The organism is Cupriavidus sp. 05L310, assembly GCF_056398185.1.
Window position 1 is genome coordinate 1 of sequence record NZ_JBFTOX010000039.1, and the last position, 88,555, is coordinate 88,555.

The window sequence follows — 88,555 nt, forward strand, 5'->3', positions numbered from 1 at the left end:
TGAGACCTTGGCCGTGATCGCAACACGTATCCATCGCGTGCGGCCGGATCGCGCCAAGCCTCGTCCGCCTCGCCACAAACCTCATCGACATGCTGCTTATAAGGCCTGTTGATGCCTAATTGTTGATGCTTAACTTGGGTGGATTGGGGCGCGGCCCACGTCGGTCACCGCGCATCCGGCCAGCCAAAGGGCCGCGCCCAGCGCACCGCACCAGCCCAGCAGTCGTGCCGCGCGGTTCTGCTTCGTGCTAGTTTTCTCCATGACTCACTCCCCTTCTCGATTGCGTACGGTGAACCGGCACTGGTGTGCCCGCCCGGATTAAAAAAGCCATTTGTAGCGAACACCCGCTTCGGTCAGCGGCGTGCCGCCATTGCGTGCCGCGGTTTCGTGCTGCACATACATGGACAGGTGATCGTTTCCGAACACCTTGCCGGCCACGCCAAGCTGGGCCCGGAAGTTCTGCCCGGCACGGGTGTCGTGCAACAGGCCGATCTCGGCGAAAGGCCGCCACTTGCGCGTGTAGTCGTCGAGCAGCTCGGTACCGAAACCGAAAGTCACGCCCGCCTGCGTGAAGCCCTGCGGCATGTAGAACCCGGGCGTGGCTTCGTCGTCGGCGGGTACCAGCGTCGCCAGCTTGCTGCTGAGCGTGCCGCCGCGCGTGCTGTAGGTAGCGTGGGTGCCGACCAGGCGCACGGTGTAGTCCGGGTAAGCGGTACGGATGCGATAACCCAGCTCCAGGTCGTACACCAGGCCGTGACCCAGTTGTGAGCCGTCCTGGCCACGGAAACGGTCGTACTCGATACGCGCGCCCGCGAATTCGCGCAGGCTGAAGTTGTAGGTCGCGCCCAGTCCGAGCACGTCCTTGACGCCGCCGACCCGCAGCGCCGCCGACTCGTCGGCTTGCTGGTTGAGGCCGGCCAGCGTGGTGAGGTTCAGCCGGGTACCCTCGCGCCACTCGCCGGTAAACCGCGCGGTGGTCACGCTATCCAGGCCGTCGCGCCGTCCCACGCCGAAGCGCCAGCGCAGGTGCTGGTCGCGGTAGCCGAGCGACAGCTCGCCACGCTTGTCGGACGAAGGCACGCCGGTAAGCTGCGTCTGGTCCACGCTGTGCTGGGTGCGCCAGGCACCGCGCAGGTTCAGGTCATAGCCATCCCACAGGCGCACGCCGCCGGCCAGGCCGTAGTCGAAATAACTCAGCGGGCTCTGGCGCTGGTATGTCATGCGCGGCTCGATGGCCTGCGCATTGAACAGCAGCGTGTCCTGCAGGGTCTCCTGCAGCGCGTCGTCGGTACGGGTGGTTTCCTGCGTCTCGTAGGCCAGCGTCTGCGCGGCGCCGAGCCGGTCGAGCTGCACGTTGGCTTCGATCTGGTTGTCCACCGGAATGCGGCCGGCCTGGCGCTCCAGCACGCGGTCGAGCGCGGCCAGATCCTGGTTCGCCAGCGCCAGCGTGATCTCGGCATAGGCCGGGCGCAGCAACTGGCGCGCATACTGGCGTGCCAGCCAGGCACGCGCCAGTTCATTGGATTCGTTCGACAGCGCCCACGCCAGCGCCACTTCCTTGGCGGCGGACGAGACCACCGCCTGCTGGCGCGCTTCGCGCTGGGCCATGCCCGCCGGCACACTGGCGTCCAGCGGCGGCAAGCCGGGTATCTCACCCAGGCGCGAAGCCGGATTGGCCGGCCCGGTCCAGTTGGCGGCGTTGGCACCCGCCATCACGGTGCGGTCGCCGCGCAGCATCTCGATCACCAGGCGCTGCGAGACATCCCCCGACGCAAAGATCTGGCCAAGCGCCACTGTCTGGCGGCGCAGTTCGGCAGGCGCGGGGCCGCCTTGCGCATCTTCCTCCTCGGCTGCCGGATCCATGCTGCGGGGATCCGAGGCACGGCGCCCGCTTGCGGTACGGTCGCCATGCAGGTCAACCCAGGCCTGGCGGCGCAGGCGCCAGGCAGTGCTGGTCTGCCCGATGGCGTCGTAGGCATCCGCGGCAAGCCCGAGCCAGAGCGGATCGGCGTTCTTGCCGTCGGCCATCTTGCGCAGGTAATGCAGCGCGGTGCGGCCGTCCTGGAAGCGCATGCTGCCAGCGGCAAAGGCGCCCCACAGATCCGGGTTGCCCTCGGCCTCGCTCTTCAGGCGCAGCATCATGGCGCGCACTTCGGTATCCGAGCCGAGATCGACCAGCGCCCACATCAGCGCGGCCAGCGTCTCGCTGCCAGCATCGGGCAGGCTGGCGGCACGGCGCAGGTCGGCCAGGGCCAGCTCGCGCTCGCCGCGGGCGCGCTGGTACTCGGCGCGCATGGCCAGGAAACGGCTGGATTGCTCGGCCTGCTTCAGCTGCCCGGGGGTCATGCCCTGCAGCAAGGCGGCGACGCGGCCGTAGGCCCGTGCGCGGGTGTAGTAGTTGATGGCGAGTTCTAGCGACACGAGCTTGCCGCCCTTGCGCCAGCTGGCCTCGGCAATGCGCCCTGCATCAATGGGCGAACTGTCGTAGAAATCCATCAGGTTCGAGAAATCCGATTCCTCGATATCGCGCACTTCGGCCAGGCAGTCGTTGCGGCCGGCGCCCGGCGGCATGGCCATGCAGTGATCGTCATGCGACTCGGCCATGGCCAGCATCAGTTGCCGGTAGCCTTGTTCGAGCAAGTCGCCACGCTGGTTCAGGCGTGCCAGTTCGGTCAGGGTGCGCCAGTACTCGATATCGGTGGAGCGCGCGGTGCGCATGGACGGCACCATGGCCTGCAGCGCCTCGGCCAGCTTGCCGCGCACGTAAAGCAGGTTGGCCTGCTTGAGCGCGTACTGGGGACGTGGGCCAAAGCGCTGCTGCAGCTCCGTGTAGAGCTCGTAGGCGCGGGCATCCTTGCCGGCGCGCTCTGCCAGTTCCGCCTGGCGCTCCATGATCTGGCGCGCGTTGGGGCCGTGGCTCAGGCTTTGCAGGAAAGCCAGCCCTTGCTCTGGCTCTCCCAGCCGTTCGTAGGTGGCGACCACCTGGTCGATGGTGGCGAGGTCGCCGCTGCCGGCGCGATGGCGCAGCGCGGCCAGGTAGGCGCGATCGTCGCTCAGTCCCGGGGCCAGGCGCAGCACCGCCTTCCAGGCGGTCTCGTCGTTGGTGGCCTGGGCATATTCGAGCCAGCTCCTGAGCGCTACCGCGGGCTGGCGATTCCATTCCGCGACCTGCGCCAGGCGTTCGCGCCAGCGCTGCGCGCCGGGCTGGCGCCGCACGGCGGTCTCGGCGACGCGCTGGGCGTCGTCGAGCTTGCCGGCGGCCAGGAAGACCTGGAAGGCCAGTTCGTAGTCATCGGCGTTGAACGCGCGCTCGGCCGCGGGCGGGGCGCCGCTGTGCGCCACCGCAGGTGCGGCCGGCGCAGCCACTGCGGCAGGCTTGCCCGCGCCGGCGGAATCCGCCACTCGGCGCAGGTGCGGCATCGCGGCGTCGCCCATTGCGCGGCGCAGGGCCAGCCCGCGCGGACCGTCCAGGAAAATGACGCCCTGCGCGGCCCAGGGCTGGGCGGCGGCAACCCGGCGCACTTCGGCGCGTTGCAGCGATGCTCCCAGCGGGGCAGGCTGCATGCTCGGCGGCAGGCGCAGCAACCGCTGCGCATAGTGCGCCGCCTGCTCGGGCCGGTTGGCGGCCAGCGCCAGTTTGGTCAGGTAGCGCAGGACCTCGGCATTTTCCAGCAGCTTGCCGCCGTGTTGCTCGGCCTGCGCCAGCGCCTTGTCGAGTTCGTTGCCGGACTGCAGCGTCTTGAGCGCGGCCAGGAACAGCCGGCGCTGCTCGGTCGGATCGGTGGCGTGTGCCTGCGCGGCGAACAGCGCGTCGGCCGCTTGCTGGTAATCACCGCCAGCCAGCGCCGCCGATGCCGCCTGCGCACTCCACAGCTCGGCGCGGGCGGGATCGCTCTTGGCCAGCGCGCGGTAGAAATGCTGCGCCGGCTTGAGCGCGTTGATCGAGCGCGCGGCGGTCGCGAGCTCTTCCAGATCGGTACGCCCCCATTGCATCGGCAATGCCTGGTCGAGCAACCCGGCGAGCCGTTCGATGTACTGCTTGCGCTCCGGCGTGTCCGGCAACGCGGCAAACGCGCGCTGCTGCGTGATCTCGATACGGGTGCGCAGGATCTGGTTGGGTAGTTCGGCGTCGGCGGCGGCGCGCGCGCGCACTGGCCCTTGCCGGCTGGCGGCATGGCGCGCTTCCAGCCGGGCCAGCATGGCTTCGGCCTCGTCCAGGCGGCCGGTACGCGCATATTGCTCGGCCAGCACCGCCATGAAACCGTTGTCTTCCGGCGCGGCACGCCACCAGGCTTCCAGGTAGGCCATGCTCAGGCCGTCAACCGCGCGGCCTTCACCCAGCAGGCGTTCGCGCAAGGTTTCGCGCGGGAACATCAGCGCCAGGCCGATCCCCACCATGGCGGTGAAGGTCAGCACGAACGCTGGCTGCAACAACCGCTCGCGCTCAGGCGGCGCAGGTGATTTCGACGCTTTGCTTGGCATTGTCGGGATGGGAAACGGGTGTGGTATCGAAGCGCAGCGTGCCGCGCTCCCGCACGCCCTGCACCGGCTTGCCATCGATGGCAACCCGGCAGCGGTCCGCCCCTGCGAGACGGAAGAAAGGCTTGGTGTAGCCGCTGAACTCAAAACGGATCTGCTGTGCGCTGCCCTGGCCGGCGCGCTGCCAGTTCCGCACGAAGCCGCTGGCCTCGGCGACCTCGGGGCCGGCGGGCGCGGCGGCGCCGGGCCCGCGCATCACGATGCGCGAGGCGCCATCGGCCAGGTGCACGTAGACACCGCCGCCGGGCGCCGGCGAAGTGCCGGTCACGCCTTGCGAGGCCGCCACGTCGGTCACGCCCGCGCCGGTCCAGCGCACGTTGCGCAGATTGCCGTCGCCGCGCACGATCCACGCGCCGGGCTGCTTGCCGTCGCCGCCGGTTTCGCGCGCCACCGCCATGCCTTGCCAGTCGATCACCTTGCGCACGTAGTCGGTGGCATGCACCGGCAGCAGCGGTTGGCTCTGCACGTAGTCGTAGACCTTGCGCAGCGCCTTGAGCGAGGCTGCCTTGGTGCCCGAGTAATTGTGATAGTAGATGTTGACCGACTTGAAGCGGTACGGATGGTCGGTCAGCTCGTAGGTTTCAATCACGCGCTCGAAACCGTAGAACGGGCCATGCCAGAGATTGGTGTAGACGTTCTCGTTCTGGTTCGGGGCGAACACCTGGAAGGTGCCGTCGGCCTTGTTGATGCCAAGCGGGGAAATCGCGGTCCAGGTCGGGTTGCTGCGCGTGATCAGCGTATCGCCGCCGTTCATGTTGAGCACGCCGGCCTGGTCGGTCAGCCTGATCGCCTCGGCGGGTGGCTGGCAGTCGCCCGACCACAGCAGCATGCTGACGGGCTTGCCGGCGGGCGCGAGCGTACGGTTGATGTAGTCGATGGAGCCGCCGACCTCGCGCTTGAGGTCCATGGTGTAGCCCGGAATCGCCAGGTGGAAATCTGCGTCGCCTTCGGTGGCGTTCTCCGAATGCGCGCCACCGGGCACCGTGCGGCCCCACTCGAAGGGATGCGAGAAGGTGTGGCTGGCCACCTCCACATAGGGCTGCGCGAAGATCTTGCGTGCGATCGGCTCCAGCTGCGCGGTCAGCTTGGGATACATGCCATCGCTGGCCACTTCGCCCTGGATGATCGACATCGTCATCGGCAGGCGGTAGCGGTCCCAAATCTCGCGGAACAGCACTTCGCCGGAGAAGCCGCCGCCAGGGATCTCGGCGCGCGAGGCAAAACCGTCTCCGTCCACATGGATGGTCAGCAGGCGCCGGCCGTTCTCGGTGGTGACATCCGGTACCGGCATGTCGGGCAGACGCAGCGCTTCGCGCAGGAAAGCGAGCGGCTGGACGACCCAGCGGTCCTGGTCGTTGGCGCTTTGCCGCACGGCATAGGGGCCCAGCACATAGCCGCCCCAGGGAGTAATCGCGGCGGCGTCGTAGGTCAGCGTGCCCGAATTCAGGCGCAGCAGGGAGCGATAGCCAGGGCCATCGCCGACCTGCACGAGCGCCGCCTGGGTGCGGTCCGGCGCCACCGGCATCTCGAAGCCCATCATCGGGTCCTTGGATACCACATCCGCCTTGACGCCGACCTTGCCCTTGACCGGGTTGAGCTGCAGGCTCGAGGCGAGCGAGCCGTTCATGCGCGCGCCGAAGTCATTCAGGAACACCACCGGCACGCCCTGGTCGATATTGCGCTGTACCCAGCTGAAGAAGCGGCCGGGCTGATCGCGCACATTGCCGGCCATCCACACCACCACGCCCGCGTAGCGGTCCGGGCCGATCTCGGGCAGCGGTTGGCTGGCTTCGGCGAAGTCGACGCGATAGCCCAGGTAGTTCAGCGGCATGGAAACGAAGCGCACGCCGGCGGAGTCGTCGATCGACACGCCGGGCTCGCGGTCCTGCACCACCAGCACGCGGCGCGGCATCACCTCGATGCTGCCGATGCCAACCGTCTGCAGGCCAGGGTCGGCCACGTAGGGGATGATGTCCAGCGCGCGGATCCGCGCGGCGGTGTCGCGCGCGCACTTGCGGTCGGTGGGCGGGCAGTAGTCGATCGAGATCACCGGCAAGCGGTACTGCTCCCGGATCGTGCGGGCCTGGCCCAGCAGCCAGTCGCGGTCGGCCTCGCTGACTTCGGTGTAGCGCTTGCCCGCCTGGTCCCAGCCGCGGTAGAGCGACTCGAACGCGACCGCGTACGCCAGCTGGCTGACTTGCGGCAGGATCTCGAAGCCGCGATTGAAGATCAGCCTGGCGTCGGGATAGCGGGCCTTGATGGCGCGGATCACCGCCACCATGCCTGCTTCCTGGCGGGCACGTTCGGCATCGGTCTTGGCAACGAGCTGGTAGGAATCAAGCGTGTCGAGGAAGAAGCCGCGAAAGCCGCGCTGCCACAGCGGCGTGATGACCTTGTCCACATAGAAGGCAGGCCAGCCCTCGGCGGCCTGGTCGACCACGCGGGCGCCCCAGGCGTCGTTATTGCCGGTCAGCCAGGCCTTGGGGATGTCCTTCAGGTAGGGGCGCGAAGGATAGACCTCGCCAATGCTGACGTAGGAGAACCATTGCGTATTGGGCGTGGCGGCGGTGCGCGGGTCGAAGCCGCTGTCGGGTTCGACCACCGCGATATCGAAGGCTTGCAAGGAGTCCACCGGCGGCTTGCTGCCGTAGTGGAAGGCAATGTTGGGGGCGCGTACACCTGCGGGTGTCGCGGTCTGCGCCTGCGCCTGTGCCGGGCATAGCCAGGCAGCAATCACGGCCAGCAGCGCGCCAAGCCAGGCTCTTGTCATCGGCGTACCCCGGCTTGCTTGGCGCAAGCCAGCCACGCGGCGCATGACACCGTCCATTCGCAACAAATTCACTTGTTGGCCCCTGTTTTCTTCATTTTTATGTCCCGCTCCGGAAGAGCTCGCTTTGCTTGCCTGCCAACGCGCTCTCGCGCCTGGTGCCGCGTGACGATGCATTCCGGGTATGGCTGTTCCCATCTACGGCTTCCCACGCTGCCCGAAATACCGGGCAGTCCCCCGCGGGATATTTATCAAAGTGCCTGATCAGGCACTATGGCGGGGGGAATTCTGAGGCATGCGGGTAAGCCTGCCTATAAGCATTTCGGACTAGGGATGAAGCACTCGGGCAAATGCGGGAAGGTGCAACAGTTGCCTGATAGTGCCGGATTCCTGGCTCCGACCGCTTCGATTGGCGCACTGACGGAATCCGCCAAGCCTGGCCGCTCCTGGGTGTTGCTAACGGCAGCACGCTTAGGCGGAGTCGCCGCGCCAGGGTGCCCACCGCGCCCGGTGAAGATTATTACAAAGTGGATATTTATGGCATTTTTGGCATTTTCTGCAAAGAAAACATATCGCAGTACGTGCCGGAAATTCGGCGCTGACGAGTCAGCGGTGACCAATAGCCACGCGTCGCGCCGCCATGGCCAGGGCCGTAATACAACGCATACCGCCCGTCCGGCGCAACCGCCAAGGGAATCTTAGATCACGCGCCTCGGGGCCAATGTTAACAATTGTCACACGCGGTGAAAACAAGGCATTTGCGGCGCTTCGCTGTGTAGAATTTTTTCAAACAGAAGAACATATTCACCTCGGCAAGACCACACCGGACATGCGCCGGCGGCACGCCGCATTCGGGAATGTCGCAACCCAGCCAGGGCGCACAGACGGGCTCCACGCAACACGCGCGAACCCACCTTCGAAGGCAAACTCCGGCGCATCGACCGCGCGCCGAACTCGATGGGGATTCTCATGCAGTCAGATGAGGGCACTGCCGTGATGGCATTGCTTGTCCTGTTCACCGCCACGCAATGCATCCTCGCGGCCCTGATGATGGCCCTGCGCCAGAGCGCCGCCGGCCGCGCCTGGGGTGCGGGACAGGTGTTCGCCTGCGCCGCGGGCCTGCTGGTCATCGATGCCCGCGGCGGGCCTGCCTGGTTCCTGCTGCTGGCGCCGCTGTTTGGCGTGGCCGCCCAGCTGCTGATCCATCGCGGCGTGTTGCTGGCCGATGGCCGCCAATCGGCGGACTCCCGCCCGCTCACTGCCGGTGCGCTCGCCATCGTCGCCGTGCTCGCTGCCGCCGCGCTGGGCAACGGCAGCCGCCTGGCCGAAATCACTGGCTACGCGGTGGCTGCCGTCACCGCCTGCTTCACGCTCGCTTACCTGTTGCAACGGCCGCAAGCACTGACCCGCCGCAGCCGTCCGCTGGTGCTGACGGCGTGCGGCCTGCAATGGCTGGCGCAGTGCTGCGGCCTGTATGCGGTACTCAAGGCGGGCGCCCCGGCGTCCAGCCTGGATGCCGAGGTCCTGTTCCAGCTGCGCCTGCTGCCTGCCTTCGTGGCAATCCTCGCCGGCCTGGCTGGCTTTACGCTAATGACCATGGAGGGGATGCTGGCCGAACAGGAAAAGCAGGCGCGCCTCGATCCGTTGACCGGGCTGTTGAACCGCGGCGCCATGGATGACGCCGCCCGGGTGCTGTCCGCCGAATTCACGCGCCGCGGTCATCCGCTGAGCTGCCTGGTGATCGACATCGATCGCTTCAAGCACATCAATGACAGCAGCGGACACCGGGCGGGCGACCGCATCCTGCAGCAGATCGGCAAGGTCCTGAAGGAAACGCACCGCGCCACGGACCTGGCGGGCCGTTATGGCGGGGAAGAATTCTGCGTGCTTTGCCCGCATACCACCGAAGCCGATGCCATCCTGCTGGCCAACCGCATCCTGCGAGGCATCCGCGCCATCGCGTTGCCGCACGAGCTTGGCGGATTCGCCAGCGCCAGCATCGGCGTGGCGCAGATCCGCGACGGCCAGGGCGGCGGGACAGCCACCTGGGACAAGCTCTTTGGTGGCGCCGACCGCGCGCTGTATGAGGCCAAGCGGCGCGGCCGCAGCCGCGTCGTCCTCGCCTCGGAACTGGAATCGCTGCCCGCGCGCGAACTCTGCCTGCCTGCGCAAACCGAAGCCTGCCACTGAGCGCCGGGCAGCCGCGCGCCCGCCAGCGCTTGCCCGTGCCGATATGACGGGAAAATCGCATCGCCATCCGCTGCCCGGCTAGAATCCCCCAGCGCATGCTAGTCCGGACGCACTCGCGAGTCCGGTTAGAAAACATCCCTGGAGATTCCGAATGAAGGTCGACAACATCCTGCAGACCATTGGCAATACGCCGCATATCCGCGTCCAGCGGCTCTTTGGCGATACGCATCAGGTCTGGATCAAGTCCGAGCGCTCCAACCCCGGAGGTTCCATCAAGGACCGGATCGCCCTGTCGATGGTCGAGGCAGCCGAGCAGTCCGGCCTGCTCAAGCCCGGCGGCACCATCATCGAGCCCACCTCGGGCAATACCGGGATCGGCCTGGCCATGGTGGCCGCGGTCAAGGGCTACAAGCTGGTGCTGGTGATGCCTGACAGCATGTCGGTGGAACGCCGCCGCCTGATGCTGGCCTACGGCGCCACCTTCGACCTGACCCCGCGCGAAAAAGGCATGAAGGGCGCGATCGCCCGTGCCGAGGAACTGGTGGCGGCCACGCCCGGCGCATGGATGCCGCAGCAGTTCGAGAATCCCGCCAATATCGAAGCACATGTCCGGGCCACTGCGCTGGAGATCCTGGCGGACTTCCCGCAGGGCATCGACGCCCTGATTACCGGCGTGGGCACGGGCGGCCATATCACCGGCTGCGCCCGCGTACTGAAACAGAAGTGGCCCGCGCTGAAGGTATTCGCGGTCGAGCCCGTGGCCTCGCCGGTCATTTCCGGCGGCGCGCCCGCACCGCACCCGATCCAGGGCATCGGCGCCGGCTTCATCCCCAAGAACCTGGATACCGAACTGCTGGACGGCGTCATCCAGGTCGACGCCGAGCCGGCACGCGAGATGGCGCGCCGCGCCGCACGCGAAGAGGGCATGCTGGTGGGTATCTCGTCCGGCGCCACCCTTGCCGCCATTGCCCAGAAACTGCCCGACCTGCCGGCCGGTGCCACCGTGCTGGGCTTCAATTACGACACCGGCGAGCGCTATCTCACTGTGGAAGGCTTCCTGCCAGCATAAGGCCGCGTGCCGCCGGGGGATTCTCTTCAGGCAGCGCGGCCCGCGGTGAACCATACTGGAGATTGACAGGTGCCGGCGCAAGAGCGCGCCGGCTGCCGATTTTGCCGATCTGGCGCACCACAGGTCCCGCTGCCCCGCGCGGCGGGGCCCGGTAAAGCGTTGACACAAGGAGTTGAGATGAGCATCCCAAGTTATGAAGTCGCACGACTGGCATCCCTGGCGGTGCGTCTTGCGCTATCGTCCGGTCTGTCGCATGAAGAGATGCAGGCTGCGCTCAGCCTCGCGGCCACCATGATCGAGCAAGACGAAGGCGCCACGCCCGAAAGCACGGCAGCGACAACGGTGCCGCACGTCAAGGTGACACGCACGATCCATTGAAGCCATCTGGCCGGGGCCCTTGCCCTGCCCCGCCACGCACCCATCGGCATGCGGCCCCTGAGCCGCCTGGCCTCAGTTCAGCAGCCCCGCCCAGTACAGTTCCGCCGCGGCCAGCACGGTCCGCATCTGCGTCGTATGCGCCAGGCGGAAGGCGTCACCATAGATGGTCTGGTCCGGGAATTCGGTGACCAGGGTGAAGGGCACGGTTGAACGATGATCCTCGACGATCATGCAGGGAATCCCGTTAAGCACCGGGAATGGCACCTCGCCGGCATGGCCGCCCCAGGTGGCGAGTTGCCGGGCGTTGAATCCGGCCAGTTCCGGCGAGGCCGCGAGTTGCGCAGTCAGCGCCTGCATGAATGCCGTGCCGTCGCGCCCCGCGTGGTGGCGCAGGATCAGGAAGAAGCCCTTGGGAATGGTCCAGGTCTCGAAGCCCGGCGGCACATAGCCGGTAAGCGGGCGCGTCCATTCGTGGGCGGGATAGCCATGCAGGCTCATGTGCAGCCCCGCGCCGGTACGCTCGATCGCCTCCAGGCGCGCCGCCTTCTCCCCGAACGGCGGCGCCGTGCGTGCCTCGAGGTCGTCGCCTAATGCCGTGTAGCGCGCGGCATGCGACATATGGCGGGGGTTGTCCTCGCGCAAATGCACATGCAAGGCCGCACCGTCGGGATTTTCCAGCGCGATCAGGGCGAAGTGCGCATGCGGGCGCTGCTTCAGCGCGTGTGCCGCGCGCAGCGCACCCACCACGCCAGAGGTTTCGTTGGCATGCTGACCACCGGAAATCACCAGCCCCGGCAGCGAGCCTTCGATGTGGGTGGCGTGGACCACGCGCCCCTGCGTGGACAGGACGCTGAAGCGCTTGCCGCCAAGCGCTTGCATCTCGACGGCGGCTTCATCCGGCGTCAGCGGCCGGGAGAGCCCGGCGAGCGCGTCGGCGGAAAGCGCCGTCCCGGCAGCGTCGGCGGCCACTACGCGCGGATGCGGCAGCAATTCCACGCGCACCCGTGTAGCGCCATCGGTGCCATCCGCGCTGCGCACGTCCGGCACGATCTGGCCGGGTTGCAAGGTACGATCGCCGCGCGGCAAGCCGGCGCGATCCTGGAAGAACTCCAGGATGGAGAAATACAGGTCTTCGTGCAGGGCTTCGCGCGTACTGATGCACTCGTCCTGACAGGACAGCCGGCGCTCGATGCCGCCTGTGCCGATGCCAATGCGCAGGACATCGAAACAGGGCGCCTGCACCCCCCAGCCATGGCTGCGGATCGCGTTCATGGCGGCGGCGAATGCCAGTTCGAACTCGGTCGCCAGCGGCCCATCTTCCAGGCAGGTGTCACCCTGCCACACACGCAGCCACCCGCACGGCGCGCCCGACGCCGCTAGCGGCACGAATACGCGATGGGCGATGCCGCCATCGAGCTGGACGGCATAGTGCCCCGGGTCGTCGCCCTCGTCCAGGCGCAGCCTGCCCCCAGGCAGCATGCCGGCGAGCGGATAGGCTTCCAGCCGGAAACGCTGTGCCGTTGTTGCCGCCGTTGCCGTCGTGGCGGCAGGCAGGCGCACGGCGATGTCGCGCGCGCCGGCAAGCGGGCCGTGATCGGTTTCCAGGCCCAGTTCATCGAGGAAGAAATGCAGCAGCGGCTTGTAGGCGCTGCGGATGACCGCCGCCACACCCGCTGCGGCCAGGCGATGCTCTGCGGCGCGGCGCGCGGCGGCATCCTCGAACACCCAGGCTTCCACGCGCGTGCCGGGCAGGGAGGCAAGGCGCTCAGTCAGGCCATCCAGAGTGCGTGAAATGGAGGTATCGAGCAGGATCGTCATGGCTGGCCTTGGCGCCGCGCGCGGCGGACTGGGAATCGGATCCGGCATTATAGGCAGGCTCCCGATCCTGCGTGCGGCCACACCCAGGCCCGCTGGCTGCCGCGCCGGGCAGCACCTTCCGCAGCCTCGGCCGGGCCAGTTCCAGCAGCAGGTCGAGGCGGGCCAGGCGATCGTCTTCACCGCCTTCATCGCCCTCGCCGCCCTCTCCGCCAGCCTTCGGTCCGCCCCTGAACAGCGTGCAGGCCTCGGCAAGTACGCGCTGCTGCAGCGCGCTGTCCAGCAGGATCAGTCGCGGCCTGGCGCGAGAGCAGGCGGCAGACACGTCGACGGCGAGACAGTGCCCGTGCCGGGCCTGCAGCGGATCCAGCCACATCATCTCGTTGCGCTCCAGCCCGAACGCCTGCGCCAGCCGCACCCGCATGCCCATGAGCCGCAGGGGGCCGCTCAGGGGCATGCGCATGACGTAGCGCGCCGCCTGGTCCCACTGGCGCTGCGAGGCGGGGCGTGCGGGTTCGATCAGGCGGCGCAGCATGTCATCGGCCTGAGTCACGCCATTGCGTCCGCTCAGCCATAGCCAGGCACTGGCTTCCAGCCGGCTGGCCAGGTCCACGCCGCGCCTGCGCCACAAGCGCCGGCCTAGCTGGTATTGGGCCTCGGCATGGCCAAGCGCCGCGGCCTTGCCAAGCGCCTCGTCTGCAAGCCCCACGCTGTAGCGCGTGAAGTGGCGGTTGCGGTAGAGGCAGGCCAGCGCATAGCTTGCTTCGGCATGTCCCTGCGCCGCGGCACGCGACAGCCAGCGTTGGGCCTCGGTATGGCTGGCCTTGCCAATGCGGTCACCGGCGTCGAGCGTGGCGCCCTGGCGATCCATCTGGCCATGCCAGAGCCCCAGCCGGAACTGGGCCTCGGCCGAACCGGTGCGCGCCGCGCGTTCGAGCAGCTGGCGCCCGAACCGGATCACGTCGGGATGCCTGTCGGCATGGTCAAGCAGCGCCTCGGCCTGCGCCAGCATGCCAGGCGGATCGGCCGCCTCGGTGCCGCCAGCGGCTGGCCCGGCTCCGCCGGCCGGCGGGACCGCCGCGAGCCGCGCCAGCCGCGCCAGTTCGTCCGCATGCGTTGGCTGGGCAGGCTGCGCCCGCAGCCATGCCAACAGCCTGAAAGCCGCCTCGGCATGACCCTCGTCGGCAAGCTCGCGCAACCATGCCAGCGCCAGCGCGCGATCGGATTGCGGCCGGGCGTCCGGAGCCAGCGCCCATTGCGCGTAGCGCCAACGTGCCACGCTCGAACCGGCCCGGCCGCCTTCCGCGTAGCAGGCCAGCGCCAGATCGGCTTGCACTGAGCGGCGCGCCACGTCCAGCGCGATGTCTTCCCAGATCATCCGCCGCACCCAGGCCGCGCCGCCCTGCTCCGCACGCGCCAGCCAGAACAAAGCGCTGTGCTGGTTCGCGGCGGCACCGTCATGCCCATAGAGATAGGCCTTGCCAAGCGCGATCTGCGCGGCGACATCGCCGCATCGGGCTCGCTGCATGGCGGCGAGGAAAGGGCGAGACGCCATGGCGCGGCAAACCTCCTGCAAGGTTGAGTTGGATTGGATCGAGCCAGGTAACAGGCCAGGGGGAAAGAGACCACCGCGCGGCGCGTTGCTGTTCTTGCGGAAAGGCATGGCGAACGGCTGGAAGTGGCTCCGGCTGATGTTATGGCAATCGCCTATTCACAACATCTTTATATTGGAACTAAAAAAATACAATAAATTGAAAAAACGAATTTACAACCAAATTGAACTAGGATTACTTTCCATTAAAAATCATTTACATCAACATAAATTCAAATCAAGCCTTTGATTTAAAAGAAGAAATAATTAGTCAAAAACAAGTTTCCTAATTACAACACCAACCGAGCATCCGCTTCTTATCCCCGCGCATCGCCTCACATAATTCCTCTCGAACGGTGGACGTTCCCCGATTAACTCATCAAGGAAAACCCATGAAAATCAAGCTGTTCGCAGTCGCCGCAGCCACCCTCTTCGCCGCCAGCGCCCAGGCGCAATCGAGCGTGACGCTGTATGGCGTGGTAGACGTCGGCATCGAGTACCTTTCCAATGCCAATGGCGCCACCAAGGCAAATAACAGCAATAGCCGCGTGGCCATGCAGTCGGGCAATATGTCCGGCTCGCGCTGGGGCCTGCGCGGCGTGGAAGACCTGGGCGGCGGGTTGAAGGCGCTGTTCCAGCTGGAAAGCGGCTTCTCCGTCGACGACGGCGCCGGCAGCACGGATGGTTTGTTCAACCGGGCTGCAACGGTTGGCCTGCAAGGCCAGTTCGGCACGCTGACCCTGGGCCGCCAGACTACGCCGATGTATGACTTCGGCCTGCGCTATGACCCGATGTCCATCTCGGCGCGCTACTCGGTTACCTCGCTCGACGCCGGCTTCATGAGCCGCGCCAACAACTCGGTGAAGTACGTGGGCAATTTCAACGGCGTCACCGCCGCCGCCATGTACAGCTTTGCCTACGATGGCAAGGAAACCGCCGGCCAGGGCGGCAAGAACCGCGAGTACGGCGCCAGCCTGGCCTACGCCAGCGGCCCGTTCGATGTGGGTGTCATGTACGAGCAGCGCAATACCACGCTGTCCAATAGCGATGAAATCAACGCGCGCAGCGCCTCGATCGCCGGTGGATATGCCTTCGGCCCGGCCAAGGCCTTCCTGGGCTATCGCTATGCGCGCGGCGGCAACTGGGTGGTGGGAAACAGCGAGGGCCAAATCACCACCTCCACGGCCAAGGTCAGCTCCAACCTGATGTGGGCCGGCATGGCTTACAACGTGACGCCGGCCCTGAAGCTCACCGGCGCCGCCTACTATGAAGACGCCCGCCGCGTCTCGGCAGATCCGTGGCTGTTCGTGGTGTCGAGCGACTATTCGCTGTCCAAGCGCACCGACGTCTACCTGAACCTGGCCTACGCCCGCAACCGTGACGGTTCCGGACTGGGCCTGAACGGTAAGAGTGGCCCGCTGACCGGCGTTGCCGTCACCAATACGAAGGCCGACGCCAACCCGGGCAACAGGAACCAGTTCGGCGCCGTGGCCGGCGTTCGCCATATCTTCTGATGGTGGCCGTCCCGCAGTAAGTCTGAAAGCGTGCTGATGGCCGACCGGCACCCGTTGCGCGGGTCGGCCATGAAACAGGAGCGCGCATGCCGGCAAGGCATGCGCGCTCCTGTTTCGTGTTGCCCTCGCACATCAACGCTTCCGCCAATCGCCCGGATCAACTGGCTTGCGGCAAGCGCGGCGTGGCGTCGCCGGGCCGTCCCAGCTTCCTGGCAACCCGGTGCTTGAAGGTGGCCACGGTCTTTGGCGAAATCCCCAGCCGCGTCGCTATTTCCAGGTTGTCATACCCATCAGACAGCAACTGGTGCACGCGCGACTCGCGCGGTGTGAGCCGCGTGGCATTGGCCGCGGCTTCGCCATCGAGGCCCGCGTTGCAGATGGATTCGGGAAAGACGGCATACCCCTGCTGCACCATATCGAGTGCCGCCGCCAGCAAGTGAAAGGGATGCGACTTGCTCACATAGGCACTCGCGCCAGCCCAGCGCGCCAGTTGCGCATCGCGTTCGGGATCGCCGCCCGACAGCACCACGATCCGGGTCGGCGGCTCCATCGCGCGAACGCGGCGCACCACTTCCAGCCCGTCCAGGCCTGGCAGGTTGATATCGACCACTGCCAGCGCTGGACGCAATTGCCGTAGCACGTTCAGCCCCTCCACCCCGTCCGCCGCGACGGCCACCAGCGCGTATCGGCCGTGCCTGTGCAAGTTGGCGCGGATCGACTCGAGGATAAACGGATGGTCGTCCACAGCCACCACGGATAACGGTTCTTCCACTTCGACTTGGTCCATATCAGCCCCTGTTAGCTAGCGTGCGATTTTGGCTGAAACTCTGCCGAACAGGCTCTAGGAATTTTCTGCTATGAGGCGTGAATTATCTCAATGCATCGACGAAACCAAGCGAACTCTCAAGGTAACCGGGATGAGCCATGGCGAGGCTGGTGCACTTTTGTCCCGTGCACATTTCCTTACAACCCGGACACACACCCGCGTCACTGGGGCGCTAAGCTGCCCCCTTGTGCAAGCCGTGTCTTGCCTAGCCAAGGAAAGTAAGCATGAGCCGCTCCCGTCCGAAGTTACTGCCACTGCCCGCCACGCTGCCATGCGCCACCAGCATCACGCCACGCATATCGAACGTGGCGGCCGCGCGGCAGTCCCGGTGAAGTGGTCGACCATCGCGCTGGTGGTGCTTGGCTGGCTTGGCGCCTGCACCGGCATCGGATGGTTGCTGATGGCGTGGTCCGGCCTGGCCGGGCAGTGAGATTCCGACGCCCGGAAACATACCTCGCGCCACCGGCCCATCCTCCCTCCGGTCCCAAGGGCCATCATCAACGCGCCATTTGGTAACGGCGTATTTCAGCCGCGCCACGGAATCCCGCTGCGCCCCCAATCCAAACCGCCCCATTCCCAAGGCAAGGAGAGACCATGTACGATCGCGCCGCCCTGCCGCGACAGATCCACCGCGCCATCACCGCCGGTGTCACGCAAGACGCGCCCGCGCCACGCACCAAACCTGCTTGCCACGCCGGCGCCAAGCGGGCAACCGCCGATCTCCTGATGTCCGATATCGGTCCGCTGAAACTGTGCCGGCATTGTGGCGAGCACTGGCCCGCCGACGGCGAGTTCTTCGCGCGCGATGCGCGGCGCCAGGATGGCCTTGAACACGTCTGCAAGGCTTGCCGCAAAGAGCAGCGGCTGGTTCGCTGACGGCCCCCGGCCTGAAGCGTGCCGCAAGCGCCACCATCGACGCTCGCATGTATGGAATGTGAAGGCTATCTCGCCCTGGCGACGTGCCTGCCGGTGCTCCCCCGCGCAGGAACCGATCTCACAATCCCGGCTTATTTCAGGCAAACAACCTAGGGTTATCCCTCGTTTCCGCAGGATATTCCACCTGGCGTGGCGACAAACCTGGATGTTCGTTTTGTCCTGTTGATGGTTCGTTCCGTCTATTCCCTCCCGTGCCCGGCGCCGTTATTGTTGCGTTCAACAACAATCTGCTTACCGCACCAGGAGACACGCGATGCGTACACAAGTCGCCATCATCGGCGCCGGCCCCTCGGGCCTGCTGCTGGGGCAATTGCTCGCCAAGGCCGGCATCGATGCGGTCATCATCGAACAGCGCAGCCCCGACTACATCCTCGGCCGTATCCGCGCCGGCATCCTTGAAAGCGTGACCGCCGATGCGCTCGAACGCGCCGGCGTGGCGCAGCGCCTGCATCACGACGGCCTGGTTCACCACGGCATCGAACTGTCTTACGGCGGCGCGCGCCACCGCATCGACTTCCAGGCACTGATCGGCCGTTCCGTGACCGTCTACGGACAGACCGAGGTCACCCGCGACCTGATGGCCGCGCGCGAAGCCGGCAACGCCGTCACCATCTATGACGCCGAAGACGTGAGCGTGCACGATTTCGATACGGCCACGCCCATCGTGCGCTATCGCAAGGACGGCCAACCGCAGGAACTGCGCTGCGATTTCATTGCCGGCTGCGACGGCTTTCATGGCGTCACGCGGCGCAGCGTGCCGGCGCCGTCCAAGCGCATCTTCGAGCGGGTCTATCCCTTCGGCTGGCTCGGCGTGCTCACCGATACGCCGCCGGTAGCGGATGAACTGATCTATGCCAGCCACGAGCGCGGCTTCGCGCTATGCAGCATGCGCTCGCTCACGCGCAGCCGCTATTACGTCCAGGTGGCCGCTGACGAACGGGTCGAGGACTGGTCCGACCAACGTTTCTGGGACGAACTGCGCAGCCGGCTGGACGCGCCCGCCGCCGAAACGCTGGCGACCGGCGCGAGCATCGAGAAGAGCATCGCGCCGCTGCGCAGTTTCGTGTGCGAACCGATGCGCTTCGGCAACCTGTTCCTGGCTGGCGACGCCGCGCATATCGTGCCGCCCACCGGCGCCAAGGGCCTGAACCTGGCCGCCAGCGATGTGCTTTACCTGGCCGACGGCCTGATCGCACGCTACCTGCACGACGATGCCAGCGAGCTTGACGCTTACTCGCAGAAATGCCTGCGCCGGGTATGGAAGGCGGAGCGCTTCTCATGGTGGATGACATCGCTGCTGCACCGCTTCCCCGATGCCGACGACTTCGCGCTGCGCATCCAGCAAGCCGAACTGGACTACCTGACCGGCTCGCACGCCGCGCAGATGTCACTGGCCGAGAACTACGTCGGCCTGCCTTACTGAAGCCTCGCGCCAGGCCTTCAGCAATACCGAGAATCCGCCGCCAACGAGCGGCCTAGCAGGAGACCCGCATCATGACGCCCCCGAACAGCGGCCAGCCGGCCGCCACCCACGACCCTGCGCGCCTGCCGGGCGCCAGCATCGACGTCCAGCAGTTCATCGACAACCAGCCGTTCTCGCGCTTCCAGTGGATCATCCTGATCCTGTGCTTCCTGATTGTCGCCGCCGACGGCTTCGATACCGCGGCGATCGGCTTCATCGCGCCGGTGCTGGCCAAGGAATGGGGCGTCAGCCGCGCCCATCTCGGGCCGGTGATGAGCGCCGCCCTCTTCGGCCTGGCCGCGGGCGCCCTGGTGGCCGGGCCGCTGGCCGACCGCCTTGGCCGCAAGAGCGTGCTGGTGGGCTCGGTGCTGTGCTTCGGCGGCTGGAGCGTGGTCTCGGCCTTCTCGACTTCGCTCGAAGCGCTCACGGCGCTACGCTTCCTGACCGGCCTCGGCCTCGGCGCGGCCATGCCCAACGCGGTCACGCTGATGTCGGAGTACGCGCCCACGCGACGCCGCTCACTGGCGGTCAACGCCATGTTCTGCGGCTTCACGCTGGGCTCATCGGCCGGGGGCTTTGCCGCGGCCTGGCTGATTCCCCACTACGGCTGGCATTCCGTGCTGCTGGTTGGCGGTATCGCGCCGCTGGCGCTGGCCGTGCTGCTGGTCTTCTGCCTGCCGGAATCGGTGCGGTTCATGGTGGCGCGCAAGGCGCCGGCCGCGCGCATCGCCGCCGCGCTGTCGAGAATCCGCCCCGGTGCGCTGCGCGGCGACGAACGCTTCCATGTCCAGGAGGCCGCACCCGCGGATGCCGCGCCCTCGGCAACGTCATCGCTGCGCGCCATCCTGATGCCACGGTTTCTCTCCGGCACCGTGCTGCTATGGACCACGTACTTCATGGGCTTGCTGATCTTCTACCTGTTGACGAGCTGGCTGCCGACGCTGTTCGCCGACGCCGGCTACCCGATCGAGAAGGCCGCGCTCATCACCGCGCTGTTCCCGCTGGGCGGTGGCATCGGTACCCTGACGGTAGGCTGGCTGATGGACCGCGGCCATCCCTGGCGCATTGTCGCCGGCACCTATGCGCTGACGGGCGCGCTGGTCTATGCGGTAGGCCACGGTGCCGGCGATCTCTTCCTGCTGGGCGTGCTGGTGTTCGCCGCGGGTACCTGCATGAACGGCGCGCAATCTTCCATGCCCACGCTGGCCGCCGGCTTCTATCCCACGCAATGCCGGGCCACCGGCGTGGCCTGGATGCTCGGCATCGGCCGCTTTGGCGGCATCGTCGGCGCGCTGCTGGGCGCGCAGATCCTGGGCCTGGGATGGAGCTTTGGGAAGATCTTCGGTCTGCTCTCGCTGCCGGCCTTCATTGCTACCGCCGCGTTGCTGATCGCCTCGGCGCGGCCGGGGACAGCGGCGCGCCAGGCCGTTGGCCAGCACGACGCCGCGCATTGACGACACGCGCATCGCCGGCGAGATGCGGGCACGCGGCGTGCGCAAGCACTGATCGGGGCCGCATTTTCGCCGGGCGCGACCTGATGGATATCTGAAGGCCGAGTCGGCATGGCCCGGTGCACCGCCCGGTCGTCCATGCCTGCAATCCACCGATTCCCCACATCACCGCATCGCGTCCATCCATCATCAGGATGAGCACAGCGGCGCGATTGGTTCGCTGTCCCACACAGCATGTGTGGCCGCAGGCAGGAAACAGCACCGCCCGCTTTGCCTGCGGCACTGCCGCGGCCTAACATGCAAGGAAAGCTAAGCCCGGTTACAGGGCCGATGTACCAGAGAGAAATCGTGGTAAGGCGGGGACACCTTGGCGAATTACCTGGAAGAGTACTGCGCACGGATCAGGCGCGGGTCGGCGACGGCTGTCATCGACAAACCGGTGCTGGTTGATCGCGACGGCATCTACACGATGTCCTACGTGCCATTCGAACACAGTCATGCGAACGCGCGGCTGGTGTTGGTGAGCACCACACCGGGACACACGCACGTCACGCTGGCGGCCGAACTGACCGAGAGCCTGATGCAACGGCATGCGCCCGGACGCACCATCCAGCGCGAGAACAAGCGCCAGGTGGAGCTGGGGGGGCGGCTGGTGCGGCCCAACCTGATTCGCATGCTGGATCATTTCCGCATCGCGCAGCTGATCGGCCTGCCCGGCGCGGCGGCGCTCTGGGACAAAGGCTTCGAGCAGCTGCAGCCGCTGGCATTGCTGCCGTATGCCACCACCCGGCGCGGCCTCGCCTTCGATGGCGACCTGGAGGAACTGATGGCCGTGCCGATGCTGCGCACGGTGTTCGAGGCAATCTTCCTCGGCGCGCTTGCGCATACCCATGACGAGGCACTCTTCGTCGCGCTGGGGCGCACGGCGTGGGCCGCGCTGGGCCATGCGGCCGATCGCGGCCTGCTGCAGCGATGGCAGTTGCTGGGCATGATGCCCGTGCCCGCCCGCGCGGGCAGCATGGTGAAGTATTTTCTGCGGGAGGTCGCCGCCGGCGAACTTTCGCCGCGAGATCCCGTGCGCCACCGCACCGTCTGGCTCGACGCCGCGCATGCCGAACTGATGGCGGCAGTGCGCAGGCAAGGCCGGCGAGACTCGGAGTCGGGCCTGCCGGGCATGGCGGATACCTGCCTGGAGGCATGACGCCGCGGCGCCACTCCTCTCCCACCGCGGATTGATATGCCGAAGACAGCACCCCACCTCGGTGGGGTTCATCTGGCACTTTTGGCCGCCGATAGCCTTCAGTGAGGGAATTGCCTCCCTCACCATTCCCGATCGGCGGCCCCTTGTGGCCGCCTCTTTTTTTGCGCGCGCCCTCAAGCCCGCAGATGCCAGGCCCGCAGGTAGTGCAGCAGGTCCAGGCCATGCGTCCCGTGGAACCACACATGGCGCGACAGCGCCAGCGCGCCGATCCACGAGGCGGCCACCACCATCAGGTCGCAGCGGCCACTCTTCCACCAGTTCAGCGAGTGCCGTCCCAGAATCCACGGCACGCCAAGCGGATTCGGCCAGTCGGCCAGCAAGTGCATCAGGCCGCCGCAGGCAAAGCCAAACGCCGGCGCAGCCAGCCAGTGCAAGCCCAGCGAGCGATGCGCCACCGCCAGCAGGGCCAGCCAGGCGATGCCCCAATGCGTCCAGGTGCGATGAGTGATCCACAAGCGGCGGGATTTTGACCACCAGGCCACCTCCAGCCAGTCGGGCGCACCGCCGCCGGCCACGCCCGCCAGGAAGGCAAGCCCGGCGGCGAAATGGAAGGTGCCGCCGGCGCCTGCCCTGGTCACCACCGCGGCGGCGATCAGGCCGGCCGCCCATCCGGTGGCATGGTGTGCTTTGCTGGAAGCCATTGTCGTGCGCTCTGCGGCCGTCGTGAAATCGAGGGCCGCAATGGTGGCAGATCGGGCTGCAAAAGGACAGCGTTGACGGGCCGCATCGTCAAGGACGTGGGCCAGCCTTGCGTGCAACCGCGACGCACACTAAGTTGGAAGCAGCCTGCGGCTACCCTGCCGCTGCCCCCTGGGAACGATCATGAGACGGTACATTGCCCGGCAAGCCCGCGTCATCCTGCCGGCGATCCCGCTGCTGGCGGCGGCCCTGTGGCTGGCGCCGGCAGTCCACGGCCAGCCGGCGGAAACCGGCCCCCTCACCATTGGCGGTTCGCTGGTGGTGGAAGGACCGCTCACCGTGCATGGCTCGCTTACCGTGGACGGCAGCATCCTTGCGCACGGCCCGCTGAGCGCGGCGTGGTTTGCCACCCTGCCGCCAACCTATGCGCCGCCGCCGGGGGCTGGCCGGCAAAAGGTCTTTCATGGCCCGCTCACCGTGCACGGGCCGCTGGTGGTGCAAGGCAACGTACAGGTCAACGGGCCCGTGAACATCGACGGGCCGCTAAGCGCGGGCGGCAGCATCGACGCAGATGGCCCCATGCGCGAGCGGCGGCGCGGCCGCTGAGGCACGCAGTAGGGCTCAGGCGGAGCGGGGCAACGCCGGCGGACGCGGGACCATCATGGCGAGCGCCGCGCCGCCGACGATCAGCAAGGTGCCCAGGAAGCCCAGCACCGCTGCGGCGATCTGCCGCCTGCCCAGGCTGCCGCCGGGGGCCAGCGCGGAGAACAGCACCATCAGCAGCGGCCAGAGATAGGCGAGCAGGCCAGCCTCGGCTGGCGGGATCACCGCGAAGGCGTAAAAGTACAGCGCGTGATAGAGAAAGATGGCGCCGAAGGCGAGCAGCCATGCCCGCCCCCGGCTGTCCGGTTGCCGGCCGGCTGGCGCGGCACGCGTTGGCAGCACCAGCCATGGCAGGCCCATCAGGAACGCCACGCCGAAGCTCCGTGCCAGCAACTCGAATGGCGGCAGGCGGCGGGCCTGGGCGGTCAGCAGCGGCAGCGTTGCCCACAGCAACAGGGCGAAGGCGCCAATCGCAGTCGGGCTGATCATGCGCCTGCCCGGGGATGGGCTGGCAGGCTGGGAGCGGGTCGGCATGGCAGTGGCATATCCTGGTTCGGCGCGGGGACATGCCCCGCATGCCCTGCATCCTGGCAGTGGCTTTGCCGCCAGTCTTGGCAAAAACGGCTGTTCCGGCGCGGCGCGGCCTATCCCCCTTCCCATATTCGCCAAAGGGCGCTACAATCGCGCCCCTCGCGACACGAAATTCACATGACGTAGCGAGCAAGTCTAAGTCCCCTTCGTCTAGAGGCCTAGGACATCACCCTTTCACGGTGAGTACAGGGGTTCGAATCCCCTAGGGGACGCCAGTTCAGAGAGCACGCCATATAGGCGGTCTCTTACAAGAGCGTCGGAAATCGCTCTAAGCGGTTTCCACAGCCACTGCGGAGTGGTAGTTCAGTTGGTTAGAATACCGGCCTGTCACGCCGGGGGTCGCGGGTTCGAGTCCCGTCCACTCCGCCAGCATTGCCTGAATACCGCGCGAAGATTGCGCTGCCAGGAAAAAATATAGCCCGCCATCAAGGTGGGCTATTTTTTTGCCTTCAATCATCCCCACCGTCATCCCGGCAGCCTCCTGCCAACTTGCTGGCAAACGTGCGCCAGCTATGCGCCACCGCCGTCCGCGGCCCCTGAGCTATCGATCGCGCGCACGATGATCTCCAGGGTGTCATCCAGGTGATGGATGGTCTGCCGCTTGGCGGTTTCGGCATCGCGTTGCCTGTACTGGGACAGGATTTCCGCATGCTCGGCATTACTCTGCGCGATGTGCTCCGGGCTCATGTAGAGCGACAGCGAGATGTACGGCGCCGCCGAATCGCGCAGCGTCTTGACCAGGTGGGCCAGCCTGCTTTGTCCCTGGGAGGCCCACAGCGCCGCGTGAAACTCCAGGTTCAGCTCGGTCCACCGCGTGACGTCTTGTGTCTGCAGCATCTCTTCATGCAAGCCCTCGGCCCGGGCAATATCCCCGGCGGTGATGCCGCGCATTGCCTCTTCGACCATCATGGGCTCGAGCACCTTCCTGAGCCGGTAGATTTCCCGCACATCGTCGAGCGTCAGGCCGCGCACCACCGCGCCGCGATGCGCGTCGAAGAACACCAGCCCCTCGGAGATCAGCGTGCGCAAGGCTTCGCGCACGGGCGTCGTGCTCATCTCCAGCCGCTTGGCCAGGTCATCCTGGCGCAAGCGCTCGCCCGCCGTCATGCGGCCTTGCAGGATGTCGGCGCGCAAGGTCTGCACCGCATACTGATAGGCGGTAAGCCGGCGCGAAGGCGAGGCTTGCACTTTGGAGGCGGGAATCGGCGAAGTCTTCAAGGCGCTGGCTGCTGGTTGGTGAGCGAATGGCGTGGCAGTGTACCCCACTTCGCGAGCGCCTCCGGGATCTGCCCGCGCGGTGTCCCGGCGGCCAGCAGCGCGCCCAGCAGCAGCCGCGCCTTCAAGGGATGGAGCCACTTCGCAAGCATGGCGCCGCGCCGTGCCAGGTCGACTTCGGAACCGGCGAAGCCATAGGTTCGGGAGGCCGTGGCCCCGGCCCCCGTGCGGCTGGCGATCACCACGGGCACCACTTTGGCCAGGCGCTCGATGTGCCCGGCGAAGCCAGACGAGACGTGCCCCGCCCCGAACCCCGCGACCACGATCGCTTCGTAGCCGAGATCGAGCGCGGCGGCGGCCAGGTCGCCATCGTCACCCAGGAGCGCCGGCACCACCGCCACCTTTGGAAAGGCCCGCACAGCCGGACTCACCAGCGGCCTGCCAACCGGCGGATGGAAATACTCGGGCTGACCCTCCACCACCCGTCCCGCGGGCCCGCCATCGGGCGACGCGAAGGTCTGGACCGACAGGGAATCCGACTTGCAGACCCACCGCGCCCTGTGCACGGTGTCGTTCATGACCACCAGCACGCCGCGCCCGCGGCTCTGGTCGTCCATGGCCACCTGCACGGCGGCCAGCAGGTTGGCGGGGCCATCCGCCCCCGCGGACAGCGGCGTGCGCATCGCTCCGGTTATGACCAGGGGCTCGGGGTGGCGCCAATACAGATCCAGGAAAAACGCGGTCTCCTCGATCGTGTCCGTGCCCTGGGTCAGGACCACGCCTCGCGCCCCTCCGGCGATCTTGCCCTCGGCCCACGCCAGGCAGGCCAGCAACTGCTCGGTGCCCAGCGAAGCGCTTGGCAACTGGAACAGCGGCTCGGCGGAGAGATCGGCCAGTTCCCCCAGCCCCGGCACGGCCGCAACCAGTTGGGCGGCATCCAGCCTGGGGACCACACCGCCGGCGGCATCCGACGGCGTCATGCTGATGGTGCCCCCAAGGGAGGCGATGGCAACTGATGGGCGCGACATATGGTTTTCCCGTAGCGTTGAAGTATGCATTATGCATTATATATACTATACAATTTGCAAAACAATTGCAGATCCCCTCACCCCGCTCAACCGTTACGGAGACGCCCGATGCACCAACACCCGCCGCCAAGCAGGTACCGCTTCACCATCTTCTTCCTGATCGTCGTGATTGCCCTGGTCAACTACATCGACCGCGGCGCCATTGCGTATTCCGCCGGGCAGATCATCGGCGAGTACGGCTTCGACCGCGCCGGCTGGGGCGCCGTGCTGGGCTACTTCGGCTATGGCTATATGTTTGGCGCGCTGATCGGCGGCGCGCTGGCGGACCGTCTCGGCGCGAAGCGGGTGTGGGTGATCGCGGGCGTGGCGTGGTCGCTGTTTGCCATCTGCATGGTCTGGGCCGGCGACATCGGCCTTGCGGTTTTCGGCGGCTCGGCGCTGAGCGGGTTCGCCATGGTGCGCATCCTCTTTGGCTTCTCCGAGGGACCCGCGTACTCCATCATCAACAAGACCATGTCGGCATGGGCATCGCCGGCGGAGCGCGGCTTCGCGGTGTCCATCGGCCTGTTGAGCACGCCGCTGGGCGCGCTGCTCACCGCCCCGGTAGCGGTCGGCCTGCTGCTGCTCACCGATAGCTGGCGCGCCATGTATGTGGTGCTTGGCGTCCTGGGCCTGGTCCTGATTGCCCTGTTCTCGCGCGTGTACACCAACCGGCCCGAGGATCATCCGAAGGTGAATGCGGCGGAACTCGCCCTGATCCAGGCGGGCCGCGGAGCCGCCCCCAAGGAGACCGCGAACGCCAGTGCCGCATTGCCGTGGTGGGCGTTCTTCAAAAGCCGGACGCTGGTATTCAACGCCATCGGCTACTTCTCCTTTATTTACGTCAACTTCATGCTGCTGACGTGGACACCGAAATACCTTCACGACGAGTTCAACTTCACGCTCTCCTCGCTCTGGTACATCGGGATGATTCCCTGGGTTGGCGCGTGCTTTACGGTACTGCTTGGCGGCCGCATCTCGGACTGGCTGCTCAAGCGCACGGGCAAACTGGTGATTGCCAGGAGCTGGTTTGCCGCCGGCTCGCTGTTGCTGACGACGCTGTGCTTCCTGATGGTGTCGCAGGCGCATAGCGTGTGGACCGTCATTGCGCTGATGACGCTGGGCAATGCACTGAACGCGCTGCCGAACTCTGTCTACTGGGCCGTGGTGATCGATACCGCGCCGTCGCGCGTCGGCACCTTCAGCGGCATCATGCATTTCATCGCCAACATCGCGGCGGTGCTGGCGCCCACGCTGGCCGGCATCCTGTCGGCACGCTACGGCTACTCGTCGATGTTCATCGCCACTTCGGTCGCGACCGCGCTGGGCGTGTTCGCCATGCTCCAGGTCCGCCCAGGGGTCGGTCCCCGCGTCGAAAGCGATGCGGGTGCCATGGCGGCGGCGGAATAAGCGCTGCCTTCAGCCCGCGGCGGCGCGCGGCAGGCGGACCGCGAAGCACGAGCCCTGCCCCTCCTTGCTGGTAACCACCACCTCGCCACCGTGCAGGTCGACCGCCAGCTTGACCAGGTACAGGCCAACGCCCGCGCCTGCCGTGCCGGCGACGTTGCCGCCGCGCACAAAGCGCTCGAAGATCTGGGCGCGGTCCTTGTCGGGAATGCCCATGCCGCGATCGGACACGGAGACGCTGATCGCCTCCGTGTCCGCGGATAGCCGCACGGCAACCGGGACGCCCGCCGGCGAGTACTTGATCGCGTTGCCGACCAGGTTGCTGATTGCCTGGAACAGCAGCTTGGCGTCGCCGTGGAAAATCTCGCCAACGCCGGGTTCGATGGTTTCCTCGATCACGGCCGCGGGAGAGCTCTCCCGGTGCATCTCGCACACCTCATGCACCAGCAGCGCCAACGAAAAATCAACGCCCTGCAGCGTGGCAAGGCGCCCGCCATCGAGCAACTGCGAGGAGTCGAGCAAGTGGTCGATGAGATTGGTCATGCGTCGCACGGCCACGCGGATGCGCCCGCAGCGCTCGGCGAGAACGTCGGCGGAGGGCGCATCCTTCATGCGCATGAGCCGCTGCGCGTGGCCATCGATCACGTTTAGCGGCGTGCGGAACTCATGCGAGGCCATGGAGACGAAATTGCGCTGCAGCACCGCCAGGCGCCGCTCGTTCTCCAGCGTGTCCCGCAGCATCGTGGTCTGAGCGGCCAGCGCCGCCTTGCTGCGCTCCAGCTCGATCGTATTGTCCCGGAAGCGCACCACCGCGCGGGCAATCTCGCCAATCTCGTCCTTGCGCCCGGCACCCGGGATATCGACGTGCGGATCGTTGTCGGTGATGCGGTGCATGCGCTCGACAAGCGCCGCGATGGGATTGGATACCGCCCGCACCAGATAGGCCACGGCCGCGATCACCAGGAAGCCCGACACCAGGATGGCGCCGGCGATCAGCCGGCGGGCCTCGTGGTAGGCATCGGCTTCACGCGCGGTGGCCTGCGCGGCGCCGACGACATTGCGCTCCGTCAGCACGCCCAGCGTGCCGTTGGCCTGCTCGAAAGCGTGGCGCGACTCGCCGCGGTAGAGCGCCACGGCTTGCGTCGTGTCCTTCTGGTGGGCCAGCGACACCACGCGGTCGACCAGTTGACGGTAAGCGGACCACTGCGCCATGAACTGCTGGTAGAGCGCCAGCTCCGCCGGCTCATGCTCGATCTTGCCGTAGCGGGCCTCGACCTCCTTGATCACATCGTCCAGCTTGCCGATCTGCCCTTCGGCCGCGCGCAGGTCAGCGCGCGAAGTCGCGATCAGCGCATCGCCTTCGAAGGCGCGGTAGTCGGAAATATAATTATTGAGGTCGCCCAGGATGCGGTTGCTCTGCAGCCAGCGGCCGCTGATCTGCGCGGACACGCTATGAAAGTTGCTCAGCCGGTTGATGCCGAACAGCCCCACGCCCACCACCAGGAGCAGGAACAACACGAAGACGAGCGACAGCCGCACGCGGATCGGCCTGAGCATCGGCACCGAATCAGGCAGCCCGACCAGGCGCCGCCCCAAACCGCGGCGCACCCGCCGGCTGGCGGGCGCCGGGCGAATTGAGTGATTCATAAGACTTTTATCCTGAATTTCGCTACGCTGTGCGCGGGGCGTGCCGTGCGTCCCGACGGCCTGCCGGAAGTCCCTCCCCGCCGGCGCTACCAAGGACCACCATGAACGATGCCCGCCGGAAGATCCTCTGCATCGAGGACGATGCCGAAACGGCCGCCCTGATTGCCGAAGAACTGATCGAACGGGGCTTTGCCGTCAGCACCGCGCACGACGGCCAGCAAGGCCTTGCCGCCATCCTGCGGGACACGCCGGATCTCGTCCTTTGCGACGTGAGTATGCCAGTGATGACGGGCTTCGAACTGCTCGAAAAGATCACTTCGCTGGCGCCGCGCTTCGCCGACATGCCCTTTGTGTTCCTCACGGCGCTGGCCCAGCGCGAAGCCGAACTCAAGGGCCGCAGGCTCGGGGCCGACGACTATGTGACCAAGCCGGTCGATTTCGACATCCTGACGAGCATCGTCGAAGCCCGCCTTGCCCGGGTGGCGCGCACGCGGCCGGGCTTGCCGGCCGTGCAGCTCAGCGAGCGGGAAGTGGAGGCACTGGTGTGGTCCGCACGCGGCAAGACCTCGGGAGAGATCGCCACCATCCTGGGCCTGTCCAAACGCACGGTGGACTTCCATATCGACAATGCGCGCCAGAAACTGGGCGTCGCCACCCGCATCGAAGCTGTCGTCAAAGCCGCGTCCGCCGGCATCATCAAGCCATAGCGCGCCCGCGCCGGCTGCACTCCGGCCAGCCGGGCAGCCCCGGCCCGGCCGCTGCCCGAGCCACTTCCGCCATCGTTCCACGCTGAATGCCGGCGCGCCGCAGGAGTCCGCATCCGGAACCATCGACGAGGATCGTGCCACCGTTTGCGCAATCGGAACTGGCAAGAACCCGATCGCGAGACGGGCACACCAGAAGCAATACCGGATGAATCCGCAACAGATTCCGAAATTTCCCAAACGAAGCTGGGTACGGGCTTGATACGCTGCCGCCATCCAAAGTTATCGCTGATTTCTTTGGATGCTCCCTGGCGGACTCTTCAACCCGCAGGGCTACAACACTGTCGTCGGTGTACGCGGCAGTCTGCTCTCGGGCGGCCAGCGCGCCCGCAGCCATTGCCAGGGCGCTGGCCACCAATCCGCGCCTGCTCCTGCTCGATGAGGCGACCGCCAGCCTCGGCTACGAATCCGAGCGAGTCATTCACGACAACCTGGAGAAGATCTGTGCCGGTCGCACCGTGTTCATCGTTGCGCACCGGCTCTCCACGCTGCGGCTGGCGGATCGCATCCTGGTGCTGGGTAACGGGCAACTGGTCGAGCAAGGGCACCACACCGAACTGATTACCAACCCGGGCGGCAAATACCGCGCGCTGTTTGACGCCTCCCGTGTCCTGGAAACACTGATCGTCAAAGCGAAAGCGCCTATTCAAACGGTCGGTGACACACGGCCGCGCTGATGCGGAACTGGTACCAGAAGAATGAGAACAAGGAACTGAGATGCTAAAGAAAATGCTGGTGACCCTGAGTGCCTGGGCGCTCGTTGGTTGCGCTCCGCTCGATCTCTCGCGGAAGGCCCCGCTGGAATTGAATTCTGACGAAACACTGGTGTTAGTCGCTGCGCGCGTGAGTAATACACGCGAACCAAAGTACCCCATCAAGCTCTTCCGAATCACATTTGAACGATCCCCACTGATGTTTTCCAAATCGGGAACGGCCACCGAAACCGCTACAACGGCCATCGGCCCACCAGAGAATCAGACGTTCCTGATTGCGGCCAAAGTGAAGGCCGGGGATAACGAAATGACGTGGTTGTCTGGCCTTACCGAACGAACCACCGCGCCGGGTTTTGGGTCAATGCGCTTTGGTGTATCCGCTCCCTTTACTGCGATGCCGGGCAAGGTGCAATACCTCGGCTTCCTGGACATCGAGAATGTGGACAGGAAGAACAAGGATCAGCAGCCATCCGGGCCAGGAGCACCAATCCTTGATCAGGCCATAACGGGACTCGCAATGGGGACGCTCGCCATCCGGCTTTCCGATGAGTCGCAGCGGGATATCGGGCAATTCAGGCGCGCGTTCGCCACACTGGCTATGCAAGCCATCCAAATCGCACCCCTGCAGCAGATCACGCTGGAGCCACGCACGATCAAGCCCGCGCTGAATCAGGGCTTTGACACCCCTGCAGAACCAGAAGTCGTGCGCCTGCAACACGCATCAAACTAAAAGCGCGCTCCCGGACACACGTGGAAACGCCGCAACGTGCAGACGGCGTCGCGCAAGCTCAAAGCTGGAGAGTTGCGGATATCGATCGATGATTCGGTCCTGAGAGCGCTTTCGCCATACCGGACTAGCCATGTCACCCGCTTTGGGGACCATAAGCCGGACTTGCACGGCCCATCTCACCAAAGAACCACATTATTTTTACAAATCAATAGGTTAGGTTCATTTTTTCGAAACCTTCACGAGGCCCTGCCGCCCCTCTACTGTGATCAATCACAGTAGAGGGGCGGCAGGCATTCCACCTAGAATCTGCGCTATTCCATCGCTCCCCGACCGGGGGCCACGGGATTAAGAGCCCTGGGAAGCCACGACGCCCCCAACAATGCACCACCGCTGCACGACCCGATGCCGCGGGGTGCGGGCATCCTTGAATCAGCTGGTAGCGCCCACTGCGCTGCCGCGCATCGGAGCAGGCGGCGCACCAGTCCCGGCCCCCTTCCGGGACCGGTGCGGTTCGCGTCTACGCTATGAGCAGATCGCAACAGCAACAGCCAACGCCGCCCGAGCGGGATATCCCGGCAGCGGGCCGGGCCGGCCGCGTGCCACCCCAGCGGCCCCTGCGCCCCTTTGCGGATGAGTTGCGGCGGGCCACCACGTTGATCCATGTCCGCGCGAGCGGAGCTGCAGACACCGGTGATGCCGGGCTGGCCGCATACCTGCTGTCCGCATGGCGCACGTTGCATAGCGCGAGCCACGTGCCGCCGCATTGCCCGCGTTGCGGCGGGCACAAGACGGTCTACGACGGCACCGATGATGGCAGCCTGCCCTTCTTCCATTGTGGAGGCTGCCGCCAGCGCTTCACCCGGCTGACAGGCACGCCCATGGCGCGGCTCAGGCTGGAGGACAAAGCGGAGGCGTTCTTTCAGCTGGCCTCGCAACAGGTGTCGGTCGCCGAAGCGGCGCGCCGGCTGGCGATCAAAAGCGAGACCGTCAGGCATTGGTCGGTCCAGACGCGCCTGTGGCTGCTGGAACTGGATCCGCAAGGCGAGTGGGAGCGTCGCGTGCAGCTCGGCGTGCGCTACGCGGTCATGCCGGCAATCGCCCGCGGCGAAACCGCGCCCGCGACGCGCGGATGCAGGTGCTCCATCGCATCCGACGATAGCGAGGCGCTCGCCGAAATGGAGAACGCGCCTTTGTTGATACGGGTATGCGCCCTCTGCGAGCAGACCGCGCACTAGCATGGAGCAATCCGCCCCAAGGAAAGCCCGTATATTTACTCGCGCGGATATCAACCCAGTCTACCTGGTGATGTGAAATATAAGATCTATTTATATTTAATTTTCATCACATAAAAACACGGACAACCATTTCCATCGCACGCTGAACAGGTAGCGTTTCGCGTAAGGTTCCGTCACGCAATCCTCCTATATCTTGCCGTTTCCGGCATGGTGTCGCGCGCCCTTGCGCGCTACACGGCCTTTGCATGGGACATCGCTCCAGGAAATCTCAATAGCCATTCCTCAAACCAAGTTTGAATTGGCTTTGCAAATTTCAAGAAAAGGATACGGGTAATTACCTAAATTTCCGAAAGCTATTTGCAATGTTGCGGAAGGGCGATTGAAAGATTTCGCTGTCATAACAGTGGCAAGTAGCGATGGGAGTATTCATGATTAAAAAACCAACTAACAGAAAAGTTGGAGCAGCCGTCATTCTGGTCTTGGCGGCTCGGGTCGCCTGCGGTGTCGAACTGAGCGGAGATACCGACCCGGTACCGCTGGTACCGCCGGCAAAGAAGGCGCCTGGTGCCGGCAACGCGCCAGCCAGCGGGTGGGACCAACCAGCTTCAACGCCGCGCGGGACCGGTGCGGCCACGACGCCGCCGGCACCGCTCAGTGCCGAAGAAAAAAACAAGGGCCTGGTCGGGCCGGGCTTCTCCCTGTGGGAGCTCTCGGAAGAGCTGCGCGCGAGCAACCCGCAACTGATCCAGGCGCGCTCGCTCTATATGGCGGCCAAGGCCACGGTGCCGCAGATCGCCGCGCCCAACAATCCGCAGGTGGGCTTCATCTGGGGCGCCCTGCCCAAGAACAGCCCGCTGGCGCTGGCGCAAGCCCAGAACTTCAGCTATACGCTCACGCAGTCCTTCCCGTTTCCGGGCAAGAAGGCGCTGGCGGCCGATATCGCCAACACGCAGGCGGAGTCCATCGACGCGCAGCGCGACGCGCTGTACCTGCAGCTCTACGCACAGCTGAGCACGACTTACTTCCAGGCGCTGGCGCAGAAAGCGCAGCTCGATGTGCTGCGCCTCAACCTCAAGCGGCTGGAGCAGGTCAAGCAGGTGGCGCGCATCCGCTACGCCAACAATGCGGCGGGCTATGTCGACTACCTGAACGCCCAGGTAGCACAAAGCAGCGCGCAGAACGATACCTTTGGCCTGGAGCGCCAGTATGACAACGCGCTCAAGACCATCAACACACTGATCGGCAAGAGTCCCGAGTTCCCGCTCGAATTGCGCACGGATGCCAGCGCGGCGCGCCTGCCGCCCACGCCCTTGCCCGAACTGGAGGACATGGCGCTGCGCGAGCATCCCAATATCCGCGCATCGCGCTTCCAGGTGGAAGCCGCCGAAAAAGGCGTGCGCCTGGCCCGCAAAGCCTACCTGCCGGATTTCCAGATCATCGCCACCTTCAACGGCAACAACCCGCCACTGGGCTTCCAGCCGGCCAGCTACGGCATCGAGTTCGACGTCATCATCCCGCTGTTCTTCTTTACCAAGGAAAAATACGGCGTGGATGAAGCCGTAGCCAACAAGGTGGCGTCCGACGCCAACGAACAGTCGGTACGCCAGCAGACGCTGCTGGCCGTGGATACCGCGCACAACAACCTGCGCCAGTCGGTGAACCAGGCCGAGTTCCTGCGCCAGCGGCAACTGCCTGAGGCCCTGACAGCCTACAAGATGGCCTTCACCAACTACGCCAACAACAATGCCAACTTCACCGACCTGCTCACTGCCAGCTCCGCGCTCAAGAATGCGGAACTCGCGGTGACGCAGGCCGAGTCCGAGGCGCGCCAGGCTTACTACACGCTCGCCGCCGCGGTGGGCCGGGACAAATTCTGATGGCCGCGAAGGCCTTGAACCTATGAACAAGAATCTGATAATTGGCGCCGGCTTCATTGTGGTCCTCGCCGGCGGCATCTGGGGTGGCAAGTACTGGGCCCAGTCACTGCAGGCGGTACCAGCCACCGTGCCAGCCCTGGCCGCTGTGCCCTATACCAACGCTGAGACCGCCACGCCACGCCGCGTCCCCTCCTCGCTGGCCCTGCCCGAAGGCGGCTTCGATCCGAAAACGGTCAAATCCGCGGTGTTCAGCATGCAAACTGTCCCGGTCGACACACCCACGCCCGGCAAGCTCGCGTACAACGTGCAGCAGGCCAAGCTGGCGTCCGCGCGCGTGGCCGGCCGCGTGGAACGCATCCTGGTCTTCGAGGGTGCCGTGGTCCATGCCGGCCAACCGCTCGCCGAGCTGTACTCGCCCGAGTACATCGCCGCGCAGAATGAATTCCTGCTTTCGCACAACGCCTATCACACCCTGAGCAACAGCGACCTGAAGGAACTGGTGGATGACGCCAAGCTAACCATGCAGTCGTCCGAGAACAAGCTGCGCGTACTGGGCGCGACCACCGAGGACATCGCCCGCATCCGCGAGCGCGGCACGGCTTCCGACACCTTGACCGTGCGCGCGCCGATCGGCGGCACCATCGTCAAGCGCGACATGGACCCGGGCTCCTATCTCAATGTCGGTGATTCGCTGATGAGCATCATCGACACGCGCTCGATCTGGTTCACCGGCAATCTCTACGAGAACGATATCAAGAACGTACGCCTGGGCCAGGCCATCGAGATTGAAACCCCGGCCTATCCCGGACGGCACTACCGCGGGCGCGTCAGCTTTATCGCGCCCAATGTCGACGCCGACACCCATACGCTGCAGGTGCGCTGCGATGTGCCCAACCCGGACGGCACGCTCAAACCCGAGATGTATGCCACTGCGCGCATCGTCACCGGCAGTGCGCAAGCGCTGGTGGTGCCGCAATCGGCCATCGTCAAGGACCAGGGCAAGCTCTACCTGATGCTCCAGCCTGACGACAGGCATATCGAGCGCGTGGCCGTGCAGGGCACACCGCGCAGCGACGGCACCTTCCTGGTCACCGACGGCGTGCCGGCGGGCGCGACCGTGCGCGTGGTGACGCAGGGCGGCATGCTGCTCAACGAACTGCTGCTCAAGCAGGAGGCCTGAGATGGTCTTCTCGCCCATCAAAAGCATCCTCAAGCGGCGCCTGGTTATCGTCTTCCTGGCCCTTGGCCTGCTGGCAGCCGGCGTGCTGAGCTTCCTGCGGCTGCCGCTGCAGGCGTATCCCGGCGTGGCGCCGGTCACGGTGCAGGCCATTACGCAGTGGCCCGGCCGCAGCACGGTCGAGGTCGAGCAGCAAATCACGATCCCCGTGGAGAACGCGCTGGCCAGCGTGCCCGACGTGCAGTCCTTCCGCTCGGTCTCGCTGTTCGGGCTGTCGGTGGTGACCGTCAAGTTCAAGGAGGGCGTGGACAACTTCAAGGCGCGCCAGAACTTCGTCACCTACCTGTCGCAGGCCAGTCTGCCGCCCGGCGTGCAACCCAACCTGTCGCCGGACGGCGACGCCACCGGAGAAATCCTGCGCTACCGGATCGAGGCCAATGGCGTTGACGTGACCACGCTGAAGACCTACCAGGACTACAGCGTCTACAAGGAGATCAAGCACGTTTCCGGTGTGGCCGACATCACCGCCTTCGGCGGCATGGTCAAGCAGTACCAGATCGTGCCGACGCCCGAGAAGCTGCAGGCCTACGGGCTCTCGCTCAAGCAGGTGGTGGATGCGGTGTCCAGCGCCAACGCCAACACCGGCGGCGGCCTGATGAAGTCCGGCGAGCAGCAGTTCGTGGTGCGTGGCGTGGGCCTGCTGCAAACGCTCGACGATATCCGCAACGTCACCGTCTCTGTGTCCAATGGCGTGCCGGTGCGCGTGCGCGATATCGCCCAGGTCCGGGTGGGCAACACGCCGCGCCTGGGCATGGTGCAGTTCGACCACCATGACGATATCGTCGAAGGCATCGTGCTGATGAAGCGCGACGAGAACGCCACCGAGGTGCTGGCGCGGGTGCGCGACAAGATCGCCGAGATCAACCAGAACGTGCTGCCGAAGAACGTCCAGGTCAAGACCTTCTACGACCGGCAGAACCTGCTCGACATCACCATGGGGACCGTCGAGCACGCGCTGTTCGTCGGCATCTCGCTGGTGCTGATCGTGCTGTTCATCTTCCTCGGCAGCTTCCGCGCAGCGGCGGTGGTGGCGGCGGTGATCCCGCTGGCCTTGTGCGTGTCCTTCATCAATATGGACCACTTCAAGGTACCGGCCAACCTGATCTCCCTAGGGGCAATCGACTTCGGGCTGATCGTGGATGCCGCGGTGATCGTGATGGAGAACATCATGCGCCACCTGGAGGAAGGCGAGACCAATGTCGAGGACGGCATCATCAGGGCCACCAGCGAAGTCCAGCGCGCCATGATCTTCTCCACCGGCATCATTATCGTGGCCTACTCGCCCTTGTTCTTCATGGGCGGGGTGGAGGGCATCATCTTCAAGCCGATGGCCTTCACCATGGGCTTCGCGCTGCTGGCGTCGATCGTGCTCGCGTTGACCTTCGTGCCGGCGGTGACATCCTTCGTGTTCCGCGGTTCGCTGCGGCCGCACTCGCCGAAATTTATCGCGGTGATCCTGCGCGGCTACAAACCCCTGCTGCGCAAGCTGCTGAAAAAGCCCGGCCTGGTGTTCCTGGCCGCCTTTATCGGCCTGGCCGGCACGCTGTACAGTTCGCGCTATCTCGGCACCGAGTTCCTGCCCACGCTGGAGGAAAACAACCTGTGGCTGCGCATCACGCTGCCCAACACCGTTGATCTCGACTACTCGGCATCCATCGCGCGCGACCTGCGCGGCTTCTTCCGCGAGCAGCCCGAGGTGAAAACCGTGTCGGTACAGATCGGGCGCCCCGACGATGGCACCGATTCCACTGGCGTGTTCAACCAGGAATACGCGCTCTACTTCAAGCCCCCGGCCGACTGGCCCAAGGGCGCCACCAAGCAACAGGTGGTGGAAAGGCTGTCCAAGCACCTGGATCGCATCCCGGGCATCGAGTACAACTTCTCGCAGTACATCCAGGACAACGTGAACGAGGCGCTGTCCGGGGTCAAGGGCGAGAACTCGGTGAAGATCTACGGTTCCGACCTGGTGATGCTGCAGAACAAGGCCAAGGAAGTCGAATCGATCCTCAGGAAAGTGCCGGGGCTGGCCGACGTCGGCATCTTCAAGGAACTGGGCCAGCCCACGCTGAACATCACGGTCGACCGCGAGAAGAGTGCGCGCTTCGGCATGAACGTCAGCGACATCCAGTCCGCCGTGCAGTTCGCGATCGGCGGCGATGCGGCAACCAACATCCTGGAAGGCGAGAAGACCTTCGGGCTGTCGGTGCGGCTCAACGACCAGGCGCGCAACAATCCGGACGTGATCGGGCGCCTGCTGGTGGATACGCCTGACGGGCAGCGCATTCCGCTGTCGATGGTGGCCAAGGTGGAAGCCACGGATGGTCCGTTCTTCGTCTACCGTGAAACCGGCAAGCGCTATATCGCCATCAAGTTCGGCGTGCGCGGGCGCGACCTGGGCAGCGCGGTGGCCGAGGCACAGGACAAGGTCGGCAAGGCGGTGACGCTGCCGGCGGGCTACAGCATCTTCTGGGACGGCCAGTTCAACCAGATGAAGATCGCGCAGAAGAAGCTGGCGGTGATCGTGCCGCTGACCATCCTGGTGATCTTCCTCCTGCTGTACAGCACCTTCGGCAACTTCAAGGATGCGCTGATGGTGGTGCTGAACGTGCCGTTCGCGGCCATCGGCGGCCTGCTGTCGCTGCATATCGCCGGAGAGACGCTATCAATCTCGGCGGGTATCGGCTTCCTGTCGCTGTTCGGCATCGCGATCCAGGACGGGGTGATCCTGATCTCCTACGTCAACCGGCTGGCGCAGTCCGAGGATTTGCATGAAGCCGTGGTCGAGGGCGCCGCGCTGCGCCTGCGGCCGGTGGTGATGACGGCCATGCTGGCGGGTCTGGGCCTGCTGCCAGCGGCGCTGTCGCACGGCATCGGCTCGGAAGCGCAACGTCCGCTGGCCCTGGTGATCGTCGGCGGCATGGTGACCACCACCCTGCTCACGCTGCTGGTATTGCCGGTGGTGTTCTCGTGGGTGAACCGCCATCGCGCGCACAAGGGTGGCCCCGATTCGGCCTCGCTGACGCCGGCTGAAGGCGTTTGAACCTGAACCAACCAGTGGCTGGTACGCACGGGCGGGCCGGCCACGCAACGGGAGTCGATCATGAGCATGCGAAAGAAGGCACCGGCGACGCTGCTGGCCGTCCTGCTTTGCACCGGTGTCGGGGTAGCCGGCGCCGCGCCGCAAAAGGCGTCGGCAGGTAGCAAGCCATCGTCGGCGCAGTCCGCCAAGCAGGCTAACCGGAACTCGGTGCTGCCATCCAACGTGCGGAAATAGCCGGCTTCCGCGCTTTAGGCGCCGACCGGCACTCCGACGGGAATCAGGCCCGGGTTACCTTCCCCCAGTCCCCGCCACCTCGAACACTTCGCGCAACCATTGCGCAAAAACCCGCACGCGCGACGAGAGCTGGCGGTTTTGCGAATACAGCACCGAGACTGGCATCGGTGGCGGCGGCAGGTCCGCCAGCACGACCTGCAGGCGGCCGTCCTTCAGTTCGGCTGCCACGCGATAGCGCGGCACCTGGACCAGCCCGAGCCCGGCCACCGAGGCGCCGGTGTAGAGGTCGGCACCGGTGACCGAGACGGTGGCCGCCAGCTGGATCGCCGTCACGCGGCCGTCCACGGTGAACTCCATCGGCACTGCCTTGCCTGTCCCGCTGGAGACGTAGTTGACCGCGCGATGCGCCGACAACGCGTCCAGGCCCTTCGGCTCGCCATGCTTCGCCAGGTAGGCCGGGCTGGCCACGGTGACCTGCTCCAATAGGGCGACACGCCGGCCGACCATCGACGAATCCTGCAGGTTCCCTGCACGCAGCACGCAATCGACCCCTTCGCGCACCAAATCGACCAGGCGGTCGTCCTCGCCGATGTGGACTTCCAGGTCGGGATATTGCGCCAGGAAATCCGGCAGCGCAGGCACGACGAAATGGCGCGCGAGCGTTCCTTGCAGGTTCACGCGCAGGAGGCCTTTGGGCGCGGCATTCCTGAACGAGCCTTCCGCTTCTTCCAGGTCGGCTATCAGGCGCACGCAGCGGCGGTAATGCGCCTCGCCATCGTGGGTCAGCCGTACCGTGCGCGTGGTGCGCTCCAGCAGCCGCGCACCGAGCCGCTGCTCCATGCGCTTGATCAGGTTGGTGATGGTGGCGCGCGGGATCCGCAGGTCCTCGGAGGCCTGGGTAAAGCTCTGGCGCTCGGCGATGCGCACGAAGGCCTGCATTTCCTGGAATCGGTCCATTGCACTTCTCCGGGTGATCACGTGGCCGACAGGCAACCCGGCTCGCCCCATTGTTAAACCAAATGGAGCAATGATATCAAGTTACGGCTAATTATCTATCCAGCCGAATGATCCATGATTCGTTTCACCCACCCCCCCGAAAGGAAACGATCATGAGCAACACCAACAGCACCGACAGCATTACCAAAGTCGCCATCGTGACCGGCGCTTCCCGCGGCATTGGCGCAGCCATTACCCAGCGTCTCGCCCGGGACGGCTTCGCGGTCGCGGTCAACTATGCGGCCGGCGCGGCGCAGGCCGAGGCCCTCGTGGCCGAGTTGAAGGCGGCAGGCGCAACCGCCATCGCGGTACAGGCCGATGTGTCCAGGGCCGACGATGTGCGCCGCATGTTCGAGATCACCGAGCAGCAACTGGGCAAGGTCGACGTGCTGGTGAACAACGCCGGCGTGCTCAAGACCGTGCCGCTGGCCGACACCAGCGACGCGCTCTACGACCTGACCTTCGACATCAATGTGCGCGGCACCTTCAACACCTTGCGCGAAGCCGCCGCGCGGCTCAACGACGGCGGGCGCATCGTCAACTTCTCCAGCACCACGCTGGCGCTGAACATGCCTGGCTACGCCGTCTACAACGCCACCAAGGCCGCCGTCGAATCGTTCACGCATGTGTTCGCCAAGGAATTGCGCGGCCGCGGCATCACGGTGAACGCGGTGGCTCCCGGCCCGATCGCCACCTCGCTGTTCCTCGACGGCAAGACCGACGAGCAGATCCAGGCGTTCGCCAGGATGCCCCCGCTGCAGCGCCTGGGCCAGCCGGAGGACATCGCTTCCGTGGTGGCCTTCCTCGCCGGCCCCGACGCCGGCTGGGTCAACGGCCAGATCCTGCGCGCCAACGGCGGCGTCGCCTGAATCCGATCCGTCGCGCTGAGCCATCAGACACAAGCAGACACAACGCAAGGGGAACATCATGCAAAACGCCAATCAACAAGTCATCCTCGTCACCGGCACCGGCACAGGCATCGGCAAGCTGAGCGCGCAGGCACTGGCTGAAGCGGGCCATATCGTCTACGCGACCATGCGCGATGTGAAGGGCCGCAACCGCGGCCGTGCGGACGAACTGCGCGCGCTCGCCAAGTCCGGGAACATCCAGTTGCATCCGCTCGAACTCGACGTGTTGTCACAGGAATCCGCCGACGCCGCAGCCGCGGCGATCGTCCGGGAACAAGGGCGCATCGATGTCGTGATGCAGAATGCGGGGCACCTGGTGGTCGGGCCCGCCGAGGCCTTCACGCCCGAGGAAATGATGCGCGTGTTCGACACCAACCTGTTCGGCGCGCAGCGCGTGAATCGCGCCGCCCTGCCCTATATGCGCAAGCAGGAAGCCGGGCTGATGCTGTGGATCAGCAGCACCACGACCAAGGGCGGCTTCCCCCCGTTCATGGGGCCTTACGGCGCGGCCAAGGCAGCCATGGATTCGCTGGCCGTCACGCTGGCCTATGAGATCGCGCGCTTTGGCATCGAGACCTCGATCGTGGTGCCGGGCGCGTTCACCCGCGGCACCGCGCACCTCCCCAGCGCGGGCAAGCCCGCCGATTTGGCCACGGCCGCCGCCTATAGCCGCTATGACGGCGTGATGGACCAGATTGGCGAACGCCTGAGCGCACTCACTCCCGACGACGCCGACCCGAAGGCCGTGGCCGATGACATCGTGCGGATCGTGGGCCTGGCTGCCGGCACGCGCCCGATGCGTTCGGTGATCGATTTTGTCGGTGATGGCGCGCGGGAAGTGCTGGAAGTCTCCGAGCGCGTGCGGACCGAGTTTGCGAAGCGGATCGGCATGCAGGACTTGCTGCAAGCCACGGTCTGCCGCTGAACCATTCCCTGCCAACCGAAAAGCCGGCCCGGGCCGTACCCCGGCCCGGGCTCACCGTCAGGAACGGCGATGAAACGATGGATCCCACTCGCATTCGCCGCGCTGCTGCCGGCTCTGCTCGCATCCTGCGAAGCCCACCCGGCCAGGCAAGGCGATGCCGCTATCACCCGGGGCAAACCCATGAAAGCGTCGAAGACCTATCTCTACCTGCTGCGGAAGACGCCGTTCTTCACCAGCCTGACAACCGCGCAACTGCGCTGGACCATCGACCATTCACGCGAGTGGGAGGCGGAACCCGGCACCGTGATCACGCAGTGCGCGGACGCAGGCGACAGCGCCGCCGACGTCTGGGTGCTGCTGGACGGCGGCTGGCAGCTCGAACACGGCGGCCAGGCCTACCCGTCCGGCCATGCTGACCCCGGCAAGTGGTTCAGCGCGCGCCAGGCCTCCGGCACCTGCCGCCTGGTCGCGCACGAACATAGCTATGTGATGCAGGTCGCGCGGGCGGATTTCGACGCGATGCTGGCCCAGGGCTTTGCCTTCGGCAAGCAGATGGACGCCGGCTACCGCTACTACGGCGAAATCTTCGGGAGCATGCCGGCGAGCACGGCGGGCAGCCGGGAAGGACGGCGTCCGCAAGCCCCGCCCTAGCCTGCCAATCCCGCGTTGCGCCACACGCGGCACGCGCAAATGCCCCGGCCCCTGCCTACAATGAAAACAATAAGAACAATGACGGCAACCACCGGGCAATCCATCATGAACTTCCATCTGGCTTCGAAGCCATTCCCCGCTGCGTCGGCAGGCCAGGCATTGCCCGGCGCGCGCATGCGGGCTGGCCTGCTGGCGTGCGGCTTGTTGCTGGTGCCTGCCGCGCCCGCCCGGGCGCAGGTATCCGCCGCATCTGCCACATCCGCGCCAGCGGCACCCACGGCTCCCGGCGCCGCCTTTTCCGCCGGCACGCCCGGCGGCCCGTTACCGGCCGGCTGGAAGAACCTGCCGGTCGCGCATGGCAAGACGCTGACCCGTTACAGCCTCGTAACAGACGACAGCGCCACGGTGCTGCAGGCCGATGCCGCCGCCTCCGCCTCCGCGCTGATGCACAAGGGCAACGTCGACCTGGCAGAAACACCGCAGCTGACCTGGCGCTGGAAAATAGACCGGCCGATCGACGATGCCGACAACAGCGTCGCATCGAAAGAGGACGCGCCTGCGCGGCTGGTATTCATGTTCGAAGGAGACAAGAGCAAGCTGCCGCTGGGCGACCGTGCCGCCATCCAGCTTGCCAAGACGCTGGCGGGCGAGGAACTGCCCTATGCCACGCTGATGTACGTCTGGTCCAATACCGCGCCGGTCGGCTCGGTCATCGACAATCCCCACACCTCGCGGGTCAAGATGATCGTGGTCTCGGGCAGCGCCGACGGCACCGGCAAGTGGCTGGCGCTGAGCCGCAACGTGGCGCAGGACTTCGAGCATGCCTTCCACGAGAAGCCGGGCAAGGTGGCCGCCTATGGATTGCTCACCGATACGGACAACACCAGGGCGAGTGCGCGCGCCTGGTATGGGGATATTCGGTTCGGGCCGGCGAAGTAGCGGGGGCGAGGCGCGGTGGGGCAATACCGCCCGGGCCTCGTCCGCGCATCGAGTTGTCAGAAGCCGGTTACAACTCCGGCTCCCAGGAACCCACACACCGCCTCGGCAAATTCACGCGGCTGCTCCCAGTTGGACAAATGGGCCCCGTCCAGCTCCACATAGCGCGCACCGGCGATCCCCGCGGCTACCTCGCGGCCTTGCGCCGGCGTGGTCGCCAGGTCGTGCGTGCCGGCGATCACCAGCACCGGGCTGGCGATGCGCGATAGCAGCGGGCGCAGGTCGGCATCGCGCACGGCGGCACAGTTGGCCGTATAGCCTTCGGGCGACGCATCCAGCAACATCTGCCGCACCGGGGCGATGCGCTCTGCGTTGCCGGCCAGCCAGCCGGCGCTGAACCAGCGCGCCAGCACGGCGTCGACGATGGCGGCCATGCCCTGGGCGCGTACCGTCTGGATGCGGGTGTCCCAGCCGCTGGCCGGCCCGATCAGGGCGGCGGTGTTGGCCAACACGAAGCGCCCGAAGCGCTCCGGGTGGCTGGCCGCCAGCCACATGCCGGTCATGCCGCCCATCGACAGCCCGCAAAAGTGGGCGCGTCCGATGCCGGCGTGATCCATGATCGCCAGCACGTCCCGCCCGAGTTCGGCAAACCCGAACGGCCCGGCCGGGGCCGGCAGGCCGGAGCCGCCGTGGCCGCGCGTGTCGTAGCGCAGCACGCGGAAGCGGGACAACAGGCTGTCCATCTGCGGCGCCCACATCTGCAGGTCGGTGCCGAGCGAGTTGGACATGACCAGAACGGGCGCGTCCGGCGCCCCCTCGATCTGGTAGTGCAGCGCGATGCCCTGGTTGAATGCGGTGGTCATGACGATCTCAGTCTGCGCGGATGCCGCGTTCGCGGATCAGCTTGCCCCATTTGTCGGTTTCAGCGGCGAGGTGCTTGCCCAGTTGCGCGGGCGTGCTGCCGATCGGCTCGGCGCCGATGCCGGCCAGGCGGGTACGCACCGACGGCTTGGCCAGCGCGTCCACCATGGCCTGGTTCAGCCGCGCGACCACGGCGGGCGGCGTCTTGGCCGGCACGAAGGCGGCGAACCACGGCGACAGGTCATAGCCCTTCACGCCGGCTTCGGCCAGGGTCGGCACGTTCGGCAGCGTCGACGAGCGCTTGGCGGTGGTCACGGCGATCGGCGTGAGCTTGCCGGAATCGATATGCGGCTTGGCCGAGGTGATGCTGTCGAACATGTAGTCGACCTGGCCGCCCAGCAGGTCCGTCATGGCCGGGCCGCTGCCCTTGTAAGGCACATGCAGCATCTTGACCCCGGTCAGCGAGGTAAACAACTCGCCGGCGAGATGGATCGAGGTGCCGTTGCCGGCCGAGGCATAGGTGTACTTGTCCGGCGTGGCGCGCGCGGCGGCGATCAGGTCGGGCACCGTGGCGGGCAGCTTCTTGGCCTTGCTGGTGACCAGTACATTGGGCACCACCGCCAGCAGCGACACCGGCGCGAAGTCCTTCACCGGGTCATAGTTCAGCCGGCCGTACAGGGCGGGGTTCACCGCCATGCCGTTGGCCACGATGATCAGCGTGTAGCCATCCGCGGGCGAGCGCGCCACCAGCTCGGCGCCGATATTGCCGCCTGCGCCGGGGCGGTTTTCCACCACGATGGCCTGGCCCATCGACTTCGACATTTCCTCGCCCAGCGTGCGGGCGATATTGTCCATGGCGCCGCCGGCGGGGAATGGCACGACCCAGCGGATGGGGTGATCGGGATAGGCGTCGGCGTGTGCGGACGGCAGCACGGCCAGGGTGGCCAGCGCGCAGGCGCAGGCGGCCCAGGCGCGCAGGAAAGGCAAGCGCATCAAAGTCTCCTCCAGTTGGTTTCGGAGTTGGAGTTGGACCGCGGCCATCGCGGGCCGCGGCGTTATTTCTTGATTACTTGATCGACGACGGGTGCCGCGCCAGCGGCGTGACATGGATCTCCATGTACGGGAACAGCGGCAGGCCGGACAACATCGTGTGCAGCTCGTCGTTGGACTCGGCATCGAAGATGCTGTAGTTGGCGTACTCGCCCACCACACGCCAGATATGCGGCCATTTGCCCTGGCGCTGCAGGTCCTGCGAGTACGCCTTCTCGCGCGCCTTGATCTCGTCTGCCTGCGTGGCAGGCATGTCGGCCGGAATCCTTACGTCCATTCTCACCAGAAACAGCATGCTTTTATTCCTTGGGTCTGTGTTTGCTCATGGGTGGCGGCAGGTGCGCCTCAGGCGGCACGGCGGTAATGCGCCAGCTTATCCTCGTCCAGCGTCAGGCCCAGCCCCGGCCCCACCGGCAGGTGCAAGGCAAAGTCGCGGTACTCGGGACGCGCCGTCACCACATCATCCTTGAGCAGCAGCGGGCCGAACAGCTCGGTGCCCCAGGCCAGCCGCGGCAGCGTGGAAAAACCGTGGGCGGCGGCGATGGTGCCCACGCTGCCCTCCAGCATGGTGCCGCCATACAGCGCGATGCCGGCGGCGTCGCCAACCGCCGCGGTGCGCAGCATCTCGAAGATGCCGCCCGACTTGGAGATCTTCAGCGCGAACACGTCCGCGCCGGCGATGCGCGCCAGTTCCATCGCGTCCTCGGGGCCGCACACGGACTCGTCGGCCATCACCGGCACGACGAAGCGCGCCGCCAGCCGGGCCAGCGCGCCGCGCTGCTCGCGCGGCACCGGCTGCTCGACCAGGTCGATGCCGGCGGCTTCCAGCATGGCGATGCCGGTGGCGGCGTCGGCCTCGTTCCAGGCCTGGTTGACATCCACCGTAACGCGGGCGCGGTCGCCCAGCGCGCGCTTGATGGCCGACACGTGGGCCACGTCGTCGCGTACGGAGCGGCGGCCGATCTTGAGCTTGAAGGTGTTGTGGCGGCGGGCCTCGAGCAGCGACTCGGCCTCTTCGATGTCGCGGCCGGTATCGCCGCTGGCCAGGGTCCACAGGCAGGCCAGGTTCGGCCGCACCGCGCCGCCCAGCAGTTCGGACAGCGGCAGGCCCAGGCGCTTGCCCTGCGCGTCGAGCAGCGCGGACTCCAGCGCCGACTTGGCAAAGCGGTTGCCGCGCGCCACCGCGGCCAGGCGCTGCATGGCCGCGTGGATATTGGACGCATCGAGGCCGGCCAGCGCGGGCGCCAGATAGGTATCGATGGTCAGCTTGATGCCCTCGGGGCTTTCGTCGCCGTAGCTCAGGCCGCCGATGGTGGTGGCTTCGCCAATGCCCTCGACGCCATCGCTGCAGCGCAGCCGCACGATCACCAGGGTCTGGCGCTGCATGGTGGTCATGGCGAGCTGGTGCGCCCGGATGGTGGGCAGGTCGACCAGGATGGCTTCGACGGAGGTGACGGTTGCTTTCATGCTGTATGTCTGCCAAGTATGGAATACGCTGGGATGCAGTATGTGGCTTGACATTCAGGGTGTCCAAGACCGAGTATGTCCCGATCAATACCTTTAAAGTATGGAGGGGCAGGCGCCATGGAGCTTCGTCACCTGCGCTATTTCCAGGCTGTCGCGGCCGAACTCAACTTCACCCGCGCCGCCGAACGCCTGCATATCGCCCAGCCGCCGCTGTCGCGCCAGATCCGCCAGCTGGAGGACGAAATCGGCACGGTGCTGCTGGACCGCACCGCGCGCGCCGTGCGGCTGACCGAGGCCGGACGCTTCCTGCTGGAGCAGTCGCTGCAGTTGAACCAGCGTATCGACGAGATCGTGGAAGGCACGCGGCGCATCGGCCGCAACGAGAAGCGCTGGTTCGGCATCGGGTTCGTGCCGTCGGTGCTGTACGGTTTCCTGCCGGAGCTGATCCGCCAGGTGCGCGGCTCCGACACCGCGCTTGAGGTCGGCCTGTCCGAGCTGACCACGGTGCAGCAGATGGAAGCGCTCAAGGCCGGCCGCATCGATATCGGCTTTGGCCGCATCGTGCTGGACGACCCGGCCATTACCCGCACGGTGGTGATGGCCGAGCCGCTGATGGCCGCCGTGCCCAGCGGCCACGCCGCGCTGAAGGGTCCGCCCATGACGCCGGCGCAACTGGCGGCGCACCCCTTCGTGCTCTATCCGGCGCGGCCCCGGCCCAGTTACGCCGATCATGTGCTGGCGCTGTTCCGCACCCAGGGCCTGCAACCGCGCGTGGCCCAGGAGGCCAACGAACTACAGACCGCCATCGGCCTCGTGGCCGCCGGGCTCGGGATCTGCCTGGTGCCGGCATCCGTGCAGCGCCTGCATCGCGACGACGTGGCCTACATGCCGATTGATGCACCCGGCTTTACGTCCCCGGTGATGATGAGCTATCGCAGCGACGACCGCTCGGCACTGCTGGCCGAAGTGGTGAAACGGGTGGGCGAGCTGGCGCGCACGCCGCCACGGGACTGATTTCCGCCCCGGCGGCGAGATGAATAACGTCCGGCACCCCACAAACGGGTGATGCGGGCCGCGCGATCGGTTTGTACAGTGCACGCACAAAAAAAGAGACGGGGAAATCGTGCCACCGATGCAATCAGGGTCACTATCGGGCCATGCCGCCGGGCCACGGCCGGGCGGCCTGTTCATGGCTCTCCTTCAAGCCTGCGGCGACACGCTGCGCAAAGCCTGGGGCGGCACGCAATGTGAGGTAGCGCTCACCGCGCGCGAGCCGGGCACCTCGCCGGGCAGCGCCCCCGGCCAGCCACAAACCGGTGCCTTGCGCCTCCAGCTCCGCTACGCGGATACGCCGCTGACGCCCGGCGCCACCCGCGTCACGGCCACCGCCGCGGTGCTGCAATGCGACGGCACCGACATCACCGCCAGCCTCGCGCCGTCCGCATGGACCTGGCGCCAGGCCTCCGGCCTGTCGATGGGGGCCGGCTATGGCGCCGTCTCGGTCGATACCGAGGGCCAGGTACGTTCGGCGAGCGTATGCCCGCAAGGCCGCAGCTTGTCGCTCTCCGGCACCAGCCGCTCAGCCTGCCACGATATGGCCTCGGGGGTGGAAGTCAGCGTGCTGCTCGGCAACGGCGAGCGCCTGGTCCAGCATTTCCAGCCGGGGTTGGCCGGGCTTGAGTAAGGACTTAAGGACTTAAGGACTTAAGAACTTAAGGACGTAAAGACGGAAGGGCTGGGCAGCGCGGCTCAAGCGTGATCGGTCCGCCGCGGAATCAGCCCTTCAGGTACATGTTCAGCCGCTTGGCCGCGTTGCGCAGGTGGGTTTCAGCCGCCTCCGCCGCCCGCTCCGGATCGCCCGCCGCGATCGCGTCGTAGATGGTCTTGTGCTCGTCCTGCACGGCCTCGACCATGTCCGCGTGATGGCTCTTGGTATTGCTCCTCGCCTGCCGGATCACGCGCCGCGCGCCATGCTCCAGGTGTTCGCTCAGCGCCTGGAAATGCGGGTTGTGGGTGGCCTCCACAATGGCCTGGTGAAAGGCGAAGTCCTCTTCGTCCCCCAGCCGGTCGTTGGCGATCTCGTACTCCATGCCGATCAGCGCCCGCCGGATCCGCTTGAGATCTTCCGGCGTGCGGCGCATGGCCGCGAACCTGGTGGCCGCCACTTCAATCGTCACCAGCAGTTCCATCACCATCGCCAGCGAGTCTTTCTCGTCGATGGCCACATCCTGCATGCGAAACGCCTGCCGCTGGCTGCGCTCGGTCACGAACACGCCGCTGCCCGCCTTGGGTGCAACCAGACCCTCCGACTTGAGCTGCGACAGCGCTTCGCGGACCACCGCGCGGCTGACCGAAAACTGCTCGCATAGCACGCGCTCGCTGGGCAGGCGGTCGCCCACGGCGAACTCGCCGGTCTGGATCGCCTGGATCAGCCGCCTTGCGATCTCGTCCGGCAGGTGTTTTGGCTCGGGATGGAACATGGTTCCCTCCGGGCGCTGGGTGGACGGCGGCGCCGCGGCACCGGGCATGGTCTTGTTCACTACTGGCTCCCTGGCGCCAGCCGGCATCTGGCTGGCGCTCGATCTTGAATTGGTCTTACAGGTCAATGTAGCACGACTCAACTCGTCTGGAACGTGCGAAATGCACCAGCACCAGACCGTAGCAGCGCCTGTTATGTGCCAGAAAGCCAATCCCTGCAAGGGAAGATGACCCACGCTCCGATGCGTGGATAGCCGTCCGATCCGGTCCTCAGTAGAAACCCTCATGGCGGGCATGTCGCCGTTGACGGCTGTCGTCCATCTCCCTATAGTAAACCTGTCAGACCACTTTACACACAGGTCAGACCACTATGACGGGCCAGTTTCAGCGCCCGCCAGATGATCCCAACAAAGCTAGGAGACACCCATGAGCGGTAGCCGCATTCCCCGTCCTTTGTTCGCAGCCGCGGCATTCTCGGTGCTGGCTGGCACGGCATCGGCGGCGCCGGTAAAGATTGCGCTGGTCGAGACACTGTCCGGCCCGCAGGCATCGACCGGCCTGATGTTCCGCGCGGCGGCGCGCTATGCGATCGACAAGATCAATGCCACCGGCGGCTGGAATGGCGAGCCGCTCCAACTGGTGGAGTACGACAACCAGGGCGGCCCGGCGGGCGCGGCGGACAAGCTGAAGGCGGCCGTGGCCGATGGCGCCCAGATCGTCATGCAGGGTTCGTCGTCGGCCGTGTCCGGCCAGATCACCGAGGACGTGCGCAAGTTCAACCTGCGCAATCCGGGCAAGGAAATCCTGTTCATGAACGTCGGCGGCGAGGCCATGGAGCTGACCGGCGAGAAGTGCCACTTCTACCATTTCAAGTTCGCCACCAACGCACAGATCCGCGTCAAGGCGCTGGTCGGCGCGATGAAGCCGCTCAACGCCCTCGGCACCCGCGTCTATTCGATCGACCAGAACTACTCCTGGGGCATCGATATGGAAAAGGCCACCGGCGACTACGCCAGCGCGGGCGGTTACACGGTCGTGGAAAAGACCCTGCACGACGTCAACAAGGTCCAGGACTTCTCGCCGTACGTGGCCAAGATCGCCGCCGCCAAGGCGGACAGCGTGATCACCGGCAACTGGTCGAACGACCTGCTGCTGCTGATGAAGGCCAGCAAGGCGGCAGGCCTGAAGACGCGCTTCGCTACGGTGTTCCTCGACCAGCCGGGCAATATCGGCAACGCCGCCGATGTGGCGCTCGGCCACTATGTCGCCCACCCCTTTAACGCCGAAGCGGGCGGCGCGGAGAGTGAGCGCTTCGCTAACGACTTCAAGGCCAGGCAGGGCCATATGCCGGCCTACATCGAGCCGCAGACGGTATTCGCGGTGGAGATGCTGGGCGAGGCGCTGAAGACGGTGAAGCCGGAAGGCGGCAAGCTCAACACCAGCACGCTGGCCAGGGCGCTCGAAAACGCCAAGATCAAGACCCCGATGGGCGAGATGAGCATGCGCGCCGCCGATCACCAGGTGCTGCTGCCCATGGTGGTGTCCGTCGTCGCCAAGGACGCGAAGTTCAAGGTCGACGGCACCGACATGGGCTTCAAGCCGGTCAAGACGTTCTCCGCCACTGAAGCCGCCACGCCGGCCCAGGCCAGCTGCAAGATGCCGCGCGCCGTCTGACTCCCCCTGCCATTGCCATAGCAAGACCTGCCAGCTCAGCGCCGCCCGGCGCGGCACTGGCAAGCGCGGCCGTTCACTCCGGCGGCCGCGCGCCATATGGCCGCACAGGCTCGTTCCAAGGAAGCCTTCATGGAATACCTCATCGTCTCACTGCTTAACGGCGCCATCTACGGCTTGCTGCTGTTCATGGTGTCGGCAGGCCTGACCCTCATCTTCGGCATGATGGGTGTGCTCAATTTTGCCCATGCGTCGTTCTACATGCTGGGCGCTTACTTTGCCTACACGCTGCAGGGCGCAATCGGCTTCTGGCCGGCCATCGTGGTTTCACCGATCCTGGTCGGACTGGTCGGGGTGGCGGTGGAGCGCTTCTTCCTGCGCCGCGTCCATCACCACGGCCACGCGCACGAGCTGCTGCTGACCTTCGGCCTGTCTTTCATCATTGCCGAGCTGATCAAGCTGTTCTTCGGCAACTTCCCGGTGGATTACCGCATCCCGGCATCGCTGGACTTCGCGGCCTTCCAGCTGGGGGTTTCCTCCTATCCCTTCTACCGCGTGTTCATGGGCGGCATCGCCGTGGCCATGTTCGCCGTGATCTACCTCCTGCTCACTTACACCCGGGTCGGCATCGTGGTGCGCTCCGCCATCTACAAGCCGCGCATGGCCGAGGCGCTGGGCCACAACGTGCCGCTGGTCTTCATGGGCGTGTTCGGCATCGGCGCGGCGCTGGCCGGCCTGGCCGGCGCGGTGGCGGGCGCGTTCTACACCACCAACCCGAACATGGCGCTCGAACTCGGCGTGATGGTCTTCGTGGTGGTGGTGGTGGGCGGCCTGGGCTCGCTGGAGGGCGCCATGCTCGCCTCGCTGATGATCGGCCTGATCACGGCGTTCTCGGTCGGCATCGACCGCAGCCTCGCCGACCTGCTGGCCCTGTTCGGCGCGGGCGCCTGGGCCGGGGAAGCGGGCGGGCTGCTGACCCTGAAGCTGTCCAGCCTGGCCGGGACCATCCCGTTCGCGCTGATGCTGCTGATTTTGCTGGTTCGCCCGTCAGGGCTGATGGGCGAGAAGGAGTAACCATGACCAATGTCTCCAACACGCAGAAGACCCTGCTGCTGCTCGGCACAGGCGCACTGCTGGCGCTGCCGCTGGTGCTGTCGCAATCGCTGGTCAACGCATCGATCCAGATGCTGATCGCCGTGCTGTTCGCCGCCTCGTTCAACCTGCTGAGCGGCCAGGGCGGCATGCTGTCGTTCGGCCATGCGGCGTACTTCGGCATCGGTTCCTTCGCCACCGTGCATGCGATGAACGCCTTCGGCGGCAACGGCCTGCTGCCCACGCCGCTGCTGCCGCTGGCAGGCGGCGCCCTGGGCCTCGTCGCCGGCCTGGCCGCCGGCTGGTTCGCCACCAAGCGCACCGGCGTCTACTTCGCCATGATCACGCTGGCGCTGGCCGAACTGCTGCACTCGCTGGCGCCGCACCTGAAGGGCTGGTTCGGCGGCGAGGCGGGCCTGTCCACCATGCGCATGCCGGCATGGGGCCTTACCTTCGGCGACAGCAACCAGGTCTACTACCTGACGTTATTCTGGGTGCTGCTGTCGCTGGCGCTGCTGTATCTGTTCACCCTGACCCCGGTGGGCCGCCTGACGCTGGGCCTGCGCGAGAACGCCAACCGCCTGCGTTTCCTCGGCTACGACACGCACCGCCTCGGCGTGCTGGTGTTCGCCGTCTCGGCCATGTTCGCCGGCATCGCGGGCGCGCTGCAGGCGCTCAACATGGAAGCGGCCAACTACGTGGTGTTCGAGTCCTCGGCCTCCGCGGCGGTGGTGCTCAATAGCTATATCGGCGGCGTGAAGCTCTTTCTCGGCCCGGCGCTGGGCGCGGCGGTGATGACCTTTTTCGGCTATGCGGTCTCCGACCTGACGCGCTCATGGCTGCTGTACCAGGGCATCGTGTTCGTGCTGGTGATGATGTTCATGCCGACGGGCCTGGCCGGGCTGATCAAGTCCTTCGCCGCGCACGGCAAGACCTATGGCCTGCGCCCGTTGCTGCCGATCGCGCTGGTCTTCATCATCGGCACGTTGCTGCTCACGGTCGGCACCGTGTTCACGGTGGAGATGCTGCAGCGCTTCTTCTCGCAAGACTACCGCTCCATGGCCGCCCTGAATGGCGGCGGCTGGCCCGCGATCCCGCTGTTCGGCCGCGAGTGGGATCCCGTCTCGCCGCTGACCTGGCTGGTGCCCGCGGCGCTGCTGGCGGCCGGCATCGCGACGGTGCGCCTGGCCAACGGCCGCTGGCTGCGCCTGAAGGACGCCGCCCCCGCCGCCGAAGCCGTTGCCCACGCCGCCACCAACGTCCAGAGGAACCCGGCATGAACACGCAAGCGATTCTCTCCCTGCGCGGGCTGCGCAAATCCTTTGGCGACGTCGACATCATCCGCGGCGTGGACCTCGATCTCGTCAGCGGCGAACGGCACGCGCTGATCGGACCGAACGGCGCAGGCAAATCCACGCTGTTCCACCTGATCTCCGGCCGCCTGCCGCTGACCAAAGGCGAGATCGTGCTCAACGGCGAGCCCATCCAGGGCCTGACGCCGCAGCAGATCAACCATCGCGGCCTGGCGCGCTCGTTCCAGATCACCAATATCTTCGCTGGCCTGACCGTCTTCGAAAACCTGCGCCTCGCCGTGATGCGGCGCCACGGCCTGCAATACACGCTGTGGAAGTTCGCCCACAAGCTGCGCGCCGTGCGCGAAGAAACCCGGCACCTGCTCGAACAGGTCCGGCTGGCCGAACGCGCGCAGGCCATCGCCGGCGAGTTGTCGTATTCGGAGCAACGTTCGCTGGAGATCGCCATGACGCTGGCCTCGGACCCGAAGGTCATCATGCTCGACGAGCCGATGGCGGGCATGTCGCAGGAAGAAACCGACTATACCGCCGGCCTGATCCGCGAGATCGCGCAGGGCCGCACGCTGATGATCGTGGAGCACGACATGGACGTGGTGTTCTCGCTCAGCGACCGCATCAGCGTGCTGGTCTACGGCGAGATCGTCGCCACCGGCACGCCCGACGAGATCCGCAACAACGCACGCGTCAAGGAAGCCTATCTGGGCGAGGAGGTCACCGTATGAGCGCACCGTCCATGCCATCCGCCGACCCGCTGCTCAGCGTACAGGGCCTGCACGCGCACTACGGCAAGAGCCACATCCTGCACGGCGTGGATTTCCACGTGGGGAACGCCGAAGTGGTGAGCCTGCTGGGCCGCAACGGCTCGGGCCGCTCCACCACGCTGAAAGCCATCATGGGCCTGGTCCCGCCGAGTGCGGGCCACGTCAGGCTGCGCGGCCGCGATCTCGCCGGCGCGCAATCCTATGCGATCTGCCGGCGCGGCATTGCCTACGTGCCGGAGGAGCGCGAGGTCTTCGCCAACCTCACGGTCGAAGAAAACCTGCGCATGGGCGAACAGCGCGCCACCGAAGGCGCGCCGAAATGGACCTTCGAGCAGATGTTCGACTACTTCCCGCGCCTGAAGGAACGCCGCAATACCAAGGCCGGCAGCCTCTCCGGCGGCGAGCAGCAGATGCTGACCATGTGCCGCTCGCTGCTGGGCAACCCGCTGGTGATCCTGATCGACGAGCCCACCGAAGGCCTCGCGCCCAAGATCGTGACGGTGGTCGGCGAGGCCATCCAGGACATTCACCGCCGGGGCGTATCGGTGGTGCTGGTGGAGCAGAAGCTCGCCATCGCGCTGAAGGTATCGAGCCGTGTCTGCGTGATGGGCCACGGGCGCATCGTCTTCGAGGGCACGCCCGGACAACTCACTTCCAATACCCAACTTCTGAAGGACTGGTTAGCCGTATGAGCACTTCCCTGCCAATTGGATACCCGAACGCGCAACCCTTCGCGCGCGCCAGCTACCCCGGCCTGGCCGGCAAGGTCGTGCTCAACACCGGCGGCGCCAGCGGCATCGGCCGCGCGATGGCGCACGGCTTTGCCCGGCACGGCGCGCGGCTGATGCTGCTGGACCTGGACGCGGAAGGACTCGCCAGCGCCAGGGCGGAACTGGAAGCGGCCTACCCGGAAGCGCAGGTCGAAGTCGTGAAGGCTTCGATCACCGATCCAGACGCCGTGGAGCAGGCCTGCGCCGCCACCGAAGCCCGCTTCGGCCGCATCGATATCCTGCTCAACAACGCCGGCATCTCGATGAACAAGCCATCGCTGGAACTGACGCCCGAAGACTGGCGCCGCGCCATCGATATCGACCTCTCCGGCGTGTTCTTCTGCACGCAGGCGGCGGCGCGCCGCATGGTGCGCCAGGGCGGCGGCTCCATTCTCAGCACGGCATCGATGTGGGGCCTGGCCTCGTCGGCCCGGCGTCTGGCCTACTGCGCGGCCAAGGCGGGCGTGGTCTCGCTGACCAAGTCGCTGGCGGCGGAATGGGCTGAGTACAACATCCGCGTCAACGCGGTCTGCCCGGGCTACACCAGCACCGCGCTGATGGAAACGCTGCTGGCCAGCAAGGCCATCGACGGCGAGGCCTTGCTGGCGCGCACGCCGCTGCGGCGCTTCGGCGCGCCGGAGGAGATGGCGGAAGTCGCGCTCTTCCTGGCATCGGACTCGGCCGCGTTCATCACCGGCCATGCGCTGGTCTCCGACGGCGGCTGGACCGCCGACGGCTTCTGAGCGCGCTGTTCCCAACACGATTGAAAACACCATCGACCGGTAATCAAGGATCCTCGAATGTCTGAACGTAGCGCCCTGCGCCCCGCCGCCGAATGGGTGGAACTGCGCACCACCGATGAAGACTGGGCCAAGGCCGACCCCGCCCTGCTCGGCACGCTGCTGAGCCACCTGCACCTGATCCGCGGCTTCGAGGAAGCCGTGCTCGAACTCGCCGCCGAAGGCCTGGTCCACGGGCCCGCGCACTCCAGCATCGGGCAGGAAGGCGGCGCCGCCGGCTCCATCGTGCCGCTGACCGGCGCCGACCAGATCAACGGCTCGCACCGCGGACACCATCAATTCATCTCCAAGGCGCTGGGCTACCTCGCGCCCAACGGCATCGACCCGCGCGCGCCGCTGCCGGCGGATGTGCAAACGCTGCTGCAACGCACGCTCGCGGAAATCCTCGGGCTGGCGCAAGGCTACTGCAAGGGCCGTGGCGGTTCGATGCACTTGCAGTGGGCCGAAGCCGGCGCGCTGGGCACCAATGCCATCGTTGGCGGCGGCGTGCCGATGGCCGCGGGCGCGGCGTGGTCGCACCGGCATGCGGGCACCGACGCCGTGGCCATCACCTACTTCGGCGATGGCGCGGTCAATATCGGCTCGGTGCTGGAGACCATGAACCTGGCGGCCGCGTGGAAGCTGCCGCTGTGCTTCTTTATCGAGAACAACCGCTACGCCGTCTCCACCACGGTGGAGGAGTCCACCGCCGAGCCGCGCCTGTCCGCGCGCGGCATGGGCTTCAATATCCCGAGCTGGAAAGTCGACGGCATGGACCCGCTGGCGGTCTACCTCGCCACGCAGGAAGCGCTGGCGCACATGCGCGCCGGCAAGGGCCCCACGGTCATCGAAGCCGATCTCTACCGCTTCTTCCACCAGAACGGCCCTTTCCCCGGCAGCGCCTTCGGCTACCGCACCAAGGAAGAAGAACAGCAATGGCGCGCGCGCGATCCGCTCGAACTGATGGCGCGCCGCATGCAGGAACGCGGCCTCATCAGCGCCGGCGAGATCGCCGCGCTGCGCGAACGCATCAAGCAAGGCATGCGCGATGCCATGGCGGCACTGACCGAGGCCGATCCTTCCGGCAAGCCTGGCAAGCGCCGCATCCGTCCCGAACTGTGGCCGAGCCCGGATTTCCGCGACGTGGGCGTCCGTGGCGACCTGAGCGAGCTGGAAGGCCTGCGCTGCGAGGACGAAGCCGCCTTCCCGGGCAAGCTGGACAAGCGCAAGTTCATCGATGTGGTGGCGGACGTCATGCACCGCCGCATGGAGACCGACCCGTCGGTGGTGGTGATGGGCGAGGACGTGCACCGCCTCAAGGGTGGCACCAACGGCGCCACGCGTGGCCTGCGCGACAGCTTCCCGGACCGCGTGCTGGGCACGCCGATCAGCGAGAACGCATTCGTCGGCCTCGGCGGCGGGCTGGCGCTGGATGGCCGCTACAAGCCCGTGGTTGAGTTCATGTACCCGGACTTCATGTGGGTGGCGGCCGACCAGGTCTTCAACCAGATCGGCAAGGCGCGCCATATGTTCGGCGGCGAGAGCGATGTGCCGCTGGTGCTGCGCACCAAGGTGGCGATGGGCACGGGCTACGGCTCGCAGCACTCGATGGACCCGGCCGGCATCTTCGCCACCAACCCGGGCTGGCGCATCGTGGCGCCTTCCACGCCGTTCGACTATGTGGGCCTGATGAACACGGCGCTGGCGTGCAAGGACCCTGTGCTGGTGATCGAGCACGTGGACCTGTACAACGCATCGGGCGTGGGGCCGGTGGACGACTTCGACTACCACCTGCCGGTGGGCAAGGCGGCGGTGCGCCGCAATGGCAGCGACGTCACCGTCATCACCTACCTGTCGATGGTCGGCCATTCGCTCGAAGCGGTGGAGCAGACCGGCATCGACGCCGAGGTGATCGACCTGCGCTGGCTGGACCGCGCCAGCCTGGACTGGGACACCATCGGGCAGAGCATCAGGAAGACCAACAATGTGCTGATCGCGGAGCAAGGCGCGCGCGGCACTTCCTACGGCGGCTGGCTGGCCGACGAGATCCAGCGCCGCTACTTCGACTGGCTGGACCAGCCGGTGCAGCGCGTGACCGGGGCGGAAGCCGCGCCGAGCATTTCCAAGGTGCTGGAGCGTGCCGCTGCCGCCCGCACCGAGGAAGTGGTGGAAGGCCTGCGGCAAGTGATGCGCGACAAAGGCGCGGCGTAAGCCCGGTGCCTGCCCGGCAAGCCAATTGAACGAATCCAAGGAAACCCAAGGAATTCCAATGACCCTGAACATGATTGCTCCCCTGGAGGTCGGCATCGCCGTGCGCGACCTGCCGCGCATGCGCCGCTTCTATGAGCAGGTGCTGGGCTTCACCTTCGTGAGCGAAGTTGCCGTGCCCGCGGCCAACGCCGCGCAGGCCGCGATGCATGCCGGCGGTTACACCGCCGTGCGCCTGCAGACGAACCATGGCGAGCGCATCAAGCTGCTGGCCCCGGTGCAAGCGCCGGCAGCCGAGCCGGCTCCCCAATACATCCTCGACAAAGCCAACGCCACCTACCTCACGTTTATCGTGGACGACATCCAGGCCGCGGTCGACAGGCTGATCGCCGCCGGCGTGGCGTTCCTGACCGGCCCGCAGCGCATTGAAGTGCGCCCCGGCACTTACCTCGCGTTCTGCCGCGACCCCGAAGGCAACGTGCTCGAGATCGTGCAGTACGCGGATATCGCGGCTTATCGCCCCGACCTGCAATCGCCGAGGAATGCCTGACATGGCCACCCTGCTACGCATGCCCGAGGTGGCGGCCAATGCCACCCAGGCCACGCTGCAAGCGTGGACCAAGAACGAAGGCGATACGATTGCCGTGGGCGACTGCATCGCCGAGATCGAAACCGACAAGGCCGTGGTCGAACTCAATGCCGACTCGGCCGGCGTGCTCGGTCGCCGCCTGGTGGCGGCGGGCCAGGACGTGGAAGTGGGCGCGCCGATCGGCGTGCTGCTGGTCAATGGCGAAACCAGCGTGGATATCGATGCGCTGATCGCGGCGGCGGGTGGTGGCGCGCAAGCACCGGAAGCCGTGGCGGCATCCGCTGGGCAAGCCGTTGCTGCTGCCACGACTGCCGCCCCGCAAGCCGCGCGCATCTTCGCCAGCCCCCTCGCCCGCCGCCTGGCTGCGCAGCGCGGACTGGACCTGGCGGCATTGCGCGGCAGCGGCCCCAATGGCCGCATCGTCAAGCGCGATATCGAGCAGGCCGCCGCGATTCCTGCCGCTGCCGGCGCACCTTCCACCGTGCGCCCGGCCGCACCGCAGGCCCAGGTCAGCGAAGCGTTCACCGAAGTCCCGCACAGCAATATGCGCCGCACCATTGCGCGCCGCCTGAGCGAGAGCAAGTCCACCATCCCGCATTTCTACCTCACGGCGGATTGCCGCATGGAGCGGCTGCTGGCGCTGCGCGCGGAGATCAATGCCAACGCGCCGCGCAAGATCTCGGTCAACGACTTCATCGTGCGCGCCGTGGCGGTCGCCTTGCGCGAGGTCCCGCAGGCCAACGTCGGCTGGACCGACGCGGCCATGCGGCATTACCACCAGGCCGATATCGCCGTGGCGGTGTCCACGGATGCCGGCCTGATCACGCCCATCGTGCGCGCGGCGGACATGAAGCCGCTGTCGCTGATCAGCACCGAGATCGCCGACCTGGCGACGCGCGCGCGCGCGTCGCAACTACGGCCCGAGGAGTACCAGGGCGGCAGCTTCAGCGTGAGCAACCTCGGCATGTTCGGCGTGTCCGGGTTCTCCGCCATCATCAATCCGCCACAGGCCGCCATCCTCGCGGTGGGCGCCACGCAGGCGGTGCCGGTGGTGGAAGACGGCGAACTGCAGGTCGGGCAGGTCATGCGCTGCACGCTTTCGGTGGACCACCGCGCCATCGACGGCGCGCTGGCCGCGAAATGGCTGGCCGCGTTCCAGCGCCTGCTTGAAAACCCCTTGTCGATGCTGATCTGAGGACCATGACGTGGCGAATTCCTCATTTGACCTGATCGTCGTCGGCGGCGGCCCCGGCGGCTATGTGGCGGCGATCCGCGCCGTGCAGCTCGGCATGAAAACCGCGCTGGTCGAGAAAGAGCACCTGGGCGGCGTTTGCCTGAACTGGGGCTGCATTCCCACCAAGGCGCTCCTGCGCTCCGCCGATGTGCTGCGGCTGGTCAGGGACGCGGCGTCCTTTGGCGTGCGCGCAGCCGCGCCTACCGCCGACCTGCCAGCCATGGTGGCCCGCTCCCGCGCGGTTGCCGCGCAGCTCAACAAGGGCGTAGCCCACCTGATGAAGAAGAACGGCGTGACCGTGCTCAACGGCCACGGACGGCTGGCGGGCAAGGGCAAGCTGGAAGTCACCGCGCCGGATGGCAAGACGAGTACCGTGTCGTCCGCCCACATCCTGCTCGCCACCGGCGCGCGCGCGCGCCAGCTGCCCGCGCTGCCGGCGGACGGCCAGACGGTCTGGACCTATCGCGAGGCGCTGGCGCCGCCCGTGGTGCCAAAGCGCATGCTGATCGTCGGTGCCGGTGCCATCGGCATCGAGTTCGCCAGCTTCTATCACGCGGTGGGCACCGAGGTGACGGTGGTCGAGATGGCGGACCGCATCCTGCCGGTGGAGGATGCCGACATCTCCGCGCAGGTGGCGAACAGCCTGAGCCGGGAAGGCATCGTGCTGCATACGGCCGCCAGCATCGGGAGCGCGGAACGCAAGGCGTCCGGCTGGTCCGTCGCACTGCAAGGCGGCAAGTCCGGCGGCGCGAAGATCGAGGCCGATGTCGTGCTGGTGGCGGCAGGCATCGTCGGCAACGTCGAAGACCTCGGGCTGGAGAAGACCGCCGTCAAGGTCGAGAAGACGCATATCGTGACCGATGCGTTCTGCCGCACGGCAGAGCCCGGCGTGTATGCCATCGGCGACGTGGCGGGCCCGCCCTGGCTGGCGCACAAGGCCAGCCACGAAGGCGTGATCTGCGTGGAACAGATCGCCGGGCTGCACCCGCATGCGCTCGATGCAACGCGCATCCCGGCCTGCACGTACAGCCATCCGCAAGTGGCCAGCGTAGGGCTGACCGAGGCGCAGGCCAGGGAACGCGGCCATCAGGTCAAGGTCGGCAAGTTTCCTTTCGTCGGCAACGGCAAGGCCATTGCCATGGGCAGCACCGCGGGCCTGGTGAAAGTCATATTCGACGCAGGCAGCGGCGAACTGCTCGGCGCCCATATGGTGGGCGACGAGGTCACCGAGATGATCCAGGGCTACGCCATCGCGCAGACGCTGGAGACCACCGAAGCCGACCTGATATCCGCCGTCCTGCCGCACCCGACCCTGTCCGAGGCCATGCACGAAGCCGTGCTCGCGGCCTACGGGCGCGCGCTGCATATCTGACCTCCCGGAGACAACATGTACAACTTCGATCAACGCACGCTGCTGCTGACCGGCGCCAATGGCGGCATCGGCCGTGAAACGGCCAGGCTGTTCCTGGCGCACGGCGCCAACCTGGTACTGACGGATCTCGACGAACCCGGCCTGGCTGGCTTTGCGCGCGAACTGGACCCCACCGGCGAGCGCGTCGCCACGCTGCGCATGGACGCCGCCAACCCTGACGATTGCGCCGGCGCCGTGGCGCTGGCGCAGGACCGCTTCGGCGGCATCGACTTCCTGGTGCCGTCGGCCGGCTTGTACCAGGCCCAGCCGGTCGCGCAGATGAGCGATGCGCAATGGCGTCAGACGCTGTCCATCAACCTGGATGGCGTGTTCTATCTTGTGCGCCGCGCCATTCCCGCGCTGCGCGAGAACAGCGCCATCGTCAACCTGACATCGGTGGCTGCGCATCGGGGCGCTTACTACAATGCGCACTATTCGGCCTCCAAGGGCGGGCTGCTCAGCCTTACCCGCAGCCTGGCGCGGGAACTCGGGCCGCGCACCCGCGTCAATGCGGTATCGCCAGGCGTGATCGAAACCCCCATGACCACCGAGCTGATCCAGAAACGCGGCGCCGATTCCGTCGAACAGACACCGCTCAAGCGCCTCGGCCATCCGCGCGAGATCGCCACAGCCATCGGCTTCCTGTGCAGCAACGCGGCCAGCTTTGTTACCGGCGAGGTGCTGCACGTCAATGGCGGGCTGTATATCGCGGGCTGATCCTCCGTCCGGCGGCCAAACAAGATCGCCGGATCCTGCTAACCTGCCGTCAGCGGCGCTGCGCCGAATCCCCCCAACATCGCTACGGAACCGGAACCAGACCATGTTGCAACTCCAAGACCCCTCCCTGCTGCGCCAGCAGTGCTATGTCGACGGCCGCTGGATCGATGCAGAGCGTCATATCGACGTGACCAACCCCGCCACCGGCGAGCGCGTCGGCCAGGTGCCCCTGCTGGGCGCCGGCGAGACACGCCAGGCCATCGAGGCCGCCAACCGCGCCCTGCCGGCCTGGCGCGCGCGTACCGCCAAGGAACGCTCCGCGCTGCTGCGCAAGTGGTTCGAACTGCTGCTGGCGAACCAGGACGACCTGGCCCGCATCATGACCGCCGAGCAAGGCAAGCCCTTTGCCGAAGCGCGCGGCGAGATCGGCTATGCCGCCTCCTTCATCGAGTGGTTCGCCGAGGAAGGCAAACGCGTCTACGGCGAGACCATTCCCGCGCCGGTCAGCAACCAGCGCATCGTCGTCACCAAGGAACCGGTAGGCGTGTGCGCGGCCATCACGCCGTGGAATTTCCCCGCGGCCATGATCACGCGCAAGGCTGGCCCGGCGCTGGCGGCGGGTTGCACGATGGTGGTCAAGCCCGCCTCGCAAACCCCGCTGACCGCGCTGGCGATGGTGGTGCTGGCGGAACGCGCCGGCATCCCCGCGGGCGTGCTGTCGGTCGTCACCGGCTCGGCTTCCGCCATCGGCGGCGAACTCAGCAGCAACCCGCTGGTGCGCAAGCTCACCTTTACCGGCTCGACGGAAGTCGGCCGTACGCTGATGGCGCAGACGGCGTCCACCATCAAGAAGGTCTCGATGGAACTGGGCGGCAACGCGCCCTTTATCGTGTTCGAGGATGCCGACCTGGATGCCGCCGTGGAAGGCGCCATCGTGTCCAAGTACCGCAACGCGGGACAGACCTGCGTCTGCGCCAACCGCCTCTATGTGCACAGCAAGGTCTATGACGCCTTCGCCGAAAAACTGGTCGCGGCGGTGCGCGCGCTGAAGGTGGGCAACGGCATGGAAGACGGCGTGCGCATCGGACCGCTGATCGACGGCAAGGCCGTGACCAAGGTCGAGGAACATATCACCGACGCGATCTCCAAGGGTGCGCGCGTGCTGCAAGGCGGCAAGCGTCACGCGCTGGGGCAATCGTTCTTCGAGCCTACCGTGCTGGCCGACGTGAAGCCCGGCATGCTGGTAGCGCGTGAAGAAACCTTCGGCCCGCTCGCGCCGCTGTTCCGCTTCGAGACCGAGGACGAAGTGGTCGCCATGGCCAACGACACGGAATTCGGCCTGGCGAGCTATTTCTACGCACGCGATCTCGGCCGCGTGTGGCGCGTTTCCGAGCGGCTGGAGTACGGCATGGTGGGCGTCAACACCGGCCTGATCTCGAACGAGGTAGCGCCCTTCGGCGGCGTCAAGCAATCGGGCGTGGGCCGCGAAGGCTCGCATTACGGTATCGAGGACTACCTGGTCATCAAGTACACCTGCATGGCCGGCATCTGAGCCATCGCCGTGCCCGCGGGACGGAGCGCGTCCGTCCCGCCTCCCGCCCCCCTCCCTCCACATTACCCAAGATCCCGCAATGCAGATCGATGGCAATACCCAGCTTGTCGGCATCATCGCCGCCCCCATCGCGCACGTGCGCACGCCGCAACTCTTCAATGCCTCGGTAGCCCGCCAGGGCCTGAACGCCGTCTGCGTGCCCTGCCATGTGGATTCGGCGCAATTGCAGGCATTCCTCGCCGGCGCGCCGGCCGCGCAAAACCTGCAAGGCCTGGTCGTCACCATTCCACACAAGGAAAACGTGGTCGCCGCCTGTGGCGAACTGACCGACACCGCCCGCCTGGTCGGCTCCGTCAACGCCATGCGCTTCGACCGCGAGAAAGGCCACTGGACCGGCGGCAATTTCGATGGCGACGGCTTCGTCGCCGGCCTGCGCGAACGCGGCCACAGCCTGTCCGGCAAGCGTGTGCTGCAGCTTGGCGCCGGCGGCGCCGGCAAATCGATGGCCTACGCCATCGCCCGCGAGAACCCCGCCGAACTGGTCATCTACAACCGCTCCGCCGACAAGGCCGAAGAGCTCGCCGCGAGCCTGGGGAAAGCGCTGCCATCTGTCCCGATCCGCAGCGGCGACAACAACCCCTCCGGCTTCGACGTAGTCGTCAACGCCACGGCCCTCGGCCTGCGCGACACCGACCCCACGCCAGTACCCGCGCAACAGCTGAGCGCAGGCACGCTGGTGTGCGAAGCGGTGGTGCGCGACGGTGATACGCCCCTGCTCAAAGCCGCGCGCGAACTAGGTTGCACGGTGCACCACGGGCAGTGGATGCTGTACGGTCAGATCGTGGAAATCTCACGCTTCCTCGGCGTTCCGCTCGCACCGGAGTTTGTCGAACGGATCCTGGGGCCGGCGGACTGAGCGCGGGGAGAGCAAACCAGCGGATGGCAAGCGACCGACGTCGAAATCGTCGGCTGCCACTAAAGGAGAAAACGATGGCACGGGAAGTTCCGCTAACCAAGCCAGGCGAGATCCTGCAACTGGACTGGCTTGAGCCACTTGGGATCAGCCAGTACGCACTCGCCAAGGCAATCGATGTCCCGCCTCGGCGCATCAACCAGATCGTCAAGGGCGAGCGCGCCATCACCGCCGATACGGCCGTCCGGCTCGGCGTGTTCTTCGGCACCGATGCCCAAAGCTGGATGCACCTCCAAACCCACTACGACACCGAGATGGCAAAAGAAAAGATTGGCGCGGAGAAACTGGCAGCGATCAAGGAGCATGCCGTCGCCGGCTGCGTTCGGCCAGTCCATCCAGTCCCTCTGCTTCGTACCGCTCAAGCCACTTGTAGCCCGTCTTCCGGCTGACGCCATATCGCGCGCACTGCGCGCTCATGCTCTCAACACCCTTGACGTGATCAACCACAAACAAAATTCGTTGGTCCATGGGTTTCAGCTCGCTCCAGGGCATGGGCGTCTCCTTTCAGGGTCGCTCATGCAGCGTAGAAAACTGTTACCTATGTGCTTGAACTCAAGTGTTACCTATGTGAGTGAGTCGTACCCCGGCGCGCTTCTTTGCCTACTTTCTTGGCAAGACAAGAAAGTAGGTCGCCTCCCCGGAGGGGAGGTGAAACCGCCTTTGACTTTAAGCCTTTGAAGTTGCCTTTGACGTTAAGCAGTTGCAGACGCAATAGCAATCGCAATCGCAATCGCAGAATCAAATCACCCCATCCCTCCGCAACTCCCCAATCACCTCCCCCCCCACCCCCCAATCCCGCAACACCGCCTCACTATCCGCACCAGGCTCCACAGGCGCCAGAGGCACCCCCGCCGGCGTACGGCTGAAACGCGGCGCCGGCGCCGGCTGCATCACCCCATCGATCTCAAGAAACGTCTCGCGTGCCCGGTTATGCGGATGTTGCGGCGCCTCATCCCAGTCCAGGACCGGCGCAAAGCAGGCATCGCTGCCTTCCAGCAACTCGCACCACTGCGCCCGCGTGCGGGTGAGGAACAGCGCGGTCATGCGCGCCTTCAACTCGGGCCAGTGGCGCTTATCGAGTTGCTTGTCGAAGAGCGGATCGTCCAAGCCGCACCGCTCGCGCAGCAGCGCATAGAACTGCGGCTCGATAGCGCCCACCGCCACATACGTGCCGTCGGCGCACGCATAGGTGTCATAGAAATGGGCCGCGCCATCGAGCAGGTTGTCGCCGCGCTGGTTGTTCCAGCGCCCGGCCGCCTTGAATCCGTACATCATCGCGGACAGCAATGCGGTGCCGTCGGTCATCGCCGCATCCACCACCTGCCCCTTGCCCGAATTACGCGCCTCGTTGACCGCGCACATCACGCCAAACGCCAGCAGCATGCCGCCGCCGCCAAAGTCGCCGACGTAGTTGAGCGGCACCACGGGCGGCTGCCCCGGCCGGCCAATGGCATGCAGCGCGCCGCCGATGGCGATGTAGTTGATGTCATGGCCGGCTGCCTGAGCCAGCGGCCCGTGCTGGCCCCAGCCGGTCATGCGGCCGTACACGAGCGCCGGGTTGCGCGCCAGGCAAACGTCCGGGCCCAGCCCCAGGCGTTCCATCACGCCCGGGCGGAAGCCTTCGATCAGCACGTCAGCCTTGGCGATCAGGTCCAGCACGACCCCGGCCGCGCCGGGCTTGCGCAGGTCGATGGCCAGCGAGCGCCTGCCGCGCGCGGTCACGTCGCAGCGCGCCTTGCCCGCGCCGGTGGCCGGCGCCTCGCCGGGCTGGGCCGGGCGGGGCCGGTCGATCCGGATCACCTCGGCGCCCTGGTCGGCCAGCATCATCGCGCAAAAGGGCGCAGGGCCGATCCCAACCATTTCCACCACTTTCAGTCCCGCCAACGGTCCCGCCATGTCCTGTCTCCGGTTGTCTGCTCCTTCAGGCGGAGCGTCTAGCCGGTCAGTTTGCCACGGACGCCAGGGGCCGGAATCGTCAATACCGACGAATCCGCGCGGGGCCGCTTAAGCCAGGGACGCCGCGGCGAAGGCCGGCGGCGTCGCGGCAAGCGCCTCGCGCAGCGCCTGGGCAGTGCGTTCGCCCAGGTCGCCGGGCACGGGCTGGCCGCTTTCCGCCAGCGCCTGGGCCACGCTGACCACCTTGTCGGCCCGGTAATGGCGCCCGCTGCCGATGGCGGCCTCGAAGTCGTTGGCGCGCTGGTTGATCTCCTCCGGATCGGCGCTGACCAGCAGGACTGCGTGGGCCAGCACAACGTGCAGGCTGGCGTCCCCGGCGCCCGCCACGCGGCGCCAGTACTGCGCGGTGCCAGCGATCTTGCGGGCCAGTTCCGGGGAGCCCCAGGCCAGGTTGAAACGGCCATCGCAGAACGAGCCGTCCACGGCCTGCCAGTGCGTCCGCAGCCCCAGCTTGTTCAAGGCACCGGCCAGCACCTCGCACAAATGCAGGTAGACCGGCTCGGCGCAGGTGCCTGCGCCGCCGCGCACGGGGTAAGCCAGGCTCAGGTTGAGGATGCCGGGGCCTTGCGGCACCAGCCCGCCGCCGGAGAGGCGCAGCCAGACCGGGCAGCCGCGCGCGGCAAAGTCGCTGCGCGCGGCGTCCAGTCGCGCATGGCGCAGATAGCTGCGCGGCACCACCAGCGAGACGGGCGCCTGCCACAGATGCGCCAGCCAGCGGCCGGCGGATGCCTGTTCCAGCAGCGCCTGTTCGGCGTGGAGGGGATCAGGGTCGGCCGGATCGGGATCGAGGGTTTCAAATCGCATGGCATGGCCGGTAAGCGCCGGGGCGGGATGCGCGTAACCGGGCCGCGGTGCGGCCCGGTGCCGGTCAGTGGAAGGTGAAGCCACCGTCGACGTTGACCGACTGCCCGGTCACATTGTCCATGGTCGCGAAGAACAGCGCCATCCTGCCCATGTCTTCCGGCGTCTGGGCCCGTCCTTGCGGGATCAGCGTGAGCTGGTGGCGGGCCCAGGAGTCTTCGACCGATTCGCCCTCGGCCTTCCATTCGTCGGACAGGCGGTCCCACATATAGGTGCGGACGATGCCGGGGCAGATGGCGTTGACGGTAATGCCGTCGCGGGCGACTTCCTTGGCCAGTGCGTTGGTGAAGCCAACCACGGCGAACTTCGAGGCGCTGTAGTGGGCGAGGTTGGGGAAACCTTCCTTGCCGGCGATCGAAGCGACGTTGATGATGCGGCCTCTGCCCTGGGCTTTCATGTGCTCCAGCGCGGCCTGGCAACCCAGGAAGGTGCCCTTGGCGTTGACGTCCATGACGAAGTCCCAGTCGCGTTCGCTTAGCGCTTCCACGGGGTGGATGCTGATGACGCCGGCGCAGTTGACCAGGATGTCGAAGCCGTCCAGATGGCCAAGTGCTTGCTTCACCATCGCGCGGTGCATCTCGGGTTTTGTCACGTCGACCTTGAGGGTGCTTACCCGACGGCCGAGCGCGCGCACCTCTTCCGCAGTTTCGCGCATGGCGTCTTCAAGCAGGTCGGCGATCAGGATGTCCGCACCGGCATGCGCCAGCGTCAGCGCGATGCCGCGGCCGATGCCGCGTGCGCCGCCGGTGATTACGGCAACTTGTCCCTTCAGGGGTTCGTCCATGGGTGGTCTCCTTTGCGTGTTTTTTTGATTGTCTTAAGTGCGTACGGCAATGAATTACGTCGCGCGACACGCCGGCTTTCTCCCCGCTCCCGCAAGCGGGAGCGGGGAGAAGAGCAGCGCGACTCCGCTTCGTCAGCCGCCGACATGCCGCTTGAGCAGCGCGTTGACTTCGTTGGCCTTCTCCATCTGGCTCATATGGCCCGCATCGTCGAACACCTTCACGGTGGCGCCGGCGGGTGCATTCTCCGCATGCGCCGCGGGAATGATCTGATCCTGCGCGCCCCAGATCACCAGCACCGGCTTGCCGCTATCGCCCAGCTTGCGGCCCGGCTGCTCGCTCTGCCGGCCGCCGCCGAACAGGCTCGCACCCAGGCTGCCCAGCGCCTCCGTCACGCCGTCTAGCCGCTTGTACTTCAGCAGGTCGTCCAGCATCTGGCGGCTGACCAGCCCCGCGTCGGCAAACAGCAACTCCACCACCGGCTTGAGATCGCGCCGCGACTGCGCGTTGACGAAGCCTTCGGTGTAGCCGCTGTTGACCTCATCGCCCATGCCGGCCGGCGATACCAGCGCCACCGAACGCACCCGTTGCGGCACGTCCACCGCCAGCTGCGCGGCTACGCCGCCGCCCATCGAGTGGCCGACCAGGTGGGCCTGGTCGATATCCAGCGCGTCCATGAAGCGCGCGACGAATCCCGCCAGCGATGCCAGCGTGGTGCCCGGCAACTTCGGCGTGGACTGTCCGTGCCCCGGCAGGTCGAGCGCGATCACGGTGTGCGCTTCCGCCAGCGCGTCGAGGTTGAACAGCCAGTTGTCGAGGTCGCCGCCAAAGCCGTGGATGAAGAGCACCGTCTGCGCGCCCTCTCCCCGTTTTGCATAGCGCACGCGGATGCCTTCGACATCGATGAAGTGGTAGGCGGAAGCGGCCGCGTCTTCATCGTCCTCGTCGGCTGCCGGCGTCTCGTAGGCGGCGACAAAGGCGTCGATCTCCGCGTCGCTGACTTCGGGCGGGGCCAGTACGCCGAGCAGCGCCTTGACCGGCAGGATGTCGCCCACGGCGGCCACCTTGCGGCGCAAGGTGCCGGCGTCCGGCGCTTCCACCGCGTTGGCGATCTTGTCGGTTTCCACATCGAGGATCGGCATGCCTACCGAGATCTGCGCGCCCTCCTCCACCAGCCAGTCGTTGATCGTGCCTTCTTTCATCGACAGGCCCCATTTGGGCATGACGATCGGGGTGATGTCGGCCATCAGTGTTTCCCTCCTTTCACGGTCTTGCGCGCGGCATCGGCGATCTGCGCCGCGCTGGGGATATACAGGTCTTCCAGCGCGGGCGAGAACGGCACCGGCGTGTGCGGCGGGCAGACCATCTCGATGCCGGCCTTGAGCGCGCCGAACGCGCGCTGCGCCACTTGCGCCGAAATGTCGGTGGCGATATTGCAGCGCGGGCTGGCTTCATCCACCACCACCAGGCGGCCGGTGTTTTCCACCGACTCCAGCACGGTGTCGATGTCCAGCGGCGAGAGCGTGCGCAGGTCCACGATCTCGGCTTCGATGCCTTCCTTGGCCAGCGTGGCCGCCGCTTCCAGCGCGCGATGCACCATCAGGCCGTAGGTGACGATGGAAACGTCCTTGCCGTCGCGCACGATATTGGCTTCGCCGAAGGGAATCGCATAGGAATTCTCGGGCACCTCGCCTTCGAAGCCGTAGAGGTTCTTGTGCTCGCAGAAGATCACCGGGTCGTTGTCGCGGATCGCCTGGATCAGCAGGCCCTTGGTGTCGTACGGCGTGCTGGGGCATACCACCTTGAGGCCGGGGATATGCGTGAACAGCGGCGTCAGCATCTGGCTGTGCTGGGCCGCCGCGCGAAAGCCCGCGCCGACCATGGCGCGGATCACCACCGGCGTCTCCGCCTTGCCGCCAAACATGTAGCGGAACTTGGCGGCCTGGTTGAAGATCTGGTCGAAGCAAACGCCCATGAAGTCGATGAACATCAGCTCGGCAATCGGCCGCATGCCGCAGGCGGCGGCGCCGATGGCCGCGCCCACATAGGCGGATTCGGACAGCGGCGTGTCGAGCAGCCTGTCGCCATGCTTGGCGTACAAGCCCTTGGTCACGCCGAGTACGCCGCCCCAGGCGTCCTTCTCGCCGTCCGCGCCGGCGCCGCCGACGATATCCTCGCCGAGCATGATCACGCTCGGGTCACGGGTCATTTCCTGGTCGATCGCTTCGTTGATCGCCAGCTTCATGCTTAATTTGCGGGACATGGTGTGGTCTCCTGATCGTGCTTGCTGTCGTTATGCCGTTATGTCTTTACGTCTCGGGATAGCGGGCCGGGTGCGCGCTCAATAGCTGACGTACACGTCGGTCAGCAGGTCGGCGGGCGTCGGGAACGGCGCTGCCTTGGCCTGCTGCACCGCGTCCTCGATCAGCGCGGCAACCTGCTCGTCGATGGCCTTGAGCTCGTCCGGGGCGATGACGCCGGACTGGGTCACGGTCGCGGTGAACTTCTTCAGGCAGTCCTTGTTGGCACGGATGTCGTCGAGCTCGCCGGAGGCGCGATAGGTTTGCGCATCGCCCTCGAAGTGGCCATAGAAGCGCACCATCTTGCATTCGAGCAGGGCCGGGCCGCCGCCTTCGCGGGCGCGCTTGATGACTTCGCCAGCGGCCTCGTGCACCGCGAAGAAATCGGTGCCGTCCACGGTCACGCCGGGAATGCCGAAGCCGGCGGCGCGGTCCACGTAGCTGTCCACGGCGGTGCCGTAATCGCGCGCGGTGGATTCGGCGTAGCCGTTGTTCTCGATCACGAAGATCACCGGCAGGTTCCACACCGCGGCCAGGTTCAGGCTCTCCAGGAAGGTGCCCTGGTTGGATGCGCCATCGCCGGCGAAGGTGATGCCGATCTCTCCCTTGCCGCGGAACTTGGCTGCCAGCGCGGCGCCGCAGATCAGCGGCGCGCCCGCGCCCAGGATGCCGTTGGCGCCCATCATGCCCTTGGACAGATCGGCGATATGCATGGAGCCACCCTTGCCGTTGCAGGAGCCGCCCTTGCGCCCGTAGATCTCCTTCATCATCGCGACCGGATCCACGCCCTTGGCGATGCAGTGGCCGTGGCCCCGGTGCGTGCTGGCGATACGGTCGCCGTCGCCCAGGTGGTGCAGGATGCCGACCCCGGCGGCTTCCTCGCCGGCGTAGAGGTGGACGAAGCCCGGGATGTCGCCGCGCCCGAAGTCCACGTGCAGGCGTTCTTCGAAATCGCGGATGGTGCGCATCCTGCGATAGACGGCGAGCAGTTCCTGCTTGTCGAGGGGCAGCGTGTTCCCGGCGGCGCCGGATGAGTTGGCTGTCATGTCTGTCTCCTTCAAGGTTTTGTGGTGGCAGTAAAAAACTCGGTCAGTGGCTGGGGTGGAGGATGTTGCTGCTGCGGTTGCGGTGGCGCGCGCCCGCTGCGCATCAGCCCCGCGGCGGCGGCGTAGCGCATGCAGGCGGCTACGTCGATGCTCACGAAGGCGCGCTCGCGCAGCGTCACGGTGACGGTGTCCTGCGGGCCGAACACCAGTTCGCGTTCGCCATCGAGCGCGACGATGCCGGCGCGCTGGCGCACGCGGTGCGGCACGCCGTCGGTCAGGCGCTCCCAGCCCGCGATGGGCACAGCGCGCAGCAGGCCCGGCGCAATCGGCGCGCGCAGCTCGAAGCGGCCCTCGCCGGGCGCGGCGAGTTCGATCGCCAGGCCGCCGGGCTCGTGCCGGCCCACCGGCTCAAGCAAGCCGCCGATGGCGGACAGGCCGATGGCCTGCGGATCGGCGAAGGACACGAAGACCGCGCCCAGCGTCTCGGTCTTCCACAAGGCGCGCGCGCCGATGAAGTGCTCGTGTGAAATCACGGCGTCGACCAGCGCGATGTCATGCCGCACCTCGCCCTCGCCGGCAATCGCAATGTCAAGCCGCTTGTTGCCGGCCAGCGCATGCGCGGCGGGAATGCGGCCGCTGGCGAACAGGCCGGTGGCCAGGCCCGTGATGGTGGGCTCGCGCATTTCGGGGTAGGCGTTGTTGGTGCCGGTGGAGAGGCCGGCGATCGGCACGGCGCCGCATTCGCGCACCACCGCGCGATGGGTGCCGTCGCCGCCGAGCACGATGATGGCGGCCACGCCGGCCTCGCGCATCATGCGTGCGGCCAGGAAGGTGTCGTCGACGCGCGCGGTGACGGGCATGTCGAGGTATTCCACCTCCGGCAGCGCGGCGTCCGGACCCTGGCGGCGCGACAGGTGGCGCGCCAGCAGCACGCGCATGCCTTCGCGGTCCGGCATCATCAGCACGCGGCCGACCCCGCAAGCCGACAGCGCGGCCAGCAGGCGCAGCACGATATTGACGCGATCGGCCAGTTGCAGCGTATTGGCGTTGGCGATCACGCGGCGGATATCGCGCGCGGAAATCGGATTGGCGATGATGCCGACCAGCGGCCGTGCGGCCAGCGCGTGCTCACCCATGCATGTCTCCTGTCGCCCTGGTTTTTTTCCAGGTTCCGACAGGCATATCGCAATGGGCGTGCCACCCCGCGAAAGCGGGTTCCGACGGCAAGAAACACGGGATTACCCCGAGAAAAACAGGGCCGGACGGGGACGTTGCGGGGTGTACGCGGGCTGCGGCGTGACAGGTGTCACAGCATCAGTTGTACAGGTGGTGAACAGGTGTAGCGGGCGGCGATGGCACGCCGCGCCGCCCGCCTCAGTGGTGTCCCGCGTCGCGCTGGTTGGGCGACTCGATGCCGTAGCGCGCCATGCGGCGGTACAGCGTCATCCGGCTTACGCCGATCTGGCGTGCCACCGCGCTCAGGTTCCAGCCCGCCGCGCGCAGGTATTGCATCAGCAGCATCCCTTCCGGCGGCAGCAGGTGGGGGTCGAAACCGGGCGCCGGCAAGGCCGGGGCGGCTTCGGCCGCCGCGCCCGCGGGCGCCGTGCCGGGAAATACCGGCAGCAGATCTTGCCGCACCGGCATCTCGCCCAGGCCATCGGGCAGGTCCTCCGCCTCGATATGGCCGTCGTTGCAGACGGCGCGCGCGTACTCGAGCGCGTTGCGCAATTCGCGCAGGTTGCCGGGCCAGCGATGCGCCTGCAGCCGCGCGCGCGCCGCGGGCGACAGGCTCACGGCGGCCTGTTGCTCGGCGCCGCCGAGCATCTTGTCGACCATCCAGTCCAGGTCCGTACGTTCGCGCAGCGGCGGCAGCATCAGCCGCGCGCCGTTGAGCCGGTAGTACAGGTCCTCGCGGAAGCGGCCGCTGCTGACCAGTTGGTCCAGTGGATGATGGGTAGCGGAAATCACGCGCAGGTTGACCGGCACCGGGCGCGACGCGCCGATCGCCAGCACCTCGCCCTCGGCCAGCACGCGCAGCAGGCGCGACTGCAGCTCGCGCGGCATGTCGCCGATCTCGTCCAGAAAGAGTGTGCCGCCGTCGGCCTCCTGGATCAGCCCGCGCTTGGGGCGGGAGCCGGCGCCGGAGAAGCTGTTGGGCAGGTGGCCAAACAGCTCGCTCTCGATCAGGGACTCCGGGATCGCCGCGCAATTCACCGCCACGAAAGGCCCGTGGCGGCGCGAACTGGACTGGTGCAAGGCCTTGGCGAGATATTCCTTGCCACTGCCGGTCTCGCCGTTGATCAGCAGGTTGATGGGCGAGTCGACCAGCTTGGCGGCGCGCAGCAATTGCTGCTGCAGTGCCGCATCCCCACCGCACAGGGCGGCCAGCGGCGCCTGTAGCGGCGTGGTCCGCTCGGCGGTGTCGCGGGCGCGCTGCCAGCGCAAGGCCGGCGGCATCACGCTCAGGTAAAGCCGCCCGCCGCTGCGGGCCAGCGCCAGCGCGCGCTGCTCGCTCGGGCGCGAATGCACGAAGCGGCCCAGCTCATCGAGCCGCGCCTCGAACAGCGATTCGAACGGCATGCCCAGCACCGGCGCGCCGCCGGGCTGCACGCCCAGCTCGGCCTCCAGCATCTGCTGGGCGCGGCGGTTGTGGCCGACGATGCGGCCGCCTGCGTCAAGCGCCAGCAGGTATTCCGGATTGACGTCGACGAATTCCGGCGCGGCATTGAGCTTGAGGATCCAGTCCTCCCGGTGGCTGCGCACGAAGCTGGCGTTCTCGATGCGGGTGGCGTAGATGCGCACCATCTGCAGCGCCAGTCCCTGGCTGTCCTTGGCCTGCGGCGAGGTCAGCGCGGAGATGTCGAGGATGGCGCAGAGGCTGCCGTGCGAATCGAACAGGGGCGCCGCGGTGCAGGTCAGCGGGATATGCGTGGCATCGAAATGGTCGGCCTGGTGCACGGTCAGGGCCTGGCCGGTGGCCAGCGCGGTGCCCACCGCGCAGGTGCCGGCGCCGGCCTCGCTCCATTGCGCGCCCAGGTACAGCCCGGCGTGGCGCAGGGAGGCATCGGCGCTGGCGTCGCCCAGGTAATCCACCGTCACGCCCTGCGCATCGGTCAGCAGCACCACGTAGCCCATGCCGGCCACCTGGCTATACAGCGTCTGCAAGCCGTGGCGCGCGATCCGCGCGAAATCGTCGATACGTTGCTGGTGCTCGCGCAGCCGGGTCTGCGGCAGGATGCAGGCCTGCTGCATGCGCGCCGGGTCCAGGCCGTACTGGTGCACGCAGCGCCGCCACGAATTCTGGATGATGGTTTCGGGCGCGCGCAGCATCGGCGCGCCGGCGCGGGTGGTGAGCTGGACTACCGTGTCGATGTGCTCGCGTTGCCGCAGGTCCATCGTCGTCTCCTTGTCGTCTCCTGGCGCGCCGCCGTCCTGGCGGGAGCCAACTCCCGGCTCTGGCTTGCCTCTGTGCGCCGCAGTTGCGGCGCGGGCGGCCGGGAGTCCTAATGTATCCGACAGGGAGTGGCTTGGGCAAACCTCTTCATCCGAAGTGCGCCGGCGAGCGCTTGCGGCACCCTGCGGCGGACCAGCCGCGTGTTACGCAAGCTCAGCCGCAAAGCCGGTCCGCCAGCGCCGTCAGGCTGTCCACGACCACATCCCAGTCCGACTCGGCCGCACGATCCTTCGACTGGTTCGGCCCGTACTCCGTGGGCCGGTTGACATAGGCGGTGCGCATGCCGTGCGAGCGGCCATGCCGCAGGTCGTTGTTGTGCGCCGCTACCAGCATCACCTCGTGCGGCTGCAGGTCGAAGAAGGCAATCACGCCCTGATAGATCTCCGTCTCCGGCTTGTAGTGGCGCACGATGTCCGCGCTGAACACGGCGTCCCACGGCAGGCCTGCATACCTGGCCGTATCGACCAGGCAGGGCACGCTGCCGTTGGAGAAGGTGGAGATGATGTAGCGCTGCTTCAGCCGCGTCAGCCCGGGCACGGTATCGGGCCAGCCGGAGAGCCGGTGCCAGGCGCGGTTGAGGTAGTCCTTCTCCGCTTCGCTCAGGTCTTCGATGCCGAACTGGTCGAGCAGCGCGTCGAGCCGCTCGCGATGCAGCACGTCGATATTGGCCCAGGGCCGCTCGCCCTTGCGCACGCGATCCATGCCGGGCACATAGCCCGCGCGCCATGCGTCGGTGAAGGCAGTCCAGTCGGCATCGACGCCCTTCTTCTGCCCGAACGCGGTCAGGTCCGCGATCACGCTGGTGCGCCAGTCCACCACCGTGCCGAATACGTCGAACACCAGCGCCTTGACCGCGCGCAGGTCCGGCGCCGCGCCTTCGGCGCCGCTGGCGTGGCGCTTCCTGTTTTCATGCATCCCGTATCTCCTCCAGGGTAGCCGCGCTCAGGCGCTGGCCTGATCGAGCAGCGCGATATCGCCGGCGCTCAGTGGCAGGCGCGTGGCGGCGATCAGGTCGTCCAGTTGCGCCAGCGAAGTCGCGCTGGCGATCGGCGCGGTAATGCTGGGGCGCGCGATCTGCCAGGCCAGCGCCACTTGCGTCGGGTTGGTGGCGGTGCGCGCCGCTACCTCGTCCAGCGCCGCCAGGATACGCAGGCCGCGGGCATCGAGGTAGGCCTTGACGCGCTGGCCGCGCGCGCCGCTCTTGTCCAGGTCGGCCTCGGAGCGGTATTTGCCGCTAAGGAAGCCGCTGGCAAGCGCGTAATAGTTGAACACGCCCAGGCCTTCGCGCAACACCAGCGGTTCCAGTTCGCTCTCGTACTCGCTGCGCGTATAGAGGTTGTAGTGCGGTTGCAGGCTCTCGTAGCGCGGCAGGCCAAGGCGGCGGCTGGTTTCCAGCGCTTCGGCCAGGCGCGCGGCGCTGTAGTTGGATGCGCCGATGGCGCGCACCTTGCCGGCCTTGATCAGGCGGTCGTAGGCGTCCAGCGTTTCTTCCAGCGGCGTGTCCTGGTCGTCGGTATGCGACTGGTGGAGATCGATGTAGTCGGTCTGCAGCCGCTGCAGCGAGGCATCGACGGCGCGTTCTATATAGGCGCGCGACAGGCCCTTGCGGCCCTCGCCCATGTCCATGCCGACCTTGGTGGCCAGCACCACGCCGGCGCGCTTGCCGCTGCGCTTGAACCACTTGCCGAGGATGGCCTCGGACTCGCCGCCCTGGTTGCCGGGCACCCAGCGGGAGTACACGTCGGCCGTGTCGATGAAGTTGAGCCCGGCACCGACAAAGGCATCGAGCAACTTGAAAGAAGTGGCTTCATCGGCGCTCCAGCCGAAGACATTGCCGCCAAATGCCAGGGGTGAGACTTCCAGCCCGGACCTGCCCAATTTGCGCTTGGTGATGCTTGAGGTCATGCGTTCTGCTCCGTGGGTTGCATCGGACGGCCCGTGATCCGGGCGCGGCGAAAGGCACATTGTAGGCAGGGATCGAAAAGCCTGCCGGCTCGGAATCGAGAATCTCTTAAGGCACTTTTCAATCGGCCGTTCATCGGCCATTCAAGTCCTGCCGGCGACGAGTCGTTAACCGGCTGTGGCCAGGCTCCGCGCAGCGAGCGGAATCGTCCCCGCTGTGCCGCTCTGTCAACACCAAGGTCAGGCCGATGCCGCGCCGCCGGCGCGAAGGACTGCCCGTTCCCGGTAAGCATGATCATGAATCGAATCTCGTTGAACACCAAACTCTGGGCCGCGCTGGCGGCGATGTGGCTGGCCCTGCTAGCGCTGGGCACCTGGGGCGCCGTGCACACCCGCGCCACCATGATGGCCGAACGCCGCGAGAGCCTGCAGTCCCTGGTGGCCACCGCCGAAGGCATCATCAAGCTCTACGTGGACCGCGCCGCCAACGGCACCATGAGCCTTGAGGCCGCGCAGGCAGCGGCCAAGGACACGCTGCGCGTGATGCGCTTCGGCGACAAGGGCTACCTGTTCCTGCTCAACTCCAAGCCACAGGTGGTGCTCAACCCCGGCCTGCCGGATACGGAAGGCAAGATCGTGGGCGACTTCAAGGACCCCGACGGCAAGCCGGTCTACCAGAGCATCGTCGAGGCGGGCAAGGCGGGCGCGCGCGCCGGCGCCAGCCCCGATGACAGCTTCGTCACCTATCGCGGCCGCCTACCGGGCACCGAAACGCCCGCGCGCAAGCTGACCTATGTGCGCTACGTACCGGCCTGGGACTGGCATGTGGCGACCGGCGTGTTCCTCAAGGACATCGAAGGCACCTTCCGCGACAACCTGATCTCGGCGGCCATCAGCACCCTGCTGATCGGCGCGCTGGTGTCGGCATTCATGCTGGCCATCATCCGTACGGTGCGCAAGAGCCTGGGCGGCGAGCCGGCCTACGCGACCGAAGTGGTCACGCGCATTGCCGCGGGCGATTTCACCGTGCCGGTGCAGATCCGCGTCGGCGACAAGGACAGCCTGCTCGCGGCCATGCAGGGCATGCAGCAGCGCCTGTCCGGCACGCTGGGCGAGATCCGCGGCGCGGCGGATTCGATCGCCTCGGCCACGCAGCAGATTTCCGCGGGCAATACCGACCTGTCGCAACGCACCGAGGAACAAGCCTCGGCCCTGGAGCAAACCGCGTCGAGCATGGAAGAACTGACCGGCATCGTGCGCCAGAACGCGGACAATGCGCGCCAGGCCGCCTCGCTGGCGGTCAACGCCTCGGATATCGCCCAGCGCGGCGGCCAGGTGGTCAACCAGGTGGTGACCACCATGGGCGAGATCAACGGCGCCTCGCGCCAGATCGTCGACATCATCGGCGTGATCGAAGGCATCGCCTTCCAGACCAACATCCTGGCGCTGAACGCCGCCGTGGAAGCGGCACGCGCCGGCGAGCAAGGCCGCGGCTTTGCCGTGGTGGCGGGCGAGGTGCGCAGCCTGGCCCAGCGCTCGGCCACCGCCGCCAAGGAGATCAAGGGCCTGATCGACAACTCCGTGGCCCAGGTGGACAACGGCTCCGCGCTGGTCGCCAAGGCCGGCCAGACCATGGAAGACATCGTCGGCGCCGTCAAGCGCGTGACCGACATCATGGGCGAGATCAGCGCGGCATCGAACGAACAAAGCACCGGCATCGAACAGGTCGGCCAGGCCGTCAACCAGATGGACACGGTGACGCAGCAAAACGCCGCGCTGGTGGAACAGGCCGCAGCCGCGGCAGGCGCGCTGGCGGAACAGGCGCAGTCGATGATGCGTTCGGTGGCGTCGTTCAAGCTGGCGGCCTGAGGGCAACAGGCTACAAACCTGATCGTGCCGCCTCTCCACTCAGGGGGAGAGAAAAAAGGCCCGCGCCATACCGGCAGCGGGCCTTTTCACATGCGGACAGCTCCGTTCAGAGCACGATCTTCGCCACCGGCTCCACCGCCCGCATGGCCTGCGCCGCGATCTCGAACGAGCGCAGGCGCGCCTCATGGTCATGGATCTGCGCCGTCAGCATCAACTCATCCGGCCCGAACTCCTCGATAAAGTTGCGCAAGCCATTGCGCACACCCTCCGGATCCCCCACCACCGAGCACGCCAGCGAGCGCCGGATATGCGTGGCCTCGGTCTCCGTCCACAGCAATTCGATATTGTCCACCGGAGGCCGGATCGGGCCCGGGCTGCCGCGCACCAGCGCCAGGAACTGCTGCTGCAGCGACGTGAACAGCCGCCGCGCCTGCGCGTCCGAATCCGCCGCGAACACATTGAGTCCCAGCATCACATGAGGCTTGGACAACTGCGCCGATGGCTGGAAAGTCTGGCGATACAGATCGACCGCCTGGCGCATGAAGCCCGGCGCGAAGTGCGAAGCAAAGGCAAAAGGCAGGCCCATCGCCGCCGATAGCTGCGCGCTGAACAGGCTCGACCCGAGCAGCCACAGCGGCACCTTCAGGCCCGCGCCGGGCACCGCGCGCAGGCGCTGGCCGGGGCGCGGATCGTCGAAGTACGCCTGCAGCTCTTCCACGTCCTGCGGGAAAGCATCGGCCGTGTCCTGCGTGGCGCTGCGGCGCAGCGCGCGGGCGGTGGACTGGTCGGTGCCGGGCGCGCGGCCCAGGCCAAGGTCGATGCGGCCGGGGAACAGCGATGCCAGCGTGCCGAACTGCTCGGCCACCACCAGCGGCGAATGATTGGGCAGCATGATGCCGCCCGAACCCACGCGGATGGTGGAAGTGCCGTTGGCCACATAGCCGATCAGCACCGCCGTGGCAGCACTGGCGATGCCCGGCATATTGTGATGCTCCGCCAGCCAGAAGCGGCGGTAGCCCAGGTGCTCGGCGTGCTGGGCGAGCGCGAGCGAATTGCGCATGGCCTGGCCGGCGTCGCCGCCTTCCACGATGGGCGAAAGGTCAAGCAGGGAGTAGGGAATCATGGCGAACGCCTGCCGGCGTGGCAATTTATTGAACGATCACTATGTTAATCACCACTGGCGCCGCTGGCAACGGAAAAATATAATGACCACTATGAAAAAGAGTGTTTCCGGTGCGGGCCGCGGGCGGCCCAGGCAATTCGATCGCGACGAGGCGCTGGGCCAGGCCCTGTCGCTGTTCTGGCGCTATGGCTATGGCTCCACATCGATCGCCGCCCTCACCGGGGCGATGGCGATCACCGCGCCCAGCCTGTACGCCGCCTTCGGCAGCAAGGAGCAGTTGTTCTACGAGGCGGTGGACCGTTATGCGGACACGCACGGCGCCCTGCTCTATGCGCCGCTGCAAGCCGCGGGCGGCGCGCGCGAAGCCGTGCAGGGGCTGCTGAGCGGCGCCGCCGCGCTGTTCAGCGCCAAGGGCAACCCCGCCGGCTGCTTCCTGATGAGCGGCACCAGCTGCTCGGCCGACTGCGCCTACATCGAAGACACGCTGCGCGAACGCCGCAGGGAAAAGGAGCAGGCCTTGCAGGCCTGCATCCAGCACGGCATCGCGCGCGGCGAACTGCCGGCCGGCACCGATACTGCCGCGCTGGCCAAGTTCTACAACACGGTGATGCAGGGGATGTCGATGCAGGCGCGTGACGGCGCGTCGCGCGCCGCGCTGGAGGCGGTTGCGGCCACCGCGATGCTGGCATGGCCGGCAGGCCCGGCCAAGGCGCCGAAAGCCGCGAAGACCGCGAAGCCGCGCGAAACACAAACCACGTAGCGCCCCCGATCGGCGTATCAGGCCGCCGGCTCCGGCCGGCGCCACAACCACGCCAGCACGCACGCCATGCAGGCAATCGCCCCGTAGGCCAGCCACGGGCGATGCGTGCCGAACAGCAGCACGGCGCTGCAGACGCTCATCGCCACCGTGGCGCTCCACTTGGCGCGGCGGCTGACCATGCGGCCGTTGTGCCAGTTGTAGAGCATGGGGCCGAACACGCGGTGGCCGAGCAGCCAGGCATGCAGCCGCGGCGATCCCTTGGCCGCGGCCCAGGCGGACAGCAGCACGAACTCCGTACTAGGCAGGCCGGGCACGAACAGCCCGAGAATGGCAACGCCCAGGCTGAGCAGCGCCAGCCCGGTCAGCAGCAGCCGGGCCGCGCGGGTGCGCGCCAGCCGCAGCGGCGGATCGCCCGCAGGCGATCCGCCTGACCGGGACGCCGGGACGGCTTCGCGCGCGCAGGCTGCGTCGGCATCATCCAAGATGGTTCACCGCGGATGGAAACGGCGTTGCAGCATGTCGAGATTCTCCCGGTTCTGGCAATTCTGGCGATTCTGGCAACAGGCAAGGGTGGCCACATTGTCCGCGCCGCCAGGCCGGGCGGCAAGGCCCGGACGGTGACGGCGGCCTCCCCGTGCGGGTGCCGCGCGGCCTGGCGCCTTATATGCAAAGCCGAATTCCTTCGTTGGGCGCGAGGCGCGGCACGCATATGGTAATGGTTTGGCGGCCAGGCGCTGCCGTACTTGCGAAGGAGCCCAGAGATGACCGCTGCCGTACTGGACCAGACAGAGGACGCAACCCGATCCCGAGACCCGGACGTCCCCCTCACCGTACACCCGCTGTCGGCCCATATCGGCGCGCGCATCGATGGCGTGGACCTGCGCGCGCCGCTGCCGGCAGCGGAGGTCGCTGCGATCCGGGCCGCGTTGCTGAAGTGGAAAGTGGTGTTTTTCCGCGACCAGCATCTGTCGCACGAGCAACATATCGCCTTCGCCAAGCAGTTCGGCGCGCCGACCATCGGGCATCCCGTGTTCGGCCACGTGGATGGTTTTCCCGAGCTGTACTCGGTGGGCAAGCACCGCAAGGCCAACCGCTTCGAGGGCCAGGCGGTGCAACGTCCGTGGACCGGCTGGCACACCGATGTGACGGCGGCCGTCAACCCGCCCGCCGCGTCCATCCTGCGCGGCGTGGTGATTCCGCCGTATGGCGGCGATACGCAATGGACCAACCTGGTAGCCGCCTACCAGGCGTTGTCCGAGCCGCTGCGCCGTATCGTGGACGGACTGCGCGGCGTGCACCGCTTCACGCCGCCGGCGGGCGCCAGCGCCACCGACGAGTTCGCGCGCGCGGTCAGGAGCCGCGCGCTGGTCAGCGAGCATCCGCTGGTGCGCGTGCATCCCGAGACCGGCGAGCGCGCGCTATACGTCAGCCCGAGCTTCCTCAAGCACCTGTCGGGCTTCGCGCCGCGCGAAAGCCAGCAACTGCTGGAACTGCTGTGGGAACACGTGGTGCGTCCCGAGTTCACGGTGCGCTTCAAATGGGAACCGGGCAGCATCGCGTTCTGGGACAACCGCGCTACCGCGCACCTCGCGCCCGCGGACATCTTCGACCTCGACTTCGACCGGCAGCTCTATCGCATCACGCTGGTGGGCGATGTGCCGGTGGGCGTGGACGGCAGGCCCTCCAGCGCGCTGGAGGGCGATCCGGTGCTGGCGGCGCATGGGGCGGCGTCGTAGCGAGAAAAATCGCGCCGCGCGCGGCCACGCTCGGTATACTCGGAGGCACGTTTATCTCATGCCCGCAGACCGCCCATCGTGTCCAATTCCTCCGCGCGCAAGACCGCCGCGCAAAAATCCGCCGCCGACTACGATTTCACCGAGCAAGTCGGGCACCTGCTGCGGCGCGCCTACCAGCGCCATGTGGCGATCTTCCAGCAGACCATTGCCGATTCGCAACTGACCGCCGCGCAGTTCGTGGTGATGTGCGCGGTCAACGAACGCGGCTCGTGCTCGCTCAGCGAGATCGTGAGGGCCACCGCCATCGACCAGGCCACCGTGCGCGGCATCATCGAGCGCCTCAAGGCGCGCGAACTGGTGGCGGTCTCGCACGACACCAATGACCGCCGCAAGGTGGTGATCACGGTGACGCCGGCCGGCCACGCGCTGATCGAGGAAACGGTGCCGTTCGCGCACCGCATCTCCGAGCAGACCTTTGGCGACCTCAATCCTGCGGAACGGGTGGCGATTACCTATCTGCTGCGGAAAATGAGCGAGTTCGACGATCGCGGCGGCACGCCGGACGGCGAGCCGGAATAAGGCGCCGATACGCGCCTCAGGCAGGCTGGCCCAGCTCGCCGGCCAGCGCGGCAAGCACCACCTCCGGCGTGAACGGCGCACGCCGCAGCCGCACCCCGGTGGCATCGAACAGCGCGTTGGCAATGGCCGGCGCGCCCGGCAGCGATGCCGATTCGCCGGCGCCCATCGGCGCTTCCTCCTGGCGCGGCATCAGCACCACTTCGATGCGCGGCAGCTCGGGAAACGTCAGCAGCGGATAGCTGCCCCACTCGCGGCTGGCCACGCCGGCGGCATCGAAACGCACCTGCTCCTTGAGCACGCGGCAAAGCGCCTGCACCACGTTGCCCTGCACCTGGTGGCGCACGCCGTCGGGGTTCACCATCATCCCCGTGTCCTGCGCCACCACCAGGCGCTCCACTGTCACAAGCCCCGTATCGGGCGCTACCGCCAGGTCCACCACCCAGGCCGCCCACGCGGCGCCAAAGCCCGGGAATTTGCTGTGGATATAGCGGGCGTAGGCCACGCCGCGCCCGCGCAGCAGCCCATCGGCGCCGGGCTTGCCACGCGAGCCGCGCGCGCCCTCTTGCCAGCCGGCGTGCGCCGCCAGCGCACGCAGCAGATCGGCGGCGCGCTCGTCGGGCAGGTGGCGCAGGCGGAAGGCCAGCGGATCGGCGCCGCTCTCGTGCGCCAGTTCGTCGATGAAGGATTCGTGCGCGAACACGTTGGGCAGGGCCGAGACGCCGCGCAGCCACGAGGCGCGCACGATCGCGGGCGTATCGTCGCAGCCGATGCGCGTGTTCGCGTATTGGTAGGGTGGCACCGCGGTGCGGTCGCCCATCTGCAGCGTGCGCGGCGCGTTACCGACGATGCCGGTGAGCAACAGCGCCAGCGTGGGCGCATCGTTGGACGGATAGCGGCTGACGAAATCGTAGGCGAGCAGTTCGCCGCCGGGGCCGATGGCGCCGCGCACGTCCATCAGTTGCGCCGCGCCCTTGGGCTCCCACAAATGTTCCTGCTCGCGCGTGAGCTGCACGCGCACCGGCCGCCCCACCGCGCGCGACAGCAGCACCGCATCGGCGCAGACGTCGTCGGCGCAATTACGCCCGTAGCAGCCGGCGGCTTCCATCCGCACGATCTCGATGCAGCCTTCGTCCAGGCCCGTCAGCCGCGCCAGGTCGATGCGCAGCACATGGGGATTCTGCGTGCCCGACCACACCGTGAGGCCGTCTTCGCGGTAGTCGGCCACGGCGCAGGAGGGACCGATCGAGGCGTGCATCTGGTAAGGCCACGCATAGCCGCGCGACAGCACCCGGCCCGCGCCGCGCGCGGCGTCGAACGCCGCCTGCGCATCGCCGTCGTCCACCAGGGTGCGGCGCGTCGCGGGATTGGCGCGCAGCGCGGCCTCCGCGTCGCCCGGTTCGTTCAGCGCGGGCAGCGGCGGCACCGGCTTCCAGTCCACCCGCAGGCGCCGCGCGGCCTGCATGGCCTGCTCCTCGCGCTGCGCCACCACGCCGACGAAATCACCCTGCACTACCACGTCGACCACGCCGCGTACGTCATGGATCGATGCACGGTCGACGCCGCGCAGGCTGGTGCCGACAAAGTCGCCGCAATCGCGGCCAGCGTATGGCGGACGCACCACGCGGCCATGCAGCATGCCAGGCACGCGCACGTCGTGCACGAAGGTGAGCTGCGCGGTGGCCTTGGCGGGAATATCCACGCGCGCGGCGGCGCGCCCCACCACGCGGTATTCGCTGACGGGCTTGGTGGCGATGTCGTCGGCCAGCGGCAACTCGATATGCTCGCCGGCCAGCAGTTCGCCGTACGTCAGGCAATCGCCCTGCCCGCCGCGCAAGCGCAGGCGGCCGTCTTCCGCGTCCAGCGCTTCGGGCGGCACGCCGAGCCGCGCGGCGGCGCGCCCGCGCAGCCAGGCCATGGCCTGCGCCGCCGCGCGCCGCAGCGGCAGTGCCGAGATCTGGATGGTGGCACTGGCGATGGTGGGTCCCTGGTTGGGCGTCAGCTGGGTATGGCCCAGCGTCATCGCCACGCGCGCCGCCGGCACCTCCAGTTCCTCGGCCACGATCTGCGCCAGCGAGGTGCGGATGCCGGTGCCCAGGTCGACGTGGCCGTTGAAGGCCAGGATCTCGCCGTTGTCCCGCAGCGCCACGAAGATGTCCGGTTGCGCCGCGACATAGTCGGAAGCCGCGCCGGGCTGGCCGGGCGCGGGCCGGGGTGCCGCTTGCGGCGCCCGCGTCACCAGCAGGACGCCGCGCGCCTGCAGCAGGGCGTCGCGCAGCGCGCCGGGAGACATCGGTGCCGATGCGGGGAGAGACGCGGACTCGGGTCCGGTGGCGGGGGTCGTTTCCATTCGTTCCATGTCTCGGATGGGGCATGCGGGCAGGCCGCCGGATTCCGGCTCCGCCCGCCGTGGCCGTTATACTGCCAGCCTTGAACAGCAAGTTGTATCAAACTTATGAGCACCCCGACCGCTAAGAAAAGCGCGGCAGCCGGAACCCGGGCCCGGCAAGCTCAGGACACCCGAGCCAAGATCCTCAAGGCAGCCATCAAGGTCTTCGCCCTGCGCGGCTACGAAGGCGGGCGCGTGGAGAAAATCTCCTCGCTGGCCAAGACCTACGACCGCATGATCTATTACTACTTCGGCAGCAAGGAAAAGCTCTTTGTCGAAGTCCTCGAAACCATCTACCTCCAGCTCAACGAGGCCGAGCAGGCGCTCCAGCTCGATACCGGGGACCCGGTGCGCGCGCTGACCCAGCTGATCGACTTCGTCTGGGGCTACTACCTGGACCATCCGGAGTTCGTCGCCATCCTGTCCAGCGAGAACATGAGCCAGGGCAAGCACGCCAAGAAATCGAGCCGGCTCAGGGAGATCTCCAGCTACGCGCTGTCCGTGCTGGACGGCATCCTGGAGCGCGGCAAGGCCGCCGGCCTGTTCCAGCCCGATGTGCAGGCGCGCGATATCTACCTGGTGATCGCTTCGCTGGGGTACTTCTACAACTCGAACCATCATACGCTCAGTGCCTTCCTTGACGAGCCCATGATGAGCAAGCCGGCGCTGGAGCACTGGCGCAATGTGATCCAGCGCACGGTGCTGAGCACGGTCTGCGTGGCGCCTCCCGCCATCGGCCCGGCGGCGGACGCCGCCGCGCGCAAGAAGCCGGCGCGCGCCAGGCGCGCGTAACCCTGGCAGCCGGCGGTCGGCGCGCATCGCCGGATGACCTGCTCAGGCCGCCGCCCGGGCGAGCATCGCCAGGGCTTCGTCGCGCGGCATCACCGTGGCGTATTTCTGCGCCATGTCGAACAGGTTGGCATCGTGCGGCCCGATTGCGCGGTCGCCCACGCAATCGGACAACACCAGCGGCCGGAAGCCCAGCGACATGGCATCGACCACGCTGGCCCGCACGCAGCCGCTGGTGACGCAACCCGCCACCAATAGCGTGCGCACGCCGCGCTGGGTCAGCCACGCCGCCAGCGAAGTACCGAAAAAGGCGGATGGCACCGTCTTGCGCACCACCAGCTCGCCAGCACGCGGCGCCAGTTGTGGCACGATCGCGCTGTTGTGGCTGGCCTCCTTCAGCCCCAGCATGCCGGGCACCTTGAGCGTGAAGATGTTGTGGTCGCTGTCGTCGTCGGCGAACACGATGCGGCTGTGCGCCACCGGCCAGCCCTGCTCGCGCGCCGTGGCCAGCAGCGGCCCGGTGTTGGCGATGGCCTCGGGGATATTGCCGCCGCCGAAGACTTCCGGATTGGCAAAGCCGTTGACGAAATCGATGATCAGCAGGCCGTAGGGCGCCTTGGGTTCCAGGGTGGCGCCGAAGCCTTGGCGCTCGTAGGTCTTGACTTCGTCATGCATGAATGGCTCCCTTGGCCCTTTGTTGCTGCACTTGCTGCACTTGCTGAACCTGCTGCGCCTGCTGGTACTCGCTGTCCAGCACCTTGCCCTTCTCGACCACCGCCTCGCCGTCCAGCCGCACGGTGCAATGCCGCACCGGGATATCGATATGGCACGCCGTGGTGCGGCTGCCACCGGCCTCGTTGTTGGGGCCGAAGGAGCAGAGGAAGTTGCCCTCGAACGCGCGCGCGTCCATGCCGATGGTGGCCTCGCGGTCGTACATGGCGAGAGTGGACCAGCGCGCGCGCGGCTGCAGGCCCCAGCCGATATGCGACATGGCGTAGGCCTCGGGGTCGTTGAACGAGGCCATGTAGTCGCTCAGCAGCTCGGCGTCCAGGCCGCCTTCGATGCGGGTGACGTAGCCGTTCTCCAGCGTGATGCCGATGGGCTCCTGCACATAGGATTTCATCGGCAACAGGATGTCGCCGCGATCGAGCACGATGCGCCCGTTGGTGCCGCCTTCGTCCGGCCAGGTCAGCACAAAGCCGCTTGGCCAGTGATCCCAGCGGCCGGGCTCGTCGACGAAACCGTACTCGCTGATGGCGGGAAACTCGCCGAGCGAGCAACGCAGGTCGGTGCCGGCGTCCGACACGATATGCATCTCCCGCGCGCGCGCCAGCCGCGCCGTGGCCGCTTTCACGCGGGTGCGGTCGCCTTCCGTGGGCACCAGCCGCACCAGCACTTCGGGCGGCTCCACCGCCAGCAGGATCTTGGTGCCGCCGGAGAGGATGTCGTGCTGTTCCGGCGAGAACAGCAGCGTCATCAGGTCCAGCACCAGGTCGCTGGCTTTGAGCGCGGCGATGGCGGCCGGGTTGCCGGTGAGCGGCGTGGTGCCGAGATAGGCCAGCGCGTCGCGGCTGAGCGCCTTGTCGCCGTTGACGGGCGGCAGGTCCAGCCGGTTGACGATGGCGCCCATCGCGGTGGCCGCCATCTGCGCCGTGCGCAGCGTTTGCGGATGCGTGGCGGCGCCGGTCAGCACCGTGACCGTCTGGCCCGGCTCCAGTTTTGACAGTGTGAGCACCTGGCGCCAGGCCTGGGTCAGGTCGTGATCGCTTACTGGCATGTGTTCTCCTTTCTGGTGAAGCCGGCGGATCAGGCTGCGGCCTGGTCCCGCAGCAGCGGCGCGCCGAGGAAATCGCCGAAGGCGCGGTAGAAGCCGGCCTCGTCGTCCCACGGGATCATATGGCCCGCATCCGGCACGCGGGCAACCTGCACCGCGGGCAGCAGGCCGCGAATCTCTTCGATGTCTTCCGCGCGGATCACATCGCCGCGCCCGGCCACCATCAGCAGCGTGGGCACCTGCACCGATGGCATGTCGGCATGCACATCGTCGCGATGGAAGTCCTCGAAGCTCGTCACGATGGCGCGCTCGTCGCAGGTGTGCAGCCACTCGGCGCGCAGGCGAAGCTGCTCTTCCGTCCACGTGGGGCAGAAGCGGCGCATGCCCTCGGCGTCGATACCTTGCCGCGCCAGGCGGATCGAATCCACATACCAGGGCAATTGCGACGGATAGGCACGGCGGCCCGGGCCCGACACGGGCGGATCCACCATCACCAGCCGCGTCAGCCCGGCGGGATTGCCGCGCGCGGCGCGGATGCCGATGCGCGCGCCCATCGAATGGCCGACGATGGCGTAGCGCGCCAGGCCCAGCGCCTGCGCGAACCCCGTCACGTCCGCGGCTTGCGCATCCAGGCTGTAGTCCAGCGCATCGCCCGCCTCGGACAAGCCGCGCCCGCGCACATCCAGGATGTAGGTATCGAAGTGCTTGCCGAACTGTTCGCCGACAAAGCCCCAGGTCACGGCCGGGCTGGTGATGCCGGGCACGATCACCACGGCGTCGCGCCCCTGGCGCGCGCCAGTGGCGCCGCCGTAGCGCAGGTAGTGCTGGCGGATGCCGTTGGCGAACACATTGCCGCCGTAGAGAAACTCGCTCATTGCTGACTCCTTTGTCGAACTAGCCTGACTAGCCGCATTAGCCGAAGACGGTTTAGTAGGCACCCGACAGCAGCGCGCCGGCGCCGGGCACGACCGGCTCCAGGTCGAGCTGCTTGAGGATGGCGTAGGTGGTGGCGATGGCCGCGGTGATCACGGGCTTGCCGGTCATCGCTTCCACCTTGGCCACGGCCGGCAACGAAGGCATCTGCACGCAGGCCGACAG

79 protein-coding genes, 2 tRNA genes and 1 pseudogene are annotated in these 88,555 nt (G+C 66.9%); 47 read left to right on the top strand and 35 right to left on the bottom strand.

The features are described from left to right. Positions 1-129 precede the first annotated feature (129 nt). From AC1DS6_RS26140 to AC1DS6_RS26150, 3 genes are read right to left on the bottom strand one after another with little or no spacing between them, the layout of a single operon-like run. A complete protein-coding gene (locus AC1DS6_RS26140; RefSeq protein ID WP_477103460.1) occupies positions 130-261 on the bottom strand; it encodes a hypothetical protein in 132 nt (43 codons plus the stop codon). 57 nt (positions 262-318) lie between these two features. Further along, the gene (locus AC1DS6_RS26145; RefSeq protein ID WP_477103461.1) at positions 319-4,482 is read right to left on the bottom strand and encodes a tetratricopeptide repeat protein; all 4,164 of its coding nucleotides are present in this window, start codon (positions 4,480-4,482) and stop codon (positions 319-321) included. Beyond that, positions 4,445-7,309, bottom strand: coding sequence for a bifunctional glycoside hydrolase/polysaccharide deacetylase family protein (locus AC1DS6_RS26150; protein WP_477103462.1), 2,865 nt, complete (start codon positions 7,307-7,309; stop codon positions 4,445-4,447). Before AC1DS6_RS26150 ends, AC1DS6_RS26145 begins: the two co-directional genes overlap by 38 nt. A 966-nt stretch (positions 7,310-8,275) precedes the next feature. On the opposite strand from AC1DS6_RS26150, the gene AC1DS6_RS26155 reads away from it, so the two are divergent. The 3 genes from AC1DS6_RS26155 to AC1DS6_RS26165 all read left to right on the top strand — a co-directional run bounded on the left by AC1DS6_RS26155 (position 8,276) and on the right by AC1DS6_RS26165 (position 10,943). Beyond that, positions 8,276-9,496 (top strand): GGDEF domain-containing protein, encoded by a 1,221-nt coding sequence (locus AC1DS6_RS26155; protein WP_441636696.1) that lies wholly within the window; start codon positions 8,276-8,278, stop codon positions 9,494-9,496. Positions 9,497-9,647: 151 nt separating this feature from the next. Then, positions 9,648-10,565, top strand: coding sequence for a cysteine synthase A (cysK, locus tag AC1DS6_RS26160; RefSeq protein ID WP_477103463.1), 918 nt, complete (start codon positions 9,648-9,650; stop codon positions 10,563-10,565). Between the two features lie 177 nt (positions 10,566-10,742). Beyond that, the gene (locus tag AC1DS6_RS26165; RefSeq protein WP_035871790.1) at positions 10,743-10,943 is read left to right on the top strand and encodes a hypothetical protein; all 201 of its coding nucleotides are present in this window, start codon (positions 10,743-10,745) and stop codon (positions 10,941-10,943) included. 72 nt (positions 10,944-11,015) lie between these two features. Here the strand turns inward: AC1DS6_RS26165 and AC1DS6_RS26170 are convergent, their stop codons facing one another. Both AC1DS6_RS26170 and AC1DS6_RS26175 read right to left on the bottom strand, forming a co-directional pair. Then, positions 11,016-12,761, bottom strand: a complete 1,746-nt coding sequence (locus AC1DS6_RS26170) for a M14 family metallopeptidase (RefSeq protein ID WP_441636699.1) — start codon at positions 12,759-12,761, stop codon at positions 11,016-11,018. Continuing rightward, entirely contained in the window at positions 12,709-14,313 is a 1,605-nt protein-coding gene (locus AC1DS6_RS26175; RefSeq protein WP_441636701.1) for a hypothetical protein, read from the bottom strand. Before AC1DS6_RS26175 ends, AC1DS6_RS26170 begins: the two co-directional genes overlap by 53 nt. Here AC1DS6_RS26175 and AC1DS6_RS26180 point away from each other — a divergent pair. Next, positions 14,312-14,599, top strand: coding sequence for a hypothetical protein (locus tag AC1DS6_RS26180; RefSeq protein WP_441636703.1), 288 nt, complete (start codon positions 14,312-14,314; stop codon positions 14,597-14,599). The genes AC1DS6_RS26175 and AC1DS6_RS26180 overlap by 2 nt on opposite strands. Positions 14,600-14,741: 142 nt before the next feature. After that, positions 14,742-15,863, top strand: a complete 1,122-nt coding sequence (locus AC1DS6_RS26185; protein WP_441636705.1) for a porin — start codon at positions 14,742-14,744, stop codon at positions 15,861-15,863. 157 nt (positions 15,864-16,020) lie between these two features. On the opposite strand, the gene AC1DS6_RS26190 is transcribed toward AC1DS6_RS26185, so the two are convergent. After that, the gene (locus AC1DS6_RS26190; protein ID WP_441631686.1) at positions 16,021-16,650 is read right to left on the bottom strand and encodes a response regulator; all 630 of its coding nucleotides are present in this window, start codon (positions 16,648-16,650) and stop codon (positions 16,021-16,023) included. 310 nt (positions 16,651-16,960) lie between these two features. On the opposite strand from AC1DS6_RS26190, the gene AC1DS6_RS26195 reads away from it, so the two are divergent. From AC1DS6_RS26195 to AC1DS6_RS26215, 5 genes are all read left to right on the top strand, one after another. Next, complete coding sequence (locus AC1DS6_RS26195) at positions 16,961-17,119, top strand: hypothetical protein (RefSeq protein WP_441631688.1); 159 nt, start codon at positions 16,961-16,963, stop codon at positions 17,117-17,119. A gap of 164 nt (positions 17,120-17,283) precedes the next feature. Continuing rightward, on the top strand, positions 17,284-17,565 hold the full coding sequence (locus AC1DS6_RS26200; RefSeq protein ID WP_477103464.1) for a hypothetical protein: 282 nt from the start codon (positions 17,284-17,286) through the stop codon (positions 17,563-17,565). Positions 17,566-17,878: 313 nt separating this feature from the next. Then, positions 17,879-19,048: a 4-hydroxybenzoate 3-monooxygenase gene (gene pobA / locus AC1DS6_RS26205; protein WP_441631692.1), complete on the top strand. Its 1,170-nt coding sequence runs from the start codon at positions 17,879-17,881 to the stop codon at positions 19,046-19,048. A gap of 71 nt (positions 19,049-19,119) precedes the next feature. Next, positions 19,120-20,541 (top strand): MFS transporter, encoded by a 1,422-nt coding sequence (locus AC1DS6_RS26210; RefSeq protein ID WP_477103465.1) that lies wholly within the window; start codon positions 19,120-19,122, stop codon positions 20,539-20,541. Between the two features lie 364 nt (positions 20,542-20,905). Next, positions 20,906-21,739, top strand: a complete 834-nt coding sequence (locus AC1DS6_RS26215) for a hypothetical protein (protein WP_441631696.1) — start codon at positions 20,906-20,908, stop codon at positions 21,737-21,739. 173 nt (positions 21,740-21,912) lie between these two features. Here AC1DS6_RS26215 and AC1DS6_RS26220 read toward each other — a convergent pair whose 3' ends face one another. Beyond that, entirely contained in the window at positions 21,913-22,440 is a 528-nt protein-coding gene (locus tag AC1DS6_RS26220) for a metal-dependent hydrolase (protein ID WP_441631698.1), read from the bottom strand. 181 nt (positions 22,441-22,621) lie between these two features. On the opposite strand from AC1DS6_RS26220, the gene AC1DS6_RS26225 reads away from it, so the two are divergent. Then, on the top strand, positions 22,622-23,044 hold the full coding sequence (locus tag AC1DS6_RS26225; RefSeq protein WP_441631700.1) for a hypothetical protein: 423 nt from the start codon (positions 22,622-22,624) through the stop codon (positions 23,042-23,044). Positions 23,045-23,059: 15 nt separating this feature from the next. On the opposite strand, the gene AC1DS6_RS26230 is transcribed toward AC1DS6_RS26225, so the two are convergent. Then, entirely contained in the window at positions 23,060-23,575 is a 516-nt protein-coding gene (locus tag AC1DS6_RS26230) for an EamA family transporter (protein ID WP_477103466.1), read from the bottom strand. A 196-nt stretch (positions 23,576-23,771) separates the two neighbouring features. On the opposite strand from AC1DS6_RS26230, the gene AC1DS6_RS26235 reads away from it, so the two are divergent. Together AC1DS6_RS26235 and AC1DS6_RS26240 are read left to right on the top strand one after the other, a co-directional pair. Further along, positions 23,772-23,847, top strand: a tRNA-Glu gene (locus AC1DS6_RS26235). Between the two features lie 77 nt (positions 23,848-23,924). Further along, positions 23,925-24,001: transfer RNA gene (locus AC1DS6_RS26240), tRNA-Asp, on the top strand. 141 nt (positions 24,002-24,142) lie between these two features. Here AC1DS6_RS26240 and AC1DS6_RS26245 read toward each other — a convergent pair. Both AC1DS6_RS26245 and AC1DS6_RS26250 read right to left on the bottom strand, forming a co-directional pair. After that, a complete protein-coding gene (locus AC1DS6_RS26245; RefSeq protein ID WP_477103467.1) occupies positions 24,143-24,850 on the bottom strand; it encodes a GntR family transcriptional regulator in 708 nt (235 codons plus the stop codon). Continuing rightward, positions 24,847-25,875 (bottom strand): asparaginase, encoded by a 1,029-nt coding sequence (locus AC1DS6_RS26250; RefSeq protein WP_441631706.1) that lies wholly within the window; start codon positions 25,873-25,875, stop codon positions 24,847-24,849. Before AC1DS6_RS26250 ends, AC1DS6_RS26245 begins: the two co-directional genes overlap by 4 nt. 108 nt (positions 25,876-25,983) lie before the next feature. Between AC1DS6_RS26250 and AC1DS6_RS26255 the strand changes: the two genes are divergently transcribed. Then, complete coding sequence (locus tag AC1DS6_RS26255; RefSeq protein ID WP_441631708.1) at positions 25,984-27,324, top strand: MFS transporter; 1,341 nt, start codon at positions 25,984-25,986, stop codon at positions 27,322-27,324. Positions 27,325-27,333: 9 nt separating this feature from the next. Here the strand turns inward: AC1DS6_RS26255 and AC1DS6_RS26260 are convergent, their stop codons facing one another. Further along, positions 27,334-28,968, bottom strand: coding sequence for a sensor histidine kinase (locus AC1DS6_RS26260; RefSeq protein WP_477103468.1), 1,635 nt, complete (start codon positions 28,966-28,968; stop codon positions 27,334-27,336). Positions 28,969-29,069: 101 nt separating this feature from the next. On the opposite strand from AC1DS6_RS26260, the gene AC1DS6_RS26265 reads away from it, so the two are divergent. From AC1DS6_RS26265 to AC1DS6_RS26300, 8 genes are all read left to right on the top strand, one after another. Then, positions 29,070-29,675, top strand: coding sequence for a response regulator transcription factor (locus AC1DS6_RS26265; RefSeq protein ID WP_441631712.1), 606 nt, complete (start codon positions 29,070-29,072; stop codon positions 29,673-29,675). A 347-nt stretch (positions 29,676-30,022) separates the two neighbouring features. Further along, a complete protein-coding gene (locus AC1DS6_RS26270) occupies positions 30,023-30,409 on the top strand; it encodes a hypothetical protein (protein WP_477103469.1) in 387 nt (128 codons plus the stop codon). A 40-nt stretch (positions 30,410-30,449) separates the two neighbouring features. Further along, entirely contained in the window at positions 30,450-31,175 is a 726-nt protein-coding gene (locus AC1DS6_RS26275) for a hypothetical protein (protein ID WP_477103470.1), read from the top strand. Between the two features lie 524 nt (positions 31,176-31,699). Further along, positions 31,700-32,410 carry a DUF746 domain-containing protein gene (locus AC1DS6_RS26280; protein WP_477103471.1) on the top strand — a complete coding sequence of 237 codons (711 nt, stop codon included), beginning with the start codon at positions 31,700-31,702 and terminating at the stop codon, positions 32,408-32,410. A gap of 479 nt (positions 32,411-32,889) precedes the next feature. Beyond that, on the top strand, positions 32,890-34,287 hold the full coding sequence (locus AC1DS6_RS26285; protein ID WP_441631720.1) for a TolC family protein: 1,398 nt from the start codon (positions 32,890-32,892) through the stop codon (positions 34,285-34,287). Positions 34,288-34,309: 22 nt separating this feature from the next. Then, positions 34,310-35,467: an efflux RND transporter periplasmic adaptor subunit gene (locus AC1DS6_RS26290; RefSeq protein ID WP_477103472.1), complete on the top strand. Its 1,158-nt coding sequence runs from the start codon at positions 34,310-34,312 to the stop codon at positions 35,465-35,467. Between the two features lies 1 nt (position 35,468). After that, positions 35,469-38,564, top strand: coding sequence for an efflux RND transporter permease subunit (locus AC1DS6_RS26295; protein WP_477103473.1), 3,096 nt, complete (start codon positions 35,469-35,471; stop codon positions 38,562-38,564). A 60-nt stretch (positions 38,565-38,624) separates the two neighbouring features. Next, positions 38,625-38,798 (top strand): hypothetical protein, encoded by a 174-nt coding sequence (locus tag AC1DS6_RS26300; protein ID WP_477103474.1) that lies wholly within the window; start codon positions 38,625-38,627, stop codon positions 38,796-38,798. 54 nt (positions 38,799-38,852) lie between these two features. On the opposite strand, the gene AC1DS6_RS26305 is transcribed toward AC1DS6_RS26300, so the two are convergent. Next, positions 38,853-39,755 (bottom strand): LysR family transcriptional regulator, encoded by a 903-nt coding sequence (locus AC1DS6_RS26305; RefSeq protein WP_441631728.1) that lies wholly within the window; start codon positions 39,753-39,755, stop codon positions 38,853-38,855. A gap of 152 nt (positions 39,756-39,907) precedes the next feature. On the opposite strand from AC1DS6_RS26305, the gene AC1DS6_RS26310 reads away from it, so the two are divergent. The 4 genes from AC1DS6_RS26310 (at position 39,908) to AC1DS6_RS26325 (ending at position 43,217) form a co-directional block, all read left to right on the top strand. Beyond that, the gene (locus tag AC1DS6_RS26310; RefSeq protein WP_441631730.1) at positions 39,908-40,663 is read left to right on the top strand and encodes an SDR family oxidoreductase; all 756 of its coding nucleotides are present in this window, start codon (positions 39,908-39,910) and stop codon (positions 40,661-40,663) included. Positions 40,664-40,721: 58 nt separating this feature from the next. Further along, complete coding sequence (locus AC1DS6_RS26315; RefSeq protein WP_477103475.1) at positions 40,722-41,627, top strand: SDR family oxidoreductase; 906 nt, start codon at positions 40,722-40,724, stop codon at positions 41,625-41,627. Positions 41,628-41,696: 69 nt separating this feature from the next. Then, entirely contained in the window at positions 41,697-42,278 is a 582-nt protein-coding gene (locus AC1DS6_RS26320) for a hypothetical protein (protein ID WP_441631734.1), read from the top strand. 174 nt (positions 42,279-42,452) lie between these two features. Next, positions 42,453-43,217 carry a DUF3047 domain-containing protein gene (locus AC1DS6_RS26325; protein WP_477103490.1) on the top strand — a complete coding sequence of 255 codons (765 nt, stop codon included), beginning with the start codon at positions 42,453-42,455 and terminating at the stop codon, positions 43,215-43,217. A gap of 56 nt (positions 43,218-43,273) precedes the next feature. Here AC1DS6_RS26325 and pcaD read toward each other — a convergent pair whose 3' ends face one another. The 4 genes from pcaD to AC1DS6_RS26345 form a co-directional block, all read right to left on the bottom strand. Further along, positions 43,274-44,077: a 3-oxoadipate enol-lactonase gene (gene pcaD / locus AC1DS6_RS26330; protein WP_477103476.1), complete on the bottom strand. Its 804-nt coding sequence runs from the start codon at positions 44,075-44,077 to the stop codon at positions 43,274-43,276. A gap of 7 nt (positions 44,078-44,084) precedes the next feature. After that, positions 44,085-45,068, bottom strand: a complete 984-nt coding sequence (locus AC1DS6_RS26335; RefSeq protein ID WP_441631740.1) for a tripartite tricarboxylate transporter substrate binding protein — start codon at positions 45,066-45,068, stop codon at positions 44,085-44,087. Between the two features lie 73 nt (positions 45,069-45,141). After that, complete coding sequence (gene catC, locus AC1DS6_RS26340; RefSeq protein ID WP_035871859.1) at positions 45,142-45,420, bottom strand: muconolactone Delta-isomerase; 279 nt, start codon at positions 45,418-45,420, stop codon at positions 45,142-45,144. A gap of 50 nt (positions 45,421-45,470) precedes the next feature. Next, entirely contained in the window at positions 45,471-46,592 is a 1,122-nt protein-coding gene (locus AC1DS6_RS26345) for a muconate/chloromuconate family cycloisomerase (RefSeq protein ID WP_035871862.1), read from the bottom strand. 117 nt (positions 46,593-46,709) lie between these two features. Between AC1DS6_RS26345 and AC1DS6_RS26350 the strand changes: the two genes are divergently transcribed. Both AC1DS6_RS26350 and AC1DS6_RS26355 read left to right on the top strand, forming a co-directional pair. Then, entirely contained in the window at positions 46,710-47,606 is an 897-nt protein-coding gene (locus AC1DS6_RS26350; protein ID WP_441631743.1) for a LysR family transcriptional regulator, read from the top strand. Between the two features lie 175 nt (positions 47,607-47,781). Continuing rightward, entirely contained in the window at positions 47,782-48,276 is a 495-nt protein-coding gene (locus AC1DS6_RS26355; RefSeq protein WP_441631745.1) for a hypothetical protein, read from the top strand. A gap of 91 nt (positions 48,277-48,367) precedes the next feature. On the opposite strand, the gene AC1DS6_RS26360 is transcribed toward AC1DS6_RS26355, so the two are convergent. Continuing rightward, complete coding sequence (locus AC1DS6_RS26360; protein WP_276288008.1) at positions 48,368-49,072, bottom strand: FadR/GntR family transcriptional regulator; 705 nt, start codon at positions 49,070-49,072, stop codon at positions 48,368-48,370. A gap of 424 nt (positions 49,073-49,496) precedes the next feature. On the opposite strand from AC1DS6_RS26360, the gene AC1DS6_RS26365 reads away from it, so the two are divergent. The 14 genes from AC1DS6_RS26365 (at position 49,497) to AC1DS6_RS26430 (ending at position 64,529) form a co-directional block, all read left to right on the top strand. After that, on the top strand, positions 49,497-50,744 hold the full coding sequence (locus AC1DS6_RS26365; protein ID WP_441631747.1) for a branched-chain amino acid ABC transporter substrate-binding protein: 1,248 nt from the start codon (positions 49,497-49,499) through the stop codon (positions 50,742-50,744). Positions 50,745-50,873: 129 nt separating this feature from the next. Next, positions 50,874-51,815, top strand: a complete 942-nt coding sequence (locus tag AC1DS6_RS26370; RefSeq protein WP_441631749.1) for a branched-chain amino acid ABC transporter permease — start codon at positions 50,874-50,876, stop codon at positions 51,813-51,815. Between the two features lie 2 nt (positions 51,816-51,817). After that, positions 51,818-53,113: a branched-chain amino acid ABC transporter permease gene (locus AC1DS6_RS26375; RefSeq protein WP_441631751.1), complete on the top strand. Its 1,296-nt coding sequence runs from the start codon at positions 51,818-51,820 to the stop codon at positions 53,111-53,113. Continuing rightward, on the top strand, positions 53,110-53,868 hold the full coding sequence (locus AC1DS6_RS26380) for an ABC transporter ATP-binding protein (RefSeq protein WP_441631753.1): 759 nt from the start codon (positions 53,110-53,112) through the stop codon (positions 53,866-53,868). The genes AC1DS6_RS26375 and AC1DS6_RS26380 overlap by 4 nt, the downstream gene beginning before the upstream one ends. An 11-nt stretch (positions 53,869-53,879) precedes the next feature. Further along, a complete protein-coding gene (locus tag AC1DS6_RS26385; RefSeq protein ID WP_441631772.1) occupies positions 53,880-54,599 on the top strand; it encodes an ABC transporter ATP-binding protein in 720 nt (239 codons plus the stop codon). Beyond that, entirely contained in the window at positions 54,596-55,420 is an 825-nt protein-coding gene (locus AC1DS6_RS26390; RefSeq protein WP_441631755.1) for an SDR family NAD(P)-dependent oxidoreductase, read from the top strand. Before AC1DS6_RS26385 ends, AC1DS6_RS26390 begins: the two co-directional genes overlap by 4 nt. A 57-nt stretch (positions 55,421-55,477) precedes the next feature. Continuing rightward, positions 55,478-57,667 carry an alpha-ketoacid dehydrogenase subunit alpha/beta gene (locus tag AC1DS6_RS26395; RefSeq protein ID WP_441631757.1) on the top strand — a complete coding sequence of 730 codons (2,190 nt, stop codon included), beginning with the start codon at positions 55,478-55,480 and terminating at the stop codon, positions 57,665-57,667. A gap of 58 nt (positions 57,668-57,725) precedes the next feature. Continuing rightward, on the top strand, positions 57,726-58,214 hold the full coding sequence (locus AC1DS6_RS26400; RefSeq protein WP_441631759.1) for a VOC family protein: 489 nt from the start codon (positions 57,726-57,728) through the stop codon (positions 58,212-58,214). Between the two features lies 1 nt (position 58,215). Beyond that, positions 58,216-59,448 (top strand): pyruvate dehydrogenase complex dihydrolipoamide acetyltransferase, encoded by a 1,233-nt coding sequence (locus AC1DS6_RS26405; RefSeq protein WP_477103477.1) that lies wholly within the window; start codon positions 58,216-58,218, stop codon positions 59,446-59,448. Positions 59,449-59,458: 10 nt separating this feature from the next. Next, positions 59,459-60,859: a dihydrolipoyl dehydrogenase gene (gene lpdA / locus AC1DS6_RS26410; protein WP_477103478.1), complete on the top strand. Its 1,401-nt coding sequence runs from the start codon at positions 59,459-59,461 to the stop codon at positions 60,857-60,859. Positions 60,860-60,874: 15 nt separating this feature from the next. Then, positions 60,875-61,615: an SDR family NAD(P)-dependent oxidoreductase gene (locus AC1DS6_RS26415; RefSeq protein WP_441631765.1), complete on the top strand. Its 741-nt coding sequence runs from the start codon at positions 60,875-60,877 to the stop codon at positions 61,613-61,615. Positions 61,616-61,718: 103 nt separating this feature from the next. Further along, on the top strand, positions 61,719-63,167 hold the full coding sequence (gene gabD, locus AC1DS6_RS26420; protein WP_035871914.1) for an NADP-dependent succinate-semialdehyde dehydrogenase: 1,449 nt from the start codon (positions 61,719-61,721) through the stop codon (positions 63,165-63,167). Positions 63,168-63,246: 79 nt separating this feature from the next. Next, the gene (locus AC1DS6_RS26425; RefSeq protein ID WP_477103479.1) at positions 63,247-64,083 is read left to right on the top strand and encodes a shikimate dehydrogenase family protein; all 837 of its coding nucleotides are present in this window, start codon (positions 63,247-63,249) and stop codon (positions 64,081-64,083) included. 74 nt (positions 64,084-64,157) lie between these two features. Continuing rightward, positions 64,158-64,529, top strand: coding sequence for a HigA family addiction module antitoxin (locus AC1DS6_RS26430; RefSeq protein ID WP_477103480.1), 372 nt, complete (start codon positions 64,158-64,160; stop codon positions 64,527-64,529). On the opposite strand, the gene AC1DS6_RS26435 is transcribed toward AC1DS6_RS26430, so the two are convergent. The 11 genes from AC1DS6_RS26435 to AC1DS6_RS26485 all read right to left on the bottom strand — a co-directional run bounded on the left by AC1DS6_RS26435 (position 64,435) and on the right by AC1DS6_RS26485 (position 76,444). Next, complete coding sequence (locus AC1DS6_RS26435; protein ID WP_477103481.1) at positions 64,435-64,632, bottom strand: helix-turn-helix domain-containing protein; 198 nt, start codon at positions 64,630-64,632, stop codon at positions 64,435-64,437. The two genes, AC1DS6_RS26430 and AC1DS6_RS26435, sit on opposite strands and share 95 nt — an antisense overlap. A 246-nt stretch (positions 64,633-64,878) precedes the next feature. Then, positions 64,879-66,036 carry a CaiB/BaiF CoA transferase family protein gene (locus AC1DS6_RS26440; RefSeq protein ID WP_477103482.1) on the bottom strand — a complete coding sequence of 386 codons (1,158 nt, stop codon included), beginning with the start codon at positions 66,034-66,036 and terminating at the stop codon, positions 64,879-64,881. A gap of 108 nt (positions 66,037-66,144) precedes the next feature. Next, positions 66,145-66,900 (bottom strand): lipoyl protein ligase domain-containing protein, encoded by a 756-nt coding sequence (locus tag AC1DS6_RS26445; RefSeq protein WP_441635905.1) that lies wholly within the window; start codon positions 66,898-66,900, stop codon positions 66,145-66,147. A 64-nt stretch (positions 66,901-66,964) separates the two neighbouring features. Next, positions 66,965-67,741, bottom strand: coding sequence for an SDR family NAD(P)-dependent oxidoreductase (locus AC1DS6_RS26450; protein WP_477103483.1), 777 nt, complete (start codon positions 67,739-67,741; stop codon positions 66,965-66,967). Positions 67,742-67,873: 132 nt separating this feature from the next. Then, positions 67,874-68,986 (bottom strand): acetoin dehydrogenase dihydrolipoyllysine-residue acetyltransferase subunit, encoded by a 1,113-nt coding sequence (locus AC1DS6_RS26455; RefSeq protein ID WP_477103484.1) that lies wholly within the window; start codon positions 68,984-68,986, stop codon positions 67,874-67,876. Further along, complete coding sequence (locus AC1DS6_RS26460) at positions 68,986-70,002, bottom strand: alpha-ketoacid dehydrogenase subunit beta (protein ID WP_035866741.1); 1,017 nt, start codon at positions 70,000-70,002, stop codon at positions 68,986-68,988. Before AC1DS6_RS26460 ends, AC1DS6_RS26455 begins: the two co-directional genes overlap by 1 nt. A gap of 78 nt (positions 70,003-70,080) precedes the next feature. Beyond that, positions 70,081-71,085, bottom strand: coding sequence for a thiamine pyrophosphate-dependent dehydrogenase E1 component subunit alpha (locus tag AC1DS6_RS26465; RefSeq protein WP_441635899.1), 1,005 nt, complete (start codon positions 71,083-71,085; stop codon positions 70,081-70,083). Between the two features lie 11 nt (positions 71,086-71,096). Next, positions 71,097-72,221, bottom strand: a complete 1,125-nt coding sequence (locus AC1DS6_RS26470) for an ATP-NAD kinase family protein (RefSeq protein ID WP_477103485.1) — start codon at positions 72,219-72,221, stop codon at positions 71,097-71,099. Between the two features lie 238 nt (positions 72,222-72,459). After that, entirely contained in the window at positions 72,460-74,481 is a 2,022-nt protein-coding gene (locus AC1DS6_RS26475) for a sigma-54-dependent Fis family transcriptional regulator (protein ID WP_441635895.1), read from the bottom strand. Between the two features lie 211 nt (positions 74,482-74,692). Next, positions 74,693-75,454, bottom strand: coding sequence for a haloacid dehalogenase type II (locus tag AC1DS6_RS26480; RefSeq protein ID WP_441635893.1), 762 nt, complete (start codon positions 75,452-75,454; stop codon positions 74,693-74,695). A gap of 27 nt (positions 75,455-75,481) precedes the next feature. After that, positions 75,482-76,444 carry an aldo/keto reductase gene (locus AC1DS6_RS26485; protein ID WP_477103486.1) on the bottom strand — a complete coding sequence of 321 codons (963 nt, stop codon included), beginning with the start codon at positions 76,442-76,444 and terminating at the stop codon, positions 75,482-75,484. A gap of 294 nt (positions 76,445-76,738) precedes the next feature. Here AC1DS6_RS26485 and AC1DS6_RS26490 point away from each other — a divergent pair, with 294 nt between their 5' ends. Continuing rightward, the gene (locus AC1DS6_RS26490; protein ID WP_477103487.1) at positions 76,739-78,310 is read left to right on the top strand and encodes a methyl-accepting chemotaxis protein; all 1,572 of its coding nucleotides are present in this window, start codon (positions 76,739-76,741) and stop codon (positions 78,308-78,310) included. Between the two features lie 106 nt (positions 78,311-78,416). Here the strand turns inward: AC1DS6_RS26490 and AC1DS6_RS26495 are convergent, their stop codons facing one another. After that, a complete protein-coding gene (locus AC1DS6_RS26495) occupies positions 78,417-79,433 on the bottom strand; it encodes an LLM class flavin-dependent oxidoreductase (RefSeq protein ID WP_477103488.1) in 1,017 nt (338 codons plus the stop codon). An 82-nt stretch (positions 79,434-79,515) separates the two neighbouring features. Here AC1DS6_RS26495 and AC1DS6_RS26500 point away from each other — a divergent pair, with 82 nt between their 5' ends. Continuing rightward, positions 79,516-80,193: a TetR/AcrR family transcriptional regulator gene (locus tag AC1DS6_RS26500; RefSeq protein ID WP_441635885.1), complete on the top strand. Its 678-nt coding sequence runs from the start codon at positions 79,516-79,518 to the stop codon at positions 80,191-80,193. Positions 80,194-80,210: 17 nt separating this feature from the next. Here the strand turns inward: AC1DS6_RS26500 and AC1DS6_RS26505 are convergent, their stop codons facing one another. After that, positions 80,211-80,675 (bottom strand): YbaN family protein, encoded by a 465-nt coding sequence (locus AC1DS6_RS26505; protein WP_441635883.1) that lies wholly within the window; start codon positions 80,673-80,675, stop codon positions 80,211-80,213. Between the two features lie 279 nt (positions 80,676-80,954). Here AC1DS6_RS26505 and AC1DS6_RS26510 point away from each other — a divergent pair, with 279 nt between their 5' ends. Both AC1DS6_RS26510 and AC1DS6_RS26515 read left to right on the top strand, forming a co-directional pair. Continuing rightward, entirely contained in the window at positions 80,955-81,929 is a 975-nt protein-coding gene (locus AC1DS6_RS26510) for a TauD/TfdA dioxygenase family protein (protein WP_441635881.1), read from the top strand. Between the two features lie 78 nt (positions 81,930-82,007). Next, positions 82,008-82,508, top strand: a complete 501-nt coding sequence (locus tag AC1DS6_RS26515; protein WP_441635879.1) for a MarR family winged helix-turn-helix transcriptional regulator — start codon at positions 82,008-82,010, stop codon at positions 82,506-82,508. A 16-nt stretch (positions 82,509-82,524) separates the two neighbouring features. Here the strand turns inward: AC1DS6_RS26515 and AC1DS6_RS26520 are convergent, their stop codons facing one another. Further along, entirely contained in the window at positions 82,525-84,798 is a 2,274-nt protein-coding gene (locus tag AC1DS6_RS26520) for a xanthine dehydrogenase family protein molybdopterin-binding subunit (RefSeq protein ID WP_477103491.1), read from the bottom strand. Positions 84,799-84,960: 162 nt separating this feature from the next. Between AC1DS6_RS26520 and AC1DS6_RS26525 the strand changes: the two genes are divergently transcribed. After that, complete coding sequence (locus AC1DS6_RS26525; protein ID WP_035866764.1) at positions 84,961-85,686, top strand: TetR/AcrR family transcriptional regulator; 726 nt, start codon at positions 84,961-84,963, stop codon at positions 85,684-85,686. Positions 85,687-85,728: 42 nt separating this feature from the next. Here AC1DS6_RS26525 and AC1DS6_RS26530 read toward each other — a convergent pair whose 3' ends face one another. The 4 genes and pseudogenes from AC1DS6_RS26530 to AC1DS6_RS26545 form a co-directional block, all read right to left on the bottom strand. Then, a complete protein-coding gene (locus tag AC1DS6_RS26530) occupies positions 85,729-86,358 on the bottom strand; it encodes an N-carbamoylsarcosine amidohydrolase (RefSeq protein ID WP_045238944.1) in 630 nt (209 codons plus the stop codon). Next, the gene (locus tag AC1DS6_RS26535) at positions 86,351-87,460 is read right to left on the bottom strand and encodes a 2,5-dihydroxypyridine 5,6-dioxygenase NicX family protein (protein WP_477103489.1); all 1,110 of its coding nucleotides are present in this window, start codon (positions 87,458-87,460) and stop codon (positions 86,351-86,353) included. Before AC1DS6_RS26535 ends, AC1DS6_RS26530 begins: the two co-directional genes overlap by 8 nt. Before the next feature lie 29 nt (positions 87,461-87,489). Continuing rightward, positions 87,490-88,332, bottom strand: coding sequence for an alpha/beta fold hydrolase (locus AC1DS6_RS26540; RefSeq protein ID WP_441637560.1), 843 nt, complete (start codon positions 88,330-88,332; stop codon positions 87,490-87,492). A 52-nt stretch (positions 88,333-88,384) separates the two neighbouring features. Beyond that, positions 88,385-88,555: pseudogene (locus AC1DS6_RS26545) on the bottom strand (Asp/Glu racemase); the annotation flags it as partial.

Bases quoted from the DNA above. Each gene is read 5' to 3' on its own strand.
- AC1DS6_RS26470 (WP_477103485.1), bottom strand. From the start codon at position 72,221: ATGGGTGAGCACGCGCTGGCCGCACGGCCGCTGGTCGGCATCATCGCC.
- AC1DS6_RS26370 (WP_441631749.1), top strand. From the start codon at position 50,874: ATGGAATACCTCATCGTCTCACTGCTTAACGGCGCCATCTACGGCTTG.
- AC1DS6_RS26290 (WP_477103472.1), top strand. From the start codon at position 34,310: ATGAACAAGAATCTGATAATTGGCGCCGGCTTCATTGTGGTCCTCGCC.
- AC1DS6_RS26415 (WP_441631765.1), top strand. From the start codon at position 60,875: ATGTACAACTTCGATCAACGCACGCTGCTGCTGACCGGCGCCAATGGC.
- AC1DS6_RS26140 (WP_477103460.1), bottom strand. From the start codon at position 261: ATGGAGAAAACTAGCACGAAGCAGAACCGCGCGGCACGACTGCTGGGC.
- AC1DS6_RS26180 (WP_441636703.1), top strand. From the start codon at position 14,312: ATGGCGCGGCAAACCTCCTGCAAGGTTGAGTTGGATTGGATCGAGCCA.
- AC1DS6_RS26465 (WP_441635899.1), bottom strand. From the start codon at position 71,085: ATGACAGCCAACTCATCCGGCGCCGCCGGGAACACGCTGCCCCTCGAC.
- pobA (WP_441631692.1), top strand. From the start codon at position 17,879: ATGCGTACACAAGTCGCCATCATCGGCGCCGGCCCCTCGGGCCTGCTG.
- AC1DS6_RS26320 (WP_441631734.1), top strand. From the start codon at position 41,697: ATGAAACGATGGATCCCACTCGCATTCGCCGCGCTGCTGCCGGCTCTG.
- AC1DS6_RS26195 (WP_441631688.1), top strand. From the start codon at position 16,961: ATGCGCCACCAGCATCACGCCACGCATATCGAACGTGGCGGCCGCGCG.
- AC1DS6_RS26440 (WP_477103482.1), bottom strand. From the start codon at position 66,036: ATGGCGGGACCGTTGGCGGGACTGAAAGTGGTGGAAATGGTTGGGATC.
- AC1DS6_RS26185 (WP_441636705.1), top strand. From the start codon at position 14,742: ATGAAAATCAAGCTGTTCGCAGTCGCCGCAGCCACCCTCTTCGCCGCC.
- AC1DS6_RS26250 (WP_441631706.1), bottom strand. From the start codon at position 25,875: ATGTCGCGCCCATCAGTTGCCATCGCCTCCCTTGGGGGCACCATCAGC.
- AC1DS6_RS26255 (WP_441631708.1), top strand. From the start codon at position 25,984: ATGCACCAACACCCGCCGCCAAGCAGGTACCGCTTCACCATCTTCTTC.
- AC1DS6_RS26335 (WP_441631740.1), bottom strand. From the start codon at position 45,068: ATGCGCTTGCCTTTCCTGCGCGCCTGGGCCGCCTGCGCCTGCGCGCTG.
- AC1DS6_RS26495 (WP_477103488.1), bottom strand. From the start codon at position 79,433: ATGATTCCCTACTCCCTGCTTGACCTTTCGCCCATCGTGGAAGGCGGC.
- AC1DS6_RS26400 (WP_441631759.1), top strand. From the start codon at position 57,726: ATGACCCTGAACATGATTGCTCCCCTGGAGGTCGGCATCGCCGTGCGC.
- AC1DS6_RS26380 (WP_441631753.1), top strand. From the start codon at position 53,110: ATGAACACGCAAGCGATTCTCTCCCTGCGCGGGCTGCGCAAATCCTTT.
- AC1DS6_RS26385 (WP_441631772.1), top strand. From the start codon at position 53,880: ATGCCATCCGCCGACCCGCTGCTCAGCGTACAGGGCCTGCACGCGCAC.
- AC1DS6_RS26350 (WP_441631743.1), top strand. From the start codon at position 46,710: ATGGAGCTTCGTCACCTGCGCTATTTCCAGGCTGTCGCGGCCGAACTC.
- AC1DS6_RS26295 (WP_477103473.1), top strand. From the start codon at position 35,469: ATGGTCTTCTCGCCCATCAAAAGCATCCTCAAGCGGCGCCTGGTTATC.
- catC (WP_035871859.1), bottom strand. From the start codon at position 45,420: ATGCTGTTTCTGGTGAGAATGGACGTAAGGATTCCGGCCGACATGCCT.
- AC1DS6_RS26475 (WP_441635895.1), bottom strand. From the start codon at position 74,481: ATGGACCTGCGGCAACGCGAGCACATCGACACGGTAGTCCAGCTCACC.
- AC1DS6_RS26210 (WP_477103465.1), top strand. From the start codon at position 19,120: ATGACGCCCCCGAACAGCGGCCAGCCGGCCGCCACCCACGACCCTGCG.
- AC1DS6_RS26305 (WP_441631728.1), bottom strand. From the start codon at position 39,755: ATGGACCGATTCCAGGAAATGCAGGCCTTCGTGCGCATCGCCGAGCGC.
- AC1DS6_RS26155 (WP_441636696.1), top strand. From the start codon at position 8,276: ATGCAGTCAGATGAGGGCACTGCCGTGATGGCATTGCTTGTCCTGTTC.
- AC1DS6_RS26460 (WP_035866741.1), bottom strand. From the start codon at position 70,002: ATGTCCCGCAAATTAAGCATGAAGCTGGCGATCAACGAAGCGATCGAC.
- AC1DS6_RS26455 (WP_477103484.1), bottom strand. From the start codon at position 68,986: ATGGCCGACATCACCCCGATCGTCATGCCCAAATGGGGCCTGTCGATG.
- AC1DS6_RS26450 (WP_477103483.1), bottom strand. From the start codon at position 67,741: ATGGACGAACCCCTGAAGGGACAAGTTGCCGTAATCACCGGCGGCGCA.
- AC1DS6_RS26345 (WP_035871862.1), bottom strand. From the start codon at position 46,592: ATGAAAGCAACCGTCACCTCCGTCGAAGCCATCCTGGTCGACCTGCCC.
- AC1DS6_RS26355 (WP_441631745.1), top strand. From the start codon at position 47,782: ATGGCTCTCCTTCAAGCCTGCGGCGACACGCTGCGCAAAGCCTGGGGC.
- AC1DS6_RS26220 (WP_441631698.1), bottom strand. From the start codon at position 22,440: ATGGCTTCCAGCAAAGCACACCATGCCACCGGATGGGCGGCCGGCCTG.
- AC1DS6_RS26435 (WP_477103481.1), bottom strand. From the start codon at position 64,632: ATGCCCTGGAGCGAGCTGAAACCCATGGACCAACGAATTTTGTTTGTG.
- AC1DS6_RS26395 (WP_441631757.1), top strand. From the start codon at position 55,478: ATGTCTGAACGTAGCGCCCTGCGCCCCGCCGCCGAATGGGTGGAACTG.
- AC1DS6_RS26535 (WP_477103489.1), bottom strand. From the start codon at position 87,460: ATGCCAGTAAGCGATCACGACCTGACCCAGGCCTGGCGCCAGGTGCTC.
- AC1DS6_RS26170 (WP_441636699.1), bottom strand. From the start codon at position 12,761: ATGACGATCCTGCTCGATACCTCCATTTCACGCACTCTGGATGGCCTG.
- AC1DS6_RS26150 (WP_477103462.1), bottom strand. From the start codon at position 7,309: ATGACAAGAGCCTGGCTTGGCGCGCTGCTGGCCGTGATTGCTGCCTGG.
- AC1DS6_RS26390 (WP_441631755.1), top strand. From the start codon at position 54,596: ATGAGCACTTCCCTGCCAATTGGATACCCGAACGCGCAACCCTTCGCG.
- AC1DS6_RS26315 (WP_477103475.1), top strand. From the start codon at position 40,722: ATGCAAAACGCCAATCAACAAGTCATCCTCGTCACCGGCACCGGCACA.
- AC1DS6_RS26360 (WP_276288008.1), bottom strand. From the start codon at position 49,072: ATGTTCCATCCCGAGCCAAAACACCTGCCGGACGAGATCGCAAGGCGG.
- AC1DS6_RS26375 (WP_441631751.1), top strand. From the start codon at position 51,818: ATGACCAATGTCTCCAACACGCAGAAGACCCTGCTGCTGCTCGGCACA.
- AC1DS6_RS26280 (WP_477103471.1), top strand. From the start codon at position 31,700: ATGAGCAGATCGCAACAGCAACAGCCAACGCCGCCCGAGCGGGATATC.
- AC1DS6_RS26300 (WP_477103474.1), top strand. From the start codon at position 38,625: ATGAGCATGCGAAAGAAGGCACCGGCGACGCTGCTGGCCGTCCTGCTT.
- AC1DS6_RS26490 (WP_477103487.1), top strand. From the start codon at position 76,739: ATGAATCGAATCTCGTTGAACACCAAACTCTGGGCCGCGCTGGCGGCG.
- AC1DS6_RS26520 (WP_477103491.1), bottom strand. From the start codon at position 84,798: ATGTCTCCCGGCGCGCTGCGCGACGCCCTGCTGCAGGCGCGCGGCGTC.
- AC1DS6_RS26265 (WP_441631712.1), top strand. From the start codon at position 29,070: ATGAACGATGCCCGCCGGAAGATCCTCTGCATCGAGGACGATGCCGAA.
- AC1DS6_RS26540 (WP_441637560.1), bottom strand. From the start codon at position 88,332: ATGAGCGAGTTTCTCTACGGCGGCAATGTGTTCGCCAACGGCATCCGC.
- AC1DS6_RS26310 (WP_441631730.1), top strand. From the start codon at position 39,908: ATGAGCAACACCAACAGCACCGACAGCATTACCAAAGTCGCCATCGTG.
- AC1DS6_RS26425 (WP_477103479.1), top strand. From the start codon at position 63,247: ATGCAGATCGATGGCAATACCCAGCTTGTCGGCATCATCGCCGCCCCC.
- AC1DS6_RS26445 (WP_441635905.1), bottom strand. From the start codon at position 66,900: ATGCGATTTGAAACCCTCGATCCCGATCCGGCCGACCCTGATCCCCTC.
- AC1DS6_RS26260 (WP_477103468.1), bottom strand. From the start codon at position 28,968: ATGAATCACTCAATTCGCCCGGCGCCCGCCAGCCGGCGGGTGCGCCGC.
- AC1DS6_RS26525 (WP_035866764.1), top strand. From the start codon at position 84,961: ATGAGCACCCCGACCGCTAAGAAAAGCGCGGCAGCCGGAACCCGGGCC.
- AC1DS6_RS26500 (WP_441635885.1), top strand. From the start codon at position 79,516: ATGACCACTATGAAAAAGAGTGTTTCCGGTGCGGGCCGCGGGCGGCCC.
- AC1DS6_RS26510 (WP_441635881.1), top strand. From the start codon at position 80,955: ATGACCGCTGCCGTACTGGACCAGACAGAGGACGCAACCCGATCCCGA.
- AC1DS6_RS26530 (WP_045238944.1), bottom strand. From the start codon at position 86,358: ATGCATGACGAAGTCAAGACCTACGAGCGCCAAGGCTTCGGCGCCACC.
- AC1DS6_RS26275 (WP_477103470.1), top strand. From the start codon at position 30,450: ATGCTAAAGAAAATGCTGGTGACCCTGAGTGCCTGGGCGCTCGTTGGT.
- AC1DS6_RS26430 (WP_477103480.1), top strand. From the start codon at position 64,158: ATGGCACGGGAAGTTCCGCTAACCAAGCCAGGCGAGATCCTGCAACTG.
- AC1DS6_RS26230 (WP_477103466.1), bottom strand. From the start codon at position 23,575: ATGCCGACCCGCTCCCAGCCTGCCAGCCCATCCCCGGGCAGGCGCATG.
- AC1DS6_RS26405 (WP_477103477.1), top strand. From the start codon at position 58,216: ATGGCCACCCTGCTACGCATGCCCGAGGTGGCGGCCAATGCCACCCAG.
- AC1DS6_RS26175 (WP_441636701.1), bottom strand. From the start codon at position 14,313: ATGGCGTCTCGCCCTTTCCTCGCCGCCATGCAGCGAGCCCGATGCGGC.
- pcaD (WP_477103476.1), bottom strand. From the start codon at position 44,077: ATGACCACCGCATTCAACCAGGGCATCGCGCTGCACTACCAGATCGAG.
- AC1DS6_RS26145 (WP_477103461.1), bottom strand. From the start codon at position 4,482: ATGCCAAGCAAAGCGTCGAAATCACCTGCGCCGCCTGAGCGCGAGCGG.
- AC1DS6_RS26480 (WP_441635893.1), bottom strand. From the start codon at position 75,454: ATGCATGAAAACAGGAAGCGCCACGCCAGCGGCGCCGAAGGCGCGGCG.
- AC1DS6_RS26165 (WP_035871790.1), top strand. From the start codon at position 10,743: ATGAGCATCCCAAGTTATGAAGTCGCACGACTGGCATCCCTGGCGGTG.
- AC1DS6_RS26200 (WP_477103464.1), top strand. From the start codon at position 17,284: ATGTACGATCGCGCCGCCCTGCCGCGACAGATCCACCGCGCCATCACC.
- AC1DS6_RS26190 (WP_441631686.1), bottom strand. From the start codon at position 16,650: ATGGACCAAGTCGAAGTGGAAGAACCGTTATCCGTGGTGGCTGTGGAC.
- cysK (WP_477103463.1), top strand. From the start codon at position 9,648: ATGAAGGTCGACAACATCCTGCAGACCATTGGCAATACGCCGCATATC.
- AC1DS6_RS26365 (WP_441631747.1), top strand. From the start codon at position 49,497: ATGAGCGGTAGCCGCATTCCCCGTCCTTTGTTCGCAGCCGCGGCATTC.
- AC1DS6_RS26485 (WP_477103486.1), bottom strand. From the start codon at position 76,444: ATGACCTCAAGCATCACCAAGCGCAAATTGGGCAGGTCCGGGCTGGAA.
- AC1DS6_RS26325 (WP_477103490.1), top strand. From the start codon at position 42,453: ATGCGGGCTGGCCTGCTGGCGTGCGGCTTGTTGCTGGTGCCTGCCGCG.
- gabD (WP_035871914.1), top strand. From the start codon at position 61,719: ATGTTGCAACTCCAAGACCCCTCCCTGCTGCGCCAGCAGTGCTATGTC.
- AC1DS6_RS26225 (WP_441631700.1), top strand. From the start codon at position 22,622: ATGAGACGGTACATTGCCCGGCAAGCCCGCGTCATCCTGCCGGCGATC.